The organism is Candidatus Desulfovibrio trichonymphae (genome assembly GCF_002355955.1).
In the GTDB taxonomy this organism is placed as follows: Bacteria; Desulfobacterota; Desulfovibrionia; order Desulfovibrionales; family Desulfovibrionaceae; genus Desulfovibrio; species Desulfovibrio trichonymphae.
The window spans coordinates 518208-630270 of record NZ_AP017368.1 but is presented as its reverse complement, the minus strand read 5'-3'; the positions used below and the strand labels follow the sequence as shown (position 1 = coordinate 630270).

Annotated in this window: 115 protein-coding genes, 2 tRNA genes, 5 pseudogenes and 1 riboswitch (1 of these 123 running past the window's edge); of the genes and pseudogenes, 71 read left to right on the top strand and 51 right to left on the bottom strand. The window is 54.8% G+C overall.

Annotated features, from left to right (window positions below):
• Positions 1 to 101: 101 nt before the first annotated feature.
• Both miaB and RSDT_RS03070 read right to left on the bottom strand, forming a co-directional pair.
• Positions 102 to 1451 carry a tRNA (N6-isopentenyl adenosine(37)-C2)-methylthiotransferase MiaB gene (gene miaB / locus RSDT_RS03075; RefSeq protein ID WP_096399515.1) on the bottom strand — a complete coding sequence of 450 codons (1350 nt, stop codon included), beginning with the start codon at positions 1449 to 1451 and terminating at the stop codon, positions 102 to 104.
• Positions 1452 to 1459: 8 nt separating this feature from the next.
• Positions 1460 to 1825: a hypothetical protein gene (locus RSDT_RS03070; protein WP_096399514.1), complete on the bottom strand. Its 366-nt coding sequence runs from the start codon at positions 1823 to 1825 to the stop codon at positions 1460 to 1462.
• Positions 1826 to 2011: 186 nt separating this feature from the next.
• On the opposite strand from RSDT_RS03070, the gene RSDT_RS07675 reads away from it, so the two are divergent.
• A complete protein-coding gene (locus RSDT_RS07675) occupies positions 2012 to 2146 on the top strand; it encodes a hypothetical protein (protein WP_269457539.1) in 135 nt (44 codons plus the stop codon).
• Between the two features lie 77 nt (positions 2147 to 2223).
• Complete coding sequence (locus RSDT_RS03065; protein ID WP_096399513.1) at positions 2224 to 2793, top strand: hypothetical protein; 570 nt, start codon at positions 2224 to 2226, stop codon at positions 2791 to 2793.
• On the opposite strand, the gene RSDT_RS03060 is transcribed toward RSDT_RS03065, so the two are convergent.
• Entirely contained in the window at positions 2790 to 3068 is a 279-nt protein-coding gene (locus tag RSDT_RS03060) for a DUF5334 family protein (RefSeq protein WP_096399512.1), read from the bottom strand. The genes RSDT_RS03065 and RSDT_RS03060 overlap by 4 nt on opposite strands.
• A 68-nt stretch (positions 3069 to 3136) precedes the next feature.
• Here RSDT_RS03060 and moaA point away from each other — a divergent pair, with 68 nt between their 5' ends.
• Genes moaA through ruvB form a run of 3 tightly spaced genes read left to right on the top strand, consistent with a single transcriptional unit; the run spans position 3137 to position 5805 of the window.
• A complete protein-coding gene (gene moaA / locus RSDT_RS03055) occupies positions 3137 to 4138 on the top strand; it encodes a GTP 3',8-cyclase MoaA (protein WP_096399511.1) in 1002 nt (333 codons plus the stop codon).
• A 60-nt stretch (positions 4139 to 4198) separates the two neighbouring features.
• Positions 4199 to 4810 (top strand): Holliday junction branch migration protein RuvA, encoded by a 612-nt coding sequence (ruvA, locus tag RSDT_RS03050; RefSeq protein WP_096399510.1) that lies wholly within the window; start codon positions 4199 to 4201, stop codon positions 4808 to 4810.
• On the top strand, positions 4810 to 5805 hold the full coding sequence (ruvB, locus tag RSDT_RS03045; RefSeq protein ID WP_096399509.1) for a Holliday junction branch migration DNA helicase RuvB: 996 nt from the start codon (positions 4810 to 4812) through the stop codon (positions 5803 to 5805). Before ruvA ends, ruvB begins: the two co-directional genes overlap by 1 nt.
• A 118-nt stretch (positions 5806 to 5923) precedes the next feature.
• On the opposite strand, the gene rpsT is transcribed toward ruvB, so the two are convergent.
• The 6 genes from rpsT to RSDT_RS03010 form a co-directional block, all read right to left on the bottom strand.
• Complete coding sequence (rpsT, locus tag RSDT_RS03040; RefSeq protein ID WP_096399508.1) at positions 5924 to 6190, bottom strand: 30S ribosomal protein S20; 267 nt, start codon at positions 6188 to 6190, stop codon at positions 5924 to 5926.
• A gap of 680 nt (positions 6191 to 6870) precedes the next feature.
• Positions 6871 to 7611 (bottom strand): energy-coupling factor ABC transporter ATP-binding protein, encoded by a 741-nt coding sequence (locus RSDT_RS03030; protein WP_096399507.1) that lies wholly within the window; start codon positions 7609 to 7611, stop codon positions 6871 to 6873.
• Positions 7604 to 8362, bottom strand: a complete 759-nt coding sequence (locus RSDT_RS03025; protein WP_096399506.1) for an energy-coupling factor transporter transmembrane component T family protein — start codon at positions 8360 to 8362, stop codon at positions 7604 to 7606. The genes RSDT_RS03030 and RSDT_RS03025 overlap by 8 nt, the downstream gene beginning before the upstream one ends.
• 12 nt (positions 8363 to 8374) lie before the next feature.
• The gene (locus tag RSDT_RS03020) at positions 8375 to 8971 is read right to left on the bottom strand and encodes a cobalamin biosynthesis protein CbiL (protein WP_096399505.1); all 597 of its coding nucleotides are present in this window, start codon (positions 8969 to 8971) and stop codon (positions 8375 to 8377) included.
• A gap of 26 nt (positions 8972 to 8997) precedes the next feature.
• Positions 8998 to 9603 carry a cobalt transporter CbiM gene (gene cbiM / locus RSDT_RS03015; RefSeq protein WP_096399504.1) on the bottom strand — a complete coding sequence of 202 codons (606 nt, stop codon included), beginning with the start codon at positions 9601 to 9603 and terminating at the stop codon, positions 8998 to 9000.
• 105 nt (positions 9604 to 9708) lie between these two features.
• On the bottom strand, positions 9709 to 10479 hold the full coding sequence (locus tag RSDT_RS03010; protein WP_096399503.1) for a DUF4198 domain-containing protein: 771 nt from the start codon (positions 10477 to 10479) through the stop codon (positions 9709 to 9711).
• A 319-nt stretch (positions 10480 to 10798) separates the two neighbouring features.
• Between RSDT_RS03010 and RSDT_RS07385 the strand changes: the two genes are divergently transcribed.
• On the top strand, positions 10799 to 11434 hold the full coding sequence (locus tag RSDT_RS07385) for a nucleotide exchange factor GrpE (RefSeq protein ID WP_231941908.1): 636 nt from the start codon (positions 10799 to 10801) through the stop codon (positions 11432 to 11434).
• 118 nt (positions 11435 to 11552) lie between these two features.
• Here the strand turns inward: RSDT_RS07385 and RSDT_RS07155 are convergent, their stop codons facing one another.
• Entirely contained in the window at positions 11553 to 11735 is a 183-nt protein-coding gene (locus RSDT_RS07155; RefSeq protein ID WP_197702129.1) for a hypothetical protein, read from the bottom strand.
• 190 nt (positions 11736 to 11925) lie between these two features.
• On the opposite strand from RSDT_RS07155, the gene RSDT_RS02990 reads away from it, so the two are divergent.
• A complete protein-coding gene (locus RSDT_RS02990; protein ID WP_096399500.1) occupies positions 11926 to 13056 on the top strand; it encodes a glycosyltransferase family 4 protein in 1131 nt (376 codons plus the stop codon).
• Positions 13053 to 14402: a sugar transferase gene (locus RSDT_RS02985; RefSeq protein ID WP_096399499.1), complete on the top strand. Its 1350-nt coding sequence runs from the start codon at positions 13053 to 13055 to the stop codon at positions 14400 to 14402. Before RSDT_RS02990 ends, RSDT_RS02985 begins: the two co-directional genes overlap by 4 nt.
• Positions 14403 to 14424: 22 nt before the next feature.
• Here RSDT_RS02985 and RSDT_RS02980 read toward each other — a convergent pair whose 3' ends face one another.
• The 7 genes from RSDT_RS02980 to RSDT_RS02950 form a co-directional block, all read right to left on the bottom strand.
• A complete protein-coding gene (locus tag RSDT_RS02980) occupies positions 14425 to 17424 on the bottom strand; it encodes an AIR synthase-related protein (protein ID WP_096400458.1) in 3000 nt (999 codons plus the stop codon).
• A 141-nt stretch (positions 17425 to 17565) separates the two neighbouring features.
• The gene (locus tag RSDT_RS02975) at positions 17566 to 18531 is read right to left on the bottom strand and encodes a polyprenyl synthetase family protein (protein WP_096399498.1); all 966 of its coding nucleotides are present in this window, start codon (positions 18529 to 18531) and stop codon (positions 17566 to 17568) included.
• Positions 18532 to 18540: 9 nt separating this feature from the next.
• Positions 18541 to 19260 carry a futalosine hydrolase gene (gene mqnB / locus RSDT_RS02970; RefSeq protein WP_096399497.1) on the bottom strand — a complete coding sequence of 240 codons (720 nt, stop codon included), beginning with the start codon at positions 19258 to 19260 and terminating at the stop codon, positions 18541 to 18543.
• 82 nt (positions 19261 to 19342) lie between these two features.
• A complete protein-coding gene (locus tag RSDT_RS02965) occupies positions 19343 to 20656 on the bottom strand; it encodes a nucleotide sugar dehydrogenase (protein ID WP_096399496.1) in 1314 nt (437 codons plus the stop codon).
• An 11-nt stretch (positions 20657 to 20667) separates the two neighbouring features.
• Complete coding sequence (locus RSDT_RS02960; protein ID WP_408606711.1) at positions 20668 to 21378, bottom strand: ubiquinone/menaquinone biosynthesis methyltransferase; 711 nt, start codon at positions 21376 to 21378, stop codon at positions 20668 to 20670.
• Positions 21375 to 21557 (bottom strand): hypothetical protein, encoded by a 183-nt coding sequence (locus RSDT_RS02955; protein ID WP_096399495.1) that lies wholly within the window; start codon positions 21555 to 21557, stop codon positions 21375 to 21377. The genes RSDT_RS02960 and RSDT_RS02955 overlap by 4 nt, the downstream gene beginning before the upstream one ends.
• 188 nt (positions 21558 to 21745) lie before the next feature.
• Positions 21746 to 22381, bottom strand: a complete 636-nt coding sequence (locus RSDT_RS02950; protein WP_096399494.1) for a 5-formyltetrahydrofolate cyclo-ligase — start codon at positions 22379 to 22381, stop codon at positions 21746 to 21748.
• 75 nt (positions 22382 to 22456) lie between these two features.
• On the opposite strand from RSDT_RS02950, the gene RSDT_RS02945 reads away from it, so the two are divergent.
• Positions 22457 to 23143 carry a metallophosphoesterase family protein gene (locus RSDT_RS02945; RefSeq protein ID WP_096399493.1) on the top strand — a complete coding sequence of 229 codons (687 nt, stop codon included), beginning with the start codon at positions 22457 to 22459 and terminating at the stop codon, positions 23141 to 23143.
• Positions 23144 to 23162: 19 nt separating this feature from the next.
• Here RSDT_RS02945 and RSDT_RS02940 read toward each other — a convergent pair whose 3' ends face one another.
• The 3 genes from RSDT_RS02940 to RSDT_RS02930 are packed head-to-tail and all read right to left on the bottom strand — an operon-like array spanning position 23163 to position 25710.
• Entirely contained in the window at positions 23163 to 23945 is a 783-nt protein-coding gene (locus RSDT_RS02940) for a MetQ/NlpA family ABC transporter substrate-binding protein (RefSeq protein WP_096400454.1), read from the bottom strand.
• A gap of 21 nt (positions 23946 to 23966) precedes the next feature.
• Positions 23967 to 24602, bottom strand: a complete 636-nt coding sequence (locus RSDT_RS02935; protein WP_096399492.1) for a methionine ABC transporter permease — start codon at positions 24600 to 24602, stop codon at positions 23967 to 23969.
• Positions 24571 to 25710 carry a methionine ABC transporter ATP-binding protein gene (locus RSDT_RS02930; protein ID WP_197702128.1) on the bottom strand — a complete coding sequence of 380 codons (1140 nt, stop codon included), beginning with the start codon at positions 25708 to 25710 and terminating at the stop codon, positions 24571 to 24573. Before RSDT_RS02930 ends, RSDT_RS02935 begins: the two co-directional genes overlap by 32 nt.
• A 130-nt stretch (positions 25711 to 25840) precedes the next feature.
• Between RSDT_RS02930 and dnaK the strand changes: the two genes are divergently transcribed.
• From dnaK to gatA, 3 genes are all read left to right on the top strand, one after another.
• On the top strand, positions 25841 to 27751 hold the full coding sequence (dnaK, locus tag RSDT_RS02925; RefSeq protein ID WP_096399491.1) for a molecular chaperone DnaK: 1911 nt from the start codon (positions 25841 to 25843) through the stop codon (positions 27749 to 27751).
• 203 nt (positions 27752 to 27954) lie between these two features.
• The gene (gene gatC, locus RSDT_RS02920; RefSeq protein WP_096399490.1) at positions 27955 to 28248 is read left to right on the top strand and encodes an Asp-tRNA(Asn)/Glu-tRNA(Gln) amidotransferase subunit GatC; all 294 of its coding nucleotides are present in this window, start codon (positions 27955 to 27957) and stop codon (positions 28246 to 28248) included.
• Positions 28249 to 28332: 84 nt separating this feature from the next.
• A complete protein-coding gene (gatA, locus tag RSDT_RS02915) occupies positions 28333 to 29793 on the top strand; it encodes an Asp-tRNA(Asn)/Glu-tRNA(Gln) amidotransferase subunit GatA (RefSeq protein ID WP_096399489.1) in 1461 nt (486 codons plus the stop codon).
• An 806-nt stretch (positions 29794 to 30599) separates the two neighbouring features.
• Here the strand turns inward: gatA and RSDT_RS02900 are convergent.
• Positions 30600 to 31130 carry an MFS transporter gene (locus RSDT_RS02900; protein WP_145954801.1) on the bottom strand — a complete coding sequence of 177 codons (531 nt, stop codon included), beginning with the start codon at positions 31128 to 31130 and terminating at the stop codon, positions 30600 to 30602.
• 218 nt (positions 31131 to 31348) lie between these two features.
• Here RSDT_RS02900 and RSDT_RS07380 point away from each other — a divergent pair, with 218 nt between their 5' ends.
• From RSDT_RS07380 to RSDT_RS07855, 3 genes are all read left to right on the top strand, one after another.
• Positions 31349 to 31585, top strand: coding sequence for a hypothetical protein (locus tag RSDT_RS07380; RefSeq protein WP_231941907.1), 237 nt, complete (start codon positions 31349 to 31351; stop codon positions 31583 to 31585).
• Positions 31586 to 31803: 218 nt separating this feature from the next.
• The gene (lpdA, locus tag RSDT_RS02890; protein ID WP_096399485.1) at positions 31804 to 33225 is read left to right on the top strand and encodes a dihydrolipoyl dehydrogenase; all 1422 of its coding nucleotides are present in this window, start codon (positions 31804 to 31806) and stop codon (positions 33223 to 33225) included.
• A 330-nt stretch (positions 33226 to 33555) separates the two neighbouring features.
• Positions 33556 to 33645: a hypothetical protein gene (locus RSDT_RS07855; RefSeq protein WP_408606717.1), complete on the top strand. Its 90-nt coding sequence runs from the start codon at positions 33556 to 33558 to the stop codon at positions 33643 to 33645.
• Between the two features lie 93 nt (positions 33646 to 33738).
• Here RSDT_RS07855 and RSDT_RS02880 read toward each other — a convergent pair.
• Positions 33739 to 33815 (bottom strand) — tRNA-Arg (locus RSDT_RS02880).
• A 303-nt stretch (positions 33816 to 34118) separates the two neighbouring features.
• Between RSDT_RS02880 and RSDT_RS02875 the strand changes: the two genes are divergently transcribed.
• Positions 34119 to 34193 (top strand) — tRNA-Gly (locus tag RSDT_RS02875).
• A gap of 75 nt (positions 34194 to 34268) precedes the next feature.
• Here the strand turns inward: RSDT_RS02875 and RSDT_RS02870 are convergent.
• The gene (locus tag RSDT_RS02870) at positions 34269 to 34607 is read right to left on the bottom strand and encodes an autotransporter domain-containing protein (protein ID WP_172414405.1); all 339 of its coding nucleotides are present in this window, start codon (positions 34605 to 34607) and stop codon (positions 34269 to 34271) included.
• Positions 34608 to 35099: 492 nt separating this feature from the next.
• Between RSDT_RS02870 and RSDT_RS07375 the strand changes: the two are divergent.
• The 7 genes and pseudogenes from RSDT_RS07375 to RSDT_RS07365 all read left to right on the top strand — a co-directional run.
• Positions 35100 to 35310, top strand: a pseudogene (locus tag RSDT_RS07375) (ABC transporter substrate-binding protein); the annotation flags it as partial.
• 91 nt (positions 35311 to 35401) lie between these two features.
• Complete coding sequence (locus tag RSDT_RS07370) at positions 35402 to 35599, top strand: hypothetical protein (protein ID WP_096399483.1); 198 nt, start codon at positions 35402 to 35404, stop codon at positions 35597 to 35599.
• Between the two features lie 30 nt (positions 35600 to 35629).
• A complete protein-coding gene (locus RSDT_RS02855) occupies positions 35630 to 38272 on the top strand; it encodes a M16 family metallopeptidase (protein WP_096399482.1) in 2643 nt (880 codons plus the stop codon).
• A 60-nt stretch (positions 38273 to 38332) separates the two neighbouring features.
• Entirely contained in the window at positions 38333 to 39133 is an 801-nt protein-coding gene (thiD, locus tag RSDT_RS02850; protein WP_096399481.1) for a bifunctional hydroxymethylpyrimidine kinase/phosphomethylpyrimidine kinase, read from the top strand.
• 112 nt (positions 39134 to 39245) lie between these two features.
• Positions 39246 to 39878: an ABC transporter substrate-binding protein gene (locus RSDT_RS07150; protein WP_408606716.1), complete on the top strand. Its 633-nt coding sequence runs from the start codon at positions 39246 to 39248 to the stop codon at positions 39876 to 39878.
• A gap of 18 nt (positions 39879 to 39896) precedes the next feature.
• Positions 39897 to 40220 (top strand): annotated as a pseudogene (locus RSDT_RS07850) (ABC transporter substrate-binding protein); the annotation flags it as partial.
• 227 nt (positions 40221 to 40447) lie between these two features.
• Positions 40448 to 40609 (top strand): hypothetical protein, encoded by a 162-nt coding sequence (locus RSDT_RS07365; RefSeq protein WP_172414384.1) that lies wholly within the window; start codon positions 40448 to 40450, stop codon positions 40607 to 40609.
• A 209-nt stretch (positions 40610 to 40818) separates the two neighbouring features.
• On the opposite strand, the gene RSDT_RS02840 is transcribed toward RSDT_RS07365, so the two are convergent.
• The 3 genes from RSDT_RS02840 to rplU form a co-directional block, all read right to left on the bottom strand.
• Positions 40819 to 41880, bottom strand: a complete 1062-nt coding sequence (locus RSDT_RS02840) for a glycosyltransferase family protein (protein WP_096399480.1) — start codon at positions 41878 to 41880, stop codon at positions 40819 to 40821.
• 329 nt (positions 41881 to 42209) lie between these two features.
• Positions 42210 to 42479 carry a 50S ribosomal protein L27 gene (gene rpmA, locus RSDT_RS02835; protein WP_096399479.1) on the bottom strand — a complete coding sequence of 90 codons (270 nt, stop codon included), beginning with the start codon at positions 42477 to 42479 and terminating at the stop codon, positions 42210 to 42212.
• Between the two features lie 27 nt (positions 42480 to 42506).
• The gene (rplU, locus tag RSDT_RS02830) at positions 42507 to 42815 is read right to left on the bottom strand and encodes a 50S ribosomal protein L21 (protein ID WP_096399478.1); all 309 of its coding nucleotides are present in this window, start codon (positions 42813 to 42815) and stop codon (positions 42507 to 42509) included.
• A 116-nt stretch (positions 42816 to 42931) separates the two neighbouring features.
• Between rplU and trmFO the strand changes: the two genes are divergently transcribed.
• The 6 genes from trmFO to bioB all read left to right on the top strand — a co-directional run bounded on the left by trmFO (position 42932) and on the right by bioB (position 48369).
• Entirely contained in the window at positions 42932 to 44293 is a 1362-nt protein-coding gene (trmFO, locus tag RSDT_RS02825) for a methylenetetrahydrofolate--tRNA-(uracil(54)-C(5))-methyltransferase (FADH(2)-oxidizing) TrmFO (RefSeq protein WP_096400447.1), read from the top strand.
• 321 nt (positions 44294 to 44614) lie between these two features.
• Entirely contained in the window at positions 44615 to 45346 is a 732-nt protein-coding gene (locus RSDT_RS02815) for a septal ring lytic transglycosylase RlpA family protein (RefSeq protein ID WP_096400445.1), read from the top strand.
• Between the two features lie 310 nt (positions 45347 to 45656).
• Positions 45657 to 45881: a hypothetical protein gene (locus tag RSDT_RS02810; protein ID WP_096399476.1), complete on the top strand. Its 225-nt coding sequence runs from the start codon at positions 45657 to 45659 to the stop codon at positions 45879 to 45881.
• A 23-nt stretch (positions 45882 to 45904) separates the two neighbouring features.
• Complete coding sequence (locus tag RSDT_RS02805) at positions 45905 to 46645, top strand: DUF4851 domain-containing protein (RefSeq protein WP_096400443.1); 741 nt, start codon at positions 45905 to 45907, stop codon at positions 46643 to 46645.
• Between the two features lie 185 nt (positions 46646 to 46830).
• Positions 46831 to 47235 carry a MucR family transcriptional regulator gene (locus tag RSDT_RS02800; RefSeq protein WP_096400441.1) on the top strand — a complete coding sequence of 135 codons (405 nt, stop codon included), beginning with the start codon at positions 46831 to 46833 and terminating at the stop codon, positions 47233 to 47235.
• An 84-nt stretch (positions 47236 to 47319) separates the two neighbouring features.
• Positions 47320 to 48369 (top strand): biotin synthase BioB, encoded by a 1050-nt coding sequence (bioB, locus tag RSDT_RS02795; RefSeq protein WP_096399475.1) that lies wholly within the window; start codon positions 47320 to 47322, stop codon positions 48367 to 48369.
• 204 nt (positions 48370 to 48573) lie between these two features.
• On the opposite strand, the gene lpdD is transcribed toward bioB, so the two are convergent.
• From lpdD to RSDT_RS02780, 3 genes are all read right to left on the bottom strand, one after another.
• The gene (lpdD, locus tag RSDT_RS02790; protein WP_231941905.1) at positions 48574 to 48948 is read right to left on the bottom strand and encodes a prenylated flavin chaperone LpdD; all 375 of its coding nucleotides are present in this window, start codon (positions 48946 to 48948) and stop codon (positions 48574 to 48576) included.
• Positions 48949 to 49186: 238 nt separating this feature from the next.
• Positions 49187 to 50707, bottom strand: a complete 1521-nt coding sequence (locus tag RSDT_RS02785) for a cobyrinate a,c-diamide synthase (RefSeq protein WP_096399474.1) — start codon at positions 50705 to 50707, stop codon at positions 49187 to 49189.
• An 8-nt stretch (positions 50708 to 50715) separates the two neighbouring features.
• Positions 50716 to 51993, bottom strand: a complete 1278-nt coding sequence (locus RSDT_RS02780; protein WP_096399473.1) for an IMP cyclohydrolase — start codon at positions 51991 to 51993, stop codon at positions 50716 to 50718.
• A 226-nt stretch (positions 51994 to 52219) separates the two neighbouring features.
• On the opposite strand from RSDT_RS02780, the gene RSDT_RS02775 reads away from it, so the two are divergent.
• The 6 genes from RSDT_RS02775 to RSDT_RS07845 all read left to right on the top strand — a co-directional run bounded on the left by RSDT_RS02775 (position 52220) and on the right by RSDT_RS07845 (position 56350).
• Entirely contained in the window at positions 52220 to 52789 is a 570-nt protein-coding gene (locus tag RSDT_RS02775; RefSeq protein ID WP_096399472.1) for a helix-turn-helix domain-containing protein, read from the top strand.
• A gap of 14 nt (positions 52790 to 52803) precedes the next feature.
• The gene (locus RSDT_RS02770; protein WP_096399471.1) at positions 52804 to 54480 is read left to right on the top strand and encodes an AMP-binding protein; all 1677 of its coding nucleotides are present in this window, start codon (positions 52804 to 52806) and stop codon (positions 54478 to 54480) included.
• Positions 54477 to 55073 (top strand): Clp protease/crotonase-like domain-containing protein, encoded by a 597-nt coding sequence (locus RSDT_RS07360; protein WP_231941904.1) that lies wholly within the window; start codon positions 54477 to 54479, stop codon positions 55071 to 55073. Before RSDT_RS02770 ends, RSDT_RS07360 begins: the two co-directional genes overlap by 4 nt.
• The gene (locus RSDT_RS07355; protein ID WP_231941903.1) at positions 55028 to 55240 is read left to right on the top strand and encodes a S49 family peptidase; all 213 of its coding nucleotides are present in this window, start codon (positions 55028 to 55030) and stop codon (positions 55238 to 55240) included. The genes RSDT_RS07360 and RSDT_RS07355 overlap by 46 nt, the downstream gene beginning before the upstream one ends.
• A 109-nt stretch (positions 55241 to 55349) precedes the next feature.
• Positions 55350 to 55490 (top strand): hypothetical protein, encoded by a 141-nt coding sequence (locus RSDT_RS07350; RefSeq protein ID WP_231941902.1) that lies wholly within the window; start codon positions 55350 to 55352, stop codon positions 55488 to 55490.
• A gap of 617 nt (positions 55491 to 56107) precedes the next feature.
• The gene (locus RSDT_RS07845; RefSeq protein WP_096399470.1) at positions 56108 to 56350 is read left to right on the top strand and encodes a DUF4410 domain-containing protein; all 243 of its coding nucleotides are present in this window, start codon (positions 56108 to 56110) and stop codon (positions 56348 to 56350) included.
• Positions 56351 to 56626: 276 nt separating this feature from the next.
• Here the strand turns inward: RSDT_RS07845 and RSDT_RS02755 are convergent, their stop codons facing one another.
• The 6 genes from RSDT_RS02755 to RSDT_RS02725 form a co-directional block, all read right to left on the bottom strand.
• Positions 56627 to 57367 (bottom strand): DUF927 domain-containing protein, encoded by a 741-nt coding sequence (locus RSDT_RS02755; RefSeq protein ID WP_096399469.1) that lies wholly within the window; start codon positions 57365 to 57367, stop codon positions 56627 to 56629.
• A 306-nt stretch (positions 57368 to 57673) separates the two neighbouring features.
• Positions 57674 to 58408 (bottom strand): precorrin-2 C(20)-methyltransferase, encoded by a 735-nt coding sequence (cobI, locus tag RSDT_RS02745; protein ID WP_096399467.1) that lies wholly within the window; start codon positions 58406 to 58408, stop codon positions 57674 to 57676.
• A gap of 39 nt (positions 58409 to 58447) precedes the next feature.
• Positions 58448 to 59350: an ABC transporter substrate-binding protein gene (locus RSDT_RS02740; RefSeq protein WP_231941901.1), complete on the bottom strand. Its 903-nt coding sequence runs from the start codon at positions 59348 to 59350 to the stop codon at positions 58448 to 58450.
• 52 nt (positions 59351 to 59402) lie between these two features.
• Complete coding sequence (locus tag RSDT_RS02735) at positions 59403 to 60269, bottom strand: ABC transporter ATP-binding protein (RefSeq protein WP_096399466.1); 867 nt, start codon at positions 60267 to 60269, stop codon at positions 59403 to 59405.
• On the bottom strand, positions 60269 to 61342 hold the full coding sequence (locus RSDT_RS02730) for a FecCD family ABC transporter permease (protein ID WP_096399465.1): 1074 nt from the start codon (positions 61340 to 61342) through the stop codon (positions 60269 to 60271). Before RSDT_RS02730 ends, RSDT_RS02735 begins: the two co-directional genes overlap by 1 nt.
• Positions 61343 to 62236, bottom strand: a complete 894-nt coding sequence (locus tag RSDT_RS02725) for a sirohydrochlorin cobaltochelatase (RefSeq protein ID WP_096400436.1) — start codon at positions 62234 to 62236, stop codon at positions 61343 to 61345. It lies immediately after the preceding gene.
• A gap of 73 nt (positions 62237 to 62309) precedes the next feature.
• Positions 62310 to 62536: riboswitch (cobalamin riboswitch) on the bottom strand.
• A 271-nt stretch (positions 62537 to 62807) separates the two neighbouring features.
• Between RSDT_RS02725 and RSDT_RS02720 the strand changes: the two genes are divergently transcribed.
• From RSDT_RS02720 to prfB, 12 genes are all read left to right on the top strand, one after another.
• The gene (locus tag RSDT_RS02720) at positions 62808 to 63299 is read left to right on the top strand and encodes a hypothetical protein (protein ID WP_096399464.1); all 492 of its coding nucleotides are present in this window, start codon (positions 62808 to 62810) and stop codon (positions 63297 to 63299) included.
• Between the two features lie 242 nt (positions 63300 to 63541).
• Entirely contained in the window at positions 63542 to 64723 is a 1182-nt protein-coding gene (locus RSDT_RS02715; protein WP_231941900.1) for an ABC transporter permease, read from the top strand.
• Positions 64724 to 64726: 3 nt separating this feature from the next.
• Positions 64727 to 66175: an ABC transporter ATP-binding protein gene (locus tag RSDT_RS02710; RefSeq protein ID WP_096399462.1), complete on the top strand. Its 1449-nt coding sequence runs from the start codon at positions 64727 to 64729 to the stop codon at positions 66173 to 66175.
• 159 nt (positions 66176 to 66334) lie between these two features.
• The gene (locus tag RSDT_RS02705) at positions 66335 to 66898 is read left to right on the top strand and encodes a UbiX family flavin prenyltransferase (protein ID WP_096399461.1); all 564 of its coding nucleotides are present in this window, start codon (positions 66335 to 66337) and stop codon (positions 66896 to 66898) included.
• A gap of 59 nt (positions 66899 to 66957) precedes the next feature.
• On the top strand, positions 66958 to 67662 hold the full coding sequence (locus RSDT_RS02700; protein ID WP_096399460.1) for a metal-dependent hydrolase: 705 nt from the start codon (positions 66958 to 66960) through the stop codon (positions 67660 to 67662).
• A 1678-nt stretch (positions 67663 to 69340) separates the two neighbouring features.
• Positions 69341 to 69604, top strand: a complete 264-nt coding sequence (locus RSDT_RS02690) for a PxxKW family cysteine-rich protein (RefSeq protein WP_096399459.1) — start codon at positions 69341 to 69343, stop codon at positions 69602 to 69604.
• A gap of 74 nt (positions 69605 to 69678) precedes the next feature.
• On the top strand, positions 69679 to 70137 hold the full coding sequence (locus tag RSDT_RS07670) for a M20/M25/M40 family metallo-hydrolase (protein ID WP_269457538.1): 459 nt from the start codon (positions 69679 to 69681) through the stop codon (positions 70135 to 70137).
• 20 nt (positions 70138 to 70157) lie between these two features.
• The gene (locus tag RSDT_RS07665; protein ID WP_269457537.1) at positions 70158 to 70490 is read left to right on the top strand and encodes a M20/M25/M40 family metallo-hydrolase; all 333 of its coding nucleotides are present in this window, start codon (positions 70158 to 70160) and stop codon (positions 70488 to 70490) included.
• On the top strand, positions 70483 to 72435 hold the full coding sequence (gene mnmG / locus RSDT_RS02680) for a tRNA uridine-5-carboxymethylaminomethyl(34) synthesis enzyme MnmG (protein ID WP_096399458.1): 1953 nt from the start codon (positions 70483 to 70485) through the stop codon (positions 72433 to 72435). The genes RSDT_RS07665 and mnmG overlap by 8 nt, the downstream gene beginning before the upstream one ends.
• A gap of 234 nt (positions 72436 to 72669) precedes the next feature.
• A complete protein-coding gene (locus RSDT_RS02675; protein WP_096400434.1) occupies positions 72670 to 73551 on the top strand; it encodes a hemolysin family protein in 882 nt (293 codons plus the stop codon).
• Entirely contained in the window at positions 73548 to 75128 is a 1581-nt protein-coding gene (gene lnt, locus RSDT_RS02670; RefSeq protein ID WP_096399457.1) for an apolipoprotein N-acyltransferase, read from the top strand. The genes RSDT_RS02675 and lnt overlap by 4 nt, the downstream gene beginning before the upstream one ends.
• A gap of 14 nt (positions 75129 to 75142) precedes the next feature.
• Positions 75143 to 76265, top strand: a protein-coding gene (gene prfB / locus RSDT_RS02665) for a peptide chain release factor 2 (RefSeq protein ID WP_102135966.1) whose coding sequence is annotated in 2 segments (ribosomal slippage) — positions 75143 to 75217 and positions 75219 to 76265 — 1122 coding nt in all. Because the reading frame shifts where the segments join, the coding sequence is not laid out codon by codon here.
• Here the strand turns inward: prfB and RSDT_RS07660 are convergent.
• Positions 76239 to 76364: a hypothetical protein gene (locus RSDT_RS07660; protein WP_269457536.1), complete on the bottom strand. Its 126-nt coding sequence runs from the start codon at positions 76362 to 76364 to the stop codon at positions 76239 to 76241. The two genes, prfB and RSDT_RS07660, sit on opposite strands and share 27 nt — an antisense overlap.
• A gap of 173 nt (positions 76365 to 76537) precedes the next feature.
• Between RSDT_RS07660 and RSDT_RS02660 the strand changes: the two genes are divergently transcribed.
• Both RSDT_RS02660 and dapA read left to right on the top strand, forming a co-directional pair.
• Positions 76538 to 76816, top strand: coding sequence for an HU family DNA-binding protein (locus RSDT_RS02660; RefSeq protein WP_096399455.1), 279 nt, complete (start codon positions 76538 to 76540; stop codon positions 76814 to 76816).
• 30 nt (positions 76817 to 76846) lie between these two features.
• On the top strand, positions 76847 to 77728 hold the full coding sequence (gene dapA / locus RSDT_RS02655) for a 4-hydroxy-tetrahydrodipicolinate synthase (protein ID WP_096399454.1): 882 nt from the start codon (positions 76847 to 76849) through the stop codon (positions 77726 to 77728).
• Between the two features lie 49 nt (positions 77729 to 77777).
• Here the strand turns inward: dapA and RSDT_RS02650 are convergent, their stop codons facing one another.
• The 6 genes from RSDT_RS02650 to RSDT_RS02625 all read right to left on the bottom strand — a co-directional run bounded on the left by RSDT_RS02650 (position 77778) and on the right by RSDT_RS02625 (position 84102).
• The gene (locus RSDT_RS02650) at positions 77778 to 78452 is read right to left on the bottom strand and encodes an ABC transporter ATP-binding protein (RefSeq protein ID WP_096399453.1); all 675 of its coding nucleotides are present in this window, start codon (positions 78450 to 78452) and stop codon (positions 77778 to 77780) included.
• 12 nt (positions 78453 to 78464) lie between these two features.
• Positions 78465 to 79601: an ABC transporter permease gene (locus tag RSDT_RS02645; protein WP_096399452.1), complete on the bottom strand. Its 1137-nt coding sequence runs from the start codon at positions 79599 to 79601 to the stop codon at positions 78465 to 78467.
• A gap of 5 nt (positions 79602 to 79606) precedes the next feature.
• A complete protein-coding gene (locus RSDT_RS02640) occupies positions 79607 to 80905 on the bottom strand; it encodes an ABC transporter permease (protein ID WP_096399451.1) in 1299 nt (432 codons plus the stop codon).
• A 10-nt stretch (positions 80906 to 80915) separates the two neighbouring features.
• Complete coding sequence (locus RSDT_RS02635) at positions 80916 to 82166, bottom strand: DUF2318 domain-containing protein (protein WP_096399450.1); 1251 nt, start codon at positions 82164 to 82166, stop codon at positions 80916 to 80918.
• A gap of 104 nt (positions 82167 to 82270) precedes the next feature.
• Positions 82271 to 82855, bottom strand: a complete 585-nt coding sequence (locus tag RSDT_RS02630) for an iron transporter (RefSeq protein ID WP_197702124.1) — start codon at positions 82853 to 82855, stop codon at positions 82271 to 82273.
• Positions 82856 to 82902: 47 nt separating this feature from the next.
• Positions 82903 to 84102, bottom strand: a complete 1200-nt coding sequence (locus RSDT_RS02625; protein WP_096399449.1) for an FTR1 family iron permease — start codon at positions 84100 to 84102, stop codon at positions 82903 to 82905.
• 429 nt (positions 84103 to 84531) lie between these two features.
• Here RSDT_RS02625 and RSDT_RS07655 point away from each other — a divergent pair, with 429 nt between their 5' ends.
• The 6 genes and pseudogenes from RSDT_RS07655 to RSDT_RS07835 form a co-directional block, all read left to right on the top strand.
• Positions 84532 to 84930 carry an HD domain-containing protein gene (locus RSDT_RS07655; protein ID WP_145954800.1) on the top strand — a complete coding sequence of 133 codons (399 nt, stop codon included), beginning with the start codon at positions 84532 to 84534 and terminating at the stop codon, positions 84928 to 84930.
• On the top strand, positions 84887 to 85645 hold the full coding sequence (locus RSDT_RS02620; protein WP_172414431.1) for an HD domain-containing protein: 759 nt from the start codon (positions 84887 to 84889) through the stop codon (positions 85643 to 85645). Before RSDT_RS07655 ends, RSDT_RS02620 begins: the two co-directional genes overlap by 44 nt.
• A complete protein-coding gene (locus tag RSDT_RS02615) occupies positions 85639 to 86025 on the top strand; it encodes a hypothetical protein (RefSeq protein ID WP_096399447.1) in 387 nt (128 codons plus the stop codon). The genes RSDT_RS02620 and RSDT_RS02615 overlap by 7 nt, the downstream gene beginning before the upstream one ends.
• Positions 85988 to 86179 (top strand): annotated as a pseudogene (locus RSDT_RS07840) (hypothetical protein); the annotation flags it as partial. The gene RSDT_RS02615 and the pseudogene RSDT_RS07840, both read left to right, overlap by 38 nt.
• A 172-nt stretch (positions 86180 to 86351) precedes the next feature.
• Positions 86352 to 86648 (top strand): hypothetical protein, encoded by a 297-nt coding sequence (locus RSDT_RS02610; RefSeq protein WP_096399446.1) that lies wholly within the window; start codon positions 86352 to 86354, stop codon positions 86646 to 86648.
• A gap of 289 nt (positions 86649 to 86937) precedes the next feature.
• A pseudogene (locus RSDT_RS07835) lies at positions 86938 to 87138 on the top strand (type I-E CRISPR-associated protein Cse1/CasA); the annotation flags it as partial.
• Between the two features lie 42 nt (positions 87139 to 87180).
• Here the strand turns inward: RSDT_RS07835 and RSDT_RS02595 are convergent.
• A complete protein-coding gene (locus RSDT_RS02595) occupies positions 87181 to 88377 on the bottom strand; it encodes an aspartate aminotransferase family protein (RefSeq protein WP_096399444.1) in 1197 nt (398 codons plus the stop codon).
• 74 nt (positions 88378 to 88451) lie between these two features.
• Positions 88452 to 88970, bottom strand: coding sequence for a dUTP diphosphatase (gene dut / locus RSDT_RS02590; RefSeq protein WP_096399443.1), 519 nt, complete (start codon positions 88968 to 88970; stop codon positions 88452 to 88454).
• 304 nt (positions 88971 to 89274) lie between these two features.
• Here dut and glpX point away from each other — a divergent pair, with 304 nt between their 5' ends.
• On the top strand, positions 89275 to 90258 hold the full coding sequence (glpX, locus tag RSDT_RS02585; RefSeq protein WP_096399442.1) for a class II fructose-bisphosphatase: 984 nt from the start codon (positions 89275 to 89277) through the stop codon (positions 90256 to 90258).
• Positions 90259 to 90804, top strand: coding sequence for a serine/threonine protein phosphatase (locus tag RSDT_RS02580; RefSeq protein WP_096399441.1), 546 nt, complete (start codon positions 90259 to 90261; stop codon positions 90802 to 90804).
• Positions 90805 to 90870: 66 nt separating this feature from the next.
• On the opposite strand, the gene htpG is transcribed toward RSDT_RS02580, so the two are convergent.
• Positions 90871 to 92832: a molecular chaperone HtpG gene (htpG, locus tag RSDT_RS02575; protein ID WP_096400430.1), complete on the bottom strand. Its 1962-nt coding sequence runs from the start codon at positions 92830 to 92832 to the stop codon at positions 90871 to 90873.
• 201 nt (positions 92833 to 93033) lie between these two features.
• Here htpG and RSDT_RS02570 point away from each other — a divergent pair, with 201 nt between their 5' ends.
• From RSDT_RS02570 to RSDT_RS02520, 13 genes are all read left to right on the top strand, one after another.
• On the top strand, positions 93034 to 93282 hold the full coding sequence (locus RSDT_RS02570) for a hypothetical protein (protein WP_096399440.1): 249 nt from the start codon (positions 93034 to 93036) through the stop codon (positions 93280 to 93282).
• A 144-nt stretch (positions 93283 to 93426) separates the two neighbouring features.
• On the top strand, positions 93427 to 93603 hold the full coding sequence (locus RSDT_RS02565) for a P-II family nitrogen regulator (RefSeq protein WP_096399439.1): 177 nt from the start codon (positions 93427 to 93429) through the stop codon (positions 93601 to 93603).
• 93 nt (positions 93604 to 93696) lie between these two features.
• Positions 93697 to 95892, top strand: a complete 2196-nt coding sequence (locus RSDT_RS02560) for a glutamine synthetase III family protein (RefSeq protein ID WP_096399438.1) — start codon at positions 93697 to 93699, stop codon at positions 95890 to 95892.
• A gap of 243 nt (positions 95893 to 96135) precedes the next feature.
• A complete protein-coding gene (gene dapF / locus RSDT_RS02555; RefSeq protein ID WP_096399437.1) occupies positions 96136 to 97002 on the top strand; it encodes a diaminopimelate epimerase in 867 nt (288 codons plus the stop codon).
• 8 nt (positions 97003 to 97010) lie between these two features.
• Complete coding sequence (locus RSDT_RS02550) at positions 97011 to 98237, top strand: LL-diaminopimelate aminotransferase (RefSeq protein ID WP_096400427.1); 1227 nt, start codon at positions 97011 to 97013, stop codon at positions 98235 to 98237.
• A gap of 242 nt (positions 98238 to 98479) precedes the next feature.
• Positions 98480 to 98956: a hypothetical protein gene (locus RSDT_RS02545; RefSeq protein WP_231941899.1), complete on the top strand. Its 477-nt coding sequence runs from the start codon at positions 98480 to 98482 to the stop codon at positions 98954 to 98956.
• A 775-nt stretch (positions 98957 to 99731) separates the two neighbouring features.
• Positions 99732 to 100064, top strand: coding sequence for a hypothetical protein (locus tag RSDT_RS07135; protein ID WP_197702123.1), 333 nt, complete (start codon positions 99732 to 99734; stop codon positions 100062 to 100064).
• A gap of 89 nt (positions 100065 to 100153) precedes the next feature.
• Positions 100154 to 100330: a hypothetical protein gene (locus RSDT_RS07130; protein ID WP_197702122.1), complete on the top strand. Its 177-nt coding sequence runs from the start codon at positions 100154 to 100156 to the stop codon at positions 100328 to 100330.
• A complete protein-coding gene (locus RSDT_RS07025; protein WP_172414402.1) occupies positions 100330 to 100491 on the top strand; it encodes a hypothetical protein in 162 nt (53 codons plus the stop codon). The genes RSDT_RS07130 and RSDT_RS07025 overlap by 1 nt, the downstream gene beginning before the upstream one ends.
• 12 nt (positions 100492 to 100503) lie before the next feature.
• A complete protein-coding gene (locus RSDT_RS02535; RefSeq protein WP_096399435.1) occupies positions 100504 to 100692 on the top strand; it encodes a hypothetical protein in 189 nt (62 codons plus the stop codon).
• 180 nt (positions 100693 to 100872) lie between these two features.
• Positions 100873 to 101943: a class II glutamine amidotransferase domain-containing protein gene (locus RSDT_RS02530; RefSeq protein ID WP_231941898.1), complete on the top strand. Its 1071-nt coding sequence runs from the start codon at positions 100873 to 100875 to the stop codon at positions 101941 to 101943.
• Positions 101931 to 103562, top strand: coding sequence for a glutamate synthase-related protein (locus RSDT_RS02525; protein ID WP_096399433.1), 1632 nt, complete (start codon positions 101931 to 101933; stop codon positions 103560 to 103562). Before RSDT_RS02530 ends, RSDT_RS02525 begins: the two co-directional genes overlap by 13 nt.
• Positions 103563 to 103669: 107 nt before the next feature.
• On the top strand, positions 103670 to 105967 hold the full coding sequence (locus tag RSDT_RS02520; RefSeq protein WP_096399432.1) for an FAD-dependent oxidoreductase: 2298 nt from the start codon (positions 103670 to 103672) through the stop codon (positions 105965 to 105967).
• A gap of 196 nt (positions 105968 to 106163) precedes the next feature.
• On the opposite strand, the pseudogene RSDT_RS07830 reads toward RSDT_RS02520, so the two are convergent.
• The 6 genes and pseudogenes from RSDT_RS07830 to RSDT_RS02490 all read right to left on the bottom strand — a co-directional run.
• A pseudogene (locus RSDT_RS07830) lies at positions 106164 to 106511 on the bottom strand (DNA adenine methylase); the annotation flags it as partial.
• A gap of 187 nt (positions 106512 to 106698) precedes the next feature.
• Positions 106699 to 107772, bottom strand: coding sequence for a tRNA lysidine(34) synthetase TilS (gene tilS / locus RSDT_RS02510; protein WP_096399431.1), 1074 nt, complete (start codon positions 107770 to 107772; stop codon positions 106699 to 106701).
• A gap of 89 nt (positions 107773 to 107861) precedes the next feature.
• Entirely contained in the window at positions 107862 to 109136 is a 1275-nt protein-coding gene (hemA, locus tag RSDT_RS02505) for a glutamyl-tRNA reductase (protein ID WP_096399430.1), read from the bottom strand.
• Positions 109137 to 109147: 11 nt separating this feature from the next.
• On the bottom strand, positions 109148 to 109975 hold the full coding sequence (gene ccsA, locus RSDT_RS02500) for a cytochrome c biogenesis protein CcsA (protein ID WP_096399429.1): 828 nt from the start codon (positions 109973 to 109975) through the stop codon (positions 109148 to 109150).
• Positions 109962 to 110657 (bottom strand): precorrin-2 dehydrogenase/sirohydrochlorin ferrochelatase family protein, encoded by a 696-nt coding sequence (locus RSDT_RS02495; RefSeq protein WP_096400425.1) that lies wholly within the window; start codon positions 110655 to 110657, stop codon positions 109962 to 109964. Before RSDT_RS02495 ends, ccsA begins: the two co-directional genes overlap by 14 nt.
• Before the next feature lie 455 nt (positions 110658 to 111112).
• Positions 111113 to 111670, bottom strand: a complete 558-nt coding sequence (locus tag RSDT_RS02490) for a master DNA invertase Mpi family serine-type recombinase (RefSeq protein ID WP_096399428.1) — start codon at positions 111668 to 111670, stop codon at positions 111113 to 111115.
• A gap of 343 nt (positions 111671 to 112013) precedes the next feature.
• Here RSDT_RS02490 and RSDT_RS02480 point away from each other — a divergent pair, with 343 nt between their 5' ends.
• Positions 112014 to 112063, top strand: partial view of an IscA/HesB family protein gene (locus RSDT_RS02480; RefSeq protein WP_172414401.1) — the start only. It continues 307 nt past the right edge of the window; the window shows 50 of its 357 coding nt (coding positions 1–50); its start codon is at positions 112014 to 112016; its stop codon lies off the right edge, out of view.

Here is a 112063-nt window from a genome sequence, read left to right as displayed (position 1 = left end):
TCCAGCGAACGCAGCATCTTGGCGTCGTCTTCCGTTCCCCGCATAATTACAACCGGGTTTTTTGTCTGTTCGTCAACGGTCAAGGCCAAGCAGGAGGATTTCTACCATAAATCACCCGCCAGACGGCCTGTGAGGGTGCGATTCTTCGCCTCCGTTATCCGCACGGGCGCCATGCGCCCTGTATGGTCCGCGCCTGCGGGCAGGGCAACGTGCACCAGCGCGCCGTAAGGGTCACGCCCTTGCCAGCTTGTTTGCCCGGATACGGTTTGTCTGCGGCTTTTCCCTTCGACAAGCAGGCATGTTTCTTCGCCGATACGTCCCTGCAGCCAGCGGCGGCTCAGGTTTTCCTGCATGGCCTGCAGACGCAGCAGTCGGTCCCGCTTGATTTCAGGCGCAGTTTTGTTCGGGAAAAGCGCTGCCCGCGCGCCGGGGCGATCTGAATAGCAGAAGGAAAAAGAGGAGATGAAGTTACAGGCATCCATCATGGCGAGCGTGGCCTGAAAATCGTCTTCATTCTCGCCGGGAAAACCCACAATAATATCTGTGGAAAGCGTCATGTCCGGACGTGCAGCATGTAATGAGGCAACGATGTTGAGGAAGTCACGGCTGTTGTATTTGCGTCCCATACGCGCGAGAATCGTGTCTGAACCGGACTGCAGCGGCAAATGCAGATGCGGGCACAGCGGCGTCAGAACTGCGAAGGCCGCCACGTCTTCCGGCCGCATATCTTTGGGGTGAGAGGTCAGGTAGCGCAAGCGTTTGATGCCGGGCAGCGCAGCCACCCGCGCGAGCAGCGCGGCAAATGGGGTGCCGTCGCCGCTTTTGTCCCGCCCGAACGCGTTGACGTTCTGCCCCAAAAGCACAAGTTCTCTCGTTCCTTCGTCAAGCCGCGCCCGGCATTCGTCAAGTATGGGCGCGGCGCAGCGCGATTTCTGGCGTCCGCGGGTAAACGGCACGATGCAGTAGGCGCAAAAATTGTCGCAGCCCTGCATGATGTTCACATATGCGACCGGAGCGGACGCGCCGCCGTGCACCGGTTCGCGTTCGATATAGCGGCTTGTGAAATCAAGCAGTGAAAGACGCAGACCGGGCTCTGCCAGCAGGCGTTCAACAGCCTCCGGCGCGCCGCTTATGCCGTCGCTGCCCGCTATAAGGCGCACTTGACTTTGCGCGGTAAAAAAAGTTGAGCCATATTGCTGGGCCACACAGCCAAGCACCCCCACCAGAACGTCCGGGTTGCCGCCTGTGAGGCTGCGCACACGTTCAAGCGTGGCGGCGACTTTGTGTTCCGGTTTTTCGCGCACAGAGCAGGTGTTGAGCAGCACTGCCCGCGCGGTTTCCAGCGGTGCTTCCACAAAACCGCGCGCAACGAGACGGCGCGCGAGCCAGTGTGAGTCGTTCGCGTTCATCTGGCACCCGAAGGTTATGATATGAAAGCTTTTTTCAATCACAGATACTGTTACTGCGCCACAGATGAATCAGAACCGTACACGGCGGGCGCGTCTTCCTCTTCCAGGGCATTTATCTGCTCTTCAAGCCACTCCCGCAACGCGCACGCTGTATGATAATTGAGCAGAACGCGTGAATGCACATGGCGGTTGACTGCACGCTGTTCTTCCTCTTCCGGGGTGATTTCATGGCCGATGGATCCGTCCGGCGTTACCAGTTGCTCGGAAAAAGCGGGCAAGGCGTCGCTTTCATGATAAAAATTTATTTCAATTTCACCCTGGGCATTGATGCCTCCCCATATGCCGTGCGCCGTCTGCAAGCGCGTGTCGGAGGCCGTGCTGTAAATATAACGGATTTTTGCCGGATTTTTGTTCATTGATCTTCCTTGTGTGAGGTCGGGGAAGGGTGTATAAAAGACAATAAAAAAGAGAAATGCCGAAGTAAAGCCGGTTTCGGCCGGAGAGTTTCACCTTCCGTCCATCCTGTTTGCCTTGACCGCGCGGCACTTGACGGGGTTTTCCCCTTGGTTACAATGAAAAAATATTTTTTATGAGGGAGGCGTATGTATATGGCCTTCGGGGGATGGGTTAATCCGGAAATACTCTTCCCCGTTATTGTGGTCAGGCTCTCCGGCGGCATTTGGACAATATTGCTCACCATTACGCCGCTGAAATGCAAAGTGCTCACACTGGATTAAGGAAAGGGGCAATGTCCTCCTGGGTTGACGGCGTCTGCCCCCTGAAGACGGCACAGAATATTTTATAAGGTTCCCGCGTGAACAAAGCCAGTATCAAAGAGCACGACGTCAAGCCGTATTTCGATATGGAAGCCTTCATATTCCTGAGCCGGGAGACGCGCCTTGGCGCCGGCGCCGCTGAACGCCTTGCCTGGTTGTGGTGTCAGTGGCTTGAGCTGTTGAAAGTGCGTGAAGTGAGTATGGGCGAAATTTCTTGGCTCGCTGTCTGGCTGCCGGAAAATGTGGAAGACCTTGTGGATGAGACCTGGGGGAAGTCTCCTTCCGAAGGCTATATGGTCAACAGCCTTGCCCAGTTTATGTGCATGTCCTCCGTGCAGGAGCTTTTGCCGCAAGTGGCGGAGGGGGGTTGCGCGCCTTCGCCGCGCCCCGCGCAGGCCCTGCGTGAGGCGCTCGCCGGGCTCGGCATCCCCTACAAAGAAGACACGCCGCTGCTCAGCCGGCGTTACGCTGTGGTAACGCATTATCCATATAGGGGTGGTTGTGAAATCTGCCATTTGCAGAGCCGCTGTCCCAAGGGGCAGGGGCAGGCCGAAAGCGCGGGAATAGTGCTGCCCGGCTATGAACGGGAAGAGGAGAACAAGGGTTAGCGGCCTTCCATGACCAGAATGCGCCTGACCCCGTTTGCCGCGCGCACCATCACTTCCACCGTGCGGGCATTGCGGGTCACGCTTTCCACGAGACAGGTTTCCGTAGCGTCGGTGTCGTAATCCCGTACATCAATCGTGTCGTCTCTTAAGGGTATGTTGTCAGGTGTTATTTCCACAAGATTGGTTGTTGCAGCATCAAATCCGTCCCATGCAGCGGCCGCCTGCGGCAGACAAAAGCAGCCCGGCACGACCGTCAAAAACAATAGGTGTTTCATGAGGGCAGATGTAAATTCATTTCGATTTCTTGGCAACTGTCCATTCTTTGGCAAGGGCGGGCAGGGTCGTGCGCGATCTTTGTGACGGCCGTGGCCGCACGGTGCGCTATCTGCGTCTTTCCGTGACGGATCGCTGCAATCTGCGCTGCATGTATTGCCGCAGCAACGTCAGAGAGCACAGCATCCCGCATCAGGAAATTTTGCGGTATGAAGAAATGGCGCGTATGGTGGGGGTTGCGGCATCTCTGGGCATAGAGAAGGTGAGGCTGACCGGTGGGGAACTTTTTGTCCGCAGGGGGTGCGACACGTTTTTGAGCATGCTGCGTGCGCGCTACCCGGAGATAGATTTGCGCATTACAACCAACGGCACCCTGCTTGAGCCGCATATTTCCCTCTTGCGCCGTGTGAATGTACACGTCGTGAATCTTTCTCTGGACAGTTTTGACAGGGGTACTTTTGCCGCCGTAACCGGCCGGGACATGTTGCCGGACGTGCTGCGGGCGCTTGAGGCGCTGCTGTCCGCCCGGCTGCGCGTCAAGATCAATGTGGTCGCCATGCGCGGCGTGAACGACGGCCAGATGGACGATTTTGTCCATGCGGCCCTGACAATGCCTCTTGACTTGCGTTTCATCGAATTTATGCCTATGAGCAGCGGCACATTGTGGAACACGGAAAATTTCTGGCCGGCCGGGGAAATAAAAAAAGAGGCCGAACGTCGCGTGCGGCTGTTGCCGGAGGCGGACAGCCCCGCAAGCGCCGGACCGGCGCGCATGTACCGGATTGTAGGCGGCAAGGGGCGGATGGGCTTTATCACGCCCGTGACGGAGCCTTTTTGTCTGGCCTGCAACCGTTTGCGTATGACGAGCGACGGCGCGTTGCGCACCTGTCTTTTTGCCGACAGGGAATACCGTTTGCGCGGCCTTTTGCGGCATCCGGAAATTACGGACGCACGTATAGCGCAAATAATACGCCGTGTCTGCGCAAACAAGCCTGTCGGGGCGGATATTTTGTACGCGCGGCCACTGAACGGCGCGGTGGCCGCAAAGCAGATGTCCGGCATCGGCGGGTGAGGGCTGAACCTGCCTTGATACCGCCCGCTTTGAAGCATGGCATAACAATGCGAAGGGAAGATGATTGCTTATATTGAAGGACGTCTGGTCGAGACATGGGACCAGGCCTGTCTTGTCGTAACCCAATCCGGAGTAGGCTATGAAGTGGCCCTGCCGTCACGCACGCTTGCCGCCCTGCCTGCGAGGGGAGAGTCCGTGGCGCTTTATACCAGCCTTGCCGTACGCGAGGACGCCCTGGAACTTTTCGGCTTTGCCACATTTGAAGAACGTCAGGCCTTTGAGGTTTTGCTGACGATTTCCAAGGTCGGCGCCAGAACTGCTCTGGCCATTCTTTCCACATTCCGCCCGGACGATTTGCGCAGGCTCGTTCTGGAAGAGGATGTGGCGGCTCTGACCAGAGTGTCGGGCATAGGCAAAAAGTCCGCACAACATATTTTTTTGGAACTCCAGTACAAACTCAAGGTGGACAATGCCGCGGGCGCAGCCCTGCCGACTGTGGGGACGCGTGAGGCTTCTGTTTTTCGTGACGCTGTGGCGGGGCTTGTCAATCTTGGCTACGCCGAAGAAGAGTGCGTGCCGCTTGTGAAAAAAATTCTGCATGAAGAACCTGATATGGACGTTGCCGGCGCACTCAGGCTGGCGCTTAAACGCTTCGGCAGGGGGGCGTCGTAATGGCCGCGCCCGCCGCTGTGCCGCCGCAGGATATTCAGTCCGTCGCCGGGCAGGATGAGAGCATCCGGCCGCGCAGCCTCAATGATTTTATCGGGCAGGACGAATTGCGAGCCAATCTGCGCGTGTATCTGGACGCAGCTCGGGAACGGGGCAAGGCGCTGGACCACACGCTGTTTTACGGAAATCCCGGTCTCGGCAAAACCACGCTCGCGCAGATCATGGCCGCAGAATTGAACGTCAATCTGATCTGCACTTCAGGGCCTGTGATGGAGCGCAGTGGCGATCTGGCGGCCATTCTCACCAATCTGGGCCGGCACGATATTTTGTTTGTGGATGAAATCCACCGTATGCCCATTGTTGTGGAAGAAATGCTGTACCCGGCTATGGAGGACTTCAAGCTGGATCTTGTGATAGGCCAGGGACCGGCCGCCCGCACAGTAAAAATTGATCTGGATCCCTTTACGCTGGTGGGCGCCACAACGCGTATGGGTCTTATATCCTCGCCGCTGAGAGACCGTTTCGGCATTGTGGCCCGGCTTGAGTATTACAGCCCGTCAGATTTGGCGCGTGTGGTGCGGCGCGCCGCCGACATTCTGCATGTGTCTGTCACGGAAGACGGCGCGAAAGAAATCGGCCGCCGTGCGCGCGGTACGCCGCGCATTGCAAACCGGCTGTTGCGCCGGGTGCGGGACTTCGCGCTTGTTCACGGAGACGGGCGTGTGACGGCTGAACAAGCGGCGGCGGCCCTGACGCGTATGGATGTTGATAAGTACGGCCTTGACCAGATGGACCGCAAGCTGCTTGCCGTGCTGATAAAGCATTTCGACGGCGGCCCTGTGGGCGTGAAAACGCTTGCGGTTGCCTGCTCGGAAGAGGTGCGCACCATTGAGGACATTTATGAGCCTTATCTGATCCAGTGCGGCTTTTTAAAACGCACTCCGCGCGGCCGTATGGCGACAGCCAAGGCTTATGAACATCTGAACATGCCCGCGTAGCCCACGTAACAGGATTGCGGCATCCGTCGAGACGAGCAGATGCTTCAGCGCGGGCAACACCGCAACAGCTTGAAGACACAACAGTGTTTGTTCGCGATATGCCGTTTGTGGATATGTTCTAGACGGCGACGGCGTTGACAGCTCTGGCCAGACGCGACATTTTGCGTGCGGCTTTTCTGCGGTGCAGCGCGCCCCTGCCGGCGGCCTTGGCGAATACGGAAGAGGCAGTGGACAGCGCGCCTTCGGCCAGAGATTTGTTTTTGTTTTGAATAGCCGCGCGTACGGACTTGACGGCATTTTTGACGCGAGTACGATCGGCGCGGTTGCGCGCGGCCCTTTCAAGGCTCTGTTTATGACGCTTGATGGCTGATTTATGATTGGCCACAGTGTTCTCTCCACGTATTTTTGCCTGTTTTGCAAACAGTGTCGTAAAATCTGAAATTGTCTTAATAGTTCATGCCTGAAAAACTGTCAAGCGGTTCTTATCGTACTCGCAGGGCAATCGAATGAATCAAACAATCACGGTTGCGTCTGACGCGCCCGGCGAGCGCGACTGACTGGAATGCCTGGATGCTGCTGCTGCATGAAAATAAAATTTGCCAATGCTCAGCCGGGGAGATCTGAAGATATGCCGTATTCCGCCATTGTTTTCCGAACATAGTCGGGTAACCCGGCGCAGAATCGTTCAGCCAGACCGGGGGTGAGTTCCTTGTCTGCCCAGATAATGTGGCCATCCACCTCCAACGCGACAACCCCGGCCTTGACGCCGCACAGAAGACGCCGCGCACTGGATAGCGCCGCGGGATTGCCCTTGTACTCCGGGTCATAGGGGCAGGGTTCCCCGGCCCAGATGGAAGGCGGATCTCACGGTTCGTGCGGATCGAATGAATCTACCCAGAACAAGAAGGGACGGGTTTTGTTCCGACCTTCGAGAATCTACTTGTCGGATTTTGCCCTCTGAAATTCTTGAAGGTTTTGCATATTTGTTTTTTATTGACATGCTTGGCTGTCAGCAGATTTTTGGCTACTTAAAAATTAATTTGCTCTGGGGCGCATCAGCATGGTTTACGCATGTCCGTGCGGATCGTTGCCCGCGGGGTGCATGTGCGTATGAGCAAACAAGGGCGAACAGGCACTCAGACGGCCGTCGTGAATGGTCAGGCAGTCTGTGGAGACCTGAGACAGAAAATCCCAGTCATGGGAAATGACAATCCTAGCTGTGGGCAATCCGCGCAGTATGTCGATCAGGCGCTCACGGGCTTCGTTGTCCAGACCGCTGGTCGGTTCATCCAGCAAAAGGGCTTCAGGCCGCATGGCCAGCACTGTGGCCAGTGAAATCAACTTTTTTTCACCACCGGAAAGACGATGGGTCAGGCGGTTTTCAAAGCCGTCCAGCCTGAGACTCTTCAGGGTTTCCAGAGCGCGGTCTCTGGCCGCTTCAGGCGTCATGCCGAGATTCAAGGGACCAAACGCCACATCTTCCAGCACGGTGGGGAAAAAAAGTTGATCTTCAGCGTGTTGAAGCACAAAACCAACTTTGCAGCGCAGTGCATAAAAATCTTTTTCACTGTTCAGCACAATGCCGTGAAAGCGCGTGACACCCCGCTGTGGCCGCACCAACCCTGTAATACAGCGAAAAAATGTTGTTTTGCCGCTGCCGTTCGGGCCGAACAGACCGAACTGCCGGGCGGGTGAAAGGGCAAAATTCACGTCATGCAATACCTCTCTGCGGCTGTCGCCCTGAATATAGGCAAAATGAACATGCTCCAGACTGAAAATAACATCCTGCAAGCTCGTTTCAGCCATGAAACACCCCCGCTTCCGTCAGCGCGATGCCGGTTATGTAAAGCAGCACAACAAGTGCAAAAACCGCATCCACATAGCGCGTTCTGAAAACCGTCACGGTAGTAAACCTGCCGCTGAAAGCCCGTAAACGCATAGCTTCGCAGACACGCAGGGAACGATCATAACTGCGCACCAGCAAAAGTCCCAGCAGGCAGGCCAGCGTGCGCCAAGCATGCAGGCTCGCGCGGGGCATAAAACCGCGCAGACGTGCGGCCACGTTAAGAGTCTGCCATTCTTCTGCCAGCAGATTCACATAACGCCCTGTGAGTAAAAAGAGAAAAACCAGCTTTGGCGGACAGCCTATGCCCTGAAGGGCATAGCCCGCGGTGGAAGGATGCATGGTGGCCGCAAGCGCCTGAAAAACAAAGAAAACGGCGTTTGCCTTGAGTGTTGTCAGCAGGGCAAGATGCACGCCTCGCGCGCTGACAGGTATCAGATTGAATACAGTGAACGTTTCTCCTGGTTCGGTAAAGGGAATCAGACAGCAAAAAAAAAGAACAAAACAATTTACCGCAGCAAAACGACGGGCAAAAGGGATGAAAGGCGGGCAGGCAGACGCAAGCAGGCATGCACCGAGCGCGAGGCCAAGCATGCAGGAGGTCGGTTGCTGCAGCGTGGCAAAGCATACGGCGACAAGGCCCGCAAGCCCGAGGCGCACACGCGGGTCAATAGCCTGTATCGGGCAGTCGTGGACAAACGGTTGATCAAACACAATACATTTTTGTTAGCCGCGCCGCCCTTTGAAGTAAAAAGCTATACCGGCAAGCCCCAGAAGCCAGCCGACGCAGCCGATGATTTCCTGAATGCCCGGCTCTGATGCGGCTGCCAAATCGCGTCGTATTGGAGCAAGTTTAGTGTCCAGCACCTCATTGACAATGCGTCGTACAGCTTCCTGCGTGACGCCGTCGCCCGACGTGGACAGGAGAGATGCTTCTGTTGCTGAGGGCTGTGTTCGCGCGTCGGGAACATCACCGGAAAGCATCAATTCATCAGCAGCTATAAGCCATTCACTCTGATGCCCTTCGCCGGCGTTGACGCGTATGCGCAAACCGTGGGCGTTGCGACGGACGCTTTGAGGCACGGGGAAACGGAAATGTCCCTTTTTGTCGGTAGCGCCCTGTAAAAGCTCTTTGCCGCTTTTCGCGTCAAACACCGTAATGCGCCCATTCCTGACAGGCGAATCCCGGCTGAAGCCGCATTCTACAGCCACGTCGTCGCCCTCCAGCCAGGCGAAGATATTGACGCGATGGGCAACTGCGGACGACGGCGCGAGCAATATTGCAAGGAACACAGAAACAAGACAAAATTGGATGAGTTTCATGTAGAGCGTCCGATTTTTATGGGCATTCAGCGCCAGTGAAGCATTTCAGGACGAACACGCGCGATAAACGAAACCATGAACATGGTGATTATTCCCTCCACCAGCATAACGGGCAGATGCGTCAAAAACAAAAGTTGCGCCGTCGTGATAAAGCCCTCATCGCTGAAAGCCAGCGCCGAGGCAGTAAACAGGCCGGCCAGCGCAACCCCCAGCGCGCCGCCGCAAAAGGCCGCGGCCTTTTGACCTTTTGGTCCCGGGCAGATGCGCGCAACTGCCTTGAAACAATACCCTGCCAGTACGCCGGAAAAAGCCATGCAAAACGTATTAACGCCCAGTATGGTCAGGCCGCCATACTGAAAAAGAAGAGCCTGCAATGCAAGCGCTGCAAGAATGGCGGGAAATGCCGCAAAGCCGAGCAATACGCCCAACAGTCCGTTCAAAATCAAATGCATGCTTGAGAAACCGACAGGCACATGCACAAGCGAGGCCACAAGAAAAGCGGCTGACAACATGGCGACCGTCATAAGCCGGTCATAATCAAGCCTGCGAAGGCCCACGGCCGTGCCCACCGCCGCCAGCGCGGCACCCGTGCCGAGCACGGCCGGGGAAAGGACACCATCCGCAATATGCATAACTTTTGCGCCCTGTTTATTATCCCACTTGAGGATGGTAAAAATCCCCGCCTTCAGACGGCAGCTTCAGCTCACAATGGCCACCTGCTAAAGCAGGTGGAGTATTCACTTTGTCCTTGGCGCGACAAACTCCGTCCATAACACGGCGCCGAGTTCAATGGGCTTTTGTTCGCCCTTGTAATCCAGTTTTTCATCAGCCGTGCTCAAAGCTGCAAAACCCCACCAGCCGGCCCAAGGCACGCCGAAGGCAAAAACGCCGTTCTGATCTGTCCTGACTATCTGGGTGAGAAAATATTCATTGGGAGCCGTACGGCGACCATCTGTATTCCAGAATTCTACTTCCACATCCGTATTGGGAGCTGGTTTGCCGTTCAACAGCACCTGCCCGCGAAAAATGTTTCCGGCATAATTGCCGAAAGGTCTGGTCAGCGGCACGATTTCCGTTTTCAGCCCCAAGGGCTCATTCCAGCCGTCCTCGCCGCCAAAGGCCGCCGTCACGGTTTTGGTGTAGTGAACGATATATGTGTCTTCGGCCGGCTCAAAATAGGGCGCCTGTGCTACGGCGAACTGGTAGACGCCGGGTTTTTTAACGGCATACGCGGCCTGCCAGGCCTTGTGACCCAAAATGACGGAGGGCTTGAGCAAGTATCTGACGTCTTCTGTTCTGCCGTCCACGGTCACGGTAAAGGCCTTTGGTGCCGCCATGTCCATGCCCTTCATTTCCATGGGGTGGGCAAAGGCGAGGTCAATTTTCAAATTCGCGTCCTTTTTTTCCGTTATCGTAGCGGCAGAAGGGATAACCATGCCGAAGTGCGCCTCGGCCTGCGCGGCGCAAAACAAAACCAGCGACAGGATTGAGTAAAAAATTTTCCACATAGCCTCATCCTTAATGAAAATGTGTAAATATGACGGCTGGTGCGCATAAAACCACCACAATGCGTACGCAGAGAATTAGTAACACGAAAGATAAAAAAGTAGCAATGAAAGATACGCATGTTTCCGCCTCATTACTAAAATTTCACGGTCTAGGATATAATTTCCAAAAAATTTTGCAAAAGAGCTTCTTCGTTTTTAAGCGCGTCTTGACAGGGCTGCAAGGCGGCCTTATCCCAAGATTGGCGGCAGGCGCTCTTTAGTGCCGCCAGCAGCCGTCTGAAGCGCGGAATGCACAGGGTGGGAAGTTCCAGGAGGAAGCATGCATCGCCACAAAATATCCACAAATGAATACCCGCACAAAGAACCAGACAACAATTCGCGGCCTGAAACTACGGATCTTTTTGATTCTTGGACAGATCCTCTTGCAGATTCCTGGACGAAGGGGGATACCACGCGAGACGGAGAAGATTGTCGTGACAAGCAGGTTCTTCCGGACAAAACGGAAGAGCCGCCAGAAGACACAAAAACGCTCTATAAGGCGGAAGTGGAAGAAATGCGCCTGCGCTCCGCCGCTGAAATGGAAAATTTTAAAAAGCGTCTGAGCCGCGAACATCAGGAACAATTGCGCTATGCGGCCGAAACGGTGTTAAGCGATCTTTTGCCTACCTTGGACAATTTGGATCTGGCGCTGCAATACGGCAGCCAAAATGAAACCTGCCGCGACATGTTTCAGGGCGTGGCCATGACGCATAAACTGCTGCTTGCTGCGGTGACAAAACACGGACTTACGCCGCTTGGCGCGGAAGCTGAGGAATTTACTCCGGAAACGCATGAAGCCGTGGGATTTGAAAACAGACCAGATCTCCCTGCCGGCGTTGTGTCGCGCGTGCTGCAGCACGGCTACAAGCTGGGCAAACGCCTGCTGCGCCCGGCCAAGGTAATGATCAATCAGTAGCCGTCGCGCCGAAAGCAGAACAAACCCGCAGAAACGCGAGCCACACCTGCATTCAGGCACGAGGTATCATTCCCGAAACAGCTTGGGCAATGTGATATTTCCAAATGTAAAACCCGCTCTAACGGGTGCTGTCTATCACAGCTTCCGCTTCCGGGTGAACTTGACACAGAGCTTCATGCATGGCGGCGGCATCCGCAAAAGCGCGAAACGGCCCCACATGCTCATTGTCCTTTCTGCCGGTATGCTTAAATATTTTTTTGAGATAATCCGGCTGCTGCGCGACTTTCTCAATATTTTTCACACTCTTTCCAGCAAAGAGCGATTGTTGTATGTTCAGCGCGGCGCGCCGTCTGTCACAGTCAGGAAAATCTTTCTGTCGCCAGCAGCTTACAAAAATATATGCAAAAGCCATACAGTAAAAAACAGCATTCATCGTCCGGTATCCCAAGGCATAACCGGCCCTATATCAGGCATCATGGCGAGAAAAGGACATGAAAATTATTGTTCTCGGTAATCAGGCAAGAGCATTGGCCAATTTCTGGAGTGTGCTCATACACAGGATGCTGCGGGACGGTCATGAAGTTGTCTGCTGCGTTCCTGACGGCGATGCAAAATCCGGCGAGACATCGCGGACAACCGGCGCGCGGTTCATTCATTATACCTTGGACCGCAAGGGCTTGAATCCCCTGCGGGACTTGTGGACCCTTGTTGATCTGACGAGGCTTTTTAAAAAGGAAAGGCCGGAGATGCTCTTCGCCTCCACCATAAAACCTGTCATTTACGGCTGCATGGCCGCCCGGCTTGCGCGCGTGCCGCATATTTACGCGGCCATTACCGGGCTTGGCTACGCGTTTGAGGCGGACAATTTTTTTAAAAAATGCGTCAATCAGCTCGGCGTGCGCCTTTACCGTCTTGCGCTTCGCGGCGCGGAAGGCGTCTTTTTTCAAAATCAGGATGATGTGGCTGAATTCCGCCGGCTCGACATCCTTGCGTCCGGTGCTCGTGTGCTTATGTCGCGCGGTACGGGAGTGGATATACAACGTTTTGCGCAGGCGCCGCAGCCGCCCTTGCCACCGATTTTTTTGTTGATTGGGCGTTTGCTGGAAGCCAAGGGCTTGTCGGAATATGCAGACGCAGCCAGCGTTCTGAAAGCCCGTTATCCAACAGTCCGTTTTCAGGTGCTGGGACCGCCGGAACAGGGTCTCGGCAGCGTGAGTTTAGCGCGGATGCGCGCTTGGGAGGAGGCGGGGGATCTGGAATATCTGGGTGAAACAGCAGACGTACGTCCATATATAGCCGCCGCGCATGTTCTGGTCTTGCCTTCCTGGCGGGAAGGCACGCCCACATCCATTATGGAGGGGATGAGCATGGGCCGTCCTGCTGTTGTGACAGACGCTCCCGGTTGCCGGGAGGTGGTGCGGGACGGCATAAATGGCCGTTTGACACCCCTGCGGGATCCTGAAGCGCTGGCGCGTGCCATGGAGACATATATTCTGTATCCTGAAAACATTGTCCGCATGGGCGCGACCGGCCGTGCAATGGCCGTTCAGGAGTTTGATGCGGAAAAAGTGGCGGCGCGCATGTTGTGTGATATGAACGTCAATGCCGGAGTAACGTCGTGATCAGCATATATCGAAGAGCGGTTTTGCAGGCACTGGATATTTTTTGTCTGCTGCTCGCGCTTTTTGTGGCGGGCCTGGCCACCATAGAGCCGGATTTAAGGGTCTTTCACGATTACACCGGCGCGTCGTTGTTCACTGTTTTTTTCTACATGCTCTTTTTCTATATTCTGGATGCTTACAGCGTCGGTTTGGAAGATTTCAAAGAAACAATTGGTCGGGTGCTGCTGGCCTGTGTGCTCGGCATCATTTCTTCCAGCACAGCCTCCTATTCTTTCCAGCACTGGCGCTTTGACCGCGAAACCCTCTTGGCGCTCTTTGCCCTTTCTTTCTGTTTTGCACTCGGCTGGCGATGGTTATACCACCGTAATGCGGACAAGCTGACGCATCCGCTCCGCGTTCTGCTGGTGGGCGTGGACCGCGCCGGCAAAGTGCGCAGACTGCTTGCCGAGGGTTTTCCCAATGCGCAGATCATCGGGTATGCGGGTGAGCCGGATCAGGGGCCGGACACAGGCCATTGTCTTGGCCCCATATTTAAATCACTTGAAATTGCTGAAAAAAATTATGTAACCATGATTGTTCTGCTGCCGGACGCCCCCATTGACGACGAGAGCGCCCACGAACTGCTGGAAGCCAAATTGTGGGGCAGAATGGTGGTGGACATACGCACGTTTTATGAAAAGGTGGCACAGCGCCTGCCGCTTTCACAAATCAATGATGAATGGCTGTTGCAAACGGAAGGCTTTTCGTTGAACACGCGAGGATCGCTCAGACGCTTCAAACGGGCGCTGGACATGCTGATTTCTCTTGTTCTTCTGATTCCGGCAGCCCCTGTGATGCTGATTACAGCAGTTATTGTGCGCCTTGAATCGCCCGGACCGGTTATTTACCGTCAGGAACGCGTGGGGCTGCACGAAAAGGAATTCACGGTTTACAAATTTCGATCCATGTGCGCCGACGCCGAAAAAAACGGCGCTGTCTGGGCCGGCGCCAATGACAGTCGGGTGACGTGTTTCGGCAGATTGATCCGCAAAGTGCGCATTGACGAGCTTCCCCAGATATGGAACATACTCAAAGGAGACATGAGCTTTATAGGTCCGCGGCCGGAACGTATGCCCTTTGTGCAAAAACTAAAGGGGAACATTCCTTATTACAGCCTGCGGCACACCGTCAAACCTGGCCTCACGGGATGGGCGCAGGTTTGCTGCCCTTACGGAGCGTCTGAAGAAGACGCCCGCCGCAAGCTTGAATACGATCTCTATTATGTAAAAAATATGTCCATTCTGCTGGACGTGCACATTATTTTCAAAACGGTGGGTGTTGTGCTGTTTCCCAAGGGAGCGAGGTGAAGCCGTTGCTGATGCCGGTAGATTACCAGTCAAGCGTTTGCCTGAACGCGCGAGCCAGATCCTCCACATTTTCCCGCAGAAAAACGCTGTCTCTGCTTCTGAGGGTTACCTGTCCGTCGCCGGTGACAGTGCCGATGCGGCGGCACAACTGCCCGTGACATACAACGTCGAGCAGGGGCGCCAGATCGGGGCGCACGCTGACAAGCAGGCGGCTCGCGGATTCGCTGTACAGCAGTTCTGTGCGCGTCATTGCTTCCATAGATGGCACGGCGTTGATATCCACATCGGCGCCAAGGCGCCCGCCGATGCACATCTCCGCCAGCGCTACGGCCAGACCGCCGTCAGAACAGTCGTGGCAGGCGGCGACGGCGCGTTTTGACATGAGGGAGTGTACGGCACGATAGCGGTGCAGGGCTGTGCCGGCATCAACATGCGGTATGCTGCCGCCAGCAAGGCCCAGTTCGCCGGCCGCCTCGCTGCCCGCCATGTCGCGCCAGGTTCCGCCCAAAAGATAGATATGCTCGCCTTTCTGCTTGAAATCAGAGCTTTGGGCGCAGGTGACGTTGTTCATGACGCCCAGAACGGAAAACAGCACTGTCGGCGGAATGGAAATACGTTCTCCGCCGCCGGTGTAATCGTTTTTCATAGAATCCTTGCCGGAAATGCATGGCAGGCCGAACGCGAGCGAAAAATGTCTCAAAGCTTTGCAGGCGCGTACCAGCTGGGCCAGTTTGAAGCGGCCGTCCGGGTTTTTTTCGCTCGTCACAGGATCGCACCAGCAAAAATTGTCCACGCCAGCCAACGCATCGGGGTTGCCGCCCACGGCCACGGCGTTGCGTATGGCTTCATCAATGGCGTTGGCCATCATCCAGTAGGTGTCGTAATCGCTGAATTTGGGGCAGATGCCGTGGGCGACGACGATGCCCGCGTCCGACTCAAGTAGGGGGCGCAGCACGGCCGCGTCGGACGGGCCATCGCACAGCACGCCGACAAGAGGCTTGATAACGCTGCCGCCGCGTACCTCATGGTCATACTGGCGGACAATATATTCCTTGGAGCAGATATTCAGGCGGCCGAGCATGCGCCGCAAAAATGAGCCTTCCGCCATGCCTGTTGTTTCCACGCAAATGTCCCGCACACTGGGCGTTTGCCATACGGCCTCAAGCTCAAGCTGCGGCACGCCGTCGTGCATGAACGGCATGGGCAGGGAGGCGACAAGGCGTTCTTTGCTGCGCACTTCAAAAAAACCTGAGTCTGTAAAATGCCCCAGCGCAGTAGCCTCCACATCCATGTGGGCGGCCAGTTGCAGAAATTCGTCGAGCTTGTCCGGCGGCACAGAAAGCGTCATGCGTTCCTGGGCCTCGGAAAGCAGTATTTCCCAAGGTCTAAGGCCGTCGTATTTCAGCGGAGCCTTGCTGATGTCCAGAACACAGCCGCCTGTGGCTTCCGCCATTTCGCCCACAGAAGATGAAAGGCCGCCCGCGCCGTTGTCCGTTATGGCCGTATACAAGCCGAGATCGCGTGCGGCCAGAATAAAGTCGTACATTTTGCGCTGTGTGATGGGGTCGCCTATCTGTACGGCTGTTGCCGGCGAACTCTCGTGCAATTCTTCAGAGGAAAAGGTAGCCCCATGGATGCCGTCTTTGCCGATGCGGCCGCCAGTCATCACAATGATGTCGCCCGCACGGGCCTTTTTTTGCCAGCCGGGGCGGCCGTTGATTTCTGCGGGAATAATGCCCACAGTTCCGCAAAACACCAAGGGTTTGCCGAGGTAGCGCTCGTCAAATACAAGTGAGCCGTTGACGGTGGGAATTCCTGATTTGTTGCCGCCGTGCTCCACGCCCTTGCATACGCCCACCAGCACACGGCGCGGGTGCAGCAGACGCGGCGGCAGGACCGTGTCATGAAAAGGCGAGGCAAAACAGAAGACATCTGTATTGCAGACCAGTTCCGCCCCGAGGCCGGTTCCCATGGGGTCTCGGTTGACGCCGACAATGCCGGTCAACGCGCCGCCATAAGGGTCAAGCGCAGAAGGGCTGTTGTGCGTCTCCACTTTGATGCAGGCGTCGTAGCCGTTAATAAAGGCAACAACTCCCGCGTTGTCTTTGAACACGGATTTGCAGTAATCGTTTTCGCCCATGCGTTCGCGCAAAAGCGCGGTTGCATCGCGGATGCAGGTTTTGTACAAATTGTCCACATCTTCGTTCAAGCCTGTTTCCCTGTTTTCGTAGGCGATGCGCGCGGCAAAAATTTTGTGTTTGCAGTGTTCGGACCAAGTTTGAGCCAGCACTTCCATTTCCACATCCGTCGGGTCTGACGGCAGACGAAGCGCTGCACGCCGGGTCTGTTCCGCAGGCGTATTGAAAGCATCGCGGATGCGGCGCAGTTCGTCAAGGTTCAGCGCCCAGGTGTTTTCACGGCTTGCGTTCATCATGGCTGCGTCGTCCATGACGGAAAGCGGTACGGTTGTGACTGTGTCGTCGGTTTGTCCCGTGACTCTGGCGGCTTCAGGCGTAAAACCAGGTTCGGCCTGCCACTGTTCAAGACTTTTGATTCTGCTTCTCTGGATCAATGTGTTGCAGAGCAGGCCGCGGCTGGCGTTTTCCACCTGATTGCGGTTCAGGGGAGCAGCGGGGTCGTTGCGGACACGGTACTGAACAGCAGTGTATACATTAATATTTTCGCGCGGGATGCCGAGCACAAGAGCTGCGGTGTCGCGGGCTGTGCGGGCTTCGTTGTCCGTGACGCCGGGGCGAAAACCCACTTCCACAAACCAGTCGGGCGCTGGGTCAAACGGTTCAAGAACGTCAATGGCCGCGCGTTGCAGAATGGGGTCGTGCAGAATGCCTTCGTCCAGCAAGCGCGAGACCTGCTCCCTGTCAAGGCCGTCCATGGTAAAAACTTTGATGCTGTGCACAGAGTCCACCGTGAGGTTCAACGCTTTTTGCAGCTGCAGGGCCGTTTTTCGGCCTTGGGTATCATCCACGTAAGACTGCGGCCCGACTTCGATACGGTAAAGCATGTTTGTCCTTTGATTGACCCACATTGGGAAGGTTAAGTCCCCGCCTTCAGGGCAGCTTCAACATTCCTTTTGCTTGAGCTGTGGTGCCAAACAAAGTGTGAGTGCTGTTGATTGAGGTCACAAGCTTTAGCAGGTGGCGTTTCACTTTTTCCTGTCGCGTACATAATCGGTCATCCGGCGCAATATCTCGCGTTCCGGCCTGTCCGGCAGGGCTTCCAGCGCTGTGCGCGCTGCGTGCAGATATTTGTCCGCCTGCAGAAGCGATTGCGTTTCATAGCCCGCCGCGCAAATGTGTTCGGCAATAGTTTCTGCGTCGTGCTCCGTTATCAGCCCGCATGTGAAAGCTGCGTCAAAAGCGGCCTGTTCTTCCGGGGGCAGGTGCAGCCGGTAGATCCGCAACGGCGGGGTCAGTTTCCCCTCGCGCATATCGCCGCCTGTCGGCTTGCCGGTCACGCAGGTCGGCGTGAGATCAAGCGCGTCGTCTACCAGTTGAAAAGCCATGCCCAGATTTTCGCCATATGTTGCGGCGGCGTCAACATAGGCGTCGTCAGCTCCGGCGGCGAGCGCTCCCATTTCACAGGAGGCGCGGATGAGCCACGCCGTTTTGCCGCGCACGATATTTTCATAGTCGTCGTCGGAAATATCCGTACGGCCTTTGACTGTAATTTCCAAAATTTCGCCGGCGGCCGTGCGGCTGGTGGCCGCGGAAAAGCAGCGCGTCAAACGCGTGTCGCCGAAGTCGGCCACCAGAGCGTTTGCGTGCGCAAGCAAGGCGTCCCCGGCCAGTATGACGGCAGGCACGTCATATAAAATATGGGCGGCCGGCGCGCCGCGGCGTCTTTGAGCGTTGTCAAGCACGTCGTCGTGCAACAGCGTGGCAGCGTGCAGCATTTCTATTGTCACGGCAAGCCTGTCAATGTTTTCCGCCGCGCAGTCGAACAGGCGCGCTGTAAGAAGCGTGAGCAGAGGGCGTAGACGTTTGCCGCCGGCGTCAAGAATATGCCGCGCCACAGGGCGCACAGGTTCCGGCAGATCCTGTACGGCCTTGTCGAGCGCCGTGTTGATACGCGGCAGCTCTTTGGCAAGATGTGCTTTCAGTGTTTTCATGGCGTCATTTCAGATCAGGTTCAGGCCCGGCAGCACACGTGCAAGACTCTGCAGCGCGCCGTGGAAATCTTTTTCATCTTTTGCGCGCGGGCCGACTTTATTTGACACGCTGCGCAGTTCCACGCAGGGGATGCCGCCGCGTGCGCAGGCATAGGCCACGGCAAAACCTTCCATATTTTCCAGATCCGCATGATGCCGCTGCACCAGATCTCTTGCCCGTACAAACGCGGAGCTGACGCCGGCCACGGTCAACGACACACATTCCGTCAGCATTCCGGCCAGTCCTGCTGTTGACAGGCTCAGCGCGGCAGGCGTGTCGAGCGGCAGCCTGTCGTACACATCGCCGCCGTCTTTGGTATACCGTTGCCAGAGAGGAAAACTGAACGCCTTTGCCGTGACGCTTGTGCCGTCGTGCAGCCCGTATTCCGGCCAGATTTCTTCTCGCACCAGACAGAGAGCGCGTAGCGGCAGCCGATCAAGATCAAACGCGCCGGCTAGCCCTGCCAGCAGCACAGCGTGTATGGGTGTTTTGCCTGCTTCGGCTTCAGCAAGGCATTTGCCGAGCGCAAGGGCAGCGTTTATCGGCCCTACGCCGGTTGCGCAGGCAAAAGCTCCGCCTTTTTTCAGGCGTACGGGCAAAAGACACATTTCTTCGCCGACTTCAGGCGTGAGGTTCGGCAATAGAGCGTTGAGTTCCTTGCCTGTTGGGGCGCAGATCAGCAGTGCCACAGCGTATACCCCGATTCATCATGTTTGGATACTATTCAGTTACAACAAGATATCAATATATACGCCAGTTGCGGAGTATGCTTTACAGCCTCCAATAATCAAAGCCCGTTGCGCGCATGGCCGTTGGGTCAAAAAAAGCCTTTACGTCCAGCAGCAGCGCGTTTTTCGGATCCGCAAAAAATGTTTTGAGCTTTCCCGGCGTGAGTGATGCGTATTCTCTGTGCCCTACAGCCAGAATCAGCGCGTCCAGGCTGCGCATCTCGTCCAGAGAGAGGAGTTTCTGGCCGTATTCGGCAAGCGCCTCCCGCGGGTCGGCCTGCGCGTCATTGACAAGCGCAGTCACGCCGTAGTCCGCAAGTTCGCGCACCACGTCTACCACGCGGGTATTGCGCAAATCCGGAACATTTTCTTTGAAAGTGAAACCCAGGATACCTACCCGCGCGTCGTTGACGACGCGGCCGTGTTTGATCAGGCGCTTGACCGCGCATTCCGCAACATATTTGCCCATGCCGTCGTTGACGCGGCGGCCCGCCAGGATGACTTCCGGGTGAAAACCCAGCTCTTCCGCCTTGAACGTGAGGTAGTAGGGGTCGACGCCTATGCAGTGCCCTCCGACAAGACCCGGCCTGAAAGGCAGAAAATTCCATTTGCTGCCGGCGGCTTCCAGCACTTCCATAGTGTCAATGCCGAGCCGTTCAAAAATAACGGCCAGTTCATTCATCAGGGCGATATTTAGGTCGCGTTGTGTATTTTCAATAATTTTGGCGGCCTCCGCCACTTTGATGCTGGAGGCGCGGTGAATGCCGGCCGTCACAACGGTGCCGTAAAGCTTCTCCAGCAGGTCTGTCGTAGCTGCATCCGACCCGGCAACAATTTTCGTAATGGATGCAAGCGTATGTACTTTGTCGCCGGGGTTAATCCGTTCAGGGGAATAGCCCACGCTGAAATCTTTGCCGAAGTGCAGGCCGGATTCGCGCTCTAACACAGGCACGCAGATTTCTTCCGTCAAGCCAGGGTAGACTGTGGATTCATACACTACCACGCAACCTCGGCCGAGGTTGCGCCCCACGGTGACGGTTGCACTCACAACCGGCGTCAGATCAGGGGAGCGGTGATTGTCAATGGGCGTGGGCACGGCAATAATGATAACGCCCGCCTTGTTGAGTTCAGCGGGATTGACAGTGTAGCGTACTGTCGCTGCAGCAAGGGCTTCTTTGCCGACTTCCCGCGTGTGGTCATGGCCGAGCCGCAATTCCGCAATGCGGTGTTGACTAATGTCAAAACCAAGCACATCCGCACGGCGTGAAAGGGCAACCGCCAGCGGCAGGCCTACATAGCCGAGTCCGACGACGGCTACCGGCTGTTTACGCTGCCGCAGATCTTCAAAATTCACCATGTGTGCCTCATTTATTCTTTTTCTCCTACATGCAGGCAGACGATGCCGGAAGTGAGTTTTTTATACCAGGCGCGCGCAAAGCCGGCATTTAGGAGTTCTTCTTCAAATTTTCGCGCTGTGGGGAAGGCGCGTATGGTCTCCGTCAGATAGGCATAGGCCGCTTTGTCTTTGGAAATCAGTCTCCCGGCGCAGGGAAGGATGCGGTTCAGATAGAAATTATACAACCCGCCCCATATGCGCTCGCGGCCGGAGCCGAATTCCAGTATGCAGGCCCGTCCGCCGGGCTTGAGCACTCGCAGCATTTCCGCGAAAGCGGCTTCGCGCGGCAGGATGTTGCGTATGCCGAAGGCCATGGTTATGCAGTCCGCCGAATCTGCCCGCAGAGGCAGTTTTTTTGCGTCCGCGGCGACAGGCAGAATGCGCACGGCATTGTCCCGTCTGAGTTTACGCCGCCCGCCGCCCAGCATTGCCGGGCAGAAATCTAGAGCCGGCACCAGAATTTCAGGATGTAGGCGGTGCAGGGCCAGTGCCACGTCCAAGGTTCCGGCGGCCAGATCCAGCGTTACTGATCCGCCGTTTTCCAGCGCGGTGACGGCAAGCGTGGTCCGCCAGTTCCGGTCAATACCCAGGCTCAGGATGTGGTTCAGCAGATCATAAAAACGCGCGATGCGGCCGAACATGCCGGCCACAGCAGCGTCATGCCGGGGCGGAACTGCGTTCACGCTCTTGCCCTGCGGCTTTCGTCGTCCTGTCGATCGTCGGCAAGCACGACGTCATAGACCACTCTATAGACAGCGGGGAAAATTTCCACAAAGTTGCCGAGTGAAACGGTGCGCGTTTCAATAAATTTTGCGGCCAGCTCCTTGGCCATCATGAGAATTTCTTTTTGAACCTTGTCCATAGCTGCCTCTGAGACCCGTTCGTAAGGGAATGGCCTGACCCACAGCGGGAGAAACCCGGACGAGTAAAAAAACGGAAACGGTCGGTCCGCCTTTCTATTGTGACATGTTAGTCAGCGAAACGTAAATTGTAAACAGATTTCGTCTGTCATGACAGGGCATGTATAACCAGCCCCCTTGAGTCAAACATTTATGGAATTACATCAAAAAAGCGCTCTTCCGTACAAATATACTGCACAGATTGATCCCATTTTTCCACGGGCAGGCTCTCAACGAGCTGAAATTCAAAGCAAAGGCCCATGCGTGGGCAGACGAGATTTTTGTGTAAAAATCGATCGTAAAAGCCCCCCCCACAGCCCAGCCGTGAGCCGCGTTTGTCAAAAGCAACGCCGGGCGCTATCAGGAGGTCGGGGGCAAAAGTTTTGCCGACGTCTGCAGCGTTAAAACCCGGCAGGCTGTCAAGTGGTTCGCGCAGGCCAAAAGGGCCTGGCCGCAACTGCCCCGGCCCGGAGCAGGGCACAAAGTCCATGACGCCGCGCTCAGTGCGGCGTATACGCGGCAGGTAGACAATGCGCCCGCTCTGCCAAGCGGTTTTGAGCAGCATGTCGGAAGACATCTCGCCTGCGCAGGATACATATAGGGCCACAGACCGCGATGACTGCCAGTATTTTGTCGCCGCGAGCCTTTCCTGCGCCCTTTGGCTGCACTCAAGCGACGATGATGGATACTGGCTGTTGCGCAAAATGCGTATGCGTTCGCGCAGGGTGTTTTTTTTCGCGGTGAAATTTGTTGATGATGTCGCGCTCCGTGTTGTTTCTGCGGGCATATTTCTTCCCTTTTCATGTGACGCGAGATGTGGCAATATCGTTCTGCCGTTTTTTCTAGCAAAGGATAGGCTGTTATGCCAAGCGCAACTGTGCCGGATCGCCTCTGGATTGTCGTGGGAGATATTCACGACGACACGTCTCTTTTTTCCCGTATTCCCGAACTGGCGAAGGCCGAAGGGGTTATCGTCACAGGAGACCTGACCGTTGTCGGCGGCGTCCGCGAGGCCGGTCTTGTGCTGGACGCACTGCACCGAAGCGGCAAACCCGTACTTGCGCAGATCGGCAATATGGACAAGCCGGAAGTGAACGACTGGCTCAACGCGCAGGGAGTCAACCTGCACACTGCCGTCCGCGAGCTCGCGCCGGGCATTGCCGTTTTCGGCGTGGGAGCCTCGACGACAACGCCTTTTTCAACTCCTAGCGAATTTCCTGAATCCGCCTATGCGGACTGGCTTACGGCATTGTGGCGTGAGGCGCAAGCCTGGCAGCACGCGGCGTTTGTCTCGCACAATCCGCCCAAAGACACAGCTTGCGACCTTGTTTCCGGCAATGTGCATGTGGGATCCACGGCGGTGCGCGCCTTTTTGGAAAAAGCCCAGCCGGATGTCTGCCTTTGCGGGCATATACATGAGGCGCGGGCTGTGGACAAGATAGGCCGTACCGCAGTGGTCAATCCCGGCCCGCTCGCCCAGGGCGGCTATGCGGTTTTGTCCTGTGCTGACGGCCGGTTGACGGCGGAACTGCGCGTGCTTAAGAAATAAACGCGGCGTTTATTCAGTTTTAAAACGCCGGCACAATCCCTTTGGGCGTCAGGTTCTGTTCAATATACGCTCTGACTTCGGGGGAGTTGACGGCTTTGCTCAGCGCTATGATCGCCGGGCGGTCAACGTCTTCTCCGCGCACAACCACTACGTTGGCGTACGGAGAATCCCTGTCTTCAATGACAATGGCGTCCCGCGAAGGAATCAGTCCCGCTTCGGAAGCAAAATTTGTGTTGATCACTGCCGCGCGTACATCCTGCAGTATTCTGGGCAGTTGCGCAGCTTCCATCTCAACGAATTTCAGACCTTTCGGATTGTCCCTTATGTCGCGCACCGTTACCAGTTCGCCGGGTTGAATCTTGATAAGGCCATGCGTCTCCAAAAGGCGCAGGGCACGCGCCTCGTTGGTGGGATCGTTGGGCACGGCCAGAGCGTCTCCCTTCTTGAGTTCATCAAGGCTTTTGATTTTTTGCGAATACAGACCCAGTGGTTCAATGTGCACCTTGGCCACCCAGACGAGGTTCAGGCCCTTTTCCATATTCATATTTTCAACATAGGGAATATGCTGGAAAAAATTGGCGTCCAGCGCTTTGTCCGCAAGGGCCAGATTCGGCTGCACATAGTCGGAAAATTCCCTGATGGTCAAGACGACGCCTTCCTTGTCCAGCACATCTTTGACGACAAGCATGATGTCCTTGTGTGGGAAGGGCGTCACGCCGACGGTCAGTGGGAATATTTCTGCGGCCGGCGTGTACTGCGCGAAAAATACTGTGAGCAGCAGGGGGGTGAGCAGATGTTTCATACGTAGTCCTTTCTGCGCCATTCAGCGCAATTTTTTGTAAAGATAGTTTCCTCCGCTCTGGAGGCACTGCACCACGACAATGAGCACGGTCACGGCACAGAACATGATGTCTGCCCTAAAGCGGATGTAGCCTTCATTATAGGCCAGCGCGCCGAGGCCGCCGCCGCCGATGGCGCCGGCCATAGCCGAATACCCGAGCAGGGTTATGGCCAGCACCGCTAGATTCAGAATGATGGAAGGCAATGCTTCCTTCACCATGACGCGGCAGATGATCTGGCTGTCGGATGCGCCGAAGGCTCTTGCCGCTTCCACAACACCGGGGTCGACTTCCAGCAGGCTTCCTTCAACAAGGCGCGCCATGAAGGGGATGGCCGCAATGGTCAACGGCACGACAGTCGCCGTACTGCCGTAAGCAACTCCCGCAACAAGCCGGGTGAACGGGATAAGGGCGATCATCAGAATCATGAAGGGGAAGGATCTGAGCAGGTTCACGGCGGCATCCAGTGCCGTGTAAATTCCGGCGTTGGGCCGCAGACCGTGGGGGCCGGTCAGGATCAGCGGCAGGGCAAGGCCGAAACCGCCGACGGCGGAAAACAAAGTGGAAAGAAAGACCATATACAAGGTTTCATTGAGGGCGCTGAAGAGCGTTGTTATCATCGGCAAGAATCTCCCAGTGCAGATTTTTTTGACGCATATGGTGGCATACTCTCTCAAAGTGTTCGTCCGGCACGTTGATTACCAGAAAGCCGAGCACATCGTTGATGTAGCGTTCCAGCTTGCCGCCCACAATGGAAAAATTGATGTCAAGCTCGCGGGCCATGTCGGTAATGACGGACTGTTGTGAAATTTCGCGGGGGAACAAGATGCGGATATTTGCGCCGGAAGGGACAAGCGCGTATTCTTCTCCCGCGAGATCTTTCAGTCCTTCCGGGGGCGCGAGGAAAAGTTCTTCTGTTTTGCCCATGCACCGGCTGACGCCTTTGTCCAGGAGCAGCAGGCGATGGCAGAGGCGTTTGACCACCTCCATCTGATGTGTGACAAAAACGATGGTGAGGTTGAAGCGGTCGTTGATGCTTTGCAGCAAATCCAGAATGTTCAGTGTCGTTTTGGGATCCAGGGCGGATGTCGCCTCGTCGCACAGGAGAATTTTCGGATTCAGCGCCAGCGCCCGAGCGATGCCTATGCGTTGTTTTTGCCCGCCAGAGAGATTTTGCACGCGCTCACAGCGTTTGTTCGCCAGACCGACGAGTTCAAGCAGTTCCATGACCCTGCCGGTGATTTCCGGAGCGCGCCCGGGTTTGCGGCTGTTCCAGATCTGCAGGGGAAAGGCCACGTTTTCAAACACGTTTTTGCGGCTCATGAGGCTGAAGTTCTGGAAAATCATGCCCATGTCGCGGCGAAGCTCCCTCAGGCCATCTTCGTTGAGATCAGCAACTTCCCTGTCCATTACTTTCACGCTGCCGCCTTCATATGTCGTAAGGCCGTTAAGACAGCGCAACAGCGTTGACTTGCCCGCGCCGGAATGTCCAACAATGCCGAAAATTTCTCCGGCTTCCACAGAAAAGGACAAATTGCGTAAAACAGGCGCATTGCCATAGCGTTTTTCAATGTTACGCACAGTAATCATGTACTGAAAAATATCCTGATTGTTCCTGTCAGGCAAGAGGGGATTGTCTGGGGCGCGTTTCTTCGCAGTCAGCCTTGCGACGGCATAGCGCAAGGTGGCAATGACGTCTGTGCGTTGCGGGTTGTCTGCCGGGCGCATCTATAATTTTATGTAAAAATTTATTCCGGGGGAGTGGACGATTGACAAGAAAGACTTAGATATGTCTTACGCGGTCTGAAATATGCGGCCGCCTTTTTGTGAAATATAATTTCTCCCGGAGGATGCAGATATGTCTAAAATTATCGGAATCGACCTTGGTACCACGAATTCCTGTGTGTACGTCATGGAAGGCAAGGATCCGAAGTGCATCACCAACCCTGAGGGCGGCCGCACAACACCTTCTGTGGTGGCCTTTACCGACAAAGAGCGCCTGGTGGGCGAGATAGCAAAACGTCAGGCCGTGACCAACCCGAAGCGAACCATTTTTGCCATCAAACGTCTTATGGGCCGAAAATACGACAGCGTCGAAGTAAGCCGCTGGAAAGAACACTCCCCGTATGCCATAGCCAAATCAGCCAATGAGGACGCAGGGGTGGAGGCAGATGGGCGCGTGTACAGCGCGCCGGAAATCTCAGCCATGATCCTTGCCAAACTGAAGGCTGACGCTGAGGCGTACCTGGGCGAGCCGGTTTCGGAAGCCGTCATTACCGTGCCCGCTTATTTCAACGACGCGCAGCGGCAGGCCACCAAAGACGCCGGCCGCATAGCAGGCCTTGAAGTCAAGCGCATCATCAACGAACCCACGGCCGCGTCGCTGGCCTACGGTTCGGACAAAAAGGCCAATGAAAAGATCGCTGTTTTTGATCTCGGCGGCGGCACCTTTGACATTTCCATTCTGGAAGTGGGCGACAACGTGGTGGAAGTGCGCGCCACCAACGGCGACACTTTTTTGGGCGGCGAAGATTTTGATCAGCGCGTCATCAACTGGCTTGTGGAGGAGTTTAAAAAGGACAACGGCATTGACCTTTCCAAAGACAGCATGGCTCTGCAACGTCTGAAAGAGTCAGCGGAGAAAGCAAAAAAAGACCTTTCCACATCTATGGAGGCGGAGGTCAACCTGCCCTTCATCACAGCGGATCAGAACGGGCCGAAGCATTTGCTGATAAAACTTTCCCGCGCCAAACTGGAATCTCTGGTGAGTGACCTTGTTGACCGCACCATTGCGCCCTGCGAAAAAGCGCTGGCTGACGCAGGGCTTTCCGCCGGTCAGGTTGACGAGGTTATTCTGGTGGGCGGCATGACGCGTATGCCGCTTGTGCAGCAGGTGGTGGGCAAATTTTTCGGCAAAGAGCCGAACCGTTCTGTCAACCCCGACGAAGTTGTGGCGCGCGGCGCTGCCATTCAAGGCGGCATTCTGGCGGGTGACGTCAAAGATGTGCTTCTGCTCGACGTGACCCCGCTCTCACTCGGTATTGAAACTATGGGCGGCGTGTTCACGCGGCTTATTGAGCGTAACACCACCATTCCCACACGCAAGAGCAATGTGTTCACCACAGCGGCGGACAATCAGCCCTCAGTGTCCATTCATGTGCTGCAGGGCGAACGCCCTATGGCGAACGACAACATGACGCTTGCCCGTTTTGACTTGACCGGCATTCCGTCGGCTCCGCGCGGCGTGCCGCAGATTGAGGTTTCGTTTGATATTGACGCTAACGGTATTGTGAATGTTTCCGCCAAAGACATGGGTACCGGCACGGAACAGTCTATCAAGATCACGGCGTCTTCCGGTCTCTCGGAGCAGGACATCCAGCGTCTTGTGCGTGAGGCGGAGACCCACGCGAGCGACGACAAGAAGAAACAGGAACTCATTGAAGCCAGAAACCACGCGGACAGCCTGATTTACGGCACGAAAAAATCATTGGCCGATTTGGGCGACAAGCCCGACGCGGCTGTCAAGAGCGACATTGAAGACAAAATCGCTGTATTGCGCAAGGTGATGGAAGGTGACGATACGGCCGCCGTCAAAAACGCCACGGAGGAACTCGCCAAGACCTCGCACAAGCTCGCGGAGCAGCTCTATCAGCAACAGGCGGGGCAGACCGTCGGGGCTGGCGCGGCCGACGCCGGACAGAATGCCGGGGCCGCCGGGCAGGATGTGGAAGACGTGGTGGATGCGGACTATACGGAAGTGAAGAAATAACAGGTCAGGAAAACCCGGCTTGTTATGAAGTGCCAACTATACTAAAAAGAGCCGACTCCTTTCTATGGAGCCGGTTTTTTTATCCGCCGCCCCGGAGGGCTTATAACTGTTTATGCCCCTTGTGCCGAACGGCCTTCTGCCAGGGCATGGCCGCCGTTCAATCCTGATTTTCAGCAACGCAGCATAACGAACAAGGATAAGCCATGTCAGACAAACACATCAGCCGTGAAGACGTTGTCAAAATGGCGGCGCTCTCCTGTCTGCGCGTTGGCGAAGAGGAGCAGACCCTCTTTTCCCGTCAGTTTCAGGATATTTTAGGCTCTATGGATACGTTGGCCGGGGTGAATACAGACGGCGTGCTCCCGTTGTACAGTCCGGCAGTGCACTCCGGCCGCTGCCGTGAGGATGTGCCCGCCGCGTTGCGCGGGCGGGAAGAAGCACTGGTCAACGCGCCGGCGCAGAACGGTGAATATTTTATAGTGCCGCGTATTATATAATCCATCATCCGCAGATAATTGAGGATAATTTGCGGACGGCTTCTAAAGCAGCCGCTGTTGCGACACCGCTTTCCGGAAAGAAATATGACAGATATATGTTCGCTTTCGCTTGCTGCCGCGGCAACGGCCCTGCAAAAAAAGGAAATCAGCGCTGAAGAGGTGACGCAGGCATGCCTTGACCGCATTGACGCAACCGAGCCGAAAATTGCCGCCATGCTGTGCATAGACAGAGAAAATGCGCTCGCTCGCGCCCGCGATCTCGACAGTACCGGGCCGGACAAGGCCCTGCCGCTCTTCGGCATTCCTGTTACCGTCAAGGACGCGCTTTGTACAAAAGGGATTGTCACTACGGCCGGTTCGCGTATTTTGGAAGGATTCACGCCGTTTTTTGACGCTTTTGCCGTGGAAAAACTGCGCGCCGCAGGGGCTGTGATTTTGGGTAAAACCAATATGGACGAGTTTGCCATGGGATCTTCCACGGAAAACTCTGCCTTTCAACTAACCCACAATCCCTGGAATACAGCAAAAACGCCCGGCGGCTCAAGCGGCGGTTCCGCAGCCTCTGTCACGGCAGGGCAGTGCTTTGCCTCTCTGGGGTCAGACACGGGCGGTTCTATCCGCCAGCCGGCGTCGCTGTGCGGCTGTGTGGGCTTCAAACCCACATACGGGCGAGTTTCCCGCTACGGTCTTATTGCCTATGCTTCTTCTTTGGATCAGATAGGTCCGTTCACGCGCACTGTTGCGGACTGTGCCCGCGTACTTGGCGTGATCGCCGGGCATGACCCGCGCGACGCCACAAGCGATCCTAGGCTGGTAGAGGATTACACAATCGCCCTTGGCGGTAAAACGCTCAAGGGCGCGCGCTTTGGCCTGCCCAAAGAATTTTTCGGCGAGGGTGCCGCCCCGGAAGTGCGCGCTGCCTGCGATGCAGCCTTGTGCGCGGCGGAGCGTTGCGGCGCGGAACTTGTGAAGGTGAGCCTGCCGCACACCGGCGCGGCCGTCGCCACCTATTATATCATCGCCATGGCTGAGGCCAGCTCCAATCTGGCCCGTTTTGACGGAGTGCGCTATGGCCATCGCGCCGCGAATGTGCAGCATCTGGAAGAACTTTATGTACGGTCGCGTTCCGAAGGTTTCGGAGAGGAGGTGAAACGCCGCATTATGCTGGGGGCATATGTGCTTTCCGCAGGGTATTATGACGCCTATTACCGCAAGGCAGCTCAGGTGCGGCGTCTGATTCGCAATGAATATCTGGCCACCTTGGATTTTTGTGACGTTATCTGCGCGCCTGTTTCACCTGAGACGGCTTGGGATTTGGGGGCGCACAGCGCCGATCCGTTGCGCATGTATCTGATGGACGCCTATACCCTCTCGCTCAATCTGGCTGGTTTGCCGGGGCTTTCCCTGCCTGTGGGCAGGGGAGCGGAAAGCTGCATGCCTATAGGCATGCAGCTTATAGGCCGGGCTTTCGGCGAAGCGGATCTTTTGGCTTATGCCCATGCGTTTGAACAGTCTGTGCCGCGCATCGGCACGCCAGATTTATAGTTGCTGTTTTATATTCTTGCCGAGTAAAAAGAGGGTGACCCCGCCTGTCGTGTGAACTGTCCGTCGGTATCACGCGTTGTTTCCTGGCATGAGACAAAAGACATCCGGTGTCATGAATGGAGAGCGCCTTCTTACTACAGCTGCAGATGACTCCCTCATCTTTCAGACGGGCCAGAGCCTTGTGCAGGGAACTGCGATGCAGACCGAGAATACGCCGAGGTCTTGTTGCGTCAGGTGAGGCACAACAAGTCCGCCTTCCCGGTTATAAAGGAGTCAAATGCGAATCCGCAGGAAATCTGCGAATATAAAATTCTGATCTTTATGCTCAAGGACTGAAGCATATTGAGCACCAGATCGGGATATTCAGCGATAAAATCCGTAGTGATGAATTGCTTTGGACAGTATACGGCTTCTGTTTGTTCTATGTTTGTGAAAAGATACTCTTCGCTTGTCTGGAACATGGGAACCTCAGCAAATAAAGCCCCTGACCCCATATAAAGCATGCCTTTTTCATTTCCATTCAAAAAAGTATTGGAAAGCCTGATGCCCCCCGCGTTTTATAAAATATAGGCCTATAGTACCCGAGATGACGCTTTTAGCGGCAAGGGAGATCGGTGTGCCGCAGGCCAACACCGTCTCCCAGGGTTTATTAAGTCCGGTGAGAATTATCGGGGGAAATTCAGGATGTATATCCATATCTATGCTCTAGGTGGGATATGACTCCTTGGGAAATGTAAGAAAACCTCTCGCCGTGAAGCATGTTACGCTTAACGGCAAGAGGTTCCCAACAGGTGAGAGAAACAGCTTCAGGCTATATCCTCCAAAGACTTGCCTCCTGTCCGTCTGCCGAACATCAGCACAAAGGGCACGGGCAGAATAAACAGCGCCGCGCAGGTGGTGAATGTGGTGAATATAGCCGGGATATCATAATTGACAAGTCCAACTGTCCCGCCGAAGGAAGCCAGAATAACCGGTATCGCATACTGAAAGGCGGAAACGGAAAGTCTGGCCAGCCCGTTGTGTGTGCCGGTGGCGGTATTACGCATGTGCGTGGGATATGATTCGGCGGTATAGGAAAAAAGAATAAAGCCGCCAGCCATATTAAATACGCTGAGCAGAAAACCGCAAAGCGCAACAAGATAGATTTGCGTAGAGAATCGGGCGAACAGCAGAGCTGCGCCGGCGGCCAGCAGAAACATGACCGCCAGTCGGTATTCATAATTATTTTCTACTACGCAACGATACGCCATGCCGGGAAGGAGGTTGAGAAACCTTCTAAGGCTATTTTCCACCTGAAGTAGACTTTTTTGTAAAAGTCGGGAGAGATCGTTTTCCATAGGTTGCACCTGGGAACGACACGACAAAGATGTCGCATTCATCGTCTATTTCATTTCGTCTGTCAAGCCAATTGGTCAGAAGCTGACTACCTAGCAAAAAAAATGCCAATGAACCGGCTTTGGTATAGAATGTGCTATCTTTAACATAGTGATACAAAGAGCAAAGACTGAGCCAAGTCTGGCTGCTTCATGCCAAAAAATTGTACTGGAGAGAAATTATGGCCAAAATCGTTGTTTTCTATGAAAACAGAAGCGGGCAACAGCAAATTCATACCGGCTCTAAAGCGTTGGGTGATTTTACCATTGATTATACAGGAATTCCTGAAGACGAACGAGGGGGGACAGCCAAACAACTGCTGGCTTCTTCGGCATTGTACTGCTTTTGTGGCGCCTGGGCAAAGCCCTTGAAACGCGCGGCGCGAAATATGAGAGCATCAAAGGCACGGCGACACTGAAGACTGGCTTGGATTCAAAAAAACGTGCACGTGTCATCGGGATAATCTTGGATATTACTGTGTATATGGATGAGGAATATGAATTTATTTTCGAGCGGGTGGAAAGGATCATGCAGCAGGGATGCTTGGTTACAGCCTCTCTTGAAGCCGCCTTTCCGATAACTTATTCTATGCACCACGAATTTTAATGGTCACGTTCCGTTACTAAGGATATGCATATGCACGACATTACAATTATAGGTGCTGGCCCAGGCGGTTATGCCGCTGCCTTTGACGCGGCAAGGCGCGGAGCTTCCGTTACCTTGGTGGAAAAGGCGGAACTCGGGGGAACCTGTCTCAATTCCGGTTGTATTCCCACTAAAACCATCAAAGCCTCTGCCGATGCACTGGAAACAGCCGGGGGTCTGGCGGAATTCGGTCTTGTCTCCAACGATGGCGCTCATTCGGCATCATTCCGGGCGGATATGCCATCCATCGTGGCCCGCAAGGAACGTGTGTGCAAAATACTTCGTGGTGGGTTGGAAAAAACGTGCACCGGTCTCAAGATCAAGCTGCTGCACGGGCAGGCTGAACTCGCACCCGACCGCAAAGTGTTGGTGTATACCGGACAGGGCGTGGAAAAACTGTGCGCCGATGCCGTGATTATCGCCACCGGTTCAAAAATCATGACTTTACCCTCTCTTTCAATAGATCATCGGTACATCATCGACAGCGATGACGCGCTTCATCTCGAACAGCTTCCAACGCGTATGCTCATCGCAGGTGGTGGAGTCATCGGCTGCGAACTGGCCTTTATTTTTCGGGCTTTTGGCGTGAAAGTGACTGTGGTGGAAGGTCTGAACCGTTTGCTCCCGCTCCCTTCCATAGATGAAGAGGTAAGCCGGCTGTTGCAACGTGAGGCCAAAAAGCGCGGCATCCGTGTAGAGCTCGCCAGGATAGTGAAAAGCGCGGAACTGTCCGGCAGCAAGGTAGCCTGTATTTTATCTGCATCACCTTTTGTGGAGAGTGCTGGTGGTCAGGAAGAGGTCATTGAAACGGATGTAGTACTGGTTACTGTGGGGCGTTCTTCTAATACGGCAGGGTTGAAGCTGAAAGAAGCAGGGGTGGCAACTGACAGACAGGGCTGGATAATGGCTGACGGCTGGATGCGCACATCTGCTGACGGCGTCTACGCAATTGGAGACGCGCTCGGTCCCGCGCGTGCTATGCTGGCTCATGTGGCTTCTTTCGAAGGTGAGTGCGCGGTAGCCAACTGCTTCGGCCGAGAAGAGAGACTTGATTACAGCGTGATACCTTCCGGCATTTTTACCTCGCCGGAAATCGGCACTGTGGGACTTTCAGAAGCAGAGGCTAAAAAACAAGGAATGGCTGTCCGCTCAAGCCTTTTCCAGTTTCGCGAACTGGGCAAAGCCCATGCCATGGGCGAACTGCCGGGCTTGTTTAAGCTCGTCTGTGAGGAGAGCAGCGGCAGAATCCTTGGTGCGCACATAGCAGGCGCGCATGCCACGGATATTATCGCCGAAGCAGCACTGGCCATGAAAAGCAGTCTCAGCGTCGCACAATTGGCCAATACCATGCATGCTCATCCGACGCTTGCTGAAGGGCTCTATGAAGCCGCCAAAGCTTGGTTGCGAGGCTAAAACGCTTTAGCTGAGAGTTCACTTGTGCCTATTCGTCTGAAAATAAAACCAGATATATCAAAATAGCCAACCGCAATGCGGCAAACTTGAAAAGTGCAAATTATTTTGGAAGACAGGCAACACTATTTTTTCGAACCTGAAGTGAAAGAGTCCGTAATAGACTTTTTCACCAGACTCCTATGGCTGTCAAAAAGGGGATTACCGTGAGTGAACTCAACTTTCCAGACGACCTCCTGTATCACCCGGAGCACACCTGGCTGCGAATGCAAGACAGCGGTGTTGTCAGCGGAACCCTCCTTGATTAACATAGATCCTTACAGAGAAGGCTGGATGCTGCAGATTGAACTGGAACCCGGTGCAGACAGGTCACATCTCTTGAGTCCGCGGGACTATATGTCACTTGTAGGTTCTTCCGCCTGAGGTACTCGGCCGAGGGCTTGTATTTACACAAACAATCTGAGGTATTGTTGACAAAAAAGGAGCAGTCTAAGGAATACTACGCCAGGAATTATTTGGCGCGCCCGGAGAGATTCGAACTCACGACCTTTGGCTCCGGAGGCCAACGCTCTATCCGGCTGAGCTACGGGCGCAGATTTCGTTTGAATATGCCTTGCACTGTGCGCTGTCAAGCGCGGTAGCCGCGGGAGTCAGTGCAGATATAGACCCCGCCCCTCCGAGTCAAGGATTTAGGTGACGTCTGTTACCGAATGGCTGCTTGCACAGGGTATCGTGATAAATAGTGGGGGAGAGCGTCTGCATGCCCCTGTCGCGTCCGCACAGCGTGGCAACTGCCCGGTTTGCCGTGGGATCGGAATTTTATCCTTGTCAAAAACGGTAGGACAGCTTAAACATGCTACAGAATTTGACCGGAACAGGCTCTTGCATCCACTGTCGCGGGAATAGCTCAACGGCAGAGTGTCAGCTTCCCAAGCTGAAAGTTGCGGGTTCGAATCCCGTTTCCCGCTCCAAGAAAATTAAAGGCTTATAGATAACACTATAAGCCTTTTTTTGTTTTCCGGTTGCCGACAGTTATGCTAACCATTCTAGAATTCCAGTCCCACGCGGAGGGAACCGCTCACGCCTTCGCGTTTGCCGACATAGCCCTGCACGCCGAGATCAACGAGCCACGGAGATTTGCTGGAAGGTTTAAAAACCAAACCCGCTTCACCAATGCCCGTTTCTCCTTCGAACTTCGCAGCCTTGAGATCATAGCCCCATACAGACGCTCTTGCCTTGCCGTCAAATTCATATTCGAAGGCCGCACCGATATAAGGGCTGATATACTCGTTGATTGCATAGGCAAATCGAGCTCCGCCACGCAGACGATGAGAATCAATCGGATCAAATCCGCGCGGGAGAATTTGTCCTTGCCATGACCACATGCACTATGCCTTTACGTCCTTTAAGAAAACCAAAGCCGGACAATGCAAAAAACAGTCCGGTGAAGTAGTTGCTTCTTTTACACACAAAACGCGGTGGCTGTCAAGCGCAAAGGGGATTTTCAGATCGTGCTGACTGACAATTTTTTAGAGTATCAAGAGATTGCGAAGAAAATTGAGAGACGAGACACGCTGATCGCGACACGGGCAAAGCGCTCCGATGCATGTAAACGTCTTGTGCGGATAAGCGGCTTTGGTCCTGAGCAGCAGTCATGACAGCGCCATGCCGGGCATTTTGATAATGGCGTCAGATGGCGGCGGCTGCCGACATAAATGAATGAACAATTAGTTTACCCGTTATTTTATCATGTGTCATGACAGCTTGCTGCAATGTGTTTTTATTGCGGCAAAAAAGCAATTTGTTTATACTGATGAAAAAGGATTGCGCATTGTGTCGCTGTTCTCTGGATTTTTACAATTTTTTGGAGGAATACAATGAGGTTCGGCAAATATTGTGCGCTGCTGGCCGTACTGGCGCTTACCGCTTTGACGGGCGAGGCCGTGGCGGCTGGTGAAGCCATAAAGATTGGCGTGTATCTTCCGTTGACAGGGACAGAATGCCTTTGGCGGTCAACTAGAGCTTGAAGGCGTGCGCCTGGCTCATAGAGAAATGCCTGCCGTGTTGGACAGGCCTGTTGAACTTGTAAGGAAGTGTATCTGGGAGGCTGAATTCCCCGTTTGTTCAGGCTGCTTTTTCGGCGTTGCCCTGTTGTATCTCTAACTCACAGGAGATCGACATGCTGCAGAAGTATCGTCTTGTGACCAGTCTTTTTGAAACACTGCGTCTTGGCGGCGCGCGGCCAGACAACTGTATTATTGATCCCGAAGCCCGTCGGCCGCGCGGATTGTTTATGAGCATTTTGGCGGCAGCGGGCATTTTGTCGCGGGATCAGGCGGAAAGAGCGCTGAATGAGTTGGTTGTCGCATTGAGTTGAAGTTCACTGAAGCTGTCCGAAGGAGTTTTCATGCGTTGCCTGCTTTTTGTTCCGGTACTACTGTTGGTTATTGCTGTCTCGTCATGCGGGTCAGCCGGCCTCGCGTTTGCCGGCGAAGGGCGTTTGACCCGCCTTCCGAACGGGCTTGGCGTCTATATTATCAAGGATACGCGCTTCCCCCTTGTCTGTGTCAGGCTCTATGTGGGTACGGGCTCTGTCAATGAGACACGGCGTCAGGCGGGAATCAGCCATGCGCTTGAGCACATGGTTTTCAAAGGTACGGATCATCGCCCCAAGGGGCAGGCGGCACGTGAGGTTGAGGCGTTGGGAGGGTATCTGAACGCGACCACCGGTTTTGATAAAACCACCTATATCACGGATATGCCGGCAGCGCATTGGCGTACCGGCCTGGATGTTGTGAAAGACATGGCTTTTCAGGCAAAACTTGACGCGAAAGATCTGGAAACTGAAAAAAATGTCATCATTTCCGAGCTGGAAATCGGCGAAGATTCGCCCATGCGCAGGCTTTTTGAAGAACTTCAGACAGCCGGCCTGCACAATACCGCGTACGGCCGGCCGATCATCGGCTACCGGGACACGGTGCGGGCTTTTTCCGCCGAGGATCTGCGTTCGTATGTCAAACGCTGGTATCAGCCGCAAAACATGCTCCTGCTGGTGGCCGGAGACATTGATGAGGACGCGGTGCATGCCTATGCGGCAAAGCTCTTCGGCGGTTTGAAAAACAGTGAGGCTTTACCTGCAGTTGCAACCCCCGATCTTTGCAATGCGGCGGGCGGTCCGCGTGTTGAAGTGCACAGAGGCCCCTGGAGCAAGGTTTATCTTGGAATCTCCTTTCCCGTGCCGGGATTGCGCGATCTGCGCTCTGTGGATCTGGATGTTCTTTCGTATCTGCTCGGCGGGGACGGCACGTCATTTTTGCGGAATAAGTACAAGTACGACAAACATCTGGTGGATGAGATAAGCGTGCACAATATGAGTATGGCGCACGTGGGGCTTTTGACCATTACGGCCACGATGGACGCAGACAAGGCAGCGTTTTTCTGGCAGGAATTTATCAGGGATATGGCGAAACTCAGGGCAAAGGATTTCAGTGCCGCATCCCTGCAGCGCGCCAAATTTAATCTGGAAGACGAGATGGACAGGGCGGGCGAAACGCTGAATGGTCTCGCCTCGTGGCGCGGGGCAGTGCAATTTGATCTGGGCGGGCTTGAGGCGGAGCGGAACCTGCGTTTCAGCCAGCGTACAGTGGACGAGAACCGTCTGCAGCGCGCCATCAGTGACTGGCTTGTGCCGCAGCGCGCGCGCGTTCGCGTGCTGGCACCGCAAAATGCGGCGCTGCCGGATTTTGAAGCGCAGCTCCAGCAAAACTGGCCCGGCGCAGGTAATGTGTCTGCAGTCGCGACAGGACAAAGCCATGCCGGGCAGCGTGAAACGCTCGACCTGGGCATGGGGCGCACGCTTGTGCTGATTCCCGACGCCACTGTGCCCTATATTTCTCTGGAGTTGATGATGCCGGGCGGCAATGCCCTGATCAGCCCGGAGGAGCAGGGTCTGGCCGAGTTGACGGCGCGCGCGCTCACGACAGGGTGTGCCGGTTTTAACGCCAAGGGCATAGAACGGTATTTTTCTGAACGCGCCGCTTCTGTCGACGCCAGGGCGGGTTTGCAGACGTTCGGTGTGTCGCTGACAGGGCACTCGCGCTTCAATGCGGACTATTTCACCATACTCGGCGACATGATGCGAAAGCCGCGTTTTGAGAAAAATGAAGTGCGGCGTGAGGCGGAAGATATGAAATCCGCCATCCGGCAGCGCGCGGACAGGCCGTTGGCCTATCTCTTTGCCAAGGTGAATCCTTTCCTTTTCCCTGGCGGACATGTGTATGGATTTGACGGTCTGGGCACGCCGGCCGGTCTGGATCGTTTTGACGGCAAAAATGTTCGTGAATTCTGGAAGCGTCAGTCTGCTCAGCCGTGGGTGCTTTCCGTGGCCGGAGATTTTGACAGGGACGACGTGCTGGCTTTTGTGAAAAGTCTGCCTGAACCGGCAAAAATATCTTTTCGTCCCGACGGGGAGGTTTTGGTGACGCAGCCGGAATGGGGAAACGCGCATAAGCTGACGCTCAATCTGTCCGGCCGCAATCAGGCCCATCTGCTGCGGTTGTTTAAAGCCGTGCCGTTAAGCCACCCGGATGCGCCGGCCCTGTTGCTGCTGCGGGAGGCTCTTTCCGGCCAGAGCGGACTGTTGTTCTCCTCTCTGCGTGATGATCAGGGCCTGGGATATTCTGTGACGGCCTTTTACCGCGCCATGCCGGAGTCGGGATTTATGGCGTTTTATATCGGCACGACCGCTGACAGGATGGAGCAGGCCAAACAGGGCTTTGCAGGGGTGACTGCCGCCGTCAAAACAAAACCTCTGCCGGAAAAATTGCTCAGAGCGGCCTATAATCAGCTTGTAGGCGATTTCTACAGGCAACGCCAAAGCTTGGCCTCACGCGCAGGAGAAGCGGCCACGGACGCTGTTTTGCACAATCCGCGGGATTTTCAGAAAACGCTGATTGCAAATGCCGCCAAACTGACGCCCGCAGACGTGCAGGCCGCAGCCCGCAAGTACCTGAACGACGATGATTCCTATGAAGTGCAGCTGACTCCATAAAATTCTGATCCCCGCACAGTGTTTTTTTCAAAATTTAACGATGCTGAATGAGGGCATTGTATGTTGCGTCCGCCGAATATTTTGACAATCGCAGGGTCCGACTCCGGGGGCGGGGCCGGCATTCAGGCAGATCTGAAAACCATTATGGCCTTGGGTGGCTACGGCATGAGCGTCATCACCGCACTCACCGCCCAGAACGGCATGGGCGTCGCGGGCATTCACGCGCCGTCCCCCGACTTTGTCGCGCTTGAACTCGCGGCGGTGCTGGAAGGCTTTCCCGTGGCGGCCGCCAAGACCGGCATGCTGTATTCAGCCGCGATTATTCGTGCTGTAGCACCTGTGCTGCGCGAGCGCGCTTTTCCTCTTGTGGTGGACCCTGTGTCGGTGAGTCAGAGCGGCAGCCTTTTGCTGCAGGAGGATGCCGTCGCCGCATTGAAGGAGGAAATTTTGCCGGGCTGTGACCTGCTGACGCCCAACAGATTGGAAGCGGAACTGCTCTCAGGTGTGAGCGTTTCCGGCATTGAGGACGCCTGCGCCGCCGGCGAAAAACTGCTGGACATGGGAGTCAGGGCCGTTCTGATCAAGGGTGGGCATATGCCGGGCGACATTGTTGTGACAGATGTTTTATGTGCAGCGGGCAAAGAGCCGAAAATCTTGCCGCAGGCAAAGGTGGATACCGAAAACAATCACGGCACGGGCTGCACGCTGTCGGCGGCCATAGCAACAGGCCTCGGCAGAGGGCTGCCCCTGCCGGCGGCAGTGAAAGAAGCCCAGGAATTTTTAAATCGCGCCCTGCGGCAAAGCTATAATCCGGGCAAGGGCTGTGGCCCTGTCAATCACGCGGACGGCATGACAGTATGATATGTGCCGGATTTTTGTCTTCCTGATTCTTGAATGAGCGCATACTTGTTTTGCATTGGCATACCTGGCTCTTCAGGCATTTTTTTGGCAAGTCAGCCAAGCATGAGCCCCAATCTTTTTTAAAAAAGACCCTCATGAAGATGCGGCGCACAGATACCCGGTGCAGCTGTCCGGCGGCATGGCCCAACGCGTGGCGTTGGCGCGCTCTTTGGCGCGACGGGCGGAGCTGTTTTTACTGGATGAACCCTTTTCGTCCCTAGACGGCATTACGCGCGGAACAATGCAGAAGCATCTCTTGAGCATTACGCGCAAATACAGAAGCTCCGCCCTGGTTGTGACCCATGATATGGATGAAGGGATCATGCTGGCGGATCGGCTGATCCTGGCGGAAACAGGGACGGCGCAGTCTGTACGCATCGGCTATCTGCCCATCACGGACAGTTCTCCGCTGCTCATTGCCCATGCCAACAAATTGTTTGAAGCGGAAGGGCTATCTGTTGAAAAACCCCGCATGTTCCGTTCCTGGTCGCAGGTGGTAGAGGCTTTTATGGCCGGGCAGGTCAATCTTGTGCACCTGCTGTCGCCTATTACCGTGTGGGCGCGATTCGGCTCAAAATTTCCGGCCCGCGTCAACCGCCTGGAACCACATGGCCGGATCCGGCCTGAGCGTAGCCCACAAAATTGCTTCCGTAAACGATCTGGGCGGCAAAAAAGTGGCCATACCATTCTGGTATTCCATCCATAATGTGGTACTGGAAAAAATATTACGGAGGGCAAACCTGCGCATCGTGACCACACCCAAAGCTGTTCTGGATGCAGACGAGGTCGCCCTGGTGGTCATGGCGCCGGCGGATATGGGGCATGGGCGCAAAAATCCATTGCCGGCTTCATTGTGGCTGAGCCGTTCAATGCTGCGGCGGAACTTAAAAACATCGGCAAAATCCTGCGTTTTACCAGCGATGTCTGGAATAACCACGCCTGTTGCGTCATCTTTCAGCATCAGAAGGATCTGGACGAACGTCCTGAATGGTCCCAAAAGGTAGTGAACGCCATTGTCAATGCCCAGCTCTGGATGCGTACGCACCGCGCAGAATTCGCAATGCTTTTGGCCGATGACGGGGTCGGCAGATACACGCCTTTCCCCATGCCGGTTTTGGAACGCGTCCTGACACCGAACTCTGACCTGGAATCGCAATACTTCGCAACCAGAGCCAATATACACAAGAACTGGAACCACGAGCGCATCGACTTTCAGCCCTATCCTTTTCCCTCATATATACACAGGCGCTTGTCGAGGCGCTGCGGGAAACAGTTGTGGAAGGGGAGAACGCCTTCCTGCAGACACTGGATCCCGTCTTCGCCGTCAAGGATCTGGTGGATGAGCGCTTTGTGCGCAAGGCCGTTGACAACGCGGGCGGCTTACAGGCCTTTGGCGTGACCGGCGGCTGGGATAGAACGGAACTCATTGAGGCATGAACCTGCCCGGAAAAAGATCCGGGTATCGACGTATCCTGTATGCCTTGCTGCCTCTGGCCGGCCCGATCTGCTTCGTGTGCATCCATTGGTGGGCCGTAACGCATTTATTGGCAGACGGCACACCCATTGCCGCGTATTTTGTCCCGGAAAAGACTTGGCAGGCGGCCTTGCGTCTGCTGGGCATGCCCCATTTTTTGTTCCGGCGGCACTCAGGCAAGCGGCAACGCGCCGCTTTTGATAAATGCGTCTGTCAGTCCGAACACGATCTCGTTGCCGCAAAAATTACCGGCGGCGATGGCGGCCCGGTATGCGGGCAGATGGCCTTCAAACTTTTTGAGCATGTCCGGCGTGAGGGTGCGTATGTCCGCCTGCATGCCGTAGTTCAGGCGCTCCACATACAGGGCATTGAGGCGCTGTTCCACCATGGCGCCGATCGGCAGGGCAAGTATGGGCTTGCCGAGGTGAAGCGCCTCGCTCATCAGGGTGTGGCTGCCGCCCTGGATAACATAGGCGCAGCCTGCAAGCAGACGTAAAAAAACTTCTTCGTTTTTTTTCATAAAAACGACATTGCCTTCACGGCCTTCCGCGCGGCGGTAGCCGTAAACATAGCACAGGCGGTCCGTCGCGCGGCGCAAAAAATCAATCAGGTTGCTGTGGATGGAATTGCTTTGGTAGACCAGTATGTGGCCTTCGTCACCTGAGGACAGGGCCAGCACGCTGTCGCGCAGAATGGGCGGTGCCACGCGCGCCTTGCAGCGTGGCAACACCGGCGGAGCGTAAAAAGAAACAATCAGATTGTCGCTTGTAGGCCTGAAGAGCCAGCGCGGCGTTATGCCTTGCAGCAATGCGTCCGCCCACATGCCGGGCGGCAGGCAGTGGCGGCAGCAGGTAATGACGTGCTGGTGATCGAGCGTGAGACAGGGCAGGCCCGCCCGCTCTGCCGCGCGCGGCACAAAATACTCCAGGTCTGTCATGCAGACGTCAGGCTTGAATTCGTCAATAATGCTCAACGCCTGGCGTATATAGCCCTGCTGTTTCAGTAGCAGGGGCGTAGCGCGGGCAATGGTGGCGCTGAAGTCCACTTTGTAATTGTGAAATACCGTGCCTAAATTGGGCAGACGGCGTACGGGAAATTCCCGCTCCAGCACCTTTGTCGCGTCATCTGACGCGACAAAAAGAAAATTGTGCTGTGACAGGCGGCGGGCAATGGTCAAACCACGCATGGCGTGTCCATGCCCCGTGCCGTGAATGCCGTAAAGTACGTGCGCCATAATCCCCCACAGAAAAAGTAGCATTGCGGCGCAAGGCCGGCAACACAGTCTTTTCGGCACAGCGGCTCTTGCAAAATACGCGTTCTTCAACACGATCGAAGCGGATGCGACAGGGCCACAGCAAGGATCGGCCAAATTATAACATGACAGGAGGCATTGTAGTGTATCAGCGGATTACATCATGGCACCGAGAAAATTTCCTGAAAAGATGCCGGATACATGGACAATATTCGATACCGTCGGTTTAAAAATCCTTGACTCGGATGGCGTCCACACATGCCCTGAGGAAGCCGGGCGCCTAGTCCAAAAAACATCATGCGCCACGGCGTTTATTTTATGGCCTTATCTATGTGTACACGCACACGGGTATGACGTTTGCGAACATATTTTTCAAAACGCACAACGCCCGCTGTTTTGGCAAAGAGAGTATAATCCCTGCCCATGCCCACGTTGACACCTGGGTAAACTGTTGTACCCAGCTGGCGCACAATGATTCCGCCCGCCGATACGCGCTGCCCGCTGTAACGTTTTACGCCGCGCCGCTGGCCCGCGCTGTCGCGACCGTTACGCGAGGATCCCCCTGCTTTTTTATGAGCCATATCGCCTCCTTGCACCGCATGACGGTGTCAGCCGTTAATGCCTGTAATACGAATGGTTGTGTAGTCCTGACGATGCCCGCGCAGCTTGCGCGAGTCGTTGCGCCTCCAGCGCTTGAACACCTTGATTTTCGGAGCGCGCCCGTGTTCTGTCACCTCCGCCGTCACAGAAGCGCCGGCAAGACAGGGATATCCCACCTTGCATTTGCCGCCGCCGATCATCAACACCCTGTCAAGGGAAATTGCGCTTCCGGCTTCCGCTGCGAGTTTTGCAACAGCGAGCTTTGAGCCTTCCTCGACACGGAACTGCTTGCCGCCGGTTTCTATAATCGCATACATAGTCAACCTCCAAAAAAAGAAAAAATTATTTGCACCATCAGCGGTAAAATGTCAAGCCCGCAATACGCGTATCCTCCCGCTTGCTTTTGCCGCATTTTTTTTACAATCTGCAGAATATGACACAGCCATCTACAACCGTAACCATAGTCGGCGGCGGGCTTGCCGGATGTGAATGCGCCCTTGTGCTGGCCCGCACCGGTGTTGACGTAACCCTTTTTGAGCAGAAGCCGGGGCTGCGTTCGCCCGCGCACGTAAGTGACTATCTGGCCGAGCTGGTTTGCTCCAATTCCCTGCGGTCTGACGAACGCACGTCCGGCGTTGGCCTCCTGAAAGCGGAAATGCGCGCATTGGGCAGCGAATTCATGAAAACGGCGGACAACTGCCGTGTGCCGGCGGGCAAGGCTCTGGCCGTGGATCGTGAAGCTTTTGCTGCGGCCATGAACGCGCGCGTGAAGAATGATTCGCATATCCGCCTGCAGGAACGTTGTATTGCTTCTCTTGATGACCCCATGTTGGCCGGAGCTGAATGCGTGGTTATCGCGGCCGGGCCGCTCGCCTCCGGGGAGCTTTGCGTCTCGCTGGCAGAGGCGGCGGGGGCTGAACACTGTTATTTTTACGACGCTGTCGCGCCCATTGTCTGGACGCATTCCCTGAATAGCAGCATTGTCTTCCGGGCATCGCGCTACGGCGTGGAAAACGGCGGGCCGAACGGCGAAGGCGACTATCTGAACTGCCCCATGACCAGGGAGGAATACGAGCGTTTTTATGAAGCCTTACGTACAGCCCTCAGGGTTGAAAGGCACAACTTTGAACAAATGCTGTATTTTGAGGGCTGCATGCCTGTGGAGACCCTTGCCGACAGAGGCCCCCGCACCCTGACATTCGGGCCGCTCAAGCCTGTTGGTTTTGTGGATCCGCGTAGCGGGCGCCGTCCGTGGGCAGTATTGCAGCTTCGCGCGGAAAACGTCAATGCCGAAACCTGTAATCTGGTTGGCTGCCAGACGCGGCTGGCCCAGAGCGAGCAGGAGAGGGTCTTCCGCCTTGTGCCGGGCATGGCGCATGCGGAATTCGCCCGTTTCGGCAGCACGCACCGCAATACTTACGTCAACGCCCCCGAGGTGCTTGCTCCTGACTGTTCCATGAAAAAACGGCCGCATGTTTTTTTGGCCGGGCAAATTGCCGGCGTGGAAGGCTATGTTGAATCCGCAGCTTCAGGCCTCTGGCTGGGGCTTGTGCTCGCTGCGCGGCAACGCGGCCTTGCACTGACACCGCCGCCGCCCGAAAGCGCCTTCGGCGCGCTGCTTAGGCATCTGCAACGGCCTGTAAAATATTTCCAACCTTCCAACGCGCACTTTGGTCTTATGCCGGAACTTGGCAAAAAAGCTCATAAAAAAGACCGCAAGGCTCTGTATGCCGCCCGCGCTGAAGCGGCTTTTACGCAATGGCTTGCCTCCTCGCGAACGACCCTGCGTTTTTAAGGCTCTTCCACTTTGATATTTATGATAATACAGTGTATGCCGCGCCGTATAGCCATATCGTACAAAGTGAAGCCTTCATTTGCCTTCAACACGCACTCAAAAACGTTAATGCCTTCGTTGTTTATGCGGTCCGTGGCCGCAAAGAATTAAACCGTCATGTTCTGTTTCTGAACAAGTTTGATTGCACAAACAGACTGTCTGCAAAATTTATCTTGCAGTGGGTGCATTTTTGACGAAAATTATCAGGGTGAGAAGAGCATGGAACGCACCTTGCCCGACACTCACTCTGCTCCGGCGCGGGCATGCATGCAGAAAATTTTTATGGCAAATATCGGCAGCGTAAAACACCTTGCCCGTGCGGCGCGGTTCTGCCTTGTTACAATGCTGTGCGCCGTCGTGCTGACAGGCTGCGGGGGGCGCGGATCCTGGCGCAAAGGGAGAGTGCCCGGCAGCAAGCCGTACACCGTTCGCGGCAAAACCTACCATCCGCTCAAATCAGCCCACGGTTTTGTGGAAGAAGGCACAGCTTCCTGGTATGGGCCGGGTTTTCACGGCAAAACAACTGCAAGCGGCGAACGTTACAATCAATATGCGATGACGGCGGCGCATAAAATCCTGCCCCTCGGCACAAAAGTGCGCGTCACCAACCTCGCCAACAGACGCGCTGTTCTTGTTGAAATAAATGATCGCGGTCCTTTTGTGGAGGATCGCGTCATTGACCTTTCGCGCACGGCCGCAACACGTCTGGAGATGATGGGTAAGGGCACAGCGCGTGTGCGCGTGCAAAGTCTGGACGTCATTGCGCAGTTGCGGGAAGACGGCGCCATGAAGGGAGAATTTTATGTGCAGGTGGGAGCCTTTGCCGACAAGGAAAATGCCTGGAAGCTGATCAGCATATTGATGCAGTCAGGGCACAAGGGGCGTCTTCAGTTCGGCAGCAACAACCTGTGGAATGTGCAGGTAGGCCCGTGGCAAAATTCCGCCAGCGCGCAACAGATGCTTGGGGCATTCAGGACACTTTATCCCCACGCCTTTGTTGTCGGCGGGGAGTAGAGTTGTTTAACTTGTGAGATTGCACATGACCAGTTGAACCAGCCCCCGGCGTCTTCCGACGTAATTATCTTCATAACAGCCCGGCGGAGGAAGACAAGTCTTTATTGCTTTTTGCCTTGATTCCACGCAACAGTTGCCTGACCTTCATGAGGTATTCAAAGTTTTTTGCCGTGTTGTGGCGAAATGAATTCGCCTTGCGGCAATCTCGCGGGTTGTCACTTGCCTTGAAGGGCGTTCCGCGCTATTATTGTAAACGCAGGTCAGGTTTTTGTCATTGCGTTGACGAGATGACATTTTTTAGAGGGCGCATATGCTGAGACACGTATTGACGATCAGGAAGCTTGGCAGGGAGGCGCGCTGGCTTCTGGCGCAGCAGACCATAGGCATGCGCAGCGCGAAGGAACGCTCCGATTTCATGCTCGGCCGCACCGTGGTGCACGCCATCACGGTGGAGCAGAGCATCTTCGCGGCGAGTCCGGCCTCGCTGCTGACACGTCAGGCGGACTATCGCCATCGCCTACGCGTGCACAAATGAACGTGCGATTTAGCCGATGTGAAATGAACTGGTTGCACATCAGCTGTTTTGTTCTGTTTGCCGCGGTTCTTGTCGGCTGCGCCGCTGCGCAACGGCGGGGCATAAGCGGTTCCGCTTATGTTTCAACGGCAAGGCCGGCTGTTTCCTTTCAAGCAAAAAATATGCCTGTGCTTGCCAGGGCGGAGGGCACGGCCCGTCCGATGGCCGGCAACATGGTGAGCGGGCTGCCGACGCGCGTGTGGCTTGTGGCGTACGGTGACGGCAATGCCCGAAGCCCTGTGGCGCTTGCGGCGCATGCCGAGGTGCCGTACGGCTGGTACTGGGACGGCATTATGCGCCGGCCATTCAGCGTGAATGAAGGTGTCGAGATTGTGAACAATATGGAATTTCAGGCCTGTACCTATATTGTAGACGGCGCCCGCGACCCCTTCACACAGCTTGTCGCAGGCGTGGAGCAAGGCGCGCCCGCCCGGTGGATAATCCGCGGCTTTGCGGCCAGGACAAACTTTTATACAGATAAAATAATTTTGGAATACCGTGAGCCGCTTCCGGAAGGCATTGTCTCGCTTTCCACCATGCCGATGGGCTTGGGAGATTTTGTCAGGGGCTTTGAACAGCGGGCCAGAGAGAGTTTTATTGAAGGCCCCGCTCCCTCTGAAGTGACGCCGGAGCGGCTTGGTTATTCCCGTGATATACAGTGGCGATATATGAATGAAAAATTTCTTGGAACAGCGTCAAAGTATGAAAATTTTACTCGACGTTAATTTTTTGCATAAAAAAACACTTGCCGCTGTAATAATGGTTCCATAATATCATAATATATTGACGCGTGAAAGCGCATTGTATAACATGCGCCCATCTTAATCCGGTGAGGGCATTTTTTGCGATACAGAATGAGCACAGCAAGTGTCTGTGTTGTATATTCAGACTGTCACAGAAGAGGTCAATGATGGACGATTATCTGAAAGAGGCTTTGGAAATTACACGGGCGCAGGCTGGTGTTCGCGTGATGACAGAAGAGGAAATCACAACTTTTATTCAAAAGGTGGCGGGCGGCATCCGCGCTGTTATGGACGGCAACGCCCCTGTGGAGATGGACAGCACGGAATTGCTTGTTGAAGCCCGCAAGTCCGTCAAAGAGCAATCCATTGTGTGTCTTGAATGCGGAAAGGTTTTCAAAATTCTGACAAAGCGCCATCTGGCGAACCATAGCATGGATTCTGTCGAATACAGGGTGAAATGGGGCTTCAAAAAGAATTTTCCCTTGGTATGCAAGGCACTGCAGCGGGAACGCCGCAGGAAGATGAAAGACATGAAACTGTGGGAAAAGCGTCGTAAAATCAGAAAAAAATAGAGCTCCGTCAAATTCGGCGTGCGGCGGATTCAACATTGCCTGCGGGCGCGGGGTTCCTGCTCCGGGCAACAGAAGGGGCAGATCATGAATACGTCTTTGACGCGCGAGCAGGCGCTGGAACTCTCGACCCTGCCTCTGCCGCAACTGACGGCTGGCGCCGGGCGGCTGCGGGAAGCGGCGTTCGGCCGCAAGGTGGATTTGTGCGCGATCATCAATGCCCGTAGCGGCAATTGCGCCATGGACTGCCGCTTTTGCTCCCAAAGCCGGCACAACAGCACGCCCATTGAGGTCTTTGATTTTTTGCCTGATGATGTTTTGCGCGCCCGTATTCTGACCCTGGCGGCACTACCGGTCGGGCATATAGGCATTGTGACCAGCGGTGCTGCGCTCGGTGGGGAGGAATTTACGCGCCTGTGCGCGTTACTGGCCGCCTTGCCTGAGGACGTGCGGCGGCGTGTCTGCGTCTCGCTCGGCAGACTTGCGGACAGGCAGTTTGACGATCTGGTCCGCGCCGGCGTGCGGCGGTATCATCACAATCTTGAAACGGCGAAAAGCCTGTACCCAAGCATTTGCACCACGCAGACTTGGGCGCAACGCCGCGACACCGTGCTGCGGGCCACACGCGCTGGCCTTCAGGCATGCACCGGCGGGCTGTTCGGTATGGGCGAAACATGGCGGGAGCGCATTGATTTTGCCTTCAGCCTCAAAGAGCTGGGCGTGTGCCATATTCCCCTGAATTTTCTGCACCCCCACCCGCAAACGCCGCTGGCAGGGCAAGAGCCGCTGGCTGCTGACGAAGCTCTGCGTATCATTGCCGTGTTCCGCCATATTCTGCCCGAAGCAACTCTGCGCGTCTGCGGCGGCCGCCCCCTGATTCTCGGCGGCCGACAGCACGAGATATTTGCCGCCGGCGCCAACGCCATGCTGACGGGCGGTTATCTTACTACGAAGCAGGGACAGGGCGTAGACGAGGACATGGACATGCTGTCGGCGCAGGGGCTGGAGGCCGCTGGCGCCGGCGGTGCGCGTCTTGAATCCTCTGCGCCGAGTGAGGAAATACGGCGGCTGGACAAGGGAACGCACGGCGGATCTCCTGCTGCTGGAGGGTCGTGGGCGGACTGCGTACGCCCATGAACAGCTAAGGATGACTCTGGAAGCCGCCAGTATGCCGCGATCTGCGGGCGTAGCGGACGTGCGCATGAGCCGTGTGGCTGCAGCGTCGACCGTCTCCGCACGTCCATAAGCTTTCAAACAGATAAAAACGGTTCTTTCCGCAGCCTCCTCTGAAACTTTTTTCTAGCCAGCTGAAATGCATAATTCTTCCAGTTCTTTGACAAGTCAGCACGGCGTGACCCCCCTGTTCGCCAGCGCTGTGAGGCAACGCTCGGTCAGGTCGGCCGCGAGGTTTTCCGCAAGGGCAATTTCTTCCTGCGTGATATGCTCGTAATGTATGCCCGCGCTCACGCAGACGGCGCAGCCGAGTGCTGTCGCCATGCGCCGCGCCGCGTGCGCGGCCAAGTTGTCTTCTCTGTGACCGGGCAGGCGGATGGCCTGCTCCCGCGGTCGCGTGCCGTCTGCGGTGGGGAATGCCAACGCAACGGCGCCCAGATGGGCGCGGCCGCCGCTGATAACCACCTGCGCGTCCGGCCCCATGCGCAACAGGTGCAGAGTTATCGCTATTCTTCCGCATTTCGCGGTAAAACGCCGCATCATGTTCCCCCGAAGGTCATAATTATGGGCAAGTGGAAACGAATGAACAGATCTGTCAAAGAAGCCACTGTCGGCCGTTGCCATTGTACAAAAAGCATGAAGAACTCAAAAGGCATTTGCACGCGTTCTTATGGGTTATAATCTTGCCAACGGCTGCAAACACCCCAAAAGATTTCATCAGATTCACTTTGGGGCTAAGCACATTAGATATGAAATGAGACGGATTGCCGCGCCGTTGTTTTTAGAGTTGTTCACGCTGACAATTGAGGGCCATACGTGTAAAATTGTGAGCCCAGCAGGGCACGGACGGCGCAAAAATATGCGTGTATGCGGCAAAGACATTGTTATGCGCAAGGCCGTCATGAAACGTGCCCCCGATTGCCCCCATGCCCGTTCCCTGCTCAAGTAAAAAAACGCATGAAGGAGCTTCTCCCGTCCATTCACAGCGGGAATAATGAAATTCGTGCCCGCGCAACGCAAGCCCCACAGGAAACCAAGGATTTTCCCGCACCACTCTGGCGCTCACATAACCAAGCCCTTGCGGTTTTTCGCAAAAACGGGCTGTCACAGGAAAAACGCCGCTCATCTTCCACAAGCGGCCATCCCGCTCAATGCCGCGCGCCAGCAGCATAAAACCGCCACATTCCGCATAGACGGGCACGCCACTTTGCGCAAGCGCAACGAGCATTGACAGATGAGGCGAAACGCTCAGTTCGGCGGCCATGTCTTCCGGAAAGCCGCCGCCCAGATACAGACCGTCCAGTCGCGGCCACGCCGCGCCGTCAAGCAATGAAAGGCGCGTCAATTCTGCGCCTGACAGGGAGAGGGCATCCAAATTTTCCTGATAATAAAACCACAGTGCCTCATCGTGCACATAGCCTATACGCGGTTTGCAGAGCGGCGTCCGCCTTGTCGCCAGCTTGTCTCCGTCATCTCCAGAAGTGACGCTCAGGCAGCGCGCTGCATCTTCCCGCCAAAAGGGCATTTCTTCCCTCAACGCCGGCGCACAGTGAGCCGCGGCAAGCACAGCGGCAACATCCACATGCTCGCGCACAAAAGACGCCAGCACGGCAAGCGCGTTTTCCGCCGTTGCGGACAGGCGCTCGCCAAAGCTGGCTATGCCCATGCGCCGTTCAGGCAGAGGATTTTCAGAAAGACGCGGCAAAGCGCCCAGCACGGGCATATCCGTATAATATTCTAGCGCCCGGCGCAGAACGGTTTCATGCCGGGCAGAACCCACATGGCTGATCACAAGGCCGCAGAACGTGAGCCCAGGCTCAAAATTACACACGCCCTGGACGAGGGCCGCTGCCGTGCGGGTCATCTTGGTGCAGTTAAGGCTGAGCAGTATGGGACAATTAAGAGCGCGGGCCAGAGCCGCCGTAGAACAGGAGCCTGCCGTGTCCAGACCGTCATACAGCCCCCTGTTGCCTTCCACAAGCCCAAGCACTGTTTTTCCGGATTTTTCGACGGCTTTTGCCTGTGTGACGGCGTGAACAAAAAGATCGCGCAGACGCGCGGGCGACAGAAAATAAGGATCCAAATTGGTCACCGGTTGCCCTGCCGCCAGTGCAAGCCAAGCCGCGTCAATATAATCCGGCCCTTTCTTGAAGGGTTTGACTGTCTGGCCAATCTGCGTCAACGCACGCGCCAGCCCCAGAGAAAATAGAGTTTTGCCGCCGCCGCCGGAAAGCGCGGAGACGCACACCCGCGCTGTGACCGCGGGTGTGTTCACGCCGGAAAGACCACAATCTGTCAACATAACGCCGACTAATGTCTGAACGAGCGCTGACCTGTAAACAGCATCGCCACCTGTGGCTTTGCCTCATTGCAAGCCATAATCACTTCCGCGTCGCGCAGCGAGCCGCCCGGCTGGGCAATGGCCGAAACTCCTTCGCATACAGCCACATCTACCCCGTCACGGAAGGGGAAAAAGCCGTCGGAAATCAGAGCTGAACCGGCAAGACCAGCGCGGGATCCACGCGTGCGGCGCTCAATATCCGCCAGTTTTTCCTGCATAGCCGGATCCTCGGCAGCCCTTTGTTTGAGTTCGTAGAGAGAAAGCCCAAGTTCTCTGAACGCCAGCGCATCGGCATATTTTGTATACGCCTTGTGGATAGCCAGTTCCACGCAGCCTACACGATCCTGTTCACCGGTGCCGATGGCCAGCGTGGCCCCGTTGCGGACAAAAATAACGGAATTGGACGTGACACCCGCCTCCACGGCCCAGGCAAAACGCAAATCGTCCAGCTCCATTTTTGCGGGGCGGCGCGCCGTAACGGCAAGGCCTTCCCGCGTGGTCGCCTTGGCGGGCAAAAAGTCCTCAGCGGCGCGAATGCGGCTGACAAAAGATTTCTGCAAAATAATGCCGCCGTCAGAGAGACTTTTGACATCCAGAAACGCAGAACGCGTCAGTTCCTCAAGACGCGCAAGACCGGGAAGCTCCATAATGCGCAGATTTTTACGGCTTTTCAGAATCTGTACCACGCCTTCTTCAAAGGCAGGCGCGGCCACCACTTCAAAATACGCTGAAGCTACAATTTCCGCCGCCTCACGGCTGAACGGCCGGTTCACGACTACCGCGCCTCCGAAAGCGGCAATGCGGTCGCACATGACGGCACGCGTGAGCGCACACGCCACGCCCTTCTCAGTCCAGGCGGCGCCGCAGGGATTGTTGTGCTTCAAAACAAGCGCGGCCGGGCGTTCTGCAAGATACTGGAGTATGTTGACGCCGTTGTCCACATCCGTGAGGTTTATCTTTCCCGGATGCTTGCCCGCCTGAATTATCTGCGCTTCGGTAAGCACAGAGACAATGCCGTGTTCAGGCCCGCGCCAGGCAAGCCCGCCGCAGGTGATCGCACCATCCCGCAGGGCATAGAGCGCGGCCGGCTGATCGGGATTTTCGCCGTAACGGAGGCCTTTTTCTTCGTTATCAATCGTCCAGACGCGCTTTTTATAAACAAGTTTTTCTTCCCCGAGCAAAATGGTCATTGTCTCGGGAAAAGCATCTTTATGAACAGTGCTGTAGATGGCCTTCATATCCGACATGCCGCCTCCGGTGTGGTTTCCGGCGTTATTAACACAAAATGCCGTGCAGGCCAAACAAAGAAAAGACAATAATTAATAATTGTTATATATAACCATTTTGGTATATTGTTATTTCGCTAAAAAAGGTGAAGGCGCTGCAGTAGGCTTGCGGGGAAATCAACTTTTCGCTATTGTGCCGATCTATAATTTAACCAGTCAACCCGCAGTGCAAACCAGGAGCCTGTGTATGTCTACTGAATCCGGCATTGGCGCGAGAATACGCTCTTTCAGGCAGGAACGCGGCATCGGTTTGTCTGATCTGGCAGACAACACGGGGCTTAGCGTTGAATTTCTTGACAAGCTGGAAAACGGCGAAATTTACCCGAGTCTTGGTCCGCTGCAAAAAGTGGCCCGTACCCTCGGTGTGCGTCTGGGCACATTTATGGACGATCAGGAAACGCGCGATCCCGCCATCTCCAGAATCGGCGAGGGGAAGGAAGCCAACGCTCTTCATACCGGCCATGCGGCGCGCCCGACGTATGTGCACCGCTCCCTCGGCCAGGGCAAGAGCGACCGCAACATGGATCCTTTTTTCATCACAATGCTCCCCAATGCAGGCGAAGAATACAAGCTCATTTCCCATCAGGGCGAAGAGTTCATGCTGGTGCTTGAGGGCGAAATGCTTGTGATTTACGGGCGTGAAAAGCATATACTCAGGGCCGGCGAAACCATTTATTACAATTCCATAGTACCGCACTACGCGGGCGCGGCGAGCAATGAACCGGCGCAGATTCTGGCAGTCATCTACAGTTCCTGAACACAGAAAACGGCATGGACAAAAAAGTACGCGAACGTCAGGCGCAGTTTGAGCTGCGCGAATGGACTGTGGGGCAGATTCTCGACCATACGGTGGAGCGCTTCCCCGATGTGGAAGCAGTGGTTTACGCTGACCGCAACTACCGAAAAACCTGGCGGGAATTTGCCGCCATAGTGGATCAGTTTGCCAAAGGGCTGATGGCTCTTGGCGTGGAAAAAGGCGAAAAAGTGGCTGTATGGGCCACAAACGTGCCCTACTGGGTGACGCTGCAATTTGCCACTGCCAAGATAGGGGCCATTCTGCTGACGGTCAACACCAACTACCGTGAACACGAGCTGCGCTATTTGCTGCATCACTCCGAATGCGAAAATATCTTTATTATCGACGGACTGCGCGACCACGATTTTTTGGCCACACTCTATGATATTGTCCCGGAACTGCGCACGCGGCCGCGCGCAGATATACGCTGCGTAGCGCTGCCGCATCTGAAACGGGTGTGCTTTCTGGGGGCTGAAAAACACCGTGGCATGTATTCCGTGCCGGAAATCCTGGCCATGTCTGTGATGACCGACGATGAGGACTATAAAGCCCGCCAGGCCTCCCTTGACCCGTGGGAAGTGATCAATATGCAATACACATCAGGCACCACAGGCTTTCCTCGCGGCGTCATGCTGACGCATGTCGGCGTGGGTCTGAACGGTTACTGGATAGGCCGGCATCAGGGTTTTACAGAAAAAGACCGCCTGTGCCTCACTGTACCGCTTTTTCACTGTTACGGCTGTGTGCTGGGCGTTATGGCATGCGTCAACCACGGCACAACCATGGTCATTCTGGAAACATTCAATCCCCTGAAAGCCCTGATCGCTGTGGACAGCGAACGCTGCACCGCGCTTTACGGTGTGCCCACCATGTTTCTGGCCGAGCTTGAACACAAGCTTTTCAAACGCTTTGACGTTTCAAGTCTGCGCACCGGCATCATGTCCGGTTCCGTCTGCCCTGAGCCGCTCATGCGCCGTGTTGTGGAAGACATGTACATGAAAGAAATCACCATCTGTTACGGACTGACAGAAGGCTCGCCGGTGATGACGCAGTCGGACATCAGTGATCCCCTCACATTGCGGTGCGAAACTGTGGGTTGCGCCATGCCCGGCATTGAAGTGCGCATAGGCGACCCGGACACATGTGAGGAACTGCCCCGTGGCGAAGTGGGTGAAATTCTCTGCCGGGGCTACAATGTCATGAAAGGCTATCATAAAATGCCCGAAGACACGGCCAAGACCATCAGCCCGGAAGGCTGGCTGCATTCCGGAGATCTGGGCGTTATGGACAAGCACGGCTATGTGCGTGTGACCGGACGCATCAAGGACATGATCATCCGCGGCGGAGAAAACGTCTATCCGCGCGAGGTGGAAGAATTTCTGTTGCAGATGGAAGGCGTGCTGGACGTACAGGTAGTGGCCGTACCGAGCCGCAGGTACGGTGAAGAAGTCGGGGCATTTGTCATCCCCCGTACAGGAGCGGATGTGCTGCCCGAAGATGTGCGCGATTTTTGCCGCGGCAAAATATCCTGGTTTAAAATTCCTAAATATATCACAATAATAGAAAGATTTCCGCTCACAGCCAGCGGCAAAATTCAAAAATACAAATTGCGGGAACTGGCTGCGGAACACTGGCCGGAGGCTTTGCAGTGACAACCGATCAGTTTTCTTTTGAAAAAAAACGCGGCGACGCCCTGACAGACGCTCCCGCTTCACGCGAAAACTGTGCCGGCGCCTGTCCGCTCGCTAAAATTCCGGGCGATGTCTGGCGGCATCTTTTTCGGCGGCCATTTCGCAGGCGGTATCCCGTCATCTTCTGGACGACGGCTGTTGTGACGGCGCTTGCCGCAGGACTCCTGTTCAGCCTCAATGACGACGGCGGTGATCTGCTCAATAGCGGGGAGCGCCTTGCCCTTGTCACGGTATGCGGGCCGATCATGGACGTCAGCGACGAATTGCAATGGATACACGATATTGAATGCCGCCTGAACATCGGAGGCGTACTTGTGCGGGTGGATTCACCCGGCGGCGGGGCGGCGACCTCACAAGAGGTCTACTCCGCTCTAGCCGAGCTCGCCGAAAGCAGGCCAGTGGCTGTAAGCATGGGCGCCGTTGCCGCGTCTGGCGGTCTTATGATCAGCATGGCCGGGAATAGGGTGTTGCCAGTCCGTCCACAGTCACAGGCTCCATCGGCGTGCGCATGGACATACCGCAGTTGCAGGGCATGTTTGATAAAATCGGCATAGGGCAGCAAACGCTTGTCACCATGCCCTACAAAAACGCCGGCTCCTATCTGCGGGAGCTGACTTCCGAAGAAAAAAGCTATTTTGAGGGCGTGCTTGCAGACATGCACACGCAGTTTACCGATATCGTGGCACAGGGGCGGCACATGCCGCGTGAACAAGTGGCGTAGCTCGCCAAGGGCAAAATCTTTACGGGGCGAGAAGCTAAACAGCTCGGTCTGGTAGGACGAACTGGGCGGGCAGGATTCCGCCCATCGCTGGCTTGCCAGGCAAACAGGCGTGCCCTTTGAACGCAACCTGTTGGCGCGCAAAAAGAAGACCTTCTGGCTGAAGGACAAACTGAAAGCCTGGTTCGGGCTGGACATTGACGGCGCTGCGGCAGGGAACTGGCACACACCGATTTTCCTGTACCACTTTTGAACAAGGCGTGCGCGAACCAAGGCAAACGCATTTAAATTTTTGAGCTGTTTTATCATTGTTGAAATGTCTGACATCACTTGCATGGGCAACCAGCGCCACCGCCGTGAGAGTTCCAATAGCGCTTTCTGCATCAGGCTTTGACAGGCCTCCGTGTTTTCTGATAGTGTATAAGCAATTCCGCCATCTTCCCGACCTATAATTTTTTGTCATATGTGACATTATCCGGGACCATGCTGGAGTTTTGGTATCATATCAAACCATAAAAAAACGGGACAGAGACATGACCGGGCCAAGAAAACGGGACAGCGGATAGCTGAGCGCAGCAACGAAAAACCACTTTCTGTCCCGGTGTCCCGCCTGTCCCGGTGAAAAATAACATATACCTGTATCTAAATTTGTAAGGGGAGAGGGAAGGGGGAAAAATGTTCAACCTGACCAGAAGGGAAGGTGGTACCCCTGCTGGCAGACCCGGGGGCAGCTTGATAAAACAAGGGGAGTATTCATGTGTAAACTAGGCACGATTCTGGCGTCAATGGTTCTGATTGCGGGTATGCTTGGTGGGTGTGCTACAAAAATCTCCTATAATAAAGATATGTCCGGCTTTAAATTCAAGCCGGATGATTGACCTTGCGCAAGCCATGGGGGATGCCTTACAGTTTGAACTCAAAAACCGCAGTTCCTTTTCAGAACAGGGGAACTACATAATAAATGTAAATATTCTAAAATATGAACCTGGAAACGCTTTCAAGCGTTGGCTAATGCCTGGCGCAGGTGAAACAAAACTTGCTGCTAACGCCTTTGTAACGATCTATTGCCTTCGGTGGTGCCTTTACAATAGGCGCATGGGAATATGTTTTTAAAGAAGCAGCAAAGGAAATTGTAAACAACCTGAAAAATGAAAAAACGCGTAAGGCCACAATAAAAAAAGAGGCTGGGAAATAAAACCTGCCAAGAAATTTCCCCCTCCCTGATTTTTGGAATGCACCTGTTAATTTTTTTCGCAGCACAACCCGAAAAACATAGCAAGGGCGAGATACAGATATATGTTATTTTTTAGCGGGACAAGGGGGGGTCGTTGCTGCGCCTATGTTTCCGCTGTCCCGCCATGTGTCCCTGTCATGGTTCTTGTCCCGCTTTTATGTAGTCCTACTCTCCGCTTCATCAGGGATAGATACTGCATAGAGTCTTGGACGCCCCCCAATATCTGCCACTGTTTGAGGCAGCTTGTATTTTATAAGAAGTCCGACCTCCTTAAAAACTTCATCAAGAAAATAAAAAATAGTCCGGCCCTCCCCATTTTCATAGCGGAATCCTGCACGGCCTCGACAGGTCTCGCCCATCACTCCGCCCCGAGTCAAAACCTGAAACCTGCTTGCGCCGTGCTTTTCAATGAAGAGTTGGAACCGCTGCACGATTTGCAAAGTCCTCCATTCGGCCTGAGATATTTCATCGAGACAGAGAAAGGTATCCGAACGCAAGGCCGTTATCAGTTGCTCGCCATGAATAAAGCCATCGTTAATGGTTTTATCCGTTGAACTGGTGCCAAAAAGGTGAAAACCGCCTGATTCTTGCCCCAGTGGCCTCAGAAGCGATCCCACCAATGACGCGCATATTACCAGCATAACCCGGCTGTTACCCTCAGCCCAGGTACCTATCGTCTCTTTCCACCCTTCCAGCGAACCTCCTTGTGTGTAAGGGTTGCGTGAAGGCATCGACTGGAGTATGATTTCAGAGCTCTTCTCCTCAGGAAATACTTGTCCCGGTAGGATGAAGGCAGCATCATGCCAGCCGGTGCGGTCGACTCCCAAAAAACGCCGCACCGGCTGTATGTTCTCAAGATAGCGCAATAAAAGCTCGCGCTCCTTTCTTGCGCTCAGCCCACCCCATTTTTATAAGAGGAGCTCGCCAGGAGCTATCAGTTCCGTCCAAACGTTCGTCAGGCATGACATACCTGGCAAGTTCCCGTCGGGGGCTTCACTGCCCCCTTTATACAAAAATGGGGACAGAGCAGGGACAAAATAGACAATGCACAGAAAAGAGGCTGACTCTTTGAGCTTAACCAATTGATTTTTCTGGTTGCTTGGCAGGGGCTTGGCCATGTTGGCGTCGTGTTTTCTGCGAGATTCAATCAATGCGTCAATTTTTCATAGTCGGCGACATTCTCCGTCAGGACGACCTGAAAATCATTGTTGAACTTCTTCGTCCTTTCTGCTTATAATCAACGACATATAAGGCGGCGTGCCCGCAGTTTCATCTAGTCCCAGCGTAATGCGTTCTTCGGGCTGCTCAACATGACAGGCCATAAGGCAGGTTTTGTCGCGGCAGCTTGCGCGCAGGGCATCATGTATCCCCGCTATGTTGCGGTAGGCTTTTAAAATAACGGCCGTGTCAGCTCCGGTCAGTTCTTTTGTGAGTTCTGCCGCACTGTTGGTGCCGGATATAAGGCGCAGACTCTGCCCGCCTTCGCAGAGCACAGTGCCGGCGCGTGCGGCGGCCGCCTGAAATGAGGCGACGCCGGGCACTATCTCTACGGACACATGTGGCTCGCTTTTTTTGAGCGTGCGCAAAAGATAGCCGAATGTGCTGTAAATGAGCGGGTCGCCGATGGTTAAAAAAGCTGCACTCTTCCCTTCATTCAGCGTTTCCAGTGTGCGCCGTGCCGCTTCGCGCCATGCCTGCCGCAATACATCGGTCTGTCGCGTCATGGGAAATTCCAGACGCACGATCTGCACATCCGGTCGCAACCAGGTCCATACAGTGTTGAGTGCTGTTGAATAATCGTTGAGGGGCGATGCGGCGGTAAGAATGGCGTCCACCTTCGCGAGCACGTTCACTGCCCTGATCGTCAGCAGATCCGGAGCGCCGGGCCCAACGCCCACGCCGTAGAGAGTTCCGGAGAGCGAGTTTTGTTTGCACACGATTTTTTGTCCGTATCGGCAGTTTCAGAGGAAAGCCAGTTATTGGCTGCTCTGGCGAATCGGGTATGCGAGCAGTTTGTCCGACAGTTCTTCAGCCGCGTCAATGGCGCGTGGTCCAGGCCTGGCAAAGCGTTTTTCATCCGCCGCCAGCACCCGGCTCGCGCGTACGGCGCGCAGATCTCTGTAGTGAGGGCGGTCTGCTGGCGGCGGCGGCGCAGGGTTCATAGGACCTTGCTGCACTATGTAGATGTCCGGATCAGACAGAATCAGGGTTTCCTCATTACAGCGCACCAGTTTTTTTGGTTCCCGCATCACATTTTTCCCGCAGGCAGCAGTGATGATTTCATTTACAATACCGCACGTTCCGGCGGCCAGCAGATTGGGGTAACGCACTTCATAAAACACGCGCGGTTGTTTTTGCCCACTACAGCGCGCGTACAGAGTCGCGAGTCGCGCGCGAAAACCGGCGACAAGCCCGGTTGCCTGCTCCTGTCGTCCGACAAGTTCTCCCAAGACGGAGGTGACGCGAAATATGTCTTCAAAAGACTCCATGGTAAAAGTCAACACATCAAGGCCCAGCGCGCGCAGGGATTCTGTCTGCATCAGCGCTTCCTGACGCCCGGCAAGCTGCAGAACCACATCCGGCTTTTGGGCCACAATCAGTTCAGCATTGGGGCGCATGTGCGTGCCGATAGCCTGCAGGTGGGCTATGGCCGGAAATTCCGCGTCAGCCGCTGTGCGGGCGATAAGGCAATCGGCCGCGCCAATCGCCATCAATAATTCATTAAAAGCGCCGTACAGCGCGATAACGCGTGTGACAGGCGTGTTCAGCGTCACGCTGCGGCCCGTGTCGTCAGTGATGTGCGCCGCGTCTGATGCAACAGGCATAAACGGGCTGAGCAGCAGGCACAGGAACGCGAGACCTGTTGCAGTATTTTTCATTTTTGCTCCTAAAGGCTCTTTGCCGATCCGTAAAGTTGTCATGCAAGCAGCGTCATTCCTTGTTTTGCCAGAGGAATTCTGTCGTGTTTTGAAAAGACGCCGGATTTCCGCCTTTGCGGGTATGATGGGGAGCATGATTCCACGGCCCATTGGCCCTTCCCGTCAAAGCCTGCGGCAGTTCGAATTTCGGATGCGGCATAACGCAAAAAGGAGCCTTGTACAATGCGTTGAGATTCGCCTCGGTCATCATCTCCTCCACAGGCCCGTCAAACAGCAGACGGCCGCCTTTCAGGCCAAGCAGGCGCGTGGCATAGAGCGCGGCCAGATTATAGTCGTGCACGGCCATGAACACACAGGTGCCGGCGGCACGGCGGCGTTCAAGCAGGTCAAAAATTTCCGTCATGTGCGCCGGGTCAAGGCCAGTCGCCGGTTCGTCCAGCATGAGCAGGGGGCTTTCCTGCGCGAACGCTCGCGCGAGTAAAACCCGCTGTCGTTCTCCGCCGGAAAGTCCGGAGACGGCTCTTCCGCTCAATTCACGAGCTCCAACGGCCGTCAATGCCGCGTCAGCCGCAATGTAGTCTTTACGGCTGTAAACGCCGAGCCAGGAAAGCCAGGTGTAGCGGCCAAGCAGCGCCATTTCGCGCGCCGTCAGTCCTGGAGGAATTTCTTCGCGTTGCGGCACAACCGCACAAAGTCGCGCGCGTAAACGCGGCTTAATATTCTGCAGGGGAGTGCCCTGCAGCGAGATCGCACCGCCCGTGTGCCGCAGCACGCCAGAAATCACCCGCAGGAGCGTAGTTTTGCCGCTGCCGTTTTGCCCGAGCAAGGCCACGCATTCGCCGGCACCTATGTCAAAACTCAAACCGCGCAGCACAAGCCGTTCGCCATACCATGCTGTGAGGTCACGCACACGCAGCATCAGCGTCTGCCCACCAGCAGAGCGAAAAACGGTCCACCCAACAGGGCAGTGACGACGCCGACAGGCAATTCCTGTCCGCCGCCCGGCAGGTTGCGGGCCAGCGCGTCGGCCCATACAAGCATAAGACCGCCGCCGAAAAAAGCGCCAGTGAGCAGCGGGCCGTGCCCGGCCCCCAGCACAAGACGCAGTATGTGCGGGACAACCAGTCCTACAAAAGCGATGACCCCCGCCACAGCCACACAACCGGCGCTCATGCAGCCGGCGCCGGCCAAAAGCCAGAAACGGGCGCTTCCCACAGAAATTCCTAGATGGGCTGCCGTATCATCGCCAAGGCAGAGCACATCGAGCTTTCTCCAATTTATGCACACCAGTGCGAATCCGGGCAGCAGCGTGCAGAGCAGCATTGGCAGACTGTCCCATCCGCGGCCCTGCAGCGAACCCAGAATCCAGAAAACAATGCTGGTGACGGATTCTTCATTCAGCGCTTTGACGAGCGCCACCAGTGCCCCCAGAAACGCGGAGACGGCAATGCCGGCAAGCACGACGCGTTCGCGGCGCAACGCTTCCTCCCCCCCGGCACCAAGGCAGAGCGCACCGAACAGCGCCAGCAGCGCTCCTGTGAGGGCGGCGGGCGCAACAAGGCCGGCCTGTGAGAAAGCAGAGATGCCGGTATGCACAATCGCGCCGCCAAACGCGATTACCATGCTCGCTCCGCAAGCCGCGCCTGCGGAAATGCCCAGCGTAAAGGGATCCGCCAAGGGATTTCTCAAAACGCCCTGCAATGTAACGCCGGCCGTGGAAAGAGCGCCGCCGCACAATGCCGCCATGACAACACGCGCTAGACGTATGTCGCCCACCACAAGCAGGTTCGCCGCTTCCGCCGGGGCATCTGCAAGGCCAAGACGAGCTGCCAGAGCCAAAAACACATCCGCCGCGCTTATGGGCACGGGGCCGGAAAGACAGGCCACCGGCAGCGAGCAGAGCCATATCCCGGCCAAAAAGACAAGAACGGGCGTATGTCGCCTTACGGCTGGCGTCGTGTTATGTATGAGCGGCAGTTTTTTAATTGACATCTATTGTTTTTTCGGCTCCTTCGTCAGATCGTCGCCGCTTTCTTTGGCGTGGCGCACAAAAATACTGCGTATGCCGTCCATTTCTCCAAGGCCGCGCAAATCGGCCTTTATCTGAAAACCGACTGCTTTGAGCCTGGACGCCCAGGAATCCTTTTCATCTCCGGCCAGATCATTGCGGGCGTGCTCTCCGGCCACAAGCATCAGTGCCTGCAGCCGTACGCGGCGAACCTTGCCGGACTTGAGGTCGCGCAGAAGGCGGTCAAAATTCCGTGCACCCTCCGCTGTGGCCATAAAGAAACGCGGATCAATTTCCCTGAACACAGCACGCACGCCTTCAAAAACCAAATCCGCCCTGCCTTGGCTCTGCCCGTGTCCCATGAACACCAGCGCTTCGCCGCCCGCTTTCTTTGTGTCCCCAACCAGAGCCGCGGCTGCTTCCAGCGCGTCCTGACGGGATTCAAGGAGGGGTCTGCCCAGATATACGGCGTTAAAACGGCCGGGATTTTTTTGCACGTCAATAAGCACGGCGCGCGCAAGTTCCGCAAATTCCTCGCCGGCCATGATGTGCAACGACTGCACACGCACAACTTTCACACCCCGCGCGGCCAGCGCGGCCAGCCCGTCGCTGACGCCACCCACGGGACGGCCCTGTTTTTCAAGCTTGCGGCGGATAATCTGCGAGGTATAGGCCCATTCCACAGACGAGCCCGGAAATTCGGCCTTAAATGTTTGCTCAATATCTGTATAGACGCTCATGGCCTCGGGCACAGTGGTGCCGAAGGCCGCAAGCAATATCCCTTCTTTCGGGGCGTCAACAGCTTCGGCGGGACGAACAGTCGCAGCAAGCGCTATACTGAGAAACAGCAGAAAAATGCGCGGAAATAACCGCTTCATGGCGGCCTCCTCAATCGTGCGTTGATTAGGTTTGTGAATGACGCGGCTCAGAACGTCTCCATAACCACGGAGAAATTTCAGAATGCGCCCGGCGGGTATTCGGACTTGAGGGATTGCAGGCATGTGCTCTGCGCCTTTGCTTCGCCTTCACCGCGCGTAGACGCGACTGGCTGTCGTGAACCGTAAGGACCACGGAAGCTCTGTACCCTCTTACCGCAGCGCGACTGTTTCCGATTGGCATGGAATTCCCCGCCGCGGGCACAGTTAAACCTTCTGAGAACCGAAAGTCAAGGCGTCATCCATGATGACGACAGGGCATGTATAGACACCCCGAGTCAAGGATTTTTTGAACTGACGATATCGAATGCTCTCCATAATAGTTGATCGTGCGATGTTTGACGAATATATAAAAAAATCCGGAATCAAGCACATCGCCGGCCATTTAAAACGGAGTGCTGGTCATTGCCGAGTCTGCCTTGTCCACAATGTCCTTTGGGCAATTCGGGTAAAAGTGCTGCGGGCTGTTCCAATTGTTCAGTGGTGCGCGATGTATAATCTGAGGAATGTTATCATGCGTTTTTGTGTGCTTTTTGCTTTGTGCGCCATGCTTTGCCTGTCTTCAGCCGCATTCGCCGCCGGGTTAAAAGCCTCCGGCGGGGGCATCAGCCCGAAGGAAGCGTGGAACCCAAAGAAAAATCACCACGCAGAAAATCTGACGCTGCGCATGCCGTGCGGCGGGCAGATGGTGTTCCGCGCTGTAGGCGTGCCTGCCAAGGATGTGCTTTCTGACAGACGAATCAAGATGGGTGTGCGTGAGAAGCCTTACCCACAACGTGAGATTTACGAACACGCGCGCGACGGCTATGTAAGCGGCCCCTTTACGCTGAAAGAACTGCCCGGGAAATGGCGCAATGCATTAAAACAGGGTAAGGAAATTTTTTTCTATTATTTTATGGACAAATATGCAGTGAGCGTGTGGCAGTGGCAGGCGGTTATGGAGGGTGCGGAACCAATACGCCGGAGAGCCGCCGGCAGGAACTGGCAAATGCTGAAACAATATTGAGTGACGCCAAGGAAAATTTACCTGTTGCGCAAAACATGCCCGCATCCCTTGAACAGGCGAAAAATCCGGCCAATGACGACAGCAAAGTACACATCAATCCTTTATTAAAAATGTCAAAGTCCGGGCGCCTGCCTTGAGGAATCTGCAGGGCAAGCGGGACATTGCGCCGAAATGCCAGGAAATCCACCAGCTTGTTTTGACACGTGCCGTGCTCCGTTATATACTTCCCAGTCATGATAACCATGTCGGATCTTTTTCACGTAAGTCTGAGGCAGGTGATACGCCAGCGCAATTATGGCGTGGTGATTTCCATTGCGCTCGGCATCACCGCCTTTATAGTGCTGGCTGTGCTCGGCCGCGAAATACGCTACAAGATCGGCCAAGACATGCTACTGATGGGCGGAGTGAACGTCATCCATGTCTATATGGAAGATACACAGTATCCCGGCCAGCCCCTGCGTGAATTTTACCCTGAAACAATACAAGCCATTGCCGCATTGCCCGGCGTTTCGATAATCAGCCGCAACGTGCGCGACGGGCAGTTGTTCGGTTTGCGCGGCGTAGGCGAACGTTCGCTAAACGTGCTGTTCAGCGGCGTGGACGAGAAGTACACCGATGTTTTTTCGCTGGATCTGGTGGCTGGCCGCATTTTCACAAGTGAAGATATTGACCGCCGCCGGAGAGTCTGCATGCTGGGGATCGACGCCGCGCGCAATCTGTACGGCGATCCGGAACAGGCTGTCGGCAAGCTGGTTTTTTTGCAGAAAGAGGTTTTTGAGGTGGTGGGTGTGATCACCGGCGTGATGCTCGGCTCGGAAAAACAGAACGGCTTTCTACCCTGCACCACAATGATTGACCGCAAATGGGCTGGGGACAAGATAAGTCGCATTTACGTACGCGCCACCGGCTGGGAAGACGTGTCCCGACTTGTGAAGCAAATACCTGCTCTGGTACGCGAGAAGCAGTCCGCCCCTTATGTGGTATTGCGCATTCAGGATGAACAGCTCAAACGCATACAGTTCACCTTCATATGGGTGGAGGCGCTGTTGTGGCTCAGCATTGTCGCGTCGCTCATGCTGGGTGGTTTCGGAATATGGTCCGGCACTTTTGCCGCCGTGCGCGCACGCACGCGTGAAGTCGGTCTTAAAAAGGCCATGGGCGGCTCAGATATTGACATCCTGGTGCAGTTTCTGGCCGAGGCGCTCTGCAAGGCCATGGTCGGAGGCGTGCTCGGCATTGTGGTCGGCGCACTTCTGGTGGCGGCCGGTTCATGGACGCTCGCTACAGGCTTCTCGTATTCGCTGCTCTGGCTGAGCAGTCTCGGCAGCATTATCTTCTCCGCCGCCATAGGTGTGGCCGGCGGGCTGTACCCTGCAGTCCAGGCAAGCCGCATGGACGTTGTTGCCGCCCTGCGCTTTGAGTGATATATGACCCCTGTCATCACCGCAAAAGATATCTACAAGTGCTACGCCGGTTTTGATCCGGTGCTGCGCGGCGTGAACATGGAAGCCGACGCCGGAGAAATGGTGGCCATCATGGGGCCATCCGGCTGCGGCAAATCCACCTTGTTGCATATACTGGGCATGCTGCACGCGCCGGATTCCGGTGAACTTGCCATTCTCGGCACGGATGTGGCATCGCTCAACCGGGAGCAGGCTGCCGCTTTCCGTCGCGTCAACATGGGCTTTGTGATGCAGTCGTCCAATCTGTTCGATCATTCCACTGTCTTTGAAAACGTTGAGTTCCCCCTTCTCTATGAGGGCGTTGCTCCGCAGGAACGCTGGGCGCGCGTCATACGGGCGCTTGATCTGGTGCGGCTTTCCGCCAGGGTGCATTACCGCAGCAACCATCTTTCCGGCGGTGAGCAGCAGCGTACCGCCATCGCGCGGGCGATGGTCAACAACCCGTGTATTCTGTTGACGGACGAGCCGACAGGAGCGCTGGACGCCCGTACAAGCCAGCACATCATGGAAAATTTTTGCACGCTCTGCCACACCTGCGGCGTGTGCATGATCATGGTTACTCATGACCCCAAGATGGCGGAATACTGCGACACTGTGTATACGCTTGAAGAAGGCGTGCTGCATTGCAGCAAGCGCGGCTTCACACCGCTTGCTGCCGCGCGGCCGCAAAACTTTCTTGCGCAGGACGAAGCTGCAATGCGCGGCGCGTTTGTGACGGATCATTTCGCGGGCGACATCGGCCGGTTCTCGACAGGGCAGGCGCGCTGTCTGCATGCAGAAGGTCTACTTTCGCGCGTATACGCCCTGTGTGGCAGATCTCTTGAAGGCACTGCCGACGACTATGTTTTGCCTCTTGCGGTACGCAGTTTTGGCATAGGGCCGTTTTTCTCCCTATGCGCGCTTTTTCGTCAACCGCGCAAGGCAGCCCGAGATCTTCGGGAATTGCTGCGCCTTACTGCAGGGGACGACGGCCTGACGCGTCTGCGCGCGCTCTGCATCGGGGCGCTTTTGGCGCGCTGGGCGCATGAGGATCATCTGGAATTCTTTTTTGCCGCGCCGGGACGAGCGCCCCTAGCGGCAGTCAGGGGCGCCGTGCGGCTAACCGGCCTGCCTTTTGTCGCTGTCGCGCACGACCGAGAATCGGCGCTTGCCATCGGCGACTGCGCAGACGCCGCGCTTGTGTGCTGCGACAGCGAGCAGACCTGTCAGACCGTGCGTGAATGTTTGCCTGGGTATCCGGCGGACAAAATCCTGATTTTGCCGGGCACACAGCCGGCAAGGGAGCCGTGTGAAGAAAAAGCGGCAATGGCAATAACTGCCCAACCGGACGACGAATTGCAGCTTTCGGCTGAAGCGCGGACTGCGCTGAGCCGTTTGAAAATCTTGCTGACAGCAGTCTGCCGAAAAAAATAACCATTTTTATCGGAAACACGGGCTTATCATGAAATTTGACGAAGTACGCGTCCTTGTTCCGGGCGACTGCAAGGCAAAGGTTGCTGTTATTGAGGATTTGCCTCCCTCCTGTTTTTTGGGAATATGAACCAATAAAGAACAGCTGTGGGGAGGCTGACAATGCGCAAAATTCTGGTGGGCGTCAGCGGCGCGAGCGGCATGCCGTTAGCCGCGTGCGTACTGCGCGGCCTTGCCGCTATGCCCGATGTGCAGACCCACTGTGTCGTCTCGCGTAGCGCTGTAGCGGTACTGAAAGCGGAGTGCTGCGCAGGGGCGGAAATGCTCACAACGTATGCGGACAGCGTCTACGACGCGGACGATCTGGCCGCCGGACCGGCCAGCGGATCATGGTGGCACGGAGAAAACGCCGCCATGCTGGTTGTGCCCTGTTCCATGGCGACGCTGGGCGCACTGGCAAGCGGCGTCACGCGCAATCTTGTGCACCGCGCGGGAGATGTTGTCATGAAGGAAGGTTTGCGTCTTGTGCTTGTCACCCGCGAAAGTCCGCTCTCGGCCGTACATTTGCGCAACATGCTTGTCTTGTGCAGGGGCGGTGCCGTGATTATGCCTTTTTCTCCGGGCTTTTACCTGCGCCCGCAATCACTGGAAGACATGCTGCTGCAAACAAGCGGCAGAATTTTTGACCAGCTCGGACTGACGCACAATCTGACGCGCTGGCTCTGATCCGCCGCGATATCCGGATCAGGAGCGGACTGCACAGAAGCAAAACAAGGAAGACTGCCATGAGCGACATCACCTGGTACGGTCATTCAGCATTCAAAATCAGTTCTCCAGCAGCAGCCGTGCTGGTGGATCCTTTTTTCACGCCCGTTTCCGGCGTGACCGCGGAAACAGTTGGGCCTGCGGACATCGTGCTTGTCACCCACGACCACGCCGACCACGTGGGCGATGCCGTTGCCGTGTGCCGCAACACCGGCGCCCTGCTGGGCACCATTGTCGGCACGGCCGACAAGCTGACGCAAGCCGCCGGCATACCAGAACATCTGCTCCTGAACGGCATCGGCTTCAATATAGGGGGCACAGTTGAACACAAGGGCGTCAGCGTCACCATGACGCAGGCATACCACTCAAGCGCATCGGGCGCGCCGTGCGGCTACATCATCACCATGCCCGACGGGCTGACCGTCTACCACGCGGGCGACACCTGTATTTTCAGTGGCATGAAACTCTGGGGCAACCTGTACGCCATTGATGTGGCGCTGTTGCCCATCGGCGGCGTTTTCACCATGGACGCGCGGCAGGCGGCGCTGGCATGCAGGCTTTTGCAATGCAAAACGGTTGTGCCCATGCACTGGGGCACCTTCCCTGTGCTCGCGCAAAGCGCGGCGGATTTCAGAACCGCGCTTGACGCCCTGCATCTTGACTGCCGATGTACGGAGATGAAACCCGGCAAACGCGTTTGTTTTAACGGAAAGCTCCCGGCTTAAGAGATAGGGCAGTGGGTATATTGGGAATCAGCATGCCCCGCACGACGAGATAAAAATTCTATTCTTTCAAAACCGTTATCACGCTTCCAAGTACTTTTTCTCCTTTCGGCAACAGATCCACAGGATTTGGACGCTCAACTTGCTGAAATTGGCGGGGTTAACTGATTCGGGAAGCTCTTGACAGTTCGCGCTCTATTTTCCTCGCCTCAAAAAGCTGTTGGCAATCGACCATAAGCGGATTATTTTTACCGCATGGACAAAATCAACAGGGAAACACGCAGCCGCAATATGGCCCGCATCAAAGACAAAAACATCAAGCCTGAAAAACGGGTGCGCGTAGTCTGGACATCGTATTACCGCTTATAGCCATAATCTTTGTACACGGCTATTTTTGGCACGGGCATGAAGGGTGCAGGCGAGCGACAATCCCAACAACCAGAACGGATTTTTGGCGTACAAAAATCAACGGCAACAAAGAGCGTGACGGTCAGAATCTTGCCGACTTGGTGCAATTGGGCTACCGTTGTTTGATAATTTGGCAGTGTGAAATGAAGGATACAGCAGTATTGAAACAACGACTGTCGGCATTTTTGCACGATACTGTGAGTCTGTTATAATGCCAAAGCATACAAAGCCGGGAAATCCGGAGAAATACCGCCGGCAACTTATTGAGCTTCTTGAAAATTTTGAAGAACATTTGAAAAGCTTGGAAGCTCACCACATAACAGCTGTAAAATTTTTGCGAGCAATACAAGATTGTTCATCAAATATCTCACGTACTCTTTTTTCATCTATAGCAATATTATTTACTATAAAATTTTGAACAACATAATTTGATGAACTTTAGTAATATTATTTAACTGATCTAATTTTTTTCTTGTTAAAAAAAATCTTACTAATAGCTAGTGCACCAATCCACTGAATAGCCATTCTTTATTTTCAAGAACAAATTTAACAAAATTATCAAAAATTTTTATTTACTTTCCATTATACGCTTAGGTGATGGCTGTTCTGTGTATGTGGCGCAAGCTATCCAAAGTAAAAATCTGGTAAGAGTAAAAACCCGCATGGCGCAAGCCCTACGTGGTTATAGATTAAAATTTTTGTTTATGCAGTCGCGGTTTTGGTGCGCAGGATAATTGATGATGTGCATATTGCCGGCAAGGATTTAATTCACGATGGCGTTGTGTTTCAAGGAAACTTCCCCCACGCGGTAAAGCTGTTTCGATAGCTTGCTGCGTTATCGTGAATACCCAGGATACCGCCTTCACCAGCCCAACAGTGGCTCAAACCGTCGATCACCAAAGTCATATCTGGCGCTTCAGTTTCCTGTTATCAATGCGCTGAAAAAATGCCGAGCCCATATCGGCTCGGGCGCTTCACGGTTGTGTTGCGGCGGCGGCAATGGATAGAAATCAACGCCGTAGACGACAGATAGACACAAAACGCCGCCGACAGAAAAGAGTGTGCAAAACTACATCTTCGAGGCTTGTCGGCTTCTTGTATTAGATGGCTTTAGACTTTCCGTAAAATTTTTTGGGATGTTTTACTTGACACCAACAGGAAGCGAAATATACTGCTCAACCTGATCTCTGCCGCCGGTCACGCGGCAGACAACACAAATTTACTCATAGCCTGATACGGCAACAAATGCGCTTCTCGGCGTATGGAGGTTTGTATGAGTCTGCTGGAAAATGCCGCCAAAACTCCTGATGGCATTGTTATGAACGGTTTTCTGCTTTCTCCTGTTGTGGAGCAGTGCGCCGGCTGTGGTCGCGTGCGTCAGTTCGACGAGCAGGAATTCTGTTCAAGTTACCCGGACCCCACAAGTAAATGGACCGGCGGTCGCTGCAACTTTGCCACACACGTCAAAACCCAGACAACCGCCGCCGCCAAGGTGAACCCACTGAAGGCATCCAAGCGCGCCGCAAAAGGACGTTAACCTTCATCAAACCTCCTTCCGCCCAACGCGCACAACGACTGACGCAGCAAGGCTATGGAGAAACAGACGGGCGTATGGACAATGATGATCTGACAAGACTCTCGGTCGCCCTGACAGGTCGTCGGGTGCGCGTTGTGGAATTGCAGACCGCGCTCACGGCCTGCGGCGTTCGGGACATGCAACGCACTGGCGGGATCCGGCAGAATCTCGTGGCCCGTGTGCCGGGCAAGTCTGCACGAACGCTCTGGATTTTCGGCCATACAGATGTTGTTCCCCCCGGCGACTCCACTGCCTGGAGTTCTGATCCCTGGACAGTACGGCAGGCGGAGGACAGACTTTACGGTCGCGGCGTGGAAGACAATCAGCATGCCCTTGCGGGCATGCTGATTCTGGTTGAAGAACTGCACGCCCTACGCATGAGGCCCCGTCTCACCCTTGGCCTTGTCTTCATGGCCGACGAAGAATGCGGCAGCGACTACGGCTTGGGTCATCTTTTATGCGGACTGCCGGCTGCTGTTGGACGTCTCCCCTGAAGCTGTCCTGGCGAAAACGCGTGCCCTCCACCAGAGAAATTGCCGGGCGGCACAATGTGGACATTGTGGTAAACGTGGTGCGGGAGCAGGCCGCTTCAACCGTCTCTCCGCAAGAGCCTGTTGTTGAAGCCCTGCGTAAAGCCGTTCCGCACGTATACGACGTTTGCACCCGCCCTATCGGCATAGGCGGAACCACAGTGGCCGCGCTGTTGTGGCACAGGGGCTTTCCTGCAGCCGTCTGGAGCTGCCTTGCAAACACCTGTCACCAACCGGACGAATACAGCATGATCAGCGCGACCATTAAAGACGCGCAAGTTTTCGCCCATATTCTAATGCACGCTTACCATGCCTAACGCCGCCTTTGACTGCATCATCGTCGGCGGCGGCCATGCCGGCTGTGAAGCCGCTGTCGCTCTGGCGCGGCTTGAACACAGCATTCTTCTGATCACCGGCAATGTGGATCGGCTGGGCTATCTCTCCTGCAATCCAGCCGTCGGAGGCCTTGCCAAGGGCCACCTGACGCGTGAAATTGACGCCCTTGGCGGAATGATGGGCCTGTGGGCCGACGCGGCGGGCATACAGTTTCGCCGGCTGAACATGAGCAAAGGCCCGGCCGTGCGCGCTACGCGCGCCCAAATTGACCGCGAGGCCTATCAGCGTGCTGTGAAAAAAACGCTTTTTGCAACACCCGGCTTGCGCATCTGGCAAGACACTGTCACCGCCCTCGCTTGCGACTCCAGCCGGATTTACGGCGTACACACGGCGCAAGGTCTCTTTTTCGCCGCTCGTCATGCATTACTGACTACCGGCACCTTTTTGGACGGACGCATCCATATCGGCCTGAGTAACCTGCCCGGCGGACGTCTGGGCGATGCGCCGTCACTTGGCCTTTCCGACTCTTTGCGCTCGTTGGGCCTGACGCTGGGTCGTCTGAAGACCGGCACCACACCGCGTCTTTTACGCTCTTCCATTGATTTTTCCCGTCTGACGGTTCAACCTGGCGACACGCCGCCGCCCGGTTTCAGCTTTCACGGCAACGGGCCGGAACTTCCGCAGATTCCCTGCCATATTGCCTGGACAAACACGCGTACCCATCAGATCATCCGTGACGCTTTTGACCGTTCGCCCCTTTTCACCGGCGTGATCAAGGGCACAGGGGCGCGCTACTGCCCTTCCATCGAAGACAAGGTCTCCCGTTTTCCCGACCGGGAGCGCCATCAGATATTCTTGGAACCGGAAGGTCTTGAAAGCGGGGAAATATATGCCAACGGCATCTCGACAAGCCTGCCTCTCGACGTTCAACAGGCCATGCTGCACAGCATTGAGGGCCTTGAGCGGGCTGTTATGGTGCGGCCCGGCTATGCCATTGAGTACGATTACGCAAATCCCGTGCAGCTTGCCCCCACGCTGGAAAGCAAGACCGTGCCGGGTCTCTGGCTTGCCGGACAGATCAACGGCACTTCCGGCTATGAAGAAGCGGCGGCCCAAGGGCTGTGGGCCGCATTGAATATTTCCTGCGCCATACGGAGTCTGCCGTATTTTCTGCCCGGCAGAGACAGCGCGTATATGGCGGTGTTGACAGATGATCTTGTCACGCTCGGCACGCTTGAGCCGTACCGCATGTTCACCTCACGCGCTGAAAACCGTCTTTTGCTGCGCGAAGATAACGCTGACGAGCGCCTGACCGCGCTCGGTCGCTGTCTGGGCCTTGTGGACGACGCGCACTGGCAACTTTTTTGCAACAAGGAAAAAGCCTGTGCACGACTCAAACAAAGTCTTGTGCAAATGCGCATTCCCGCCGATAAGAATGCGGACGAGCGCATTGCGGCCTTACGGCACAACCGCAACCTCGCGGAAATTCTACGTCGTCCCGACATGGACATGGACCGGATGCTTGATCTGCTCAACGACCCGGCACATACACTGCTGCGGGAGACGGGCGACAAACTGGCTGCGGAAATGGCGCAATGTAATGCGGCTGTGCGGGAGCGTGTGCAGACCGACATCAGATACGCGGGTTATCTGGAACGCCAACGACGCATAATTGCCCGCACGGCGAAACTGGAATCAACAATCTTGCCCTTGGATTTAGATTATGCCAAAATAACAGGACTGTCCCGCGAAGTGGAAGAAAAGTTGAGCCGGGTACGTCCACGCAGTCTGGGACAGGCCAGCCGTATTTCCGGGGTGACGCCTGCTGCTTTGAATTGTTTGGAGATATATTTGCACAAACTAGGGTTGTTGCGTCCGCACCAAAGACAACACTCTCAGAAAACGATTTCTTTTTTACCTCGGTGACGCGCTATGATGGGCACAAATCAATACATCCTGATTTTTCTGGCCATAAGTAGGGCAGAGCAGAGCCGTTATTTTTGTTCTGAAATACTCCGGTTCCGCAGTTTCCCGTCCAGAAGCGTAGCCTGATAACACAGTGGGTGATGTGCATTGACAAAATACAGCGACACCTGACGCAAGTCTTACATGTTATCTATCACCGGCAACTCCCGTGGGGATTCACAGCAGGAGGTTATTTTGGACGGAGGTTCAGACTGTCACAGTACCCTCTGGTCGCGCCTCGGCAGATTATTCGGGCATGACGACGAATCCCTGAAAAAAGCTATTGTTGAAGCAAGAGCGGTAGGCTGTGTGGAGCCGGATGAGGAATCCATGCTCCTTGGAATTTTGCGCTTTGACGACCTTCATGTGCATGATACCATGATACCCCGCACAGACATTGACTGCGTGCCGCACGACATGCTGCTGCCCGATGTGGCGCGTGTTGTTGTGGAATCCGGCCACTCGCGCATTCCCGTCTACAGGGACACCCGCGACAATATAGTCGGCATTCTGCACGCCAAGGATTTGCTGCACAACCTCATTGCCCCGGAAAAAACTCGGACGCCGGTCTCTGCGGTGATGCGCGAACCGTTTTTTGTGCCGGAAACAAAGTCCATCCGCACACTGCTGCAGGAATTCCGCGCCCGCAAACAGCATATTGCCATTGCGCTCGACGAGTATGGCGGAACCTCCGGCATTATCACAATTGAAGATGTGCTGGAAGAAATTGTAGGCGACATTGAGGACGAACATGACACCCCACATGAGGAAGACATCCGACTTCTGGACGACAATGCGTATGAGCTCACCGGCCGCGCTCTTCTGAAGGATCTGGAAGAGCTCGGCATTGCCCTGAGTTCTGACGATGTTGACACCATCGGCGGCTATCTGAGCATGGAAGCAGGGCATGTGCCGGCCGCAGGCGAATGTTTTGCCCTGCACGATTGGCTTTTTACCGTGCTAGAAGCGGATAAAAAATTGATACGCCTTTTGCGCGCTGAACGGACAGCCGACGCCGCAAAAACAGACAGACCGAAATCAGGCGCGAAGCCGGTACCGGACGATAGTGAGTCATGAACGCCGCAAGCGCGGGAAGCGCAGCGCAAACGATTGCCGCGCTATGGCGCGGTCCAGTGTTTTTTGTGGGGCTTGTCGGCGCGCTTGCCGTATGGCTGGGTTTTCCCAATGACCTCATAAATCTGCCGCCGCTTGCCCTGCTGTGGCCTGTGGCGCTTGCCCTGCTCGGCATGAACGCGCAGACGCCCTCCGCCGCGTTGCGCGCCGGCTGGCTGCTCGGCCTTGCCGGCAGCACTGCGGCGCTGTACTGGCTTGCCTTGCCCGTCCATAACATAGGCAATCTCCCCTGGATTCTGGCATTGCCCTGTGCCGTATTTATTGCGGCCTGTCTTTCTGCGGCGAACGGCGTTTTCTCGCTTGCGGCATACGTGCTGCGTGAAAGGCCTCCCTTCTGTCTTGCGGCGCTGCTGGCGTTCGTCTGGTACCTGCTTGAATTTTTCGCCGCGCACCTGCTGGGCTTTCCCTGGCTTCCCTTGGCCGGCGCGCTGGCCGTCTGTCCAGTGCTTGTTCAGGGAGCAGACATCTTGGGCGCGTACGCCCTTGGCGGACTATGGGTTTTTATTGCGCTGCTTTGCCTGTTTTGCCGCGCGGACAAACGCTGTCTGGCCCTGGGTCTTGCCGGCGCGCTGGCCGTGCTCTCCTATGGGACATACAGACTCAACGAGACCCCCTTTCTCCCGAATCCAACCGGACCTGAAAGTTTTGCAACGCTTTTTGTGGAAGGCAATATCGACCAGAATCAAAAATGGGTTCCCGCATTTCAGCGTGCCACTGTTGACGCGTATCTCAACCTGACCAACAATGCCCTGACGGCCTGCCCCGAAGAAAAACCTCTTATTGTTTGGCCGGAAACAGCCCTGCCTTTCTTTTTTGAAAAAAGCCTTGCCCACGCCTCACGCGTACGTGAGCTGGCGCGCGCAAGCGGCTGTCCCCTGCTTTTCGGCGCACCTGGCGCCGGGCAGCGCGGCAACGGGGAACTCCTTGTGTTCAACCGAGCTTTTCTTCTCTCGCCTGAGGGAGATACCATAGGCTGGTATGACAAGGAACATCTGGTGCCTTTCGGAGAACACCTGCCGGCCTGGCTCCATTTTGATTTTTTGCAAAAGCTTCTGCAGGGTGTTGGTGTATATGAGCAGGGCTCGTCCAGCGCGCCGTTGCGCCACGGCGCTCTTGCCCTCGGCATGCTTATCTGTTATGAAGGTATATTCCCTTGGCTGGCTGATGCCCGTGTGAAAGACGGCGCCAACATTTTTGCCGACATCAGCAACGACGCCTGGTTCGGTCGCACTCCTGCAGCCCTGCAGCATTTGTATCTGACTGCCCTGCGGGCCATAGAGCAGAACCGCTGGATTTTGCGCGGCACCAACACAGGCATTTCCGCTGTAGTAGACACACGTGGCCGTTTGACGTTGCGCGGCGAACAGTTTACTGCCGGCGCACTCTTTGCACGAGCGCGCCTTGTCGCCGTGCAAAGCCCTTACCACACCTTCAAGCCTTGGATTTTTCCCTCGGCCTTGCTGCTTTTTTGCACCCTTCTCGTTTTCGGCCGTTCGGCAAGAGTGGCCCACACCTTTTAATCCAAAAACACACCATGTTGCATTTGAGTGATCTGCGCGCCGCCTGTCAGCCCTTGTCGCAACGTTTTGACAACCTCTGGAGGCGTCTTTGACGTTGCCGCTTCACTGCAGCGCCTCTCTGCCATAGAAACAGAGTTGGCCCACCCCGGCGCGTGGGACAAACCGGAAAACCTGACGCCGCTGCTGCGGGAAAAAAGCGCCTTAAATGACGCAATAGAACGGTTAACCCGTCTCAAGAAATGCTGTGACGATATGCAAGACTGGCTTACCCTGGCACTGGAAAGCGAAAGCAGCGAGGATGAGGAAGTCTTGGAAACTCTTGCGCAACAGCAGAAAGAGCTGGTGGATCTGCTTGATAAAACCGAGCTTGTCATGCTTCTTTCCGCAGAAGAGGACAACAGGGACGCCATTCTGGAAATTCATCCGGGCGCGGGCGGTACGGAATCCCAGGACTGGGCTGAAATACTCCTGCGTTTGTACACACGCTGGGCCGCACGCCATAAATACGCTGTGGAAGAATTGGACATGTTGCCCGGTGATGAAGCCGGTATCAAAAGCGTGACCCTGCGCATCGCCGGACCGCACGCTTTCGGTTTTTTGAAAAGCGAACGCGGCATTCACAGGCTGATACGCATTTCGCCCTTTAATGCTTCAGGCCGCCGGCATACTTCCTTTGCTTCTGTGGATGTCATCCCTGACGCCGGCAGTGAAATTGAACTGGACATAAAAGAAGCCGACCTGCGCATAGATATTTTCCGTTCCAGCGGCCCCGGCGGGCAAAGCGTCAACACCACCAGTTCAGCCGTACGCGTGACACATTTGCCCACAGGCATTTCAGCTCAATGCCAAAACGAAAAATCGCAGCACCACAATAAAGAGACGGCACTGCGCGTGCTGAAGGCCCGTTTGTATAATCTTGCAGTGCAAAAACGCGAGGCGGAACGCCAGGCGAAATATGCAGGCAAAGACGCCATCGCCTTCGGCAGCCAGATACGCACATACACCTTGCAGCCTTATCGTCTTGTCAAAGATCACCGCACCGGCTGTGAAGCGGGCGATGTGGACGCGGTGCTTGACGGGCAGATTGACCGTTTTCAGCACGATTATCTTTTATACCGCCATGAGCAGCAGCGCTGAACGCCCTTCCACACCGCGGCACAACGGCTGCGTCGACCCGATGTCGGCCATTTTTCCGCAGGCATAGCCGGCGAAATGACGCACCTTGCAGCGGAACATGGACGATACAGGCCTCGGACGCCTTGAAAATGCGTACGCTCGGCACGGCAGACCGGCTCGCCGGCAGAAAAATTTGCAGGAGCTGCCTGAGTAACCGAACAACCGCTTTACATGACTATTGAACAGGGATAATGTAACGACGTATATCTTTATTCAATAACTATGGAGGCGTGATGAATAAAAGCGAACTTATCAAGGCTCTGGTCGACGAGACCAACATTCCCCTTGATGACGCCACAATGGTGGTGAATACCTTTATAGAATCCATGAAATCTTCCCTGCTCGCCGGAGACCGTGTTGAAATCCGCGGTTTCGGCAGCTTTAAAATCAAGAAATACGGCGGTTATTCCGGACGTAATCCGAAAACAGGAGAAAAAATCTCCGTTGTTCCCAAACGACTGACCTTTTTCCGTGCCGGCAAGGAATTGAAAGAATTGATCAACCAGAAATAACTCCCACTCCCCGGCACTCAGGAGACGGCCATGCGTTTTTCCGGCGCATTGACAGCACTTGTCACCCCGTTCAGACACAATGTTGTGGACGAAGATGCCTTTCGCGTCCTGATTGAACGCCAGATCAGCGAAGGCATACACGGCCTCGTGCCTTGCGGCACAACGGGAGAATCCGCCACTCTTTCCCACGAAGAACACGAGCGGGTTATTGAAATTTGTATTGATCAGGTCAAAGGACGCGTGCCGGTGCTGGCCGGAGCCGGTTCCAACAACACAAGCGAAGCGGTGCGCCTGACCTGCTTTGCGCAAAAAGCCGGGGCGGACGGCGCACTCCTCATCACGCCCTACTACAATAAACCCACACAGGAAGGCCTGTACCGGCACTACAAGGCCATTGCCGAAGCCGTGGACCTGCCGCTCGTGCCCTATAATGTGCCCGGACGCACGGGCTGCAACCTGCTGCCCCCGACCGTGAGCCGCCTTGCAAGAGATTTTCCCAATATTGTGGGCATCAAGGAAGCCACGGGCGACATACCTCAGTGCAGCCGCCTGCTGGCAGCCTGTCCAAAAAAATTCATCGTGCTTTCCGGCGACGACCTCACGGCTCTGCCCCTCATGGCTTTGGGCGGCAAGGGGATTATCTCCGTCACCTCCAATGTGACGCCCGGCCTCGTGGCCGAAATGTGTAACGCCTTGGCCGCGGGCGACCTGCAAAAAGCCGCGCGTCTGCACCTCTCGCTCTTTGCCCTGCACGACGTCATGTTTGCGGAAACAAACCCCATACCTGCAAAAACAGCGCTCGCGCTCATGGGTTTGATATCGGATGAAATGCGCCTGCCGCTCTGCCCGATGGACGAAGCCAATAAAAACAAGCTGATTGACGTGCTGCACGCGCAGGGAATGCTGGACTGAACGCCCTGACCTCACGCCATGATATTTGAGCGTCATGCGACTGAATCTGTTACGCCCGGACCTGCCGCGTTGAAGCGTCTCCCACCAGGCGGCCAAATTCAAGGCTGACAACACGCTGCCCATGTGCCGCCACTTCCGGCGAATGTGTAACAACGATAATGGTGCTGCCTTCCTTATGTAATTGATGAAAGATGTCCATGACCGTATTCTGATTTATTTCATCAAGGTTGCCTGTTGGTTCGTCGGCCAGAATCAGCTTGGGATAATTGATCAGAGCGCGGGCTATGCACAGACGCTGTTGTTCGCCGCCGGAGAGCTGACGGGGCAGGTGTTTTGCTCTGCTTGCAAGACCTACGCGCTCAAGCGCCTGTGTGGCTTCCTTCTCATCAACCATACTGTGGTAATACTGGGCGATCATGACATTTTCCAGGGCCGTAAGATAAGAAATTAAATGAAACTGCTGGAATATCAAACCTATTTTATCTCTGCGAATAACTGTCAGATCCCTGGCGTTGAGCCGTGAAATATTTTCTCCGTCCAAAATCACGGAGCCGTGCGTAGCCTTGTTCATGCAGCCCCCGATGTTCATCATCGTTGTTTTGCCGGATCCTGAAGCACCCATAATAGAGATCCATTCCCCCGGCCGCACGGCCAAACTGATATGCTGCAGTGCCTTGACAGAACCGTAACTCATGGAAACATCATTCAATTCAAGAATATTCATTGCGTCGTCCTTTTATTCGCCCCTCAAAACAACAGCCGGCTCGACATCTGTCGCCATGGCGACAGGGATCAAAGAGGCGGATACGGTTACCGCAAGCGACGCGCCCAAGGTAAGCAGAACAAGAAAGAAGGGCAGGGCCACTTCGCGGGAGAAGACGCTCATGCTGACCACTTGAGCGAAAAAATAACCTGAGCCGGTGCCCAGCAGCCAGCCGCCCAAGGCCAGGGTAATGCCTTCGCCCATGAATTCGGCAATAATGGCCCTGTTTCCCGCGCCGATTGCCTTTTTTAAACCGATTTCCCTGCTTCTTTCCATAACCACCGTCATCATTGTTGTCCCCACGCAAATCATGGTCAGGAACAACACAACGCCTGTCACCAGACAGACAAGCACTTGAAGCTTGGAGAGCACTGTCGTTTCCGAATCGGCAATGCGCTTGACAAGACGGGGGGTGATGCCCGGCACTTTTGCCTGAATTTCCTCGGCAAGCCGGAAAATTTCCTCTCCTGCGGCGACAATGCTGATCTCCACCACATTGGCCGTGCCGCTTGTGCCCATAAGGACTTCCAAGCCGGCCATGGGCATGAACACAAAACCATCTTCCGCCCCCCCGGTGCGCACAACTCCGCTGATTTTCAGTTCTTTCACAAACTTACCCCCTCTGGGCGGCAGGATTTCCACAGTAATAAACGAACCCGCGTATTGGCGTGTATGCTCGGCGATATCAGTACCGATGAGGATTTCATCGTCCTTTTGGGGCCATTCGCCCTGGATTTGCCAATATGGGCTGGTTTTTTTTACTGCAGAGAAATCCGCCCCCGCGACGGTGAGACCCTGCATGTTGTAATACATAGTCTCATAGCGAAAAGGCGATGCCCCCACCAGCTTGTCAGCGGGAAGCATCTCAATGGCCTGTTTCGCATCATCCAGACTCAAGATGGAATTACTGCCGGAAGAGACAAAAATGAGGTTGGCGCCGTAAGAGCGAAACTCCCGGCCCATCTGGCGGGGGATGTCGTAATACACGGCTCCCATGCCCAGAAAAACCGTGGCTCCGATAACGACCGCGAGCAACGCAACCAGCATTCTTGAACGACGCCTGATCAGCGAACTGACAACTATTTTGAAAAACATGGCGTGTCGGGCCATGACAATTACCTCCCGTGCAGCACATCTGCGGGCCGCAGGCGCAAAAGCATACGAATGGCGGGAAGGCTCCCGCCGATAGTGACAAGAAGCACCAGAAGCGCAACGATGGGGATAACCAAACCCTTGGCAGTCACGGCGGAGCCAAACACGGAATAGCCTATGACTGAAGCCAGCCCGAGACCGGCGGCATAGCCGAAGACACCGCCGGTGATTGTGGCAATGAGCATTTCTGTCAGGATGAGAAAGGAAATCTGATCGTCAGTGGCTCCCAGCGCCTTGAGCAGGCCTATTTCGGTGCTGCGTTCCATCACATTGGCCGTGACCAGATTTGAAATGGCAAAGGCGGAGCAGGCAAGACTCAAGAGCGTAAGCAGCAGCATCAGAAACCTGGTCTTCTGCAGGATGGCCCCTTCGGATTCCGCCACCTGAAGGACTGGTTTTACGCGAGCGTCCGTGAGCACTTCTTCAATCTGGAAGGCAATGGCACTGACATAGGCTGTACAGTACCAGACCTCCCAATCTTGGCGCGAAAGACTGTGCGGATTCTGTGCCGCGCGCCGGGCCAGATCGTTTTCCGGCGTGGTCAGGGCACTCACTTCCACCCGCCGCACCTTTCCCTCAAGGCCCGTCAGATATTGTACAGTGGCGAGAGGAGCGAGCAATCCGCCATCCTCCTTATCCCCGGAATGGAAGATTGATCTGACGACCACAGTTACCGTACGCCGGGTGCCGGAAGCATTCTTTGCGGAAAGCCTCAGATTGTCGCCCTGCGTTATTCCATGTTTTGCTGCAAAGGCCTCCCCGACCATAACTCCGGACTGATCCTCATCCCTGAGCCATGCGCCGCGCACATCCCACCAGGAACGCAAGTTTATAATCCCGGTATCCACGGATTCGCCTGTCGGGATATCCAGATGTTTTCTAAACCAGGTACCCAGCAGGGGGACATCGGCTCCCGAGTCGTTCACGCTGACAACGGCATCAAGGTAAGGTGTGAAGTCCACGATGTTAAAAGCCCAAAAAATAGTTTTCATTTTGGACAATTCATCTTCAAGCAGGTATTTGTCCGATACGCCGGCGCCTTCTTCAACACCATACAGATCAGTCAGGAAAGAAGCGCCGCGCGATGTAACCATAATGTTAGCGCCGTAGGTTTTCAGTTCCTGATTTATTTTGTCGCCCACATCAAGCATGACATTAAGCATGGCGGTAGCGAGCGATATGCCGAGCGTCATGGCGCAGGCCATCGTCATCAGCTTTTTTTTCTGGCGCGTAACCGCGCCGAGGATCATACGCAAAAACATGAATACTTCCTTACATGAACCGATGAGCTTCCGCTTCAAGATCTTCCGTATTGATAATCAGGCTGCCGTCTTTCAAGGAAAACTTGAGCGGCACGGGATTACATCCGCCGGCAAAGCCGATGGTGGACTTGTTCATAACAACATCACAAAGAATGCAGATCACTTGTCCCTTGCGTTCGTAATAGCCGGCAGGGCCGCACACATCGCAGGCATCCAGCCCGACGCCATAGGCGGTTTCACTTTTTTTGATAATGATGTAGCGTACATCCACCCCCTGGAGCGTCTTGTAGACAAAACGGTGCAAGGTTCCATCTCCGACAACGGCAGTGGAATGGGCAATCTTGCCGTCCGCAACCGTCATTTCCAGCGGAGGTGAAAGCTCCACTTTTCGGGTGTCTAAATACATTCCCACTGTCATAGTCAGCAAACCGGCCAGCAGGGAGAGGATGGCCGTTCTGCTCCACCGCACACGCCTGCGCATGACGCTGCGGGCCTTACGCCGTAGTGCCGGATTTTCGCCATCAGCCACGGTTTTGCTGCTGCGCAACCACAGGATGGCGGCTGCCAGGGCGGCTGTGCCGACAATCCCATAGAGCAGACAAGGGGCGTTGCTTAACAGAAAGATGATACAATCAAGTGCCCAGTCATAGCGTGGAGTAAGACCACGTCCCAGTAAAATCTGCCCCACTGTTATGAGTTGGCTGATGCTGAAAGCCAGAAACGCCAGAGAAAAAAGTGGGAAAAGAAAATTTTCCGGCACATCCGAGCAAAGCTGAAAAATGGAATACCCGACCAACAGACAAAGCCCTATGCCGATCACATAGCCTGTGGCGATAAAGATGAATTCACTACTTGCGACTTGCACTACTCCCACGGCAAAGTGCGATGGGTAAATAAAAATGTCCGGCAGGTAAAAAGCTCCCCAGGAAGCAAGAACAATAAAGAAAGCGAACCTGAGAGGCAGTGAGGCGGCTTTTTCCGGGGCAAGGGAGCGCGTGGCGACAAGCAGCACCGACAGCGCCCCTCCCGCCGCAAGAGCCACGCAGAGTACGATAAGATTGTAATATTCACGTACAACGAACGCAGTTGTGAATTCGAGCAGAGCGAGAGCAGCCGCCGCAATAATGCCCGCAATCGCACCGTGCCGGGCAGGCGACCGCATCTCCAGAAGATCCCGCTGTGCGGCATAGCCGAGCAGCAGGCCCGTGAGTATGGACACAGCAAGCATTGTTCCGGTAACCAATACCCAAAAATGGAGCATAACCCTTCCCGGCTCTGGCTGCTGGCATAAAATATGCCGCACGGCTCCCGCATGAGAACCCTGCAGCGAAGACTACAAACAGAAATCCATAATCAAATAACGGATTACCAAGCGCGCGGAACCCATTTGAAATTCCAGCTTGCTTTCAGGGGCTCTTTCCAGAACCGCCCGCTCACGCCGGTTTTCTTGTCAACATGGAGCAGGAAGCTTTGCTTCTCGGGGTTATCAATAATGAAGGTAATCTTGTATTCTCCAGGCCCGTCAAGCTTGACATTGTTGCCGTAATGCGGCCCGTCGCTGGCGCTCATGGGCATGAAACTGCCTTCAATGCCCTTGCTCCCGCCTTTTTTTTCGATCAGGTATTTCACCGTCAGATAGGGCACGAAATCACCGATACCGTAACCGAGACTGTTGCCTTCAACAGCAGTGATCTCGGCTTCCAAGTGCATATCCGCCTTGGAAGCGGGCAGACCGCCAAGCCCGACAGGCTCCATATCAACGGGCTGAAAGTAGACGCCCGCAATTTTTAAAGGGCCGACAAACTGCTCGTCACCCAGAGGAAATTCCTTAAAACCGGCGGACTCAGGGCCGGGCGCGGGAGGCGCCGCCATTGCTGTCGCTGCGAAAGCGCACACGGTAAGGGCCGGCAAAATCAAATGGACAAGCTTACGCATGTGTTTGTTCATCATAACTGTTCCTTCTTCCGTTAAAGGTTGGTCTGATTCAAGAGTGTTGTTCAGTATGCCGCCTTTTTAAGAGCAGCGCCTTTTCGCATGTAAAAAAGAAACGAAGCGACAGCGAGAATGAGCAGAGCCCCTTGCGGCAACAGGGTTTCCATTGTGGGGTAGATGCCCAGGATATCCACAGTGGCGATGTCCGATACATGCGTCACGGGCACAAGATCAGCCACTTGCAGCCTTTTCACGCCGCCGCCGGCGAAACTGATGGACATGACGTACATGAGAATGCTGGTGCCGATGAAAAAGGGCCGCAAAGGAATACGCAGGCTCCCGAAACGAATCGCCGCAAAAAGAACGACAAGGCAAAGGCAGGCAACGCCGAAACCGAACCAGAGCATGCCCATGTGATCCTTGGTATCGGCCAAAAGAGCCTGATAAAAGAGGATTGTTTCCGCTCCCTCCCGGAACACGGCCAAAAAGGACGCCGCCGCCAGCGCGGCAACACTGCCGGTCGTTGCGGCGGCGGCGACCTTGTCTTTAATATAGTTCTTCCAAGCCTCGCTCTCTGCTTTGGACACCATCCAGTTACTGACAAAAAACAGCACCGCCACGGCCAGGAGCATGGTAAAACCTTCAACCATCTCCTGACCGGCGCCACTGATGGAGAACAACTTCTGCAAGGCAACGGCGAGAAACGCGCTTGCAGCGACGGCTGCAGCCGCGCTTTTATAGACCACCTTTGTCAGGCTTTTGTTGCCGGAACGAATGAGGTAGGCAGCTATGGCCGCCACCACGAGAATGGCCTCAAATCCTTCACGGAGTAAAACCAGAAGAGAAGCGACAAAAACCCCCCAGCCGGTTTCTTTTTTACCGTCAAGTTGATCCGCATCTTCTTTCAACATTTTGATGAGGGTATCCAGACTGAGCCGCACGTCTCTGTTTGCGGCCTGTTCTGTCATCAGGCGCTTTACCTCGGCGAACCGATACTCCACTATGGACGCCCGCTTGCCGGAAACATACGAGAGCACAGCACGTTCCACACCCAGTGTTTCATAAAAATCAAAGTAAGCCTTGTTTACCATCTCTTTGCTCTGTGCAATATTCCCGGTCAGATATATCTCATAGGATGAGTTGAGAACCACGCTCATCTCGGCCACAATTGCGTTCCAGGTACTGTATTGCGTGGCAGATGCCGCATTCGTCCATGACAGGCCGAACAACAGAAGGGAGACTGTTAAAAAAAACCGTTTTTTCATGATGGCTCCTTTTTGACATTTTTGACATTGAATGCGACAAATATGACATCCATTCAGCTGCTGTACAGTCTGACGCGAGCATGTATGAACTTTTTATGCGACATGCCGGATTGCCGGAACCACTTCCATCGGCGTCCGCCTGTTGCCGTCGATTCGACAGATTAGGTGATCCCCGCAGGGGATTACTCCGGGCAATTTGTGTATATTGAAATTGAAATTTATTGTCAACAAAATTTACACATAAATAAGGATATCGAAATACAGCAAATTTTGTCACCAAAGACATACAGAATGTTGCCACTCAGTGGTTCTGGAGCTATAAGAACGCTCAATCTAATAATTGAGCATTTGCGGCATCACATCGGCCATGAAACCGCTAAAGGCGGCATAGGCTCTACTTTGAAGTGTTGCTGAAAGGGGACGACTACCGTGACTCCGTATTGGGCAAAAACAATATCGAAAAAAACTCCTGGCATTGGTATAGATCAGCATGGAGAGTATGTCCGTAGTGTACTTAATTGCCTTTATGATGCCTTCAACAAAGCAATCTTTCCTCCAAGTTTTACAAAAAACTTTCTTGGCTTTCTTGCAGCTGTGCATGATGTAGGCAAAATTTCCCGCGAGTTCCAGGCAAAATGTCCGGCATGGCTGGTGATGAATGGCTTTCAAGAAGCCGCCCAGCAAGGAGATTGGAAAAACGGCCTCCCGCACAAAAAATGCGCTGGAGCGCTTTTTCAAGACGCATGTTCAGGGCCAGGAAGAAGCCAAAGCTTGCTGAGGAAGCATCATCGGAGCACATCATGGTCGTATTGCCCGGTCATTCACTGAAGGATCTCTCCCCCAAGCTGAAGCTGCCGATAAAAAACTCCAGATAGATTGGGAAGGGGATCGGCAGACCCTTTTACGCCACTTCTGGCAGGAATGCCGCTGCACAGCCTTACCCACTTTGCAGCAGGATTCTCCGGAGATGTGGACAGCCGCAGGTCTTCTCACACTTGCGGACTGGATCGGCTCTGATGAAAACTTTTTCTCTGCCGACCCAGCTAAAATCCCAGCCTCATCGGAACAAGCTGCTGCTGAAGCGGTTGCCCGGATTGGCCTCGGTCCTTTGGAGGTACGATCAGGTCTTGTCTTTGAAGACATATTTCCTTTCAAGCCCAACTCCATGCAGCTTGCCGCCTGTGAAACCATCACCGGGCCTGGAGTATATGTGATTGAAGCCCCCATCAGCAACAGAATTTTTTTACGGGTAGAAGAATTTGCCAAATACATAAACAAAATGCACCAGCCTGTACAGCTTATTCATGCCAATACTTGGCTGGACAAGAATACTAATGCCCCTGTTTCTAAACTGTCTCCAGCCCCGTCCGCGCAGCATGAAAAGGAAGTAAGCCACGCTGATGCGCACAACTGGTTCTCCTCCTCGCGCCGGGCTTTGCTTGCCCCCATAGGCGCGTGGGCACTGCGGACCAAGCTATGCTCGCTGCCCTGGCGGTTAAGCACTTCCCCTTACGTCGCCTTGCCCTTGCCGGAAAGGTGGTAATTCTGGATGAGGTACACAGCTACGACTGCTACACCGGGAGTATAATCCAAAAGTTGTGCGACCTGCTGCAAGAACTGCACTGTACAGTCATTGTCCTTTCCGCCACGCTCACCCAAAAATACTGCACAGATCTTCTCAATCCAGAGGCACAGCCAAAGACAACGGGTGTCCTGCCGCCTTACCCGCTCGTACATTCCCATCGGCAGGGGCAAAAGGCGACAGCCATCTCTACGCCTCCACCGGAAGAAAAACGCGTTGCTGTTGTCTTTACCCCGCAGGAGCAGATGGTTGCCCAAAGTCTGCACCAAGCCGCGCAGGGAGCGCAGGTACTGTGGCAACAGTGTGGACAGGGCACAGGAAACGTATGGATTGCTGCGTGAAGCCTGTGCAGCAAACAATGTTGAGCTTGGGCTTCTCCACGCCCGCCCGCCTTTTTTTATGCGTCAGAAGAGGGAACACTATTGGATGGATTCTTTCGGTAAAAACAGGAATCGCCAACACGGAGCCATTCTGATCGCCACGCAAATAGCGGAGCAAAGTGTGGACTTGGATGCGGATATGCTGGTTCACAGAACTTGCCCCCACCGATATGCTTTTGCAACGCATGGGCAGACTGTGACGGCATCAACGCGCATCCCGGCCCCGCCCCCCGCACCCTGCTTACACTATTCTGCAAGAAAAAGTATCTCTGGCGGAATTGCGCGCCATGCGGGCCGAAGAGATCAAAAACGCTTTCGGCGTCAAGGCCTTTGTGTACGCCCCCTATGTGCTGGCTCAGGCCCTCAATATATGGTCCGGCATATCCCATGTTACTCTGCCATCACAAATTCGTGAGTTGATCGAGGCTACCTACAATGAACCAGATGATCTCCCCTCCGGCTGGCAAGAGCTGTATGATCAGCTTATTGGGGGCGATATGGCCCGCAGACACAAAGCCTTGATGAACATATGGCAACAAGCCTGGGCAGATGAGGAAGAGACATCGCCCCCACCCGTCTTATAGAACATAGAGAATTCCCCTTTGTGCTGTACCAGAAAAAAGAGGGGACAAAATTTGTCTTGCTGGATGGCAGCGTAATAGATACGTCAACATCCGACTTTTGCAACGAAACTGCGCGTAATCTGCACAGAAATATGGTGAAAATTTTCGAATATCGCCTTGCCGGAGCAAAGCCAGACGCCTGGCTTAAGGAATACAGGCTGTTCGGCTGGGCACGGATTCAGGACGATTCAGTGCATATACAAGGGGCGAAAGATAAGAATATAGGCTGGAATACTACCCTTGGCATTATATGGCCCAAAACAAAGGAGCAGGCGTGAATCTTGTAAGAGAAGTATGGATTCCTGTGCTTACTCTCCAAGGACAAACCCGGCTGGCAAGTCTGCTGGATATATTTGATGAGGGGCAGGAATACAAAGACCTTGCCGTGCGTCCGCATGAGCGGGTGGCCCTTATGCGGCTTTTGCTTTGCATAGCCCATGCCGCTCTGGACGGACCAAGCGTATTCCCCACACACGTGGGGATGAAGCTGATTTTACATCTGAAGCGTTTGCCCGAGTGTGCTGACAAAGCCGTCCAGATCCGTCTCTTCAATGACAAGGGGCGGCAGCAGGCGCAATATATTGCCGTGGCTCAAGTTGCAGACATAGCCCCGCCTGAGCAGTGCCTCCCATACTTTCCGGCCGTTTTCGACAAGTTCAATGCCGATCATCAGTCCCAGACCGCGCACGTCGCGGATTTTGTCCGGCATATTCCGCCGCAGCGCTTCAAGCTGTTTTTTTACGCGTTCGCCGAGCGCGGCGGCGCGGTCTGCCATACTGTCGCGCAGCATGATCTCCACGGTTTTTGCGGCTACAGCCGAGGTCAGGGCTCCACCGCCGAAGGTTGTGGCGTGGCTGCCGGGTTCAAAGCCTTCGGCCGCTTCGTCTGTGGCCAAAATGGCACCCATGGGCAAGCCGTTGGCCAGAGATTTCGCCACGCTGATAATGTCCGGCTCAAGCCCGTAATGCTGAAAAGCCCAGAATCTGCCGGTGCGGCACATACCTGCCTGCACCTCGTCACACAGAAAAAGAATGCCGTTCTGCCGGCAAAGGGCTTGCACCCCGCGCAGATATTCCGCCGGCAGCGGCACAACGCCGCCTTCGCCCTGCACCACTTCCACCAGAACGGCAGCCGTAGCCGGTGTTATCGCGCTTGAGAGAGCTTCAAGATTGCCCGCCGGAACCTGCGCAAAACCGTCCGGCAGCGGCGTAAAGCCGTCGCTCAAGGCGTCACGGCCGGTTGCGGCCAGCGTTGCCAATGTTCGGCCATGAAAACAGTCATTCAAGGTAATGATGGTGGCGGCGTTGTGCTGTTTTACGCGGCGCATATGGCGGCGGGCCAGTTTGATGGCGGCTTCGTTGGCCTCTGCGCCCGAATTGCAGAAGAAGGCCTTTGTGTGATGTGTGGTGGAAAGCAGAATCTCGGCAAGATCAAGCTGATTTTGTTGATAAAAGAGGTTGCTCACGTGCCAGAGCTCATGCGCCTGACGCTCCAGCGTCGCGCAAAGCTCTTCATTGCAATGCCCGAGGCCGGTCACGGCTAAGCCGCCGAGCAGATCCACATATTTCCTGCCGTCCACATCCCAAAGGTGCGCGCCCGCGCCCCGAGCGACGGCCAGCGGATAGCGGCTGTAAGAACGGCAGAGCAGGTTTTCTTCTTGCTGTTTGACGGCATTGAAGGTTTGTGACATGAAGCGACTCCTTGTGCGGCTGAATATACCAATATACCAATAGATGGATGGCAAAAAATGTTTGTAATGCTGCCCTATTGTTTGCCGGTGTGGCCGAAGCCCCCTGGGCCGCGTTTGGTTGTCTGCAGTGAGGGTGTTTCCTGCCAGCGCGGCCGCACAATGGGCTGGAAAACAAGCTGGGCGATGCGGTCGCCGCGCTGAACGCGGCGTTCTTCGTCCGAGGTGTTCAGCAGGATGACCAGAATCTCTCCAGTGTAGTCAGGGTCGATAACGCCCACGCCCTGAGCCACGGTGAGACCGTCGCGCGCGCCGAGCCCGCTGCGGGAATAGAGCAGCCCCGCCACATCCGGCGATTGCGGCTGTATGCTTATTCCCGTCGGCACGGCGATACGGCAGCGCGGCGCAACGGACGTTGTCGCCGCGTCAAGGCAGGCGCGCAGATCAAAGCCTACGGAAAGGCAGGTGGCCGGAGAGAGAAAGTCTTCCCGCCCTTGCGCATAGAGTTCATGCGCGCCGGGTCGCACAAAAGCGATATGCACTGTGGAGGCATCTGTGCGAATGACGCCGGCGCAGGAAGGGGCGTGTGCTTGCATGCCCAGAGGTGTAGCGCACTACGCCGCCAACGGCAACGCATAAATAAAAACAAATATTACACAGAGATATCATATGATTGGTCAGAACGCACGAGCGGACGTTTGTCACGGCTAATCAGACGAAAACTGCTGCATGCGGACTCCAAAAAAGCGGCGGACGCCGCTCACACCTTGCTCGGACAGGGAGATTAATTCTTTAATATCAGTCGCCGCGTCTGTCACCGGCCAAGTTATCGCTTGAAGCCTGCTGCACAGCGGGGTAGTATCGCTTGACACAACACAACAGCATCAATCGGAGAATGGTATGGCTGAAGCACCGGAAAAAAATCTGGCACTTGATATTGTACGCATTACAGAAGCTGCGGCGCTCGCCTCAGCCCGCTGGCTGGGGCGGGGAGACAAAGAGGCGGGAGACAACGCGGCCGTGCATGCCATGCGCGTCAGTTTCTCCACTCTGCATATTGACGGCACTGTCATTCTCGGCGAAGGCGAAAAGGACAACGCGCCCATGCTCGCCAACGGCGAAAAAGTGGGTAAAGGCGTCGGCCTCGGCCTTGATGTGGCGGTAGACCCTGTGGAAGGCACCAGCCTGCTCGCATACGGGCGTCCGAACGCCATTTCCGTTGTGGGAGTGTCGTCCAGAGGCAGCATGTTCAACCCCGGCCCCAGTTTCTATATGCAAAAACTCGTCGTCAGCCATGAGGCGAGAAATGTTATTGATCTTGACGCGCCCATTAAAGTTAATCTGAACAGCGTTGCCAAAGCTCTCGGCAAAAGTGTGCAGGATCTTGTGGTTTTTGTGCTGGACAAGCCAAGACATCAGCGTTTGATTGAAAAAATCCGCGCCGCCGGCGCGCGTATTCAACTCCAGACCGACGGCGATGTGATCGGCGCGCTTATGGCGGTAGACCCGCATTCAGATGTGGATATTATGATGGGCACGGGCGGCACTCCTGAAGGAGTACTCTCTGCCTGCGCCATCAAAGGAATGGGAGGGCAGATGCTCGCCCGGCTTGACCCCCAGTCGTATGTTGAAAAAGAAGCCATTAATGAAGCAGGCATTGACCTGCGTGATGTGCTCACCGTCAATGACATGGTGCGTGGCGATGACTGTTTTTTCGCCGCAACGGGCATTTCCGGAGGAGATTTTCTGCGCGGCGTTCGTTACAGCGCACGGTACGCTGTAACGCACTCTCTTGTTTTACGCGGTAAAACAGGTACATTGCGCTATGTGGAGTCGTACCATAATATGGACAGACTTTCCAAATTCAGCGCGGTGCAGTACTGAATGGGCAGTATACGCCTTTTTCTGACGTTGCGCTTGCGGCGCACCTGGCCGGCGTTCGCGTTGTGTGCGTTTTTTGCTGCGTTTGCGCCTGCTGAGGGCGCACATGTGGCGCAACAAGCCGGGGCAACGCCAAAAAAGGCTGTTTCGGCGACGGTCGCAACGGTGTATGATAAACAGCCTCTGGTGACAGACGCGGAGCTGGCGCGTTTTCTTGAAATTCTGCCTCAATTCAGAAGATGGACCAGTGAAAACAGGGAAAACGCCGGTCCTGTGGCGCACAAGGGCAGGGCGGACTTTCTCTATTCCGCGAGGGCGGCTGACTGGGTGAGCACCAAGGGCTGGAAACCGGAGCGTTTTTTTTGCGTTATGGGGCGTATGGCGGCGGCCCTTGTCATTGTTGAGGAAGGAAATGACATGAGCGGCGAACACCCGCCCGATATGCCGAAGGTGGCTGCGGAAGAGCTGAACCTGACACGGCGGCATTTGGAGGCCATACTCAGGGCGCTTGATAAAACCGGAGACAATGTGCCGATGCTGGATCAATGACATGTTGTTTTTCATGTGCTGCCGATACGCGGCAACACATGAAAAAACATTATATTCCGCGGTTGCTCAGCGAGGGATTGCCCGCCCGTCCGCATACAGCGCCGCCGTTTCCTTCAAAAGCGCGTTGACGCGCGAAGCCAGCGCCTGAGGTTCCCTGGCATAGCCGTCCAGCAGCAGGCTCGTGTCAAAAAGCCCCTGCGTCATGAGCGCAAGCATGGCGTCTTCCGGGTCAGCTTTGAATATTTTCAACATGCCGCGCAGCAGCGGATGATTTTGATTGACTTCCAGTACTTTGACGGGCAACGTATCGTCCTTGTGCATGACCTTGAGCAGCTTTTCCATGGACGAGGCCATGGCTCCGTCAGGAGAAACGAGCACAGAGGGGCTGTCGTCAAGCCGCCGTGACACACGCACTTCCTTGACTTTGTCGTTCAATATCTCCTTCATTTTTGCGAGCAGTTTGTCAAAATCTTCCTGCTCTTCCCCGGAGAGCGGGGCGCTTGCCTGCTGTGAGGCCTGTGAGGCATCCTTTCTGTCGTCAAAAGCGGCAAGGGCGTCGTCCGTGGCATTTTCCACGGGTTTAAAATCCCATTCCTTGTATTTGCCAAGCCCTTCCATAACAAATTCATCGACAGGCTCAAAAAGATAGAGCACTTCGATGCCCTTTTTGCGAAATATTTCCATGTGCGGGTTCAGACACACCGCTTCTCGGTTCGGCGCGGAAACATACCAGAATGTTTTTTGTTCCGCCGGCGCGCGGGACATGTATTCGGCAAGGCTGGTCAGGGCTTCGTCGTCGTCCAGGGCGGATGAATTGAAACGCAAAAGCGCGCTGACGCGTTCGCGGTTGGGAAAATCGTTGTAGCCGAGCTTGAAAATTTTGCCGTGCAAGCGCCAGAAACGCAGGTAAGTTTCCCTGTTGTCTTTCTCCATTTTTTCCAGATGCCCCAGAACCTGCTTGACGATGACCTGATTGATTTTGCGAAGTAGCACATTTTCCTGCAGCGTTTCGCGCGAGATGTTCAGGGGCAGGTCTTCAGTGTCCGTCACTCCCTTGAAAAACGCCAGATATTCCGGAATCAGCTCTTTGTTGCGGCGCTGAATGAGCACGCGCCGCGCGTACAGGTCAATTCCCCAGAAATCCCTGTCAACACCGAAAAAATCTTGCTTGCTGTCGGGAATATACAACAACGCGTTAAACTGCACAGGCGCGTCCACGGACAGGTGCAGCACGTCCATCGGCGCTTTGGCATCATACGTCAGGGCTTTGTAAAAAGCCTCATACTGCTCTTTTTTTATGAAAAATTTTGGCTCGCGCCAGAGCGCCGGCTCAGGATTGATGCGCTCTCCGTCAAGAAAAATAGGAAACGGCATAAAGGCGGAATGGTTGCGAACGGCTGATTCCACACGGAATTTTTCAAGAAATTCCACTGCGTCGTCCTTGATGTGCGCTTTAACCACAGTGCCGCGCGCGGGCGCGTCACTGCCCGCGGATTTAATGCTGTAAGCGCCCAGACCGTCGCTTGACCAGACGGCCGCCCCGCGTTCTTCGCCAAAAGCCGGCGTTGAAATCACTTCCACCTTGTCGGCTACCATGAAGACAGAATAAAAACCGATGCCGAATCGCCCGACAATATTGGACGCATCGGGCTTTTCCGCATCGCCGGCGGCGGCGCCAGCCGCTGTTTCACTTTGCAGGTTCGCAAGAAATTCTTCAGAGCCGGATTTTGCGATAGTTCCCAGATTTTCAGCCAGTTCGTCTGCGGTCATGCCGACGCCGGTATCGGCAATGGTGAAGGTTTTGTTGTCTTTGTCAATAGTTATGCGGATTTCCAACGGCATGTCCCCACCGGACGGCTGCTCGCTGCGGTTAGCGCGAAAACGCAATTTATCCAGCGCGTCGGAAGCGTTGGATATGAGCTCGCGCAGAAAAATTTCTCGATTGGTATAGAGCGAATGCGTGAGAATATTCAAAACCTTGCGCACTTCTGCGCGGAATTGACGGTTTTTTTTGCCTGTCTCTGCCATGAGAACCTCCTCTGTGACAATAATCACTGTAAAAATAAGAACGAGTCCCGAGCCGTCAAGAGCAGCGCCGTGCATTGCGTTGACGCGTTGTCCCGTAGAAACATCCTGTCCGCAGCTGAAGAATATTTATTTATAATTGCGGTTGGTTCCACCATTAAGGATATTATTGCGCGCAAGACCGATTCAGGATAAAAGCATACCATGCCTATTGCTGATACGCTCCGTCAGACGCGCTCTGTTGCCGCCTTTTCCCTGACGACTCCGGAATCTTTTGCCGTGCACAGCGCAAAGCAGCTGAGCCTTCTGTTTGATCTGGCACAGATCATGAACTCCTCCATCGCCGTACAGGACGCCCTTGATCAGGCGCTCGCCCTGATGGGCAGACACATGCACACGATGCGCGGCAACACCAGACAGGCGAAATCCGCATTGAGTCGGCGTATGGCCTGACGTCAGCCGAACGACGGCGCGGACGTTACAGGGCAGGGGAGGGCATTATAGGGAGAGTGATCACAACAGGCCGGCCCATGTATATCACAAATATTTCCAACAAACCGAGATTTTTAAATAAAACACGTTCACGCGATTTAAACAATGAAAGCATTTCTTTTAGTGGTGCAAGTGGTGCATGACGGAGATGTGGAAAAAGCGCTGGACGCGGTTGTCGCCACGGCCCGCACAGGTCAGTTGGGCGACGGCAAAATTTTTATCAGTGATGTGCAGGACGCAGTGCGCATACGCACAGGGGAACGCGGCGATGTCGCCTTATAGCAGCGCGGGGTGTTGAAGAAGAAGTCGTTCAGATAGACCCCGGGCTGTGCCTGGGGCTTCGCAAAGTTTGACTTTACAAGGAGGAGAGATGGTATGAGTTCACCAAGAAAAAAGGCGCTTTTTAAAGCCATAGCAACAGAGCCGTTGCGGCCATGCTGTTGCGGGAAAGCAAAAACGCACGAGGCGGGCGAAGTATTCGGCCGTAATGTCTTCGGACTTGCCGTAATGCGCAAGCGCCTGCCGAAGGATGTTTATAAAAATCTTGCAAAAACAATCCGTGATGGCGAGCGCCTTGATCCGGAAATAGCCGATGTGGTTGCCAACGCCATGAAAGACTGGGCCATTGAGCGCGGCGCCACGCACTACACGCACTGGTTTCATCCCATGACCGGTTTGACCGCTGAAAAGCACGACGCTTTTCTTTCCCCTTCTTCCGAAGGGCAGGTGATCAGCGAATTTTCCGGTAAAATGCTCATCAGCGGCGAGCCGGACGCCTCTTCCTTTCCTTCCGGCGGCATCCGCTCCACTTTTGAAGCCCGCGGTTATACCGCGTGGGATCCTTCGGTTCCTGTATTTATTATTGACGCTCCCTACGGTGCGACTCTGCATATTCCCACATATTTCTATTCCTATTCCGGCGAGGCGCTGGATCGCAAAATTCCGCTGATGCGTTCCATTTCGGCGATTTCCCGTCAGGCGCTGCGCATTTTGAAGCTCTTCGGCAACAGAACCGCGACATATGTGCGGCCCATGGTCGGTCCGGAGCAGGAATATTTTCTGGTAGACAAATATCTGGCCGTTCTTCGTCCGGACATTTTGCTGGCGGGCCGCACGCTGATAGGCGCTTTCTCGCCCAAGGGCCAGGAGATGGAAGACCATTATTTCGGCGCCATTCCCGCCAGGGTGATGAGTTTTATGCAGGACGTGGAAAGCGAGCTGCTGGCGCTCGGCATTCCGGCCAAAACCCGCCACAATGAAGTGGCCCCCGGCCAGTTTGAGATATCCCCCGTGTATGAAGAGGCCAACATAGCGTGCGATCACAACATGCTGTGCATGAATATGATGCGCCATATGGCCGCGAAACACGGTTTTGTGTGTTTGCTGCACGAAAAGCCCTTTGCCGGCGTAAACGGCAGCGGCAAGCACAACAACTGGTCCCTATGCGACTCTGACGGCGTGAACCTGCTCAATCCAGGTGCAACGCCGCAGGACAACGCCCAGTTTCTGGTGTTTCTGGCCGCCGTGCTGCGCGGGGTTCACAAGCACAGCACCGCGCTGCGCATAGGCACCGTTGGCGCGGGCAACGACCACCGTCTCGGCGCCAATGAAGCGCCGCCTGCCATTATCTCGGTGTATCTCGGCGAACAGCTCACGGAAGTGCTGGAAGGCATTACAAGCGGCAAGAGTTCAAAAAACAAAAAAAACCCCTTTATGGAAGTGGGTGTATCAACCCTGCCGCCCCTGCCTGTGGACATGGCCGACCGCAACCGCACAAGCCCCTTCGCGTTCACCGGCAACAAGTTTGAATTCAGGGCCGTGGGCTCGTCCCAGTCCATCGCGCCGGTGAACATCGCGCTCAACGCGGCCGTGGCCTGTGCGCTGGATGACATCGCAACGGAACTCGAAGCCGCGCTCTCCACCGGAACCAAGCTCAATGTGGCCCTGCAGGAACTGCTGCCGAGGCACTTCAAGGAGCATATGCCGGTGGTGTTCAACGGCAACAACTATGCCGCATCCTGGCCCATGGAAGCCGCCCGCCGCAAGCTGCCGAACTACACAAATTCAGTGGAGGCGCTTGAGCATTACAGTGACCCGGGGGTCATGAATGTCTTTTTGCGTCACGGCGTACTGACAGAACGCGAAATGCTGGCGCGGCAGGAAATCCTTCTGGAAAACTACGCCAAAACCCTGTGCATTGAGGGTCATTTGCTTGCGGATATTCTGCTTGCACAGGTGTTGCCGCAATGTCTGGAGGCGCAGGCAAAAGCTGCGAACGTGGTGATCAAAACACGCGCTGTGCTGGGTGAAAAGGCCGCGAAAAGCGAAGAGGAAAACTTCAGTCTTCTGCGTGCGCATGTCGCGGCTCTGCAGAAAAACGCGACAAAACTTGGCAAGGCAGTGGAAAAAGCCTGCAATACCAGAGGCGCTCTTGAACAGGCGAAAGTCGGCCGCGATGCTGTCCTTCCAGCTATGGCAGAATGCCGTGAGCATGCTGACGTTCTTGAACGTCTGGTGGAAGACAACCTGTGGGTACTGCCAAAATATTCCGAACTGCTCTGGATACATTAAAGCATCCGACGCTTCAAAGATTCGTCTAACGGCAGGCAACGCTCGCCTGCTCATGGAGAACGCCGCGGGTCATGCGCCGGCGGCGTTCTGCTTTTCCGGCAGGTCGACGCTTTGTCGTTCGGCCTGCACACTTCTTTACATTTCTCGTTTTCAGGACTATCTTTTTATAAATACAGTATAAATGGTATGTTATGGTCTTCAAGAACAGTATTTTTCAGAAAATATGAACAAAATGAGGTCGTTATGCAGAATAAATTGCGTTTTGCCAAGATGCAGGGCGTCGGCAACGATTATGTGTATGTGAATTGTTTTGAAGAACGGGTGGAAAAGCCCTCCGAGCTTGCGCCCAGAATATGCGACCGGCATTTCGGCGTGGGATCGGACGGGGTCGTGCTGATTATGCCGTCAGGCACGGCGGACGTGCGCATGCGCATGTTCAACGCCGACGGCTCTGAAGCGGAAATGTGCGGCAACGCCATACGCTGTGTGGGCAAGTACGCGCGCGATCACGGCATTGTCGTGAAGGATGTGATCAGGGTGGAAACGGCGGCGGGCATAAAGACTGTGCGACTGCTCACAGAAGCCGGTCAGGTGTGCGGCGCCACAGTGGACATAGGCGAGCCTGTGCTTGTCGCCGAGCGCATTCCTGTACTCATGCCGCCGGCGGCGGATAACCCCGCGGAAAAGCGCATTATCGCCCGCCCGATGAAAGTTGACGGCCGTGTATACAACATCACCGCGGTTTCCATGGGCAACCCGCATGCCGTTGTGTTTATGGACAATATTGACAATCTTGCCCTGCAGCGGCTTGGCCCCTGCTTTGAGCGTCATGAATTTTTTCCGCAGCGCATCAACACGGAATTTGTGGAAGTGCTCTCGTCAGGCAAAATACGCATGCGCGTGTGGGAGCGCGGCGCCGGTGAAACCCTGGCATGCGGCACAGGCGCCTGTGCCGCGGCTGTGGCAGGCGCGTTGAACGGGCTTACAGGCCGTGAAATGGATGTTCATCTCACGGGCGGCGTGCTGCACGTCAGCTGGGATGAAAGCGACGGGCATGTCTATATGACAGGCGACGCGGTGAGTGTTTTTGACGGCGTTTATTGCATGTGAGGTTTTTTATGACAAAGGTCAATGCCGGTTTTCTTGAGCTTCAACGCAATTATCTTTTTGTGGAAATAGCCCACAAGGTTGCGGCGTTTAAAGAAGCAAATCCGGGTAAAAAAGTAATCAGCCTCGGCATAGGCGATGTGACGCGTCCGCTTGTGCCTGCTGTTGTCAGCGCTCTGCACAGGGCTGTGGATGAAATGGGCGAGGCGGCGCATTTTCGTGGTTACGGGCCGGAGCAGGGCTACGAGTTTTTGCGTGAAGCCATCGCGCAGCATGACTACAAGGCCCGCGGCGTGGACCTGCGCACGGATGAAATTTTTGTGAGCGACGGGGCCAAGTCAGATATCGGCAACTTTCAGGAGCTCTTTGCGGCGGACAGCGTTGTGGCGGTGACAAACCCTGTCTATCCGGTTTATGTGGATTCCAACGTCATGGCCGGCCGGGCCGGCGGGTTCGCTGCAGGGCGGTGGAAGCGCCTTGTGTATCTGCCGTGCCTCAAGTCCAACAATTTTGTGCCGGACCTCCCCAAAACACGCCCGGACATGATTTATCTTTGCTATCCCAACAATCCGACCGGCACCGTGCTGTCACGCGAGGCGCTGCAGGGGTGGGTGGACTACGCAAGGCGCGAAGGCTGCGTGCTGTTATATGATTCGGCGTATGAAGCGTTTATTCAGGAACCGGACATACCGCACAGCATATATGAGCTCAACGGAGCGCAGGAAGTGGCTGTGGAATTTCGCAGTTTCTCCAAAACAGCCGGTTTTACAAGCCTGCGGTGCGCCTATGTCGTGGTGCCGCACGCTCTGCAGCTCAGTGACGGCAAAGGCGGCAAAGTAGCCCTGAACAGCCTCTGGAACCGCCGTCAGTGCACAAAGTACAACGGCTGCGCCTATATTGTGCAGCAGGCGGCCGCGGCTGTTTACAGTCAGGAGGGGCGTGCGCAGGTTGAGGCGGTGATCAGAGGGTATCTGCAGAACGCCGAACTGCTTTGCACGGCTGTGCAAGATATGAACCTTGAAGTTTTTGGCGGGACAAACGCGCCCTATATCTGGGCGGGCGTGCCGAAGGGCATGGATTCCTGGGGTTTTTTCGAGCACCTGCTGCAATCCGCCGCGCTGGTCTGTACACCGGGGGCGGGCTTCGGCGCGAGCGGCGAAGGCTATGTGCGCCTAACAGCTTTCGGCACAGAGGAAGATACGGCAGAAGCCATACGCCGGCTGCGCGCCCTGCGCTGAGACGCGTGGGGGAAGAAAGAAAAGTTTGTGCGTCAGACGCAACCGCGCGGAATGGGATGACGGATTTTTAACCTCGGCCCCTTGCTGCTGAATTCGTTTGATTCATTCGCTTGGCGGTTGCCCTTCCGCGATAAAACAGCTTTATTCCCTTGGGTTGAAGGTCGCAGTCGCGAAGAAAGAGTTTCATGACTAACCAGCAGAAACAGTTCCAAAAGTCCGTTATGCACGTTCTGGAAGCAGTTATGTTTGAAAACTGGCTTCGTTTTTATTTCATTACGGAAATACCGGACGCGCCGCCGACGGCTGACGGGCGGACGCCACTCTTTGTAGCCGTGCCTGACAAGGGTATGGATCGTATCAAAGAGGACTATAGCCATCTGCTGTCTATAGTCGAAGACATGAACGGCAAGGAAATAGACTTTGAAACATCCCGTCGGACAGTCTGCACCTTTGTGCTGGAACGTTTGGACGGCAAAGTCATGCCCAGAGATATGGCCGCCGTTATTTTGGGAAGCGCGATTTTTCAGGCGCAGATGCAACTTTTCAATATCTGGGTGCAGGTGTATGAAAGCCGTCTGGATGAGACTTTTCTGGAATTCGGCGAATGGCGCAACCTGTTCGCGCAGTGGCGGCAAAGCCCGGGTGCGCGTGAGATTGCGGAAAAATTGCTGGTGTCCGGACAGTCTGCGGTCGGTTCCGCTGCTGAGACAACGCAATAAATCCTGCAGGGATGGAGGCGCGGCATAGAGCGCACACGCCCAATCAACGCTGGTGCAATCCAGACAGCAGCCTCATTGTCCCAACGCATATCGACTGTGTATTCAGGCATGGACACGACTCGTTAAGTGACAGATTACAGATACAAGGCGGCATATGACGTATGATTCCTGGCAAGGAACTGGCGGCAACCAGCGCCGTTGCGAGCGTGCCATTGCCGATATCGCAGTCTTTTAAGTTCCATCTGATGCCACTGCGCACTGTGGGCATGAGCACAGTATCGCCAATTTTCCTCCTTATGGCGGCGCGAAGAAGACATCTTCTCCACAGACACGGCCATGGCAGAGGGCATTGAAAACAATACGCCTTGCGGCTTGCTGTGGGCACCCTTATGCGCACAACCCGGCTTATCGTCCGACAAACTGGAGCAATCCCTTTTTCGAGCGGCCCATCCTGGATTCCCCATATTACACTCAAATCCATTGCCAACAACGCGGAAATTGACGTGATTTGGGAGAAGTGGCAGGAGAAACTGGAGCCGTTGCGGGAGCAACTTAATTCGATCCTGAAAACAACTTGGGAAGATTGGGAAATCCCGCGAGAGGTTGATACAACATAGCCGGACGCCGCAAAAAAACTCCATGCCGCATGGTAGGCGGCCCGCATTGCCCGGCAAAAGGAAATCGACGCATCCATTGCCGCCAAAGCCGATAACAAATTCTCTATGACAAGCCCTATGCGGACAACAAAAAAGTGCGCGTGGCCGGGCAGTTTACCGTGGAAAGCCTTTCCCCGCACCGGATGCTGGCCGTGGACGAAAACGACGAACTCATTGATCCGCTGGACAAGGCCGTTCAGGACGAAGGCAAAGATTTCGCGGCCATGATTCTGGAGGAATTAAAAATATCCGGTGTGCAGCAGGCGCACAAGGAAGACAAAATCCTGTTCTCCACCCTCAAGCCCTGGCAGGGCCGCTATATATGCGCCAAAGGCGCCTATCGGGAAGGTGGGCGGAGCATAATAGGGCAGCAATTTTCATCGGCCCGGAATTCGGCAGCGTACAACGGCAAGGGCAACCTCTTTGTCATTAACCAGCGAGGTGCGCTCTGATGAACCGGACAATATCGCCTGCTGGTTTGCGGACATCGACTATAACGAGGAAAGCTTCTTTGTGCGCCATGCCTACTTTTTGGAGGCCAATGACACGTATAAATCTACTTAAAATAACCCTCAAGGCGGAAATTGACCGCGAAGCTTGGGAAAGCCTGCACAGCGACACATCCCGGCCTTTCGACAGACCGAAGTCCAGGCGCATTGCCGTCAAGGTCATCAATCACCTGGGCGATGAAGTGATGAAGGTGTACAGGGTGAACTAATGAAATTTCGCATTGCCGACACCTTCACCGCAAATTTGTCACGTCTGACGGCGGAAGAGCAAAAGCTGGTCAAGCAGACCACCTTTGACGCGCAGGTGAACCCGGCAAGCCCTGGCCTCAAGTTACACAAACTGGACAATACCAAAGACAACAACTTCTGATCATGCGCGTGGATGGCGCCGCGCACATTGTCCACAGTACTGCCGAAAGCCTTCTTTTGTCGTCATACGGATCATCATGACAAAGCCTATGCCTGGGCCGAGCGACGCAAGCTGGAGGATCACTCCAAAGCCGGGGCGGCACAGCTTGTGGAAGTAATGCCGACCGCGATGTACTATGGGGAACTTTCGGATTCCCCGTAAAATAAGGCACGCTTTTGCCGTTTTATTGCAAAAAAAATTCGTCTCTTGTATCTTGCAGCGATTGCTTTTGGGAATGAAGGTTCTCAAAAGCAATTTGTTCCGGCAACAGCGGCAGATAAAGCTGTTTTTTGAGGCAGCGAACTTATGTGCAGAATCGGTTCCATCAAAAGCAGAACGCCAATGCATCCGTCCATGGCCTTGCGTCTTATGCTGCCGCAGCAGGAGGGCCACGATAATTCAGGCTTTGCGATGGTAATGCAGGATCTGGACGGGGTTTTTGCCCCCTATAAAGACAAGCCCCTCCTCTCGCTCGCGTGCACGTCGAAGGGCATGCAGATAGTCAGTGATTATATGGAAGAAAAGGGTTTTGTGCAGGTTTTTCAGTGGAAGCCCGACATGGATTTGCGGCCCGGCCTGAGAATTGCCGCAATGCCGGGTTATGTATTTCGCAATTATGATTATCCTGAGCGCGCGCGCCACAGCAGCCGGGAAGAATGCGAAGAACTGCTGCTCGACACGCGCCTTGCGTTGCGCAACCTTCTGGAAGGCGGCGAGAACGGCTTTGTGTATTCCTTCTGGCCTGACGTGCTGACCCTGAAGGAAATCGGCGATCCGTCCGACATTGCCGCCTGCTTCAGGCTTTGGGACGATGACGGACGCCTGATGGCCAAGAGCATTGTTTCACAGTGCCGTCAAAACACCAATTACGCCATTGTGCGCTATGCGGCACATCCTTTCTTTCTGCAGGGCTATACCCTGTGCACGAACGGCGAGAACACGTTTTTTACAAAGAACAGGGAATGTCAGAAAGCACTGCACCGCGGCTACATAGGCTTTGAGTCCGACTCGCAAAATTTTCTCTATACGCTGCACTATGTGCTGCACGAGCTGAAATGGCCCATCAAATATTATAAACATGTGATCACGCCCCTGCCCTTTGTGGAAGTGGAAAACCGGACGGACAAAAAGGAGCTTCTTCTCATCCGCGAAGCTCTGGCGCATCTGGAAATCAATGGTCCGAACGCCATCATCGGACATCTGCCCGACGGGCAGATGTTTACATGTTGCGACTCAAAAAAATTACGTCCTGTGGTGCTGGGCGGCAACGACAAAATGGTAGCCATCACTTCCGAGGTCTGCGGACTGAACACCATCCTGCCGGATCGTGACACGTCAAAGGATATTTATCCCCACGAAAGAGAAATGGTGGTCATTGACAAGGACCTGACGGTGCGGCGATGGAATCAGTAAAAACACAGGATATAAGCGTCAACGATCTTCCGTGGAAGATTGCTTACCACCCGGAGCGCTGCACCATGTGCGGCTCCTGTGTGGCGGCCTGTACATTTGACGCCATTGAGGCGGGGATGCTTCGTCTGAGTGTGACGGCTTCCCGCAGGCCGTTTCCTGAACCTGTGCCGGAACACGCCGCGAAGCCGGTGATTCGTCAGAAAGCATGTATCTCGAAAGCCTGCACCGGTTGCGGCATGTGCGAAAAAAGCTGCCCCAACAATGCCATTGCCCCTGTGCGCAACGACGACAGCCGCTTCCTGCTGCTTGCCCGCGCCAAAGGTCCCATCAAACGCGGCGGACGCACCAATCTGAACAAGCAGCGTACACTTGATGCCATCATTGTAGGCCGCATCAGTCAAATGACAGACCCGTCCCTGGATTCCGAGCGGCATACTTTTGACATCCGTTCGCCTTTTGGCCGTATTCTGCCGGCAAAAGAGCTGCCTTTTCGCGTGGCGGGCGACAATCTTGTACTGGCGGAAAAAACGCCCCCCGTGCGCTGGATTTACCCGGCCATTTTCAGTGACATGAGCATAGGCGCGCTTTCTACCAGAGCCTGGGAGACTCTGGCGCTTGCCACGGCGTATCTGAATGAAAAATACGATCTGCCGGTGCGCATGTGCTCCGGCGAAGGCGGCATGCCCATAAAACTTCTGGAAGCAGAACAGATTAAATATATTATTTTGCAGATCGCGTCCGGGCATTTCGGCTGGAACAGGATTATCAAGGCGATGCCGCGGATGAAGGCAGATCCGGCCGGCGTGCTGATAAAGGTTGGTCAGGGCGCAAAACCCGGCGACGGCGGCCTGCTGCCCGCCGCAAAGGTCGCCTCGCACATTCAGGCAATACGCGGCGTGCCGAAGGCAACGCTGCATTCTCCGCCGAACCATCAGGGTCTGTATTCCATTGAGGAATCGGTGCAGAAAATGCACCTTTCGCTCAATGCCGCTTTCGGCTTTCGCGTGCCTGTGGCCATCAAGTGCGCGGCTTCCGCCACGTCCGTCTCTGTGTACAACAACCTCCTGCGCGATCCGTATAAAATCTGCGGCGGTTTCTTTATTGACGGCATTCAGGGCGGTACCGGCGCGGCTAATGAGGTGTCGCTTGATCATACCGGCCATCCGGTTGTTTCCAAATTGCGTGACTGCTATCTGGCCGCCGTTTCACAGGGCCTGCAGGGACAGATTCCACTGTGGGCGGGGGGCGGCATCGGCATGACGGGCAATGCCGCCGCGGACGCCTTTAAAATGATTTGCCTCGGCGCGAACGGCGTTATTATGGGCAAGATACTGATTCAGCTTCTGGGTTGTGTGGGCAATGAGCGGGGCCGCTGCAACGCGTGTTCCAGCGGCCGATGCCCCACCGGCATCTGTACGCAGGAACCGCGTCTTGTCAAACGGCTGGACATAGACAGAGGCGCGCAGAATGTCGTGGACTACATGCTGGCCTTTGACAGTGAAATGCGCAAGCTGCTTGCGCCTGTGGGCAACAGTTCCCTGCCCGTGGGCCGCTCTGATGCGCTGGTTTCCACGGACAAGGCCGTGGCGGACAAACTGGACATTCAGTATGCCTGCTGAAACATAATTTTATTGACAACCTGTTTCTTGGCTTGCCGCGAAGCGGCGGGGCATAAACAAATATTAAATATAATAAAATGACGCAACGACGGCAACGGGAGCGAACCATGTCGCGCCTCAGCACAGTGCACAATCACGAGCGTATGTCAACCCAGAATCTGCTGCTGGCTATTGAGAGCGCCGTGGCAAAGGGCGAGACGGATTTTTATATTGAGGCCTCGGGCCAGCACGACATCGGCGGCCCTCTTTGGAACCGGGACGGGAAAAAACTGACGTTCAAGGTCAGCAACCCCGGCCAGCGGGTTGGTTCCATGTGCATGTCCAATACAGAAATTGTGGTCGATGGGCCGGCTCCGGCTGACGCAGGCTGGCTGAACTCAGGCGGGCGTATTGTGGTGCTCGGCGACGCGGGGGATACGGCGGGGCATTGCGCTGCGGGCGGCGTCATTTATATCGGCGGCAGCGCAGGCACGCGTTCAGGCTCTCTGATGAAACACGATCCGCTTTATGAGCCGCCGGAACTCTGGGTGCTGGAGAATGTCGGCAGTTTTTCTTTTGAATTTATGGGCGGCGGCAAGGCTGTGGTTTGCGGCTGCGAAAGTCAGAATCTGCCCTCTGTGCTGGGCGAACGCCCCTGTGTGGGCATGGTCGGAGGGGTTGTGTATTTTCGCGGACATGTCGCTTCGTTGCCGGCGGACGTGCGGATAAGCTCCCTCAATGAAGATGATATCGCCTGGCTTGACGGAGGTCTCAAAAATTTTATCAATGCCGTTGACAGGCCTGAGCTGTACCACGAGCTTGCCGTCTGGGCGCAGTGGCAGAAAATCACGCCGCTCTCGTTTGAGGAACGCGGGCGGGCCAAGGCTGTAAGCATAGGCGCATTTCGCGCCAGTGAATGGATCAGGGACGGGATATTCAGTGACGTCTTTCACGACGATTTTCAAGTCAATGCCCTTGTGGCGCGCGGTGAGGATCGTTTGCGCGTGCCGTATTGGGAAAATGCCCGCTTTGCCGCCCCCTGTGAATTTTTCTGTCCGGCTTCCATTCCAAGCCAGCAGCGTTTTAATCTGCTGCGTGAGGGCAAGATTGAAGATGCCTATCGTCTGCTGCTTGAATATACGCCGTTTCCTGGTTCTGTTTGCGGCAGCGTTTGCCCCAATCCCTGTATGGATGGATGCACGCGCAGCGTGGTGGACAGCCCCGTGCAGATCGGCAGGCTTGGCTCATGTTCGGCGGATATTTCTGTAGAAAAACCGGCACAGTTAAGTGGCAAACATCTTGGGGTGATCGGCGGCGGCGTGGGCGGTTTGACCGCCGCATGGCAGCTTGCCCGCATGGGGCACGAAGTGACGGTGTATGAAGCGGACTCCGGAATGGGCGGCAAGCTTGAGCAGGTCATCCCGCGTGAGCGGTTGAATCATGACATTTTGTGCAGGGAGCTTAACCGCATCGAAAAGGCCGGCGTCCATTTTGTGACGGATTTTCCTGTGGACGCCGAACGCTTCAATGCTCTGCGCAAAAAGCACGACGCCCTGATTGTGGCCACAGGCGGGCATGTTCCGCGTATTTTCCCCTGGCCGGGGCATGAGAAAGCCGTGGCCGGCATTGATTTTTTGAAAGCCGTGAACAGAGGGGAAAACCCGCGCGTGCCGGCGAATGTTCTCGTTATCGGTTGCGGCAACGCCGGCATGGATGCGGCCGGCGGCGCGTATGCCGTGGGCGCGCGTAAGGTGATCTGTGTTGACGTGCAAAAACCCGCCGCTTTTGCTCATGAGATTGCCCATATAGAATCTCTTGGCGGCGAGATGGTCTGGCCTGTTCAGATAAAGGAAATCACGGACCAGGGCCTGATAACGGAGGACGGCAGGCTGATCCCCGGTGAAATGGTGATCATCGCCATCGGCGAATCACCCGATCTTTCCTACATCACTGATGAGGTCAAAAAATTTCGGGACTGGCTTGTGCCCAGCGAAAACCTGAGTATTCTGGACGGCGTGTTCGCCGTGGGCGACGTGATTAAACCGGGCCTTCTGGCGCACGCCGTAGGCACAGGACGTCAGGCGGCTTTTGCCGCGGACGCATATCTGCGCGGCGCAACCTTCCAGCCCGAAAACAAGCAGGAAATTCCGGCACTGCGGTTGCACACCGCGTATTTTGCCAGATGTCACGCCTCTGACCTGCCGACGCCGCAGGAGGACTTTACACGGTGCGTCAGCTGCGGCACCTGCAGGGACTGTGGCTTCTGCCTCAAAACCTGCCCGGAAACGGCCATCGACCGCAAGAATCTGGGGAACAGCGCGTTTGAGTATGTTTCTGATCCGGCCCGCTGCATCGGTTGCGGCATCTGCGCCGGCGTTTGCCCCTGCGGCATCTGGACTATGCGCCCTAATCGGGATTTAGGTTGAGACGCCGTCTGCAGGTCTTTAAACTACTCCAGGTTTTTCTATAGACGGTCTTACCATTGCTCATCAAAATCTTAATAACAACAGGTAACCCTAAGCCTTGCTTGGAGACTCCCAGAGGTTGACTTTTCCAGAAAAAGACGAAGCTTTTTTTCGTGAACCGCTGAAGAGAAGTCACGCTTTTTCATAAGAAAATCTCTCAGAAGTTAAAGATGAGAAGTTCATGTATCCTGCCTCTCAATGCACTATTACAATTAACCATACGTGTTACCTCTACCCGGTTTATCTTGTGTGCAGCATATAGCTTGTCAAAAAAATTATCTTTTTTATTTATATTTTGGGGATCTGAATTGCTTACCATAACCCTTGCCCCCTTTTCAGTCACGAAATTGACAAACTCTGAAAGTTCTTTCTGCGCGGAATCATCAAAGCAGTTTTCTGTATAGGCTGTAAAACTGGATGTGGTATTCAAGGGGCGATACGGAGGGTCAAAATAAACGAAAGTCCTGCTGGCAATAAAATCATTCGCTTCTCTGTAATCATTGCATACGGCAGTTACATTTTAAAGAGTCTGTGCTAGAGCCAATAAATTTTCTCTATCGGCAGATAAGTTGTCAAGTTTTTTCCACAACCCCCTCCCTGCTTGAGAGAACTATAGTATATTTTATTTGGAAATGGAATTGGAATGCATAGATAGAAAGCGAATATAAAAATTTCTACACGGGAAGAGATGCTTAAGACATTGTATTGTGCCTGACGAGTTTTCCGGGCAGACAAAAATATACAGAGCCTTTATGTATGCTGGCTTCAATCCCCCCCGGCAACTGAAAACGGGTTTCGCCGCGCCCTGCTTGCAGTGCTGTGTCCAATGCCGTCAACGTGCCGGCTCTTGCCTGACCGTGGCAAGTTCCATTCGTGCCGTCAATGAGCGAAGATACAGCCTTGTGGTAAAGACGTAGCCTGACGGCCGGGTGCAGCCCTTGCAGCATTTCCTTCGGCAAGCACAGGCCTTGTGGATCTTTTTTCCATGAATGTCGCGCAGTTATTTCAGCAAGTGTTTTGTCCCAATAATCCCTGTCCTGCTGCGCCAGCCGCCAAAGGTCTGCCATTGTGCTGTCCAGAGAGGGATTTTCTTTATACAGCAAGGGTATAACAGCATGACGCATGCGGTTGCGTTTAAAACGCATGTCTGTATTGCTGATATCCTCGCGCCAGACAAAGCGGTATTCCCGCAGGATGGATCTGAGCGCGTGGGGCTTACAGCAGAGCAAAGGCCGCAGCAGATGCCGAGAATCATCACGCGCCCTCATGCCGGCCATTGCCGGCCAACCTGATCCACGCGTGAGCCGCATGAGTATGTCTTCAGTCAAATCTGCGCAATGATGGCCAAGCACTATAAAATCAGCCTCTGCTGCCCGGCGCTCTTCTGCAAGAATGGCGTAACGAAGGTGACGACCTGCTTCCTCCAGACCCAGATGTTCTCTGGCCGCCATGCCTGCCACATCAGCTGTTCGTGTCGTACAGGGGATGCCAAGCCGCGCGCAGAACGCCGCAGCCGCGGCCGCTGTGCAGGCCGCATCCGGCTGCAGCCCGTGATTGACAGTCATGGCAGACAATTCAAGACCAAGACGCGGTGCGAGTATGCGCAAAATCAGTGCCAGAGCAGAGGAATCCGCTCCGCCGGAGACAGCCAGCAATAATCTGGAAGCGCGATCAAACCCCAACTGTCCATGAATAAATTGCTCCACCGCAAGGCACAGCCTGGCCGAGTTCGGTGACAGGTCGTGAATATCCAGTGAAAAATTCATAATTCAAAATTTAGAATTTGCAGCTTTTGAACCAATTTTGCAGTATCGTCAGTATTGAAATCGCCAATAACGTAATATCTTATGGCTTGTTATACCGAGACGTTATCAATGTTGAAAATTTGTCGTATCATGCTGATGCGCGCGCTGCTGCCTTCCCGGGACATGCTGCCGCGCTTCAGAAACATGATCGGGTCATGGTTGAATTTGCGCGCCAATGCCCCTGCCATCGCTTCGAGCGCCGCGCGATGTTTTGGATCATGATCTCCTATGCGCCGCAATGTGCGGGATATTTCTTCCTGGGCAATCTGTTCTCCGCGCTGGATCAGCGCGACAATAGTCGGCTGGGCGTCAAGCCCCGTGAGCCACTTTGCAAAAAAATTTACTTCCTCATTCACAATTTTCCTGGCTTTGTTCGCTTCATCACGCCGATTAGACAGATTTTCTTCAACAACCTCTTTAAGATCATCAATGTCATAAAGATAGACATTGTCCAACGCGTTGACATCCGGATCTATATCGCGGGGCACCGCTATATCAATAAAAAACATAGGACGATTTTTTCGCGTTTTGAGCACAGCCCGTATGTCTCGCGCACGTATGACAGGTTCCGGCGCTCCAGTGGAGGTTATGATGATATCAACAGTGGTAAGCAGTTCGGTCAGCTTGTCAAAAGGCACTGCACGCCCATGAAATTGTTCCGCCAGCTGCTGCCCGCGAGAAAAAGTGCGATTCGCAACAAAAATTTCGTCGATGCCGTTCTGGAGAAGATGTGCAGCGGCGAGTTCAGCCATTTCTCCGGCACCCACCAACAACATTTTGTGGGCATGCATGTCCCCGAAAATGCGTTTAGCAAGTTCCACGGCAGCATAACTGATGGAAACAGCATTGGAAGCAACCGCTGTTTCTGTTCTCACGCGCTTCGCAACAGAAAATGCCTTGTGAAGCAGACGATTCAGTATAACGCCTGTTGCGCGACATGCCACTGCCTTGCGATAGGCGGTCTTCAGCTGGCCAAGAATCTGCGGCTCCCCCAGAACCATAGAATCCAGACTGGATGCCACAGAAAAAATATGCCGTACGGCTTCGAGGCTTTTATGTATATATATATATGGCTGAAGATCCTCAACGCCTGCGCCGCGCGCATTTGCCCAATAATTGAGCATCTGACCGGCCACATCCCCTTGACCTGTAGCCAGAAGCTCAACACGATTACAGGTGGAAAGAATTATGCTTTCATGTATTCCACCCTCGCACGGCAAGGCCCAGTGTTCTTGATCACAGTGATCCGCCAAGGCGAAACGTTCGCGCACATCTACACCGGCTGTGCGGTGATTCAGTCCGACAAGATAGATGTCACTTTCCATAGCAGCCAGAATTATCCCCGCATAAAAGCGTGATGCGTGTTCATGACGGTGTTGACCACAACAATGGAAAAAAGACAGAGCAAAAAGATCAGCACGACAAATCGCGCCGGCTTGCGCCCCTTCCAGTTATTGACAAGGCGGTTGTGAAAAAGCACGGCAAAGATCAGCCAGATCACAATGCTCATCACTTCTTTGGGATCCCCTGTCATTGAAGATCCAAATACGGGTTTTGCCCAAAGCAGTCCGGACATAATGCCCAAGGTATAGAGCGGAAAAGCCGTTAACACGGTCAAGGCGTTGGTTTTGTCCAGCAGGGCGATAGCAGGCATGTCCTGCCAGAAGCCCTGCGTGCGCTGTTTGCTCTTGATGCGTCCTTCAAGAAAGAGAAAAAGTAGGGCCGCGAAAAAGGCAATGGCCAACAGGCCTAAACTTAAAAAAAGAGCGCCGATGTGCAGCGCGTAAAAGGGCGCTTTCAATAATGCGGGCAGAGGTACAGCCGCGTCAAGAAAGGACATTGACATGGCAAAAAGCATCAGACATAAAGGCGTTGCAAAAAGCAGCGGGGTCTCCTGTTTGATTTTACGCCATACAATAAGGCCGCACAGTAAAACAAACCAGGCAAACAATTGAAAATATGCGCCCAGACTCAGCCCGCTAGGCAAGGCCTTGTGGAAGCCGAGCATCAGCATCAGGGATTGAGAGATAAAAACGGCGACGGCAAGCCAGACCCCCAGTCGCCTTAAAAAGGCGCTGCGGGCCAACATGCCGACAATGCCGGCAATACTTGAAACGCCACAGAGAAGAAGAGTGGGGAGTGTTGCACATTCAGGAGAGATCATTGAGCAACTCCGTGATATGGACGTGCAGTTCCGCAGGCAATTCTGCCTTAAGCCATTCACGACAACGTTCGAACTCGTCATCTGCAAGCCACTGCTGCAATGGCGATGACGCCAGTTTTTGGAACAGCTGTGTCTTTTTCTCCGGCGCGTGGCGCAAGGCAAGAATGAGAGGGCGCATTCGGCCCAGCAGAGATGCCGTATGCGCACGGGGGGCGAGCCATGTCTCAAGTTCACGACGCCATTGCCGCGCCAGAGCCGGGCTTGCCCCACCTGTGGAGAGCGCTGCCGCAAGCGCACCTTGACGGGCTACAGCGGGGACAAAAAAACTCCCTGATTCCGGCGCCGATGCGCAATTACACAATACTCCCACTTTTTGCGCAATGTCAGCTATCCTGACGTTTTCTGCCTTGTTGTCTGTAGCGGCAAAAACAAGGATTTTACCAATGACGTCATCCCGGGAACAGTCCCTGCGTTCAAAATGCACGCGGCTGTCCGCCAGCAGGGGCAAAGCCCTATTTGACGGAGCGACTGTATCCAGAACAAGTACAGAAGCCGGGGCGCTGAGCAACAATCGAGGGAGCTTGCGCTGACCTACATGACCAAAGCCGACCAAGAGACAATGCTTCCCTTCCAGGGACAGGAAAAGAGGGTAAAGCGGCGTGGGTATATTGTTGTCCAGCATTTTCATCCAATGTTGGATTGTACATAAGAAGCCAATTTTTGCAATGTCGAAAAACCACTTGGAACAACAGGCAAAAAGATATAAAACTGCCTGATACATCAGCGAATCAGGGCTGTTTTCTTGATATTTGCAGCCTGGTGTCTAATTGCTGAAATTTCAATTATATGATATCGTGGCTGAACAGAAGGGTAGATTGGTAAAATTTCCCGCTTGATTCCTTGTGATGCGGACTCGCCTGTACACATTGAAGAACTTGCAGCGCATCGGACAACGCCATCCGGCACGATCCAGATGGGCTCGGATCGTGCCGGACTGCATAAGCCCCGGGCGAGAGAGTGCAAAGCACCGTAACACCGCAAAGCCTTTTGTATCTTGTCCAATCCACTTATGCAATTCTGCCGGGAGCAATGCCGCTTGCAAGCCTATTGTTTCTAACAAAGGCATCGACCGTCATCCTAATTGACACCGAAAATTCGCGCTATTTCTGTCTTTGCAACCCGTTGTTTCAGAAGATCGCGAATTGTTTCTTCTTTTCTTGACAGCTTGACTTTGCTGGATTTCCTTCCCTTGGGTCTACCCAACACAACCCCTTCAGCCCGTTTTCTGGCAAGCGCTTCCTTCGTTCTCTGACTTATAAGGTTGCGTTTAATTTCAACGGATAATCCAAAAGCAAATGCCAGTACCTTGCTTTGAATATCCTCACCTAATCGGTCGTTATCCTTTATTGTCCACACCTTAGACTCTTTATTCATACACAAATTCAGAATTTCCATGATCATAAATAGGTTACGTCCCAAGCGAGACAATTCAGCACAGATTATCAGGTCATCCTTATGGATTTTTTTCAGCAGGTTGCCGAGTTCACGTTTAAGATAGCTTTTAGTTCCGCTGATGCTTTCCTCAATCCATCCGTCAAATTGCAGATGGTTGCGTTCAGCAAAATTTGTGATTTCAAAACGTTGATTTTCCACGGTCTGCCTATCGCTGCTTACTCGGATGTATCCGTAATTCATGGTTTGTTCGCTCCTGGTGATTTGTTGATAATAACAGAGCGTTTATATTGAGCGGAACAGCACGGCAAGCCGGATCGACACCGGCGAGAGCTGGCCGATCCTCTCGCCCATAGAACAGAGCATCAAGCGCAAGATCGAGGCCGTGGGCGTTCCGCTCAAGGATTGAGATATTCGGATCAACTATGGTATTAAAACCGGATTTAACGATGCGTTCATTATTGATGGAGCAAACGAAATGATACGTCCGGATTTTTTAGACGTGTCCGCCCTGTTGATGTACAGCGTCCGCAATTGACAAAAAGGGCATTCGGACGTACTGATTTAGGAAAAATCAGGAGATGTTATGCTGGAATTGACAGACACCGCCCGTAAGGAGCTTGAATCTTATTTTGC

What these genes read in the sequence shown, in the direction of transcription:
- RSDT_RS07675 (WP_269457539.1), top strand. Translation starts at nt 2,012, where the DNA reads ATGTATATGGCCTTCGGGGGATGGGTTAATCCGGAAATACTCTTCCCC.
- RSDT_RS07380 (WP_231941907.1), top strand. Translation starts at nt 31,349, where the DNA reads ATGGCCAAAATCGTTGTTTTCTATGAAAACAGAAGCGGGCAACAGCAA.
- RSDT_RS03010 (WP_096399503.1), bottom strand. Translation starts at nt 10,479, where the DNA reads ATGTGGAAAATTTTTTACTCAATCCTGTCGCTGGTTTTGTTTTGCGCC.
- RSDT_RS02785 (WP_096399474.1), bottom strand. Translation starts at nt 50,707, where the DNA reads ATGTTGACAGATTGTGGTCTTTCCGGCGTGAACACACCCGCGGTCACA.
- RSDT_RS02975 (WP_096399498.1), bottom strand. Translation starts at nt 18,531, where the DNA reads ATGAAAACACTGAAAGCACATCTTGCCAAAGAGCTGCCGCGTATCAAC.
- RSDT_RS02495 (WP_096400425.1), bottom strand. Translation starts at nt 110,657, where the DNA reads ATGCTGGACAACAATATACCCACGCCGCTTTACCCTCTTTTCCTGTCC.
- RSDT_RS02565 (WP_096399439.1), top strand. Translation starts at nt 93,427, where the DNA reads ATGAAAGCATTTCTTTTAGTGGTGCAAGTGGTGCATGACGGAGATGTG.
- RSDT_RS02940 (WP_096400454.1), bottom strand. Translation starts at nt 23,945, where the DNA reads ATGAAACATCTGCTCACCCCCCTGCTGCTCACAGTATTTTTCGCGCAG.
- RSDT_RS02570 (WP_096399440.1), top strand. Translation starts at nt 93,034, where the DNA reads ATGCCTATTGCTGATACGCTCCGTCAGACGCGCTCTGTTGCCGCCTTT.
- lpdA (WP_096399485.1), top strand. Translation starts at nt 31,804, where the DNA reads ATGCACGACATTACAATTATAGGTGCTGGCCCAGGCGGTTATGCCGCT.
- RSDT_RS03070 (WP_096399514.1), bottom strand. Translation starts at nt 1,825, where the DNA reads ATGAACAAAAATCCGGCAAAAATCCGTTATATTTACAGCACGGCCTCC.
- gatA (WP_096399489.1), top strand. Translation starts at nt 28,333, where the DNA reads ATGACAGATATATGTTCGCTTTCGCTTGCTGCCGCGGCAACGGCCCTG.
- RSDT_RS02610 (WP_096399446.1), top strand. Translation starts at nt 86,352, where the DNA reads ATGCGGGCCGAAGAGATCAAAAACGCTTTCGGCGTCAAGGCCTTTGTG.
- bioB (WP_096399475.1), top strand. Translation starts at nt 47,320, where the DNA reads ATGAATACGTCTTTGACGCGCGAGCAGGCGCTGGAACTCTCGACCCTG.
- RSDT_RS02810 (WP_096399476.1), top strand. Translation starts at nt 45,657, where the DNA reads ATGCTGAGACACGTATTGACGATCAGGAAGCTTGGCAGGGAGGCGCGC.
- RSDT_RS02525 (WP_096399433.1), top strand. Translation starts at nt 101,931, where the DNA reads ATGGAATCAGTAAAAACACAGGATATAAGCGTCAACGATCTTCCGTGG.
- glpX (WP_096399442.1), top strand. Translation starts at nt 89,275, where the DNA reads ATGGCTGAAGCACCGGAAAAAAATCTGGCACTTGATATTGTACGCATT.
- RSDT_RS02705 (WP_096399461.1), top strand. Translation starts at nt 66,335, where the DNA reads ATGCGCAAAATTCTGGTGGGCGTCAGCGGCGCGAGCGGCATGCCGTTA.
- RSDT_RS07845 (WP_096399470.1), top strand. Translation starts at nt 56,108, where the DNA reads ATGATTGACCTTGCGCAAGCCATGGGGGATGCCTTACAGTTTGAACTC.
- dapA (WP_096399454.1), top strand. Translation starts at nt 76,847, where the DNA reads ATGCGTTTTTCCGGCGCATTGACAGCACTTGTCACCCCGTTCAGACAC.
- RSDT_RS02735 (WP_096399466.1), bottom strand. Translation starts at nt 60,269, where the DNA reads ATGCTGCGTGTGCGTGACCTCACAGCATGGTATGGCGAACGGCTTGTG.
- RSDT_RS02980 (WP_096400458.1), bottom strand. Translation starts at nt 17,424, where the DNA reads ATGCTTTACCGTATCGAAGTCGGGCCGCAGTCTTACGTGGATGATACC.
- RSDT_RS02530 (WP_231941898.1), top strand. Translation starts at nt 100,873, where the DNA reads ATGCATCCGTCCATGGCCTTGCGTCTTATGCTGCCGCAGCAGGAGGGC.
- RSDT_RS07370 (WP_096399483.1), top strand. Translation starts at nt 35,402, where the DNA reads ATGCTGCAGAAGTATCGTCTTGTGACCAGTCTTTTTGAAACACTGCGT.
- dnaK (WP_096399491.1), top strand. Translation starts at nt 25,841, where the DNA reads ATGTCTAAAATTATCGGAATCGACCTTGGTACCACGAATTCCTGTGTG.
- RSDT_RS02840 (WP_096399480.1), bottom strand. Translation starts at nt 41,880, where the DNA reads ATGGCGCACGTACTTTACGGCATTCACGGCACGGGGCATGGACACGCC.
- RSDT_RS02780 (WP_096399473.1), bottom strand. Translation starts at nt 51,993, where the DNA reads ATGTCGGATATGAAGGCCATCTACAGCACTGTTCATAAAGATGCTTTT.
- RSDT_RS02965 (WP_096399496.1), bottom strand. Translation starts at nt 20,656, where the DNA reads ATGGTGAATTTTGAAGATCTGCGGCAGCGTAAACAGCCGGTAGCCGTC.
- dut (WP_096399443.1), bottom strand. Translation starts at nt 88,970, where the DNA reads ATGCAAGCACACGCCCCTTCCTGCGCCGGCGTCATTCGCACAGATGCC.
- tilS (WP_096399431.1), bottom strand. Translation starts at nt 107,772, where the DNA reads ATGAATTTTTCACTGGATATTCACGACCTGTCACCGAACTCGGCCAGG.
- RSDT_RS02660 (WP_096399455.1), top strand. Translation starts at nt 76,538, where the DNA reads ATGAATAAAAGCGAACTTATCAAGGCTCTGGTCGACGAGACCAACATT.
- RSDT_RS02950 (WP_096399494.1), bottom strand. Translation starts at nt 22,381, where the DNA reads ATGCCCGCAGAAACAACACGGAGCGCGACATCATCAACAAATTTCACC.
- RSDT_RS02640 (WP_096399451.1), bottom strand. Translation starts at nt 80,905, where the DNA reads ATGTTTTTGCGTATGATCCTCGGCGCGGTTACGCGCCAGAAAAAAAAG.
- RSDT_RS02700 (WP_096399460.1), top strand. Translation starts at nt 66,958, where the DNA reads ATGAGCGACATCACCTGGTACGGTCATTCAGCATTCAAAATCAGTTCT.
- rpmA (WP_096399479.1), bottom strand. Translation starts at nt 42,479, where the DNA reads ATGGCTCATAAAAAAGCAGGGGGATCCTCGCGTAACGGTCGCGACAGC.
- RSDT_RS02720 (WP_096399464.1), top strand. Translation starts at nt 62,808, where the DNA reads ATGCGTTTTTGTGTGCTTTTTGCTTTGTGCGCCATGCTTTGCCTGTCT.
- RSDT_RS03020 (WP_096399505.1), bottom strand. Translation starts at nt 8,971, where the DNA reads ATGAAACTCATCCAATTTTGTCTTGTTTCTGTGTTCCTTGCAATATTG.
- RSDT_RS02900 (WP_145954801.1), bottom strand. Translation starts at nt 31,130, where the DNA reads ATGGAAAACGATCTCTCCCGACTTTTACAAAAAAGTCTACTTCAGGTG.
- RSDT_RS07025 (WP_172414402.1), top strand. Translation starts at nt 100,330, where the DNA reads ATGAAATTTCGCATTGCCGACACCTTCACCGCAAATTTGTCACGTCTG.
- RSDT_RS02545 (WP_231941899.1), top strand. Translation starts at nt 98,480, where the DNA reads ATGTTTGAAAACTGGCTTCGTTTTTATTTCATTACGGAAATACCGGAC.
- RSDT_RS02630 (WP_197702124.1), bottom strand. Translation starts at nt 82,855, where the DNA reads ATGATGAACAAACACATGCGTAAGCTTGTCCATTTGATTTTGCCGGCC.
- ruvA (WP_096399510.1), top strand. Translation starts at nt 4,199, where the DNA reads ATGATTGCTTATATTGAAGGACGTCTGGTCGAGACATGGGACCAGGCC.
- RSDT_RS02645 (WP_096399452.1), bottom strand. Translation starts at nt 79,601, where the DNA reads ATGGCCCGACACGCCATGTTTTTCAAAATAGTTGTCAGTTCGCTGATC.
- RSDT_RS02800 (WP_096400441.1), top strand. Translation starts at nt 46,831, where the DNA reads ATGGACGATTATCTGAAAGAGGCTTTGGAAATTACACGGGCGCAGGCT.
- RSDT_RS02710 (WP_096399462.1), top strand. Translation starts at nt 64,727, where the DNA reads ATGACCCCTGTCATCACCGCAAAAGATATCTACAAGTGCTACGCCGGT.
- RSDT_RS02490 (WP_096399428.1), bottom strand. Translation starts at nt 111,670, where the DNA reads ATGAATTACGGATACATCCGAGTAAGCAGCGATAGGCAGACCGTGGAA.
- RSDT_RS02595 (WP_096399444.1), bottom strand. Translation starts at nt 88,377, where the DNA reads ATGTCACAAACCTTCAATGCCGTCAAACAGCAAGAAGAAAACCTGCTC.
- trmFO (WP_096400447.1), top strand. Translation starts at nt 42,932, where the DNA reads ATGACACAGCCATCTACAACCGTAACCATAGTCGGCGGCGGGCTTGCC.
- rplU (WP_096399478.1), bottom strand. Translation starts at nt 42,815, where the DNA reads ATGTATGCGATTATAGAAACCGGCGGCAAGCAGTTCCGTGTCGAGGAA.
- RSDT_RS02805 (WP_096400443.1), top strand. Translation starts at nt 45,905, where the DNA reads ATGAACTGGTTGCACATCAGCTGTTTTGTTCTGTTTGCCGCGGTTCTT.
- RSDT_RS02775 (WP_096399472.1), top strand. Translation starts at nt 52,220, where the DNA reads ATGTCTACTGAATCCGGCATTGGCGCGAGAATACGCTCTTTCAGGCAG.
- hemA (WP_096399430.1), bottom strand. Translation starts at nt 109,136, where the DNA reads ATGGAAAGTGACATCTATCTTGTCGGACTGAATCACCGCACAGCCGGT.
- RSDT_RS02725 (WP_096400436.1), bottom strand. Translation starts at nt 62,236, where the DNA reads ATGAAGCGGTTATTTCCGCGCATTTTTCTGCTGTTTCTCAGTATAGCG.
- RSDT_RS02770 (WP_096399471.1), top strand. Translation starts at nt 52,804, where the DNA reads ATGGACAAAAAAGTACGCGAACGTCAGGCGCAGTTTGAGCTGCGCGAA.
- RSDT_RS02955 (WP_096399495.1), bottom strand. Translation starts at nt 21,557, where the DNA reads ATGGACAAGGTTCAAAAAGAAATTCTCATGATGGCCAAGGAGCTGGCC.
- RSDT_RS02870 (WP_172414405.1), bottom strand. Translation starts at nt 34,607, where the DNA reads ATGTGGTCATGGCAAGGACAAATTCTCCCGCGCGGATTTGATCCGATT.
- lpdD (WP_231941905.1), bottom strand. Translation starts at nt 48,948, where the DNA reads ATGATGCGGCGTTTTACCGCGAAATGCGGAAGAATAGCGATAACTCTG.
- RSDT_RS02635 (WP_096399450.1), bottom strand. Translation starts at nt 82,166, where the DNA reads ATGCTCCATTTTTGGGTATTGGTTACCGGAACAATGCTTGCTGTGTCC.
- RSDT_RS07660 (WP_269457536.1), bottom strand. Translation starts at nt 76,364, where the DNA reads ATGTTCCGCTGCAAGGTGCGTCATTTCGCCGGCTATGCCTGCGGAAAA.
- RSDT_RS02560 (WP_096399438.1), top strand. Translation starts at nt 93,697, where the DNA reads ATGAGTTCACCAAGAAAAAAGGCGCTTTTTAAAGCCATAGCAACAGAG.
- RSDT_RS02520 (WP_096399432.1), top strand. Translation starts at nt 103,670, where the DNA reads ATGTCGCGCCTCAGCACAGTGCACAATCACGAGCGTATGTCAACCCAG.
- RSDT_RS07355 (WP_231941903.1), top strand. Translation starts at nt 55,028, where the DNA reads ATGGACATACCGCAGTTGCAGGGCATGTTTGATAAAATCGGCATAGGG.
- dapF (WP_096399437.1), top strand. Translation starts at nt 96,136, where the DNA reads ATGCAGAATAAATTGCGTTTTGCCAAGATGCAGGGCGTCGGCAACGAT.
- htpG (WP_096400430.1), bottom strand. Translation starts at nt 92,832, where the DNA reads ATGGCAGAGACAGGCAAAAAAAACCGTCAATTCCGCGCAGAAGTGCGC.
- RSDT_RS02580 (WP_096399441.1), top strand. Translation starts at nt 90,259, where the DNA reads ATGGGCAGTATACGCCTTTTTCTGACGTTGCGCTTGCGGCGCACCTGG.
- RSDT_RS02730 (WP_096399465.1), bottom strand. Translation starts at nt 61,342, where the DNA reads ATGTCAATTAAAAAACTGCCGCTCATACATAACACGACGCCAGCCGTA.
- RSDT_RS02550 (WP_096400427.1), top strand. Translation starts at nt 97,011, where the DNA reads ATGACAAAGGTCAATGCCGGTTTTCTTGAGCTTCAACGCAATTATCTT.
- RSDT_RS02930 (WP_197702128.1), bottom strand. Translation starts at nt 25,710, where the DNA reads ATGCGCCCGGCAGACAACCCGCAACGCACAGACGTCATTGCCACCTTG.
- RSDT_RS02690 (WP_096399459.1), top strand. Translation starts at nt 69,341, where the DNA reads ATGAGTCTGCTGGAAAATGCCGCCAAAACTCCTGATGGCATTGTTATG.
- RSDT_RS02535 (WP_096399435.1), top strand. Translation starts at nt 100,504, where the DNA reads ATGGCGCCGCGCACATTGTCCACAGTACTGCCGAAAGCCTTCTTTTGT.
- RSDT_RS02650 (WP_096399453.1), bottom strand. Translation starts at nt 78,452, where the DNA reads ATGAATATTCTTGAATTGAATGATGTTTCCATGAGTTACGGTTCTGTC.
- RSDT_RS07385 (WP_231941908.1), top strand. Translation starts at nt 10,799, where the DNA reads ATGCATCGCCACAAAATATCCACAAATGAATACCCGCACAAAGAACCA.
- RSDT_RS03030 (WP_096399507.1), bottom strand. Translation starts at nt 7,611, where the DNA reads ATGGCTGAAACGAGCTTGCAGGATGTTATTTTCAGTCTGGAGCATGTT.
- gatC (WP_096399490.1), top strand. Translation starts at nt 27,955, where the DNA reads ATGTCAGACAAACACATCAGCCGTGAAGACGTTGTCAAAATGGCGGCG.
- mnmG (WP_096399458.1), top strand. Translation starts at nt 70,483, where the DNA reads ATGCCTAACGCCGCCTTTGACTGCATCATCGTCGGCGGCGGCCATGCC.
- RSDT_RS03060 (WP_096399512.1), bottom strand. Translation starts at nt 3,068, where the DNA reads ATGAAACACCTATTGTTTTTGACGGTCGTGCCGGGCTGCTTTTGTCTG.
- RSDT_RS02740 (WP_231941901.1), bottom strand. Translation starts at nt 59,350, where the DNA reads ATGAAAAATACTGCAACAGGTCTCGCGTTCCTGTGCCTGCTGCTCAGC.
- thiD (WP_096399481.1), top strand. Translation starts at nt 38,333, where the DNA reads ATGTTGCGTCCGCCGAATATTTTGACAATCGCAGGGTCCGACTCCGGG.
- RSDT_RS07855 (WP_408606717.1), top strand. Translation starts at nt 33,556, where the DNA reads ATGCTGCAGATTGAACTGGAACCCGGTGCAGACAGGTCACATCTCTTG.
- lnt (WP_096399457.1), top strand. Translation starts at nt 73,548, where the DNA reads ATGAACGCCGCAAGCGCGGGAAGCGCAGCGCAAACGATTGCCGCGCTA.
- RSDT_RS02990 (WP_096399500.1), top strand. Translation starts at nt 11,926, where the DNA reads ATGAAAATTATTGTTCTCGGTAATCAGGCAAGAGCATTGGCCAATTTC.
- ruvB (WP_096399509.1), top strand. Translation starts at nt 4,810, where the DNA reads ATGGCCGCGCCCGCCGCTGTGCCGCCGCAGGATATTCAGTCCGTCGCC.
- RSDT_RS02715 (WP_231941900.1), top strand. Translation starts at nt 63,542, where the DNA reads ATGTCGGATCTTTTTCACGTAAGTCTGAGGCAGGTGATACGCCAGCGC.
- RSDT_RS07130 (WP_197702122.1), top strand. Translation starts at nt 100,154, where the DNA reads ATGACACGTATAAATCTACTTAAAATAACCCTCAAGGCGGAAATTGAC.
- RSDT_RS02945 (WP_096399493.1), top strand. Translation starts at nt 22,457, where the DNA reads ATGCCAAGCGCAACTGTGCCGGATCGCCTCTGGATTGTCGTGGGAGAT.
- RSDT_RS02855 (WP_096399482.1), top strand. Translation starts at nt 35,630, where the DNA reads ATGCGTTGCCTGCTTTTTGTTCCGGTACTACTGTTGGTTATTGCTGTC.
- RSDT_RS02815 (WP_096400445.1), top strand. Translation starts at nt 44,615, where the DNA reads ATGGCAAATATCGGCAGCGTAAAACACCTTGCCCGTGCGGCGCGGTTC.
- RSDT_RS02625 (WP_096399449.1), bottom strand. Translation starts at nt 84,102, where the DNA reads ATGAAAAAACGGTTTTTTTTAACAGTCTCCCTTCTGTTGTTCGGCCTG.
- RSDT_RS07670 (WP_269457538.1), top strand. Translation starts at nt 69,679, where the DNA reads ATGGACAATGATGATCTGACAAGACTCTCGGTCGCCCTGACAGGTCGT.
- cbiM (WP_096399504.1), bottom strand. Translation starts at nt 9,603, where the DNA reads ATGCATATTGCGGATGGTGTCCTTTCCCCGGCCGTGCTCGGCACGGGT.
- ccsA (WP_096399429.1), bottom strand. Translation starts at nt 109,975, where the DNA reads ATGATCTCTCCTGAATGTGCAACACTCCCCACTCTTCTTCTCTGTGGC.
- RSDT_RS02935 (WP_096399492.1), bottom strand. Translation starts at nt 24,602, where the DNA reads ATGATAACAACGCTCTTCAGCGCCCTCAATGAAACCTTGTATATGGTC.